The organism is Acidobacteriota bacterium, assembly GCA_016716905.1.
Taxonomy (GTDB): Bacteria; Acidobacteriota; Vicinamibacteria; order Vicinamibacterales; family SCN-69-37; genus SYFT01.
On record JADJUS010000003.1, the window covers coordinates 173015 to 288357 of the forward strand.

Below are 115343 nucleotides of genomic sequence, written 5' to 3' on the forward strand. Positions count from 1 at the left end.
GTTGAGCCAACTCGACGAATCGTCGCCGTCAGTAAAGATGAGTGCCAACGTTCGGCTGAGACGAGCGGGCGGCAGTGTGATGGCGGCAAAGGCCGCGTCGGTGAGTGACGTCGAGCCCTGCGCCGTCGCGGCGTCAATAGCCGTCTGGAGCTTGTGTTTGTCGTCGGTCCATGTCGCGCGCAGCGCGACGTTTTGCGAAAACGTCAACAACGCCGCCTGATCACCGGCGCGCAGACTCGACACGGCCGCCTTCGCGGCGTCCTTGAGTTGATCGAGCGCCGGCCCACGCACGCTCGCGCTGGTATCGAGCGCCAGCAGCAACGCCACGGGAACGGACTCGATGCCATTGAGCTGTACCGGCTGCGCGGCTCCGCTGTCGCGCACGTCAAAGTCTGCGGCGGTCAGGTTGGTCACGGGCTTGCCGTCGCGAGTCACGAGGACGTCGATACTGACCACCGCCGTCCCGGCTGCGAAGCGGGGCGGCTGTTGCTGTGCCGATGTCCCCGGCACCAGGGCCGCCAGGCCCACGATCAGCGCGAGACATCCGCGAGCAGGCAGGCCGCTCACTTTGCGTCCTTTCCGGCTTTGACTTCCGCGAAGATCGCGTCAAAACGTGCTTCGAGCCGGGCGTCGAGCCCCAGCGGGTAAATCCACCACGGGTCGGCCACGGCACTGGTGACTGCGCGCCCGTACCAGCGATCGAGTACGCCGGCCGCTTCCACCGGCTGGCCCGTGGCCTGCAGGACATGCGCGAGCGCGACGTACGCGCTCTGGCCATCCGGATGCGACTTCACGGCGTCCACGTACGACTGCGCGGCCGGATTCCATTGCTGCTGGCGTTCGCGGATCTGCCCGATCCAGAGATGCGTCAGATACAGGATGCTCGTGTCGGCAGAGCTCTTGGGCAGCGCCGACAGCATCTTCTCCGCTCCGGCATCGTCTCCACGGTCGATGCTGATGCGGGCAAGCCGAAGCCGCGCTTCGACGAGCGACGCGTCGATCGCCAGCGCCCGTTCGAAAGACGCGGCCGCGGCGGCGCGAAAATCGTCGCGCTCCCTCTGGACTTCGCCCGGGTCACGCAACTTCGCGCCGGCCGCGGCTGGGGCGTCGACCGTGGCGCGCAGCGCGCGGCTTTCCTTGGCGGTGCCGAGCGCCAGCAGCACGGCTGCGTCATTGGCGATCTTGATATTGAGTCGTTCCAGGTAGGCGTCGGCCGCCGCGAACTCACCATTGAGCAGCAGCACGCGCGCGACGGCCACGTTCCAACGGCTCCGCAACCCGCCGGGCTTGGAACTGCGGTCGTCGGCCAGACTCAGCCATCCGTCGGCGATTCCGGCATGAAATTGCAGCAAGCCGATGTCGCGGCGCCGCAGGGCCTCGAGCCCCACTTCCGTGTGCAGCATCGCGGCGGCCCGAAGCGTGCCGGGCTTCCATTCGGCCTTGGAGTTGAGCAGGTCGTTGAGCTGCGCTTCCGGCTGGAACTGCGTGGACTGGACCTTCGCGATCCGGTCCTGGGGCCAGCTCGCCATCTCCTTGATGGCCGGCGCGGTCTGGCCGTTCTGGTACCGCTTCACCACGGTCCAGTACTCGCCGAGGATCCACTGTTCCTGTTCTGACGCGGTCTGGGGCCGTTGCGCGTGGCTGACCCCGCCCACGGGCACCAGCAGGCAGATCGCCATCCCGGACGCGGCCACAAACCGCTGGATCCGCTTCATCACAGGAGGATTCTACGCCTCCTCGCGATCGAAATGCTCTTGTAGGATACGCGCATGTCCTTCACCTTCCTGACCCGTCCAGCGGTGGTGGCAGGGGCGATGGCCCTGGCCGCCGCCGTTTCGACCTCCGGACGCGACGCCCAGCGACCCGCTCCCATTTCGATCGGCGTGGAGTACGTCCTCATCGACAAGGCCGACAAGGTTGGTCCCTACGCGCGCGAGTTGGCGCAGACCGGGGTTACCGCCGCGAAACACTACGCCGAACACGTTGAGTGGAACGAGATGCAGAAGAGCGCCGCGGCGCCGATCGATTTCTCGCGGCTCGACAGTTTCGTGCGCGAGTTCCAGGCGGCAGGCTTTGCCGATGTCGTCATCTGTCTGCGTTCGCGATCCAGATGGGCCTCGAAGAAATACACGTTGCTCGGCAACCAGAACATCTCGCCCAAGCCCGAGCACCTGGAGGCCTACGGCCAATGGATTGGCGCCATCGTCGAGCGTTATGACGCCGACGGCCGCGGCGACATGCCCGGACTGCGCCGGCCGGTGGTCTGGTACGAGATCGGCTCTGAGCTGTCGACCTACGAAGCCGAGCCGGTGCCCGAATACCTGGTGATGCTCGAGCGTGCCTACGCCTCCGCGCACGCGGCCTTCGCCGGCGTCAAGATCGCCCACGCGGCATTCCTCACGACCAATGCGTTTCGCGATCACCCGGGCCCCGCCGGCTACGAACGGGCCTTTGCGTCGGTGGACAAGCGCATCATGTATCACGGCCTGCCGGCGATCCGTGCCGTACTCGATCGTGGCGACCTCTTTGACGTCGTCAATATCCACTCGCTCGGCGACCCCGCCGAACTCGAAGACATGGTGGCGTGGCTCAACTGGGAGATGAATCGCCGTCGCTGGACGAAGCCCATCATCGTCAGCGATACGGCGGCCACGCCGTTCATCGCCTGGGGCAACGCCGTGACGTGCACGGGGCTGAAAGCGTTTCTTGGCCTGATGGTCGCGCCTGCGACGGAACGGGACCGGTGCCGGCTGGCGGCCTACTTCACGAAATTGGTCGCGAGCGACCCGGCCACGATTGAATGGACTCATCAGTTTCTGGCCGACGACCTCATCAAGCGCGTGGTGATTGCCGCAGATCAGGGCATCGTCCTTATCAACACCGCGTTCGTCGAGGACCTTCACCTCCTGAAGATGAAGGCGATGAATGCCGGCGCCGGCACCTCGGCCTGGTCCGGGATGATCGATTTGGTGAAGCGCGAGCGCCGACCGGCGTTCACCGCGCTGAAGAACGTCACCGAATGGCTCAAGGACTACGACGCCATTCGCCGTGTATCGATGCCGGATTCCGAGGTGCGCGTGTACGAAGTGCGGAAGGGAGGCGGCGTGTCGTGGATCGGCTGGCTGCACCCATCGCGAGTCTGGCTGCCCGAAGACGAACAGCCGTCGCGCGACGTTGTGCTGCCGGGCGGTCGCACTGTGCGGCTGATGACGACGCCCACGCGGATCGGCGCGTAGACCGGCTGATTCTCTCTGGGGGCGTTGACGTCCGGACCGCTTAGGCCTACTCTGCTGCTCACGCTGCAGGTTCGTTTGCTCGGCGGGGCTCGATCATCGAACCCCGATCGGATGTCGTTACTCTCGGAAAGCTGCTGGAGAACACGTATGGTGAGTCGCACGAGTCGCTTGTTGTTCGCGCTGCTGTTGGTTCCGGCCGCGGCCGGCACCGCCTCAGCACAGGGCCTGCTCTTTGATGCACGGTCGGTGGCGATGGGAGGTGGGGGAGGCAACAGCTCCAACATCGCACTGAAGATGGTGCCGCCGTCCACGAGGGCCGAAGTCGTTATCCCGATTCCGCTGGGATTGATCCAGGTGTTCCAGGGTGGGCTGGACAAGTTCAAGCCCAACAGTGATTCGTTTGATCCCGTCCTCGCGGCTGAAACGCTCGGCAACCCCATGCAGTACCGCTTTGGGGCCGACACATCGGGGCCCAGGTACAACCTGATCAACGACATCGTCAACGGCACGGTGAACCCGAATCTGGCCGTGTATGCCGGCTTTGACATCCCCGAGACGTTTGCGGACCAGGGGTTGCTGTCGCCGCAGTTTGGCCTGACGCTGAAGTTCGCAAAGAAGGACGACCGGTTCCACGGACTCTATGTCGGCGTGGGGCCATACCTCAGCTTTGACACGTCCGGTGTTGTCGACCCTCGTCTTGCGGACATTTTCGCTGAAGGCACGAGCTACCCGAACGCCACCATGTCGATCGACGACTCGTCGCAGGTGCAGTTGGCGATGGCGGTCACCGCGGGGTATCGCGGGCGGCTGGCGCTCGGCTCGGGCGGCTCGTCGGGAGGTGCCGGGGCGTCTCGTGATGGCGTCTACGTGGCCTACAACTTCCACGTGCTGCGTGGCTTCCGGTACCTGGAGCCCGACATCAACATCCGGTTCAATACCAACGCCGCAGGAATCCTCACGCCCTCCAACACGCCTGTGACGGTCTTGTCCCTTCAGGGTCACGAGGGCAGCGGCATTGCACAGGACGTTGGCGTTCAGATCGTGCGCGGCCGCTTCCAGGGTGGTGTGGGCATCAACGGCATCGGCAATCGCATCAACTGGTCTGACTTCACCTTCTCCACGCACACGCTGGCAAGCCTGACGGCGGGGCTCGACTTCATCGAGACGCCCGGCGTCACCATCGTCACCGATCGCCGTGTGACGCTGCCGGTCGTCAAGTCCGCGAACATCGGGTACGAGGGCGACGGATGGGGCGCGACGGCCACCGTGGCCGACGGGTACAACGGCAAGAGCTTCGCTGGGGGCGCCGAGCGCAAGGTGGGGCCCTTCTGGGTGCGCGGCGGCGCGCGGTACAGCCGGAGCAAGTGGGAGCCGTCCGCCGGGTTTGGGATCGGCACCAACGTGGCGCTCGACATCGCCGTCTTCGGCACACACGCGAACCTCCAGAGCGAGCGCCAGATGGCCGTGGCGGCTTCGGTGCGCATCGGACGCAATTAGGCGGTCGGGGCGGGCTGACGGGATAAGATCCTCGGATGCCCGCCCCGATCACGCCGCGCGAACGCAGCCAACTGAAAGCCCGCGCACATGCGCTTGAACCGGTCGTCCAGGTCGGGAACGCCGGATTGTCCGCCGCGCTTGTGGCGGAAATTGATCGCGCGCTCACCGCTCATGGCCTGATCAAGGTGAAACTGGCCGGCGCCGACCGTGACGAGCGCATGGCGCTCGCCGACGCGATCTGTGCCCGCACCGATGCCACCAGCGTGCAGCGCGTCGGCAAGGTTCTTGTCCTCTGGCGCCCGGCGCCGGAGGATGAAGCGACGAGCCGCTGATATCATCGGGCGTCATGAAGTGGTCCGCGGCAATCGTCGTGGTGTCGATGTGTGTGGCACTCGGCGTCAGCGAGGGCGTCCTTCGGGCGCGTGGTTTGTATCGGCCTCCAAGAACATCGTGACACCCGTCGCGCGCCTCTCCATGGTCGTGCTCACCGATACCTTCGCGACGATTCGTCGTGTGGTCGGGCATCTCACGGCCCAGACGATTGCGGGCGACGTGGAAATCGTCGTGGTCTGCCCGTCGCGGGAGGCGCTGGCGTTTCCGGCAGACGCGGCGGCGATGCTGGCGCGTGTGACGGTGGTTGAAGGTCCCTTGCTGCCACTCGGGGAGGCGCGGGCTGCGGCGATTCGCGCGGCCGCAGCGCCCATTGTGGTGCTGGGCGAAACGCACGCGTTCCCGGCGCCCGACTGGGCCGAACGGCTCGTGCGCTCTCACGAAGGCGCGTGGCAGGCGGTTTCGCCGGGCATGGCAAATGGCAATCCCGCAACCGCGCGGAGTTGGAGCGGGTTTCTCATGGACTATGGACGATGGATGGCCGAGTTGCCCGCAGGTGAGATCGGCGAACCACCGGCGTACAACGCATCGTGGAAGCGCACGACGCTTCTTGGTCTGGGCGACCGCCTGTCTCTGATGCTCGAGCCTGGTGGACCGATGGATCCGCAGTTTGTGTTTCGCGGCTTCTGCCACGACCCAGCCGCCAGAGTGGCGCACCTCAACGTGGCTCGGCCTGGTGCGTGGTCGGCCGAGCGGTATTGGGGCGGCCGGTTGTTTGGCGCACGGCGCAGCCGGGACTGGTCGGTCGCACGCCGACTGGTGTACTTCGGCGGTTCAGTCCTCGTGCCGATGGTGCGTTTTGTCCGCACGCGAGATGCGATCGCGATGGCTCGGCGAGAGAGCGCGCTGCCCAGGTGGACCGTCGCGGCCGTGGCCGCCGGGTGCGCGCTCTGGGCTGTGGGGGAGGCCCTGGGATATCTCGTGGGCGAGGGCGCGGCCGAAGCGAGAATGAGCGAGTACGAATTGCACAAGGAACAGTACGCATGAGTCTGCTCGTGTCCTACGTGGTGGCCACCGATGCGTTCGCCACGATTCGCGGCGTCGTGCGAGCCGTGCGGGCGTCAACGATTGCCGGGGGTGTGGAACTGGTGATTGTCTGCCCCTCGGCTGCAGCGCTCGGCCTTGAGCACGACGTGACCGACGGCATCGGCGCCGTACGGATTGTTGAAGTGCCCGAGATTGTGCCGTTGTCTCCGGCCCGCGCCGAGGGCGTGCGTGCCACGTCGTGCCCACTGGTCTTCATCGGTGAAACGCACTCGTTCCCGCATCCAGATTGTCTCGAGGCGTTGGTCGTGGCACTCAAGAGCGGGGAATTTGTGGCCGCCACACCCGTCATTGAAAATGCCAATCCGCAGACGGCGTTCAGCTGGGCAGGCTTGATGCTGACGTATCGCCACTGGCTGGCTCCGGTCACCAGAGGCGAAACTGACGTGGTGTCCACCTACAACGCGTGCTTCAGGCGCGATCACCTCGTGGCCTTCGGTGACCGACTCACCGCCATGATGGACTACGGCAGCGGCCTGGACCGTCACTTGCGTGCGAATGGCGGACGCCTCTTGATGGAACCCGCCGCGCGTCTCATGCACCTGAATATGGCGGCGTTCCCGGGATGGATGGCCGAGCGATTCCTGTCGGGGCGTTTCTGGGGCACCGCACGATCACGCGAATGGTCTCCCGCACGGCGTCTGGCCTATGTCCTGGGCGCGCCGCTGATTCCAGTGCTCATTGCCGGCAGGGCGCTGCAATCGCCCCAGTGGACCCATCACCGGCGGCAGATGCCGCGTGGCACGCTCGTCGCCCTCCTGCTGTGCGCACTCGCCACCGCTGCGGGCGAATTGACTGCGTATGTCGCAGGCAATGGCCAGACGCCGGTGCGGCTGGCCGAGTACGAACTGCACAGAGCCCGGTACGTGTAGCCCGGTCTTCATCCAATGACGACACCGATTCGTATTGGCGTGATCGGCTGCGGGGCGATCGCCACGGCCGTGCACATTCGAGTGCTGCGCGGGTTGCCGGGCGTTCGCGTCACGGCCCTTGCCGACCCTGAACCTCAAGCCCGAGCGCGTGCGGGTCGGCTCGTGCCTCGCGCGGTCCTTCTGGCGTCGCCCGAGGAACTTCTGGCGCGTGAAGACGTGGATGCCGTGGTCGTGGCGTCGCCCACCGCGCTCCATGCGCCGATGGCGCTGGCTGTGTTCGCGGCCGGGCGTCATCTGTATCTCGAAAAGCCAATCGCGACCACCGTGGACGACGGCCGGCAGGTGGCGGCCGCAGCGTCGGCGACTCACGTGGTGAGCATGGCCGGTTTCAACTGGCGCTTCCAGCCGCTCATCGCGCGCGCGAAGGTGCTGCTCTCCGAGGGGGTGTTGGGCGAAGTCCGCGCCGCAACCACGGCCTTTTGTGAGGCGGCCTCGGTGCCGGGGTGGAAAGCGCGTCGTCACGATGGCGGCGGTGTGTTGCTTGACCTTGGGTCGCATCACTTCGACTTGATGCGGTGGTTGCTGGGCGCTGAAATGTCGAGTGTGCACGCGTCGGTCGAGTCGCGTCGCACGGAACATGACGTGGCCGCAGTCACGCTGATGATGGACTCAGGTGCGACGGTGGCATCGCGGTTTTCCCTTGGCGTCGAACAGGCGCACTGGATCGAACTGGTGGGCGAGCGCGGTACTATGCGCATCGACCGTCAGGCGCGCACATTGACGGTGAGCGGCGTCAGGGCGCGCACGTTGACGCCGGCGTTGCTGGCCTGGCGCGCGCGGTCCCTGGTGCGTCCGTTGAGCGAGCCGTCATGGCGGTACGCCCTGCGGGCATTCGTCGGCAGAATCAACGGTGCTGAACTCGAGGTGCCGACGATGGATGACGGGGTGCGAAGTTTGGAAATTGTCGCCGCCGCCGAGCGGGCGGCCGGGGTGGCCTGATGCGGGTGCTGCTCGTCACCGACTGGCCTGAGGCCGGCGGTGGTGTTGAAACCTATGTCATGCAGCTGGCTCGCGGACTGCGCGAGGCGGGCGACGACGTGCGTGTGTTGACGAGCAGTGTCGGCGGCGGCGCTGCTGTAGCCGACTATGTCGCGTTCGGTTCCAGGAACCCGGCGTACCAGAGCGTGATGCAGATCACTAATCCGTTCGCGGCAGGCGCTGTGCGCCGCGCCATTGCCGACTTCAATCCGCACGTGGCGCACGTCAGCATGTTTGAAATGTATTTGTCGCCGTCGGTGCTGGCCGCGTTGCGCGGTGTGCCGACGGTGCTGAACATCGCGTACTACAAGCCGGTGTGCCCGAACGGGCTCAAGCTGCGTCCGGATGATTCCCGCTGTACGGTGCGTCAGGGCGCAGTGTGTTGGCGCGACGGATGTACGCCGTTGGTCCATTGGTTGCGCGACCGTGTCCGGTACGCACGGATCAGCCGCGAGGTCGCGAGTGTGGCGTCGGTCGTCACCTGCAGTGATTGGCTGCAGCGCGAATTGCGCGACGCAGGCATCGAGTCGGCGTGGTCGCCGTGGCCCGTTGAGCCGCCGGGCGCGACGTTCCACCACGCGCGGGCGAAGGAGCCCCTGTTCGTGTTTACCGGGCGGCTGGCCCGTGAGAAGGGCGTGGGGACGCTGCTGCATGCGATCGCGCGCGTGCGCGACCAGGGTGTGAGTGTCCGCCTTCGCGTGGTGGGTGATGGACCGGAGCGGCCGGCTCTGGAGCGACTCACAGGGGACCTCGGCCTTCGCGGGCGCGTCGAGTTCACGGGTTGGGTGCCGCTGCCGGCAGTAGAGGCGCATCTTGCCGACGCGTGGGCGCTTATTGCGCCATCGGTGTGGGCCGAGCCACTCGGGCTCACCGCACTCGAAGCGATCGTCCGGGGGATTCCGGTGGTGGCGAGTGCAGCAGGCGGATTCGCGGAGACCGTTGAGCCCGGTGTGAGCGGGCTGCTGTTCCCGAATGGGGACGTCGAGGCCCTGGCGCAGTGCCTGGCGGATGTCGCGTCGGGGCGTGCGCTGGCGAGTGGAGTGCCGCCCGCCACCGCAGGGGCCGTGCTGGCGCGTCATCACCCCGACACGCACCTCGCGTGGCTGCGCGCGCTTCCTGTCGGAGGTTGCCACATGAACGGCAGTCAGGCGCCGGCGCTGCAACTGCGCGACTTGTCGATTGGCGCCGCCACGGCCGGCAAGGCCGCTGAGGCGGTATCGCTCGCTGCGCTGCTGACGGTGATCCCGCGTGTCCTTGGGCCGGCCGACTACGGCACATTCGGTCTGGCACTTGGCGTGGTCACACTCGGCACCACGGCCTTCGCGCTCGGCGGACCGACGGTGATGGCGCGGTTTGTCGCGGCGGCTCCGCCGGCGGAGCGCGCGGGGCTGGCCCGTGCGCTTGCGCTGGGCGCCATCCGTTGGCGCATGGCTGCAGTGGCCCTATTGGCTGTCGCCACCCTGGTGCTGGTACGCGTGGCGCCCGATCGCGTACCGGCCTTCCCGGCGCTGATTGTCATGGTGGCGCTCGTGTGTGATTCGGCCGCCACGCTCGCATTCCAGATCGCGCTGGGACTCAATCGCGTCGTGCTCTTCAGCTTCCGTTACCCTGTGCAGAACATGGTCGTGGTGCTGGCGGTCCCGCCGTTGTACGCGGCGTGGGGAGTGACCGGCGCATTGCTCGGGATCGCCCTTTCGTCGGCGTCGGCCCTCGTGGTCGGCGGCCTGGCGATCCGCGGGCAACTGCGCGGCGTCACGCCTCGCGTGCCGGCGGAGATGTCGCGCTTCGCTGTGCTTCAGGCGATGAACGGTGTCTGCGTCCAGGTGCCGCTTCGAGGCGGCGTGGTGGCGGTGGCGTTGCTGGCCGGGTCGCGCGTGGAAACCGGTTACGCCACCATTGCCATGGGTGTCGCCATCGCCTGTACCTTCGCCGTATGGCAGATTTTTGTCGTGGCACTGCCGGCGCTTGCGAAGCTGGCCGCCACGGATCTGCCCGCTGCCGGTGTACTGCTCACGCGCCTTGCTGGACGAGTGGTGCTGGTACTGCTGCCTGTGACACTGGCCGCCGCCGCGTTGGCGGGACCGTTGTTGACACTCCTCGCAGGCGGGGCGTTCGCGCCCGCCTCTGAAGCGCTCGGGCTCGCACTCGCGTCAGTGCCATTCGCGCCCATCACCGGTGCTGCGGGCGCAGCCGCAGCCATTCGACTTCGGCCGGGTGCGCGGCTCGTCGCCACCGCGGCCGGCGCCGTGGTCTTCCTGGCCACCGCCGCGTACCTCGTACCCCGGCTCGGCGCGGCAGGCGCGAGCGGTGCGGTGCTCGCGAGTACCGTGATGTCGGCGCTGGCCGGAAGTGTGTTGTTCCCCGATCTCCTCCGCCGACGAGTGATGGTGGCTGCCCTGTGTGTCTCAGGTCTCGTGATCCTGATTGGAGCGTCGCGGCCATGACCGAGGTCTCCATCGTGGTGCCGACGCACAATCGGCCGTCTACATTGCGGCGCTGCCTGGCCGCCCTGGCCGCGCAGCGCGGTGTCGGCGCCCTGGAGATCGTCGTGGTGGACGACGGCAGTACGAACGCGGCTGAAGTGGCCGCCGCGGTGGCGTCACAGCCGCTGGCGCGATTGCTGCGCTGTGCACCCGCCGGGCCGGCAGCCGCGCGCAACGCGGGCGCTCGAGCCGCCATGGGCACCTTCGTGTGTTTTACAGACGACGACTGCGAGCCGGAGCCCGAGTGGGCAGCCAGACTCATTCGGGCGCTCACGGCTGGCGCCGACGCGGTGGGCGGCGCCACCGTGAACGGCCGGCCCGGTGATCCGTTTGTCGAAACCTCGGAGCTGATCGTGCGCGCACTGCAGGTCTCCACACACGAGCGTCTCGCGGGCATGGTGTTCATACCCTCGAACAACCTCGCCTGCCGGCGGTCGATGGTGCTTGGGCATCCCTTCGACGAGGGGTATCGCACGGCCGCGGGCGAGGACCGCGCCTGGTGCGCGCGTGTGGGGGCGGCAGGGCTGACGCTCGCGCTTGAGCCGACGGCGGTCGTCGCGCATCGGCCGCAGCTCGGGATCGGCGGTTTCTGGCGGCAACACTTGCGCTACGGCCGGGCCGCGTACCACTTCGCGCGCACCACGCCGGGGCACGACTGGCACGAGCCCAGGGAGTTTTACATCGGCCTGCTTCGATCGGGGGCGCGAGCCGGGTTCGCCTGTCTGGCGCTGGTGCTGGTCGCGCAGGCGGCGACCACCACCGGATTCTTGTGGGAGGCAGCGAATCGGAGCCGGGCCGGATCTACACTTCCTGCATGAACACAGCAGCAACAGTGGCCGTGGTGGCGGTCGCCGCATCGGCGCTGATCGTGGCGAGCCCCGTGGCACAACAAGCGGCGAGACCCACGACCATGGCCGGCCGGTCGGCCGTATACGCGCCGAACGCAGCGATTGCCACGAGCCAGCCGCTCGCAACGTCGGCAGGCCTTGCCGCGATCGAACGGGGAGGCAACGCGATCGATGCCGCGGTCGTGGCGGCGGCTGTGCTGGCCGTGGTGGAACCGAACATGACCGGTGTGGGCGGGGACTTGTTCGCCATGGTCTGGTCGGCGAAGGACAAGACGCTGCACGGGTTGAACGCCAGTGGGCGCAGCGGCGCATTGATGACGCGCGAGACGCTGGCCGCCCGCAAACGGACGCGTGTTGGCCAGGGGATCGAGGCCGTCACCGTGCCGGGCTCGTTGTCGGGTTGGGCCGCGCTCCTCGACAAGTTCGGCACGCTGACGTTGGCCGAAGCGCTGGCGCCCGCCATCGCGATTGCCGAGGGCGGATTCCCGGTGACGCCGATCATCGCCGACGGCTGGGCCGATGAAGAGGCGCTCCTCCGCAAGGATGAGGGCGCACGCGCGACATTCCTGGTGGACGGCCAGCGGGCGCCACGGGCAGGAGAGTGGTTCCGAAACCCGGATCTGGCACGGACGTTTCGCGAACTGGCATCGAGTGGCCCGAAACATCTCTACGGCGGTCCGCTGGGTCGCCGCATCGCGGAGTTCACGCAGTCGAAGGGGGGATTCCTCACGCCCGAGGATTTTTCCGCGCACACCGTCGAATGGGTGCAGCCGATCAGTGTGCCGTTTCAGGGGTATCGCCTCTGGGAACTGCCGCCCAACGGCCAGGGTGTGGCCGCGCTCGAGATGCTGCGCCTGCTCGAGACGTATGACCTCAAGGGCATGGGCCACAACTCGGCTGCCTACCTGCACCATTTGATCGAAGCCAAGAAGCTCGCCTACGCCGACATCGAGTACTACGTGGGCGACGCCGCATCGATGACGACGCCCGTCGAGCGGTTTCTGTCAGACGACTACATCAGTCGGCGCCGGATGCTCATTGACCCCGCGAAGGCCATGGAGCGTGCGACGCCGGGAGACGCCGCGACGGCAAGCGACACCATCTACCTCGCGACCGCCGATGCTCAGGGCAACATGGTCTCGTTCATCAACTCCGTGTACGACTATTTCGGCAGCGGCGTGGTGGTGCCGGGCACGGGCATCCTGCTGCACGACCGCGGCGTCGGGTTCACCATGGAGGAAGGCCGGGCGAACACCGTGGCGCCGAAGAAGCGTCCGTTCCACACGATCATCCCGGCGTTCGTCACCAAAACGACTCGCGCGAACGGCGTCACGCGCGATGCCTCCGGCGACGAACCGTATCTGGCGTTCGGGGTGATGGGCGGTGCGATGCAGCCGCAAGGGCACGTGCAGGTGCTGCTCAACATCCTGCTCTTCGGGATGGATGTCCAGCAGGCGTCGGATGCGGCGCGGTTCCGGCATATGTCGGGCCGCCGCGTGGCGATCGAGGCGCCGGTTGGAGACGCGGTTCGAGGTGCGTTGAAGGCCCTGGGCCACGACATCATCGACGAGCGCAACATTGCCTTCGGCGGCGCCCAGTTGGTGATGAAGCTGCCGCGTGGATGGGTGGCGGGATCCGATTCGCGCAAGGACGGCCACGCCGCAGGACGCTAGAGTGTCGGCTCAGCTCTTTCGGCCGGTCATGGCACGGTAGATCGCCAGCAGCAGCACCGCGCCGACAAGCGACATGATGAAACCCGCCGCGTCAGCTTCGCCATAGAACCCGAGCACCTGTCCGACCCATCGACCTAGCACCGACCCTGCAATGCCGAGGAGGATGGTGATGATGATGCCGCCCGGATCCTTGCCAGGCATCAGCATCTTCGCGATGACACCCACGACAAGCCCGAAGATGATCGTTCCGATGATTCCAAACATGATCCCCACCTGTTCCATGGGCGTGCCCGGGATGGGACAGTCGCCCAGCGAACCTTATCGCAAAGCCAGCGTCACGGGTGTCTCATTCAGAACGGCGGATTGTTGTAGCCTAGTGGCCGATCATGGCCACCTATGACGTGACGCGCTTCCGCGCGTCGCACAACAGCTATTCGGGACATGAGCGCGGCTCACTCGAGGCGCAACTCGACGCCGGCGTCCGGTGCGTGGAACTCGACTTCCATGACAACGGATTCAAGGAACTGAAGGACTACCGGATCGGGCACCTCAAAGGGGGCGCTGAAGTTGAGCACGTGCCTCCCAATCCACCCGATACCCTCCTGACGTCCTGGCTTCGGGTCGTGGCCGCGTGGTCGGCCGCGCATCCTGGACACGATCCGCTCACGATCGTCCTTGATTCGAAAGACGACCTGACGAACAACGCGCTTGGGGATCTCGCCGACTTCAACGGCCGCCTCGAGGAAGTGTTCGGCGCCAGCCTGTTCACTCGCGAGGAGTTTGACGGGCTCGGCGGCTGGCCGGACGTCGAGGACATGCGCGATCGTGTCCTGGGTGTGTTGTCAGGGAACGGTGCCACGCGAATGGCGTATCGCTGGGCCTTCGGCACGTCGCCAGTGGTGAGCGGGAACACTGCCGGTGGCCTCGTGCTGGCCTATCGATCCCCCTCGGGTGAACTCAACTGCTGGACCGGCAGTGTGGATGGCGCCGCTGGCGTCGTCGTGTGGCGCCGCAAAGGGACCCTGGCAGTCAGTGATGTGGATCTCGCCGAGCCGGCGCTGGTGATCAACAACGACGGGTGGGTGGTGGCGGTGTATCGCTTCGGTCCGCGCGCGGGTCCGCACGCCCACGGTGTGAGGTTGGGTTGCAAGGTCGGCACGTTGCAGGCCGACGGCCGGATTACGTGGTCAAAGATGCGTATCATCCAGTCCGTGATCGAGGGCATGGCGCCGAGCCTGAAGATCGATGGCGACAAGCTCGAGCTGACCTATACGGCGACTGACGGTACCGGTCGGCAGATCCTTGCCGGTACGCTCGATCGGCAGAAAAGACAGGTGACATGGAGACACAAGGCAAAAACGACAGTGCCGCAGTCTCCTGCCGACACGACGTTCTGCGCGTCGCGGGTTGTGCATGCCTCGATCGACGCGTTGGGGGCTGTCGGCTGCAGGGTGGATGGTGGGCCCTGGGAGCCGGCGCGGTTCCAGCAGGTGGTGTTTGTTGAACGCCAGAAGGGCGAGGACCCGAAGGACTTTCGCGACGCGCGGTTCTTCGCCGCCGGTGCGTCCAATCGCGCCGACATCGCGCAAGCGAAGAGCGAGGGCCTGGTGACACGCGCCTGGGGGTTCGCGGTACCCGACTCCCTGGACCCGCCGGCGTCGCCCCCGGAAAACTTTCCGGCGACCGACACGCCGCACGACGAGTGGTACCAGGAATACCTCGACGATGCGGATATGATGCGCCCATGAACACACGTCACAAGTGCATTTTCCTCGCCCTCGCCATCATCGTCGCCGTCGGCACTGGCGGCGGCGCAGCCGCGCAACAGGCGGGGTTCACGCGCACGATGCTGCTGGACCAGGATCTGTCCATCAGGGGCCAGCACGTGGTGCAGGCGCGCGCCGAGTTTCAAGCTGGTGTGGGATCCGGCCGGCACACCCATCCCGGCGAGGAAATCGCCTACGTCCTCGAAGGGCAGGTGGAGGTTGTGATCGACGGCAAGCCGGCAATCACGGTGAAGGCCGGCGAGCCGTTTTTTATTCCCGCGGGCCTGGTGCACGAAGGGCGCAATACCGGCACAGCGGTCGCCAAAGTGCTGGCGACCTACGTCGTGGAAAAGGGGAAGCCCGTCTCAACGCCGGCGAAGTAGCTTGCGCATGATTCGCTGCGTCAGTGGACCAAAGGGCTCGTCGCTGGTCAGGTAGGTCCATGTGGCCCCGCGCTGACGCGCCTTGCCATCGCCAGAGCCGGATGCCGCCACGCGCGCCTCGACTTCTTCGTCGATGGACGCCGTCATTCGTTCGAACATGTCGTGAATGGCCCTGATGTACGACGCGTGTGGATTTGTGCCGGCGTACGACAGCCACGTCGTGCCTGAACGCATCTCAGCCGTCGCAGCAAGATAGTCGGACCAGAGTTCGTCGAGGGTTTCCAGTGTGACGTCGCGGGTCGTGGCCGCGCCATCTGTCAGTACCGCTTCGCGGCGCTCACGCATGGCCAGCCGTTGCGCCTCAATGACCCGCTCGTACTTCTGCAGGAAGAGACGGGCATCGAGGTTGCGGCCCTCGGCCATCCGCTGCAGTTGGTCGACGCCTGCGGCGGCATCGCCGTCGGCATGGTTGATGAACAGCGCGTCCTGCCGCGACACGAAGAACTGGGAGCTGCCTGGATCCCCTTGCCGGCCCGCGCGTCCGCGCAACTGGTGGTCGATCCGGCGGCTGTGGTACCGGCTGGTGCCGATGATGTGCAGGCCGCCGAGTGTCGCCACACCTTCGCCCAGAACGATGTCCACGCCGCGGCCTGCCATGTTGGTGGAAATGGTGACGGTGCCGCGTGCACCCGCGCGGGCGATGATGGCGGCTTCCTGCGCCTCATAGCGCGCGTTCAGGACGTGGTGCGGGATGTCGGTCAGCCGCCGGCTCAGTTGCTCTGATTCCTCCACGCTTGCCGTGCCCACAAGGACAGGCCGGCCCGCGCCATGCATCGCGCGAATCTCGTCGATCACCGCCGCGTCCTTCTCGGCTCGTGTAGAGAACAGACGGTCCGCGTGATCGATGCGAATCATCGGACGATGCGTCGGAATCGGAATGACGCTGAGGCCGTAGACGTCGTGAAGCTCCTGCGCCTGTGTGACGGCGGTGCCCGTCATCCCGCACACGCGTGCGTACAGCGCCACGAGGTGTTCGACCGTCACCGACCCAAGCACCCGACCCTGCGCCCGCAGGCCAACGCCTTCTTTACACTCCAGGGCTGTTTGCAGGCCTGCCGGCCAGCGTCGGTCCGAGACGATACGGCCCTTGATTTCGTCCACCGACAACACGGCGTCGTCGTTCACCACGTAGTCCACGTCTCTGCGGAGCAGCACGTGTGCATGTAGGGCATCCTGCACGGCCGTGTGGGCCACAAGATGACCCGCGTCGAACAGGTTGCTGATGCCCATCGTTCGTTCGACGTGTTCGACGCCAGTGGACGTCAGCACGACGTTGGCGCCGGCGTGTTCGACGGTGTAGTCGCGGCCCGCGCGCAGGCCACGGACGGCCAGGTCTGACGCGATCGGCAGGTCCGAGACATCGGACGAGCCGCCGGCGATCACGAGCGGAATGCGCGCCTCGTCGATCAGGATCGAATCGGCTTCGTCAATGACGACGGCCACGTTCGACAACGTCCGATGCACCTGTTCATCGGCGTGGTACGCCAGTCCGTCGCGCAGATAGTCGAAGCCCACTTCGTTGGCTGTGGCGTACGTGACGTCTGCGCGGTAGGCCGCGCGCCTTTCGGCTGCAGACATTCCCTGGCTAATGGACGCGACCGACAGCCCCATCCGTTCGTAGATCCGGCGCATCCAGCTGGCATCGCGGCGGGCGAGATATTCGTTCGCGGTCAGCACGTGCACGCCCTGATGCGTGCGCGCCAGCCAGACGATGGCCGGCACTGCGGCCAGGGTTTTGCCTTCACCTGTCTGCATCTCCACGACGTGGCCTGCGGTCAGTTCGACGGCGGCCTGCAGTTGCTCGTCGTGCATCTCGAGTTGCAGCACGCGGGCTGCCGTCACTGCAGTGACAGCGATCACCTCAGGCAGCGTGGCGGCTCGCATGGCCGCTGCCGACAACTCGTCATCGGACTTGCCCTGGAGAGCGGCGCGAAGGGCATTAATCTGCGGAACCAGCGGAGCGGGCAACGGCCCGCGCGAAAACCAGGAACGCCATAGGCGCATGGAAACCTCCTCACAATGCGAAACACGGGTGGCGCCGAAGTCACCACGACTGCGGCGTTAACGGATGCGTGTGCGTGAGGAGAGAGGGGGAGGGCGCTGAAACAGTGAATGCCGGAGAGGCGCGTCTACGGCCCTGGGCCTGGAGACGGCCGTGCGCAACGGCTGAGTCGGTTCGGTGACGACGTGCCGCGGGGCAGGGGTGACCTGCGCCGGCGCGACGCGCGCGTCGCCGGCGGCCCAGGCGATCGACATCTCGGCGCGCGAACACGCCCGCGACGGTGCCACCGTGGCGCCCGCGAGCGCCAACACAACGACGAGCAGTGACCCGAGATGAGCCCGGCGCAGGGGCATGGGCGGAGAGTATGTCACAGGCGCGGCCCCACTTGCTCCGAGCCTCCCAGCCTCCGTGTGATCCGTCGTGCCCACAGGTCTCAGAGTCTCCCTGCCTCGCTGTGATCTGTCGTGATACCTGAAGTAGTAGACTCCCTCACACAGGCGTTGGCACTCTTGAACGATCACTGGCAGTACTTCCGTCACCAGACGACAGCTGCGGTGAGCGCGGCGGGCGATTATGCCGAGTCGCTCCAGCGCCACCTGGAGCGGGGTTTTCGCTCGATGCGTTTCGATCCGTCGCTGGAGGCCGCGTACCGCGACGAACAATTTCACGACAGCCTGGCGTTCCTCCGAATCAACCTCGTGATGTTGATGGCCCTGGTCTTTGCCATCGTCCAGGTGGACCGCGTCGTCATTCCCGAGTTCAGCGAGGCGGTGCCCGGTGTCGCGCGTTTGGGCGTGATGGTGCCGATTCTCGCCGTCGGTTTTGTGCTCACGTTCGGGCGCCGGGCATCGTTCTGGTATCCGCGCGTCATGACTCCGCTGATGACGGCGGGTCTGATGGGGATCGCCTGGATAGGCCTGTTGGCGTGGGCGCTCCCCGAGGATCGAGTGTTCGTGCGCCTCATCATTGCGACAATCGCTGTCTATTTCATCCTGGGCCTCCGGTTTCGGCTGGCCCTGGCTGCCAATTTGATCTCCATCGTGTTCTACGTGGGCGCGGCGAGGTGGTTTGGGATGCCCACGATGGTCATGGCCCAATTCCTGGCCATGCTGTTGTTGGCGAGCGTGATTTGCGCGGCCGGCGCGTACAACCTCGAACACGCGCGCCGCATGGCCTGGCTCGAAGGACAGCTGCTGTCGGAAATTGCGCTTCGCGACGGACTGACCGGGATCAGCAACCGGCGCCGGCTCGATCAGCACTTGCAGCAAATCTGGCAGCATGGCCAGCGTGAACGCAAGCCAGTGGCCGTGTTGTTGGCCGACATCGATTGTTTCAAGGCGTACAACGACCACTATGGCCATCAGGCCGGCGACGAGGCGCTGAAGGCCGTGGCCTCGGTGCACGCGCGCTTCGGGCAGCGGGCACTGGATATGGTGGCGCGGTTTGGCGGGGAAGAGTTCGCGGTCGTTCTGTTCGATACGGGCCCCAGCGAAGCGCTGAGGGTCGGTGAGGAAATCAGGCAACAGGTGCGCGCCCTCAATCTCGCACACGCCGGGTCTGCCGTCACACCCGTGCTGACGGTCAGCGTCGGCATTGCGAGTATGGTGCCATCGGCGAAACGCGATTGCGGCGTCCTGCTGCAGGCGGCCGATCAGGCGCTGTACTCAGCCAAGGACGCCGGGCGCGACCGGGCGCGCCTGCTTGATGTCGACCCCGACGCTACGACACGCTGACGGTCACGGTATTCGACGATTGACCGGGCGGATTGATGATGGCCAGCGTGTACTCGCCTGAGACGTCGAAGACAAAACTCAGCTTCACCAGCGTCGGCGTCGACGCGTCAAGCGCTGTGCCTTTGACAACGGTGACCGTGCCTGTCGGGTCGGTCACGGCCACAGTCAGCCCCGGCGCGAACTGGCTGCCACTGAGTGTTACCGCCTGGGCGACAGTACCCTTGGTCAGGCGGTCGGGAGAGACCCGATCGATCGTCGGCCGCGACTGCGGCACTGGAGGTTCGGGCTGGCCGGCAGGACCGACGTTGACCTTGAGGGGGAACGGATCGGACACACCACCGTCGGTGTTTCTGACCAGGAGCATCGCCGCGCCAGGTTGCGCCAGCACCACGGCAATCTCAAACGTGGTGTTCCGTTGTCCCTGCACTGCCGCGCCAGAGTAGGTTTCCGTATTCCCCTGTGACATGACCTCGACGATCAGGCCCGGGGCAAACCCCGTCCCCGTCACTTTCAGTGTCTGAGGCTTCGGGCTCGTGAACAGGGGCGACGGCGCCACGGCGGTGACGCGCGGAGTCTCAACGGCTCCGATGACGCCCGCCAGGATCACACATGCGAGAGCGGTTGGAAGTGTGCGCATAGGTCCACCCTATGCCCCGGGGCGCCTGCCGGCTGTACGGAAAGGCACACCACTTCTCTCAGTCGCCACCCAGGGCGTTCAGCGCACCACTGGCGACGCGGTCCAGAACAGCAGCGACCGGAAGCCCTGCTGAAGGAAGCCGCCGCTGAACGACTCGAGGCCGCCAAGGCCGTCTGCCGGATTGCGTAGCTCGGCCACCTCTGTGAACCCCGCCGCGCTCACCGAATAGGCACGCAGGCGAATGCGCGGCTGGCCGGGCTGATCGATTTGCGACACCACAAGCAGGCGCCGCTCCGGGTCAAAGGCAATGCGGGCGCCTGTGGCGGTGGTGAGTCGCGCGACGACCGTCGCCGTTGGGATGTCGATCGCCACGAGGTGCTTGTCGTATGTGGCAAACAGATACTGTCCCGACGGGTCGGCATCAAGATACGCCGGTGTCACGAGCGGACCTTTCACCGGCCAGGGCGCCAGCGTGTGTGTGGCCGCATCGATCACGTAGAGGCCCGACTTGTCGGCGACCGAGAAAAACACCTTGCCAGGGACAGCCTCGAGCATGGTGGCATACCAGCCGGGCAACTCAATCACCGGTCCGCGCTCGCCGTTGTCGGTGTCGTAGACGACGATGCCCGATTCGCGGGTGGCGACATACATCTGCTTTCGCGTGGGCTCGTAGGCCAGCCGCGCGGTGCGCCATTGACGGCCGGCCAGTGTGCGCGCCGGCTCGTTGGTGCGCAGGTTCACATAGCCGAGTTCGTCCAGGGTGGTGTAGAACAGCCGGCCAGAGTCAGGTGCCACCTCGATGGTGTCAATGCGCTTGCGCAGCAGTGGTCCCTTGATGCGCGGGTCGCTTTCCCGCAGGTCGACCCAGAACACACCCTCGCGCGATCCGGCATACATGCGCCGATCGACCGGGTCGAAGGCGAAGCTGGAGAAGCCCTGTCCGTCCACGATGGCAGGCACACGAGCGACCTGCGAATAGGGAGGCGTATCGGCGCCGCCTTGCACGGCGACGGTCGCGAGCAGCGTGACGCCAAGTCGAACCAAGAGGACGCGCATCATGGTGAGCACCTTATCCGTTCCGACGGTGGCAAATGGCTGGCAGCTCCATTATCACCGGACCCAATTGGTGAGTCCAGCCAGAGTGGGCGGCGTATCCAAGAGTTCGAATGTCGGCTCGTCCCGCCTGATGGATTGATCACTCGGGCCCCATCCTCGTCCCTCGCACACAGGGCTCGTCCCGCTCGGGTGCGACGCCACCGTCTGCGGTGCCGGGCACACCCCTTGCACTCCCCTGAGGAGCCGGCCGCAATGCCGCGTGCTGGCGCAGTGACGAGGACGCATCGATGTCAGACCGAATGTTGAGGAGAACACCCGTAGTTGTGCGATGGGCCGTGCTGGGCGCATCGCTCGTTGTCGGAGCGTGCGGCAGCAAGTCGCCGACAGCGCCAACCGAGCCAACACCCGTGCCGCCACCCGGCGCGACCGTTGCCATGGTGGCTGAAGGCAAGACCTTGTTCCGCCAGGGCAGTTGCGCGCAATGCCACGGCCAGAACGGTACGGGCGGCGCGTTTGGTCCGCCACTCAATGACTCCATCTACCTGCACAATTCCGGCAGTTTCGAGGAGACGATTGACATCATCACGACCGGGGTGCCTGCAGACAAACTGCTCAGTCCCAGCAGCTTCGTGAACTTCCCGATGTTCCCCCGCGGCAACATGCTCCTGACCGACGCGCAACTACGGTCGGTGGCGGCGTATGTCTGGACGCTCAGTCATCCGCAGGGCTAGGGTCCAGGGTCCAGGGTCCAGGGTCCAGGGTCCAGAGTCCGGGGTCCTAAACGAGGACAGTTGCACTGGTCCATTCGGCCGGGTGCAGGTCGGACCGAAATACCTGGTCGAGCCGTACGATGACCTGGGTGCCGTCGCGGCGAATCGGGAAGCGGTCGAGATTCCGTGTGGCGCGGCCCGAGTGGTAGGCCCCTTCGGGCGTGTAGATGGAGTCGTGTTTCGTGCACTGAAATCGCGCGGCTTTGGTCACCCATTTCACAGCGGCCTGCTCGTGCGGGCATGCCAGTGCGCACGCAAACACACGTCCGTGCAGGCGCACCACGATGGCTGAGGATTGCCGATCGATGGTGACACTGTCGCCGGAGGGAATGGGAAACGCGCGCTCCTGGCCGGCGTGTGTGCTGTCAACGATCGTGAAGCGGAGCGCCCGGAGTTCGATCGGCCGCAGCACACACGCCGCCATCGTGGCGCCAAGACATCCACCCGCCGACCCGAGGAACGCACGGCGTGAGTGGTCAGACATTGCGCAGCAGCGCTCCAAGGAACGTGACCGCCACCCAAAGTGCCAGCGACTGCATCGACGCGGTGCGCACGGGCGCCCAGCGCGACGGTCGACCCGTGCGGGCCGCGCGCTCGGCCTTCGCCAGTCGCGAACCGTTGGACACGAGCCACGCAACCAGGAGCATCTTGATCCAGAAGACAGGTGACAAGAGGTAGGTGTCGATGTTGGCGGCAAACAGCAGCACGCCGCTGATGGTCATTGAGGTGAGTCCTGCCACCACGACATGGTGAACGCCGCGAATGGCGCGCAACTGCCGCTCATCCCCCGGCGATGCCAGCAGCGTCAGCCGGTCCGCGGCCACCGCACAGCCTCCGCCCACCAGCAGTCCGCCTACGTGGGCGCAGAGGACGGCCGTGCGCACGGCCGCTGACTGCGCATAGATGTCGTTCCATCCTTCAAGCACAGGGCGCCTACCGGTTGCCAAACAGCATCACGGCGTATCCGGCCGTGGCCAGGCCGATCGACGTGAAGGCCAGTGTGCGATGCCGCGATCGTTGGCCGCCGTAATCGGGTCTGGTGACGTCGGGGCGCTGGAGAGCCGTGGCCAGGAAGCCCGCGTCGGCCGCCATCATCAGCAGGCCGTGCGCCAGCCGTCGCTTGCGGCCGTTCGGATTCTTGCGGCCTTCGATCAGATTCCACGCGCCAGTCACGGTGTTGGCGGCGAAGAGTCCGCCGATGCCCCACGCCACCCGCCCGTGCCATTCCCGTTTGCCCGGTGTGGGTTCGTTGAAGATCGAGCGGCCGATGAGCCCCTGCGTCGTCAGCAGCGGCACCATGGCGAGGCTGCCGATTTTGTGGATCTTCGCGCGCGTCCGGTATCCGTCGCTGTAGACAAACGCCGGCGGCGGTGCAGCTGTCTGCGCTGCCACGTTCGCGTCCGGCCACACGATGGCCAGCAGTAACAGAGCGCCCAAAGTGTGTGTTCTCGAAGTTGGATATGCCATGACCTGATGCAGTGCAAGGCACGCGCCATCGGTGTGTCCTCCGAGGCGGCGCCCGTGGCGGGACGAAACACGCGCGAGTGGGACGAACGCGTGTGTCGTGTGTTCGCCTCTCCGAATTGAGACGACGCGCCTTCGCCTTCTTGAATGCCACAACCAAAACAGTGGAAGGCCGAATGCGACGACGTTTCATGGCAGAGTGTTTGACATGCGTGAGTTTCAGTGGCGCACGTTGTCGGCCGTCGTGCTTGCGATTGGCATCGCCTCCGGCGTGATCGCCAACTTCACGTTGACGCCCGCCGAGGTGGATGCCGGCCGCCGATCGACGGTGCTCATCATGAACATGGCGTATTGGGGTTCGTGGGCGTTGCTGATTCCCATCGCAGTGTTTCTGGCGTGGCGCATACGCGCCCGCAACTGGCCGTGGCCGGCGGCCCTGGTCGCACACGCGCTGGTCGGCGCGTTCCTGGCCATGACCCATCTGGCGGTCTTGTCGACGGCGAACCAAGTGCTCGTCTGGGCCACGCTCGGGTACCCGATGACGTGGAGGCGTTTTGCCGTCAGCATCACCTCCACGCCTCGGCTCGCGGTGGAGTGGGAGTTCACGATGTATGCCGCACTGGCGGCGCTGGCTTACGCAATGGCGCTGCAGGCCGAAGTGCGGCGGCGCGCGGTGTCTGAAGCGCAGTTGGAAACGAGCCTGGCGCAGGCCCGTCTCCTCGCGTTGCAGCGGCAACTTCAGCCGCACTTCCTGTTCAACACGCTGCATGCGGTGTCTTCGCTGCTCCGGCGCGATCCCGACGCGGCAGAATCCATGATTGAACGCCTGGGTCGCCTGCTGCGCACGACTCTGCGCGACAGTGCGGCCAACGAGGTCACTCTGGCACAGGATCTGGCGGCGCTCGAGGATTACCTGGCGATCGAATCAGTGCAGATGCGCGAACGGTTGAACGTGACGTTTGCCATCGATGCGGTTGCGCTCGAGGCGAGTGTTCCCGTGTTGTTGCTGCAGCCCCTTGTGGAAAACAGCGTGCGCCATGGATTGCAGCCGCGGGCCCGGGGCGGCAGCGTCCACGTGTCGGCGCGCCGTATCGGCGAGGATTTGTGTTTGCAGGTGCGCGACGACGGGATTGGCCTGACGCCGAGAGAGCCCCACAGTGCCGGCGTCGGTCTTGCGAATACCCGTGGCCGGCTCGAGCAGTTGTATGGGACCCGCCAGTCGTTTGAGATTGCGGAACCCTCCAGTGGCGGCGTCACCGTCAGCGTGACCCTGCCGTTCCGAGTGCCCACCCGGGTGGAGGCGACGGCATGACCACGCTGCGTGTGGTGGTGGTGGAAGACCAGGCTCCGGCCCGGGAGTACCTGCTCAGCTTGCTGTCGGCGCATGCCGACGTGGAGGTGGTGGCGGTGTGCAACGACGGTCGCGCCGCGATCGAGGCACTCGCCGCGTGCCGGGCCGATGTGGTGCTCCTGGACATCCAGATGCCCGAATGTAATGGCTTCGACGTGATTCGCGCCGTCGCCCCCGAGCACATGCCGCCGGTCATCTTTGTCACCGCGTACGAGGACCATGCGGTGCACGCCTTTGAAGTCCGTGCGCTCGACTACCTGGTGAAGCCGTTTACCCGCGCACGTGTGGACCAGGCGCTGGCCACCGCCCGGGCGCACACGCATCAGCGGCGGGTCACCGAGGCCGCCGCGCGCCTGGCCGCGCTGGTTGCGCCAACCGCGCCGATAGCGCCCGCAGACCGCCTGGCCTTGAAGCGGCGCGAGGGCACGGCATTTGTGGACCCCGGTGAGGTGGAATTCGTGCGCGCGAGTCGCAACGACGTGATCCTGTCCACCGGCACCGCCGACTACCGGTATCGCGCCACGCTCACGGAGATGCGTGAAACGCTGGGCGCCATGTTCGTGCAGGTGCACAGGTCGATGCTCGTGAATTTCGATCACGTACAGCCGGTCATCCTTGTCACTGACGGGACGGTCCGAGTCCGGCTGACAAGCGGCCGGGAGGTCAGGGTGTCGTCGGCGTTTCGTGCAGACGTCGAGGCGCGCTTGAGGACGCGTGGATAAAATGAAGGGATGCCCCCAGCCCTGCGGCTCGCCAACCTCCGGAAGGCCTACGGCGATGTCATCGCCGTCAACGGCCTGAATCTCGAGGTACCGGCCGGGCAGTGCTTTGGGCTGCTGGGGCCCAATGGCGCAGGCAAGACCACGACCATCGAGATTTGTGAGGGACTCACCACGCCCGATTCAGGTGTGGTCGAGGTGCTGGGCCGGACGTGGGCGCGTGATGCAGCGGCGCTGCGCCAGAGGCTCGGGATTCAGCTGCAGGATACGCAACTCGCCGACAAACTGACGGTCTTTGAGACGGTCCGGCTGTTTCGCAGCTTCTACCACCACGGGCCGGCTCCCGATGACGTCATCGCATTGGTGCAACTCGAGGAGAAACGCGCGGCGCGGGTGATCGAGTTGTCGGGTGGGCAGAAGCAGCGCCTGGCCCTGGCGTGTGCGCTTGTCGGCGACCCGGAGCTTCTGTTCCTGGACGAGCCGACCACCGGCCTGGATCCGCAGGCGCGCCGCCAGTTATGGGACCTCATCGATACCTTTCGCAAAGCCGGCAAGACCATCCTGCTCACCACGCACTACATGGATGAAGCCGAGCGCCTGTGTGACGATTTGGCCATCATGGACCGGGGCCAGGTGATTGCGCGGGGCACACCGCGCGGACTCATCGATGCCACAGGCGACGGACTGACCGCCACGCTCGAGGACGTCTTTGTCACGCTGACCGGAAGGCATCTGCGCGATGACTAGACTCGCAGATCATCCGCTCGTCCAACTCACGCTTGTACGTGTGCGCGAGTTCACGCGCGAACCGGAAGCCGTCTTCTGGTCACTGCTGTTTCCCGTACTCATTACGGTTGGTCTGGGTATCGCCTTCCAGAGCCGCCCGCCCGACGTCCTGAAAGTGGCCACCACCTCTGCCACCCTCGCATCGTCGCTGCGGTTGGAGCCGGGGCTGGACGTGGTGCAGCTCGAGCCGGTGGCCGCGGCCCGCCAGTTGGCGATCGGTGGAGTCGTGCTGCTGGCGGAACAGTCGGCGGACGGTCTGGTGACCTACAGATACGACGACACGAATCCCGAGAGCCGGACGGCGCGCATGCTGGCCGATCGTGCGATCCAGCGCGGGGCCGGCCGCGCAGATCCTGTGGCCACCACTGACATGCTGGTCCAGGAGGTGGGTTCGCGTTACGTGGACTTTCTCGTGCCCGGCCTGGTCGGCCTCGGGGTCATGACCAACACGTTGTGGGGCCTGTCATTCTCCATCGTCGATTCGCGCCGCCGGAAGCTGACGAAACGGTTGATGGCCACGCCCATGTCCCGTGCGCATTACCTGCTGTCGTATTTGGTGTGGCGCCTGCTCGTGCTGGTGGTGGAAGTGGGCGTGCCCGTCGCGTTTGGCGCGTGGGCGTTTGGGGTGCCGGTCCGGGGCAGCCTCTCCGCGCTTGTCGTGATTTCTGTCGTGGCGTCGCTGTCGTTCAGTGCCCAGGCGCTGCTGCTCGCCAGCCGCGCACGGACGATCGAGGCGGCGTCAGGTCTGGTCAACCTGATGTCGGTCCCGATGTGGATCCTGTCAGGCGTCTTCTTCTCGGCACAGCGGTTCCCTGACGCCGTGCAGCCGTTTATCGCCGCGCTGCCGCTGACCGCGCTCAACGATGCGCTGCGCGCTCATATGCTGCAGGGCGCGAGTCTGGCGGAGGTGGCGCCGCAACTCGGTGTGCTGGCAGCGTGGCTCGTGATCTGCTTCGCGCTCGCCTTGAGGCTGTTCCGCTGGCGATGACGTCCGTCGGAGCGCAACTACTCCATGACGCTGTGCGAGTACTTGATCCCATCGGCCATACGGCGCAGATAGACGACGCCCTTGGTCTTTGATCCGTCCGCCACGCCATTGATCGAGAGCTCCACCCACTCGCCACGCGTGCGTCCCGCGGTGACCGTTAGCGCGGTCATGTCCCACACCGGGTCATACGCCCGTAGCATCGTCCAGAACAGACTTGTGTCGGCCTTGGTGGAACGCATCGCGGGATTGGCAGGCGAGAAACATCTGGTGATAGCCGTCTCGTCTCTTTCGGCGACGGACGTGCGGCAGGCCTGCAAGGCCTTGGCCTCGGCGCTGGCGGCTGCATTGGCTAGAGGCGCGAGAGGGGCAGGCACGGCGATAGGCACGTCGAGCGTGATGTTGATCCCCATGCCCTTGCCGGCGTCGTAGCTGCCGGCCGCCACTTTGACCGTGCCGCGCACGTGCCCGGCCTCGATTCGGAGTTTGCTGCCTTCGAAGACCTCAGGGTTCATGCAGAACGCGCAGCTCACGTTTCCGCCGAGTTCGTATGTGGTGCCCTGGTAGGCGCCGGTCTTGCTGTCTACAAAGAGATCGACGTACCCCGCGCCGGCGCGCTGGTCGTTCAGTTCGAATCCGATGTCGATGACGGTCGCCAGCGCCTTCTGATCCAGGGCTCGGCCTGACAAGCGAATCCGAATCACCGGGTCGCCGAACTGGCCGACGCCAGGGAACGCGAACGCATCCACCAGCTTCAGCGTCTTGCCACCCTTCGTAATGACTCCCGTTGCGGAGGCGGCTGGCGCTGCTGACGCGGACAACGCCGCGGATGCGACAACCACCGCGATTGCACCAAGAACGAGACTAGGCAGATGTCGTTTCATGATGCGGATGCTACCACTCAAGTCCCGGGCCGGGGGTCCAGGGTCCAGGGTCCAGGGTCCAGGGTCCAGAGTCCAGAGTCCAGAGTTCGGGGTCCTGGGGTCTAGGGTCCAGCGTCCGAGGTCCTGAAGTCCTGGGGTCCTGGAGTCAAGAATGCTCCGTGCCCAGCGTTGTCTCTGTGTCTCTGTGTCTCCTGTGATCCGTCGTGAGCGCCGTCGTGATCTCTCTTGCGACTGCGCCCGCCGATCGGCTAACTTTCGACCCATGAAACACATCACCTCTTTGATCGCGGCCGGACTCTGTCTCGTGGCCGGTGTTGCCGCTGCCCAGACTCCGCCGCCCACCACACCACCGGCCGCCGCCGGAGGCCGTGGTCAGCGGCCGCCGCAGACGCCCGAACAGCAGGCCGCCGCCGCTGCGCGCCGCGAGGCTGAGCAGAACGCGCCGCGGCCCATCGAGGCGCTCGACAGCGTCTGGATGGAAGAACTCACGTGGATGGAAGTGCGTGATGCCATCAAGGGGGGCAAGTCCACGGCACTGATCCTGACCGGCGGTGTGGAATCAAACGGTCCGCACCTGGCCACCGGCAAACATAACTTCGTCCTCAAGGTCATGGGCGAAGCCATTGCGCGCAAGTTGGGCAACGCCCTCGTCGCGCCCATCGTGACCCTCGAGCCAGGGCGGCCTGACTCGGCGAGGGTTGCGCCCGGCAGCGTGTTCCTGTCGCAAGAGACGTATCGTGCCGTGCTGACTGATATGGCCACGAGTCTCAAGGGAATGGGGTTCACCACCGTGATCCTGATGGGCGACAGCGGTGGCAATCAGGGCGGCATGAAAGCCGTGGCTGAAGCACTTACCGTCAAGTACGCCGATGGGCCGACACGCTTCATTTTCATTCCTGAGTACTACGACTATTCGTCGGTGCAGAAACTGGTGCAGGCCAGCGGCATCCCCGAGCAGATCACGATCGGTGCGAGCCAGGGTTCCGACGGCCTGCACGAGGAATACGGCATCGACGCCTTGATGGCGCTGTACGACCCGAAGACCATCCGCCTTGAGCAGCGCACCAAGGCGGGCCGGGCGACGATCAACGGCGTCAGCCTGTTGCCGCTCGAGAAGACGCTGGAGATGGCGAAGAAGATCGTCGAACTCCGAACGAAGTTGACTGTGGACGCGATCGCGAAGGCGCTGGCGCCGAAGTAAGCCCACTTCGCGCCCGCGGTGATCCATGGAGGCGGCACTCAACCCCGCGCTACTGACGGCCCCCAACACGCCTTCATGGATCTTTCATGGTGAATGACCTTGAACACAGGCCGGGGCAGACGACGTGATAGCGTCGGCAGACGATGAGTGATGCGGCACACGTTTCTGATCGCAGCCGGTTGCGCGACATCGCCATCCGGGCGATGCGCGAGCGGGGGCTCGACCCCGATTTTTCCGCCGCGGCCCTCGCGCAAGCCGAGCAGTCGCCCGACACGCCGGCGCCCGGGCCCACCGCCCCACGTGACCTGCGCAGCCTGCTCTGGTGCTCGATCGACAACGACGACTCGCGCGATCTCGATCAGCTCACCGTGGCCGAAAAGGCGCCGGGTGGCCAGGTCACAGTGCGGGTCGCGATTGCCGATGTGGACGCCCTGGTGCCGCAGGACTCGCCGATCGATCGCCACGCTGCCGTGAACACGACGTCGGTGTACACGCCGGCCCTTGTGTTTCCCATGTTGCCACCGCGGCTGTCCACGGACCTGACCTCACTCAATCCCGGTGAGGACCGGCACGCGATCGTCGTAGAGATGACGATCGCGTCTGACGGAGCGATTGGGTCCCCGGATGTTTATCGCGCTGTGGTCAGGAACCACGCGAAACTGGCCTACCGGACCGTGGGCGCCTGGCTGGCGGGGCAGGGCCCCCTGCCGCCCGCCGCCGCTGCGGTGCCTGGGTTGGAGGCGTTGCTGACACTGCAGGATGAGGCCGCGCGCGCACTCAGTGAACGCCGCCACGAAGAAGGGGCGCTCGAGTTCGACCGTATCGAGGCGAACGCGGAGTTCGAGGGCGATGCGCTGAGAGAGGTGCGGGCGGAGCAGGCGAATCGCGCCAAGGCGCTGATTGAGAACTTCATGATCGCGGCCAACGGCGTCACCGCGCGCTTTCTCGACGCCCACCGCGTGCCGTCCATCCGGCGCGTTGTCCGCCAGCCGAAACGCTGGAGTCGCATTGTCGAACTTGCGGCAGCGGCAGGCGGGAAGCTGCCGGCGGAGCCGGATGCGCCGGCGCTGGCGGCGTTCCTGCGCAAGAGCCGAAGCGCGCAGCCCGATCGCTTCGCGGATCTTTCGCTGAGTGTGATCAAACTGCTCGGTCCCGGCGAGTACGTCGTCGATCGACCGGGCGGGGATCCTCCGGGGCACTTCGGACTGGCCGTCAAGGACTACGCGCACTCAACGGCTCCCAATCGCCGCTATCCGGATCTCATCACTCAGCGGCTGGTCAAAGCCGCGCTCGCCCGCTCGTCGGCGCCCTATTCCGTTGAGGCCCTCGATCAGCTCGCCGCGCACTGTACGCAGCAGGAGGACGCCGCGAACAAAGTTGAACGGCAGGTGGATAAGTCTGCCGCGGCGCTGTTGATGCGTTCGCGCATCGGCCAGACGTTTGACGCGATCGTGACCGGTGCGTCACCCAAGGGCACGTTCGTCCGGGTCTTTGGGCCACCGGTGGAAGGCATGCTCGCTCATGGCGAACTGCCCGGCGTCGACGTCGGCGACCGGCTCACAGTGATCCTTGAGCGGGTCGATGTGGAGAAGGGCTTTATCGACTTCCGCCGGGCGTGACCGCGTGACGCCGCTACCGTTCGGCCGGCCAGCCTGGCGCCAGCACCTTCAGTCCTTTGGTGCGTATCGCGATCTTCGGCGACGCGGTTCCCGCAATAAACGCGTCTTCGAAGGTGATGGCGTATTGGCCGCGCAGGGTGGCGAGGATGCGTTCGGTCAGCGGCGTGATCGACGCGACAGTGGTGCGTTCGCGTCGTCCGCCGCTTGTCGCCGTGACATCGGACAACACGCGCTGTTCGGCAGTGCCCAGGGGCGCTTCGCGGCCGCCAAGGTCCAGGGCCCAGAGTGACGCGCCGCTTTCGCGCACGGCCTTCGCCACTTTCGTGGGCGACATCACGTCCACCGGCGCCGCATCTCCCCAGGTCACGGCCACAATCACGCGACGCGCATGGGATTCGAGCGCCAGTGTCCGCGACGCGACGAAGATGCTGTCAAGGAGTGGTGCATTCCGGCTGCTCTCGAAGAACCGCACGATCGCCGCGTCAAGCGCCACGGCGCCCTTCGTCACGTCATGCATGACCGGCGCGGCCGCGCCATCTTCCACCATGAGACCCACACGCGAATCCGGATGAATGGCCCGGGCTCCGGTGACCACCGCCTTCATCATGCGGCGGGTTTCTGAAATCAACGCGCGGTCAATACCCTCGGTGACCACCACGATTGACACGGGTTCGGCGGCCGGCGCCACACTCGTCACTACGGCAGGCTTGCCGTTGACTTCGATCGCCAGGTCCGCGGCGGCGACGCCAGGTTGTGGGGCCCCCTTGGAGTCCGTGACCGACACATACACGCGGCCACCCTGCGCACGGGCGGCAAGCGGCCAGTCAGGTGCGACGAATGCGATGACAAGGAAGACACCCAGGACAACGACGCGACGAAGGCGGTCCATACTCGACTCCTCGGACGACCGGACTAGTAGGCTGGCCTCTCGATGGTATACCAGCCAGGAGCCGCGGCGTTGAGGTGCACGCCGCGCTACGAAATGCACGGGGCGATCCTCGTAGGGCGGCCTGGGCCTCAAGGCCGCCAAGAGCCGCGGCGTTGAAACCCACGCCGCGCTACGAAATGCACGCCGCGCTCTCGTAAGATGATGGGTGCCGTGAAGTCACTCTTTGTCGAAGCCGCCGTTGAGTCCATCGGCGGTGTTCTCGCCGCCGACGCCGAAGGCGTCGACCGCATTGAGCTGTGCGGCTTGCTCCACGACGGCGCGGTGACGCCATCGATCGGCCTCATCACCGAGGCGCTGGCCGCCGTCAAGACACCGATCCATGTGTTCGTTCGGCCCCGCATCGGCGATTTTGTCTACGACCGCCACGACGTGGCGGTCATGATGGCCGACATCGCCGCTGCCAAGGTCGCAGGCGCACCCGGCGTGGTGTTTGGCGCTCTGACGAGCGGCGGCATCATCGACCGCGCGCTGATGGTGGATCTCATTGCGGCCGCTCGGCCCATGGTGGTGGGGTTTCACCGCGCGTTCGATCAACTGATCGACCAGGCCGCCGGTCTCGAGACGCTTGTTGAACTGGGCGTCGCTGTCGTGTTGACCAGCGGCGGGGCAGAACGCGCGCTGGACGGCGCGGATCAGCTCGGCCGCCTCGTGGCGCAGACGGCGGGCCGCATCGACATCCTCGCCGGCGGCGGCGTCACGGCCGGCAACGTGCGGGAAATCCTGGATCGCAGCGGCGTGCATCAGGTGCACGGCAAGGCGTTCACCGGCTTGCGGTCCGCTGCGCTCAGGGCTCGATGATCTGGAGCGTATCCGCGGTGGCGCCGCGGACGGCCTTCACGGGAATGGTCCGATCAAACGTCGCGAGCCGGCCACCCAACTTTTTCGCGAGGCCGAGCAGATACACATCAGTCAGTTGCTGATGACCCCGAATGAACTGCGGCGCGAACAGCGCCGCGTCGGCGAGCGACACCGCATCCGTCCACGCACGATGGTATTTATCGCGGCAGAATCGCTCCACGTGAGCGATCACATCCGCCGGTCGCACCAGCACATCGTCTGATGGCTGCTGGCAGGCCACACGGACGAGCCCGTTTTCGGTGAGTGGACACGTGGCCCACCCCTGATGCCGATGGTCGGCAAACCAGTCGTGCGCCAGGTCGTGGTGGACGTGATCGGCGAAGAACAGCGCGACGAGCACGTTCACGTCGAGCAGCGCCGGGCGCGTGGTGGGCACGAACGGTCCTATTCGTCGCGGAGCCGGTTGACGGCCGCCATGGTCAGTGGCGGCGACCCTGCTTTGCGGGAGAGCAGTGGCACGCCGTTTCGCACCTTGGCTGTCCTCGGTGACGCCAGCGCCTTCCGGACCAGTTCAGAGATCACACGGCCGGCGGAGAGCCCGCGCGCCAACGCGATTTCCTTGGCGGCCTGCAGCACGTCCAGGTCCAAATCCAGTGTCGTTCGCATTTTTGAAGCATCACGCATCACGCATCAGATGTCAATAAGGGATCAGGCCGCGAGCCAATCCAGTCAATAATGTCGCCGTACCCGATATGAGTGATTTGCCTTCAGGAACCCGGCTCGGCCCCTACGAAGTCCTTTCCAAGCTGGGCGCAGGCGGCATGGGCGAGGTCTACAAGGCCCGCGATACGCGGCTGGACCGCACCGTGGCCGTCAAGGTCATCCTCACCACGGCGGCCGCCACCGCCGAGTTCCGCGATCGGTTCGACCGCGAGGCCCGCGCCATCTCCGCGCTGGATCACCCGCACATCTGCACGCTCTATGACGTCGGCCACGAGGGGGAAGTGGCGTACCTCGTCATGCAGTTCATCGAAGGCGAGAACCTGGCCGACCGCCTCGCGCGCGCCGGCCGGCCGTCGTCGAAGCCGACGGTTGTGGCAACAAGGGTCCAGTCCGGGGCACCCGCCGGTCCAGCCTCGGGGCCGGAGGCGGCCGCAGACGCCACGATCGCCTCAACGGTCACCACGCTCTCGGCCTCGCGCGGGCCGCTGCCCATCGATCTCGCCCTGCGCTACGCGTCCCAGATCGCCGCTGCCCTCGACGCCGCCCATCGTCGCGGCATCGTCCATCGCGACCTCAAGCCCGGCAACGTGATGCTGACCAAGTCGGGCACCAAGTTGCTGGACTTCGGCCTTGCGAAGCTGGCGACCAGTCCCATCACGGGATTCGATGAAGGCGCCACGCGGATGTCGCCGTTTGGTGCCGTGCAGGGCGGAGCCATCACCGGACAAGGCACCATCCTCGGCACGCTGCACTACATGTCGCCGGAACAGATCGAAGGCCGCGAGGCGGACGCGCGCAGCGACATTTTTTCGTTCGGCGCCTTGCTGTTCGAGATGTTATCGGGCCGGCGCGCATTCGACCCCTCGACAGGGACAAGCTCCGGGCCAGCGTCGCCCGCGACCGTCATCGCGGCCATCATCGGCGCCGACGCCCCGGAACTGGGCGAGTTGGCCGACACCAGGACCCGCCTGCCCATCGTCGCGCGCCGTGCACTCGACCGGCTGCTGCAGAAGTGCCTCGCGAAGCACCCCGACGACCGCTGGCAGTCGGCCGCGGACTTGTCGGATGAACTTCGCTGGATCAACGAAGAGCGGTTGCGCGCGGCCGAGCCGGATGCGGCGGCGACAGGCGCGGCGGGCGTTGCGGCTGCAACTGCGCCCCCATCGCGCACGCGCGAGCGCACCTGGATGACTGCTACGGGTATGGCCGTGGTCGCAGCAATCGCCGTCGCCGCCTGGCTGTGGCCGCAACCGGCGCCTGTCCCACCACCGATGCAGTTCGCGCTCGGTCCGCCGGACGGGACGTCGTTCAATAGTTTCCCCGGCTTCATTTCCCTGTCTCCGGACGGACAGCACATTGCGTTCACCACCGGCGAGGGCGGGGACCAGAAGCTGTGGATTCGATCTGTGGGCGCGCTCGAGGCTCGACCCGTGGCTGCGGCAATCGGCGCCACTCAAGTGGCGTGGTCGCCAGACTCGCAGTCGATCGTCTTCAACCTCAGCGGCGACAACGGACTCCGGCGGGTCGATCTGGCCGGTGGGCCTGCGCGGTCCCTGGCTGAGGCCGCCTCTGAGCGGTCAGCCTGGAGCCGCGAGGGTGTCATCCTCTTCACGCCACGTACGGCACCTCAGCCACTGATGCGTGTGTCTGCTGCGGGCGGCCCGGCGACACCGGCCACCGAACTCAACGCCGCGGCCGGTGAAGTCTCGCACGCGTGGCCGGTGTTCCTGGCCGACGGCAAGCGGTTCATTTTCCTCGCGCGCAACGAGGACCGATCGAAGAGCGCTTTGTTTCTGGCTTCGCTTGATTCGCTGGAACGAACGCACCTCGTCAACGTGCACTCGATGGCGGAACTGGTGCCCGGGTACATGCTGTATCACCGCGACGGCACCGTGTACGCGCATCCGTTCGACGAGACCTCGGGCCGCCTCTCGGGCGACCCCGTGCCCATCGTCGAGGGCGTCCAGATCAACGCGGTCAACGGCCGGGCCGCGTCTGCGACCTCGCGCACGGGGCTGCTCGTCTATCGCACGGGCGAGTCGAATGACCAGTCGACGCTGACCTGGCTCGACCGGTCAGGGAAAATAGTGGGGGCGATCGGCCAGCCCGGCCCCTATTACAGCGGCGCCTTGTCTCCGGATGGCCGACGCTACGTGGTGCCCGTCGCAAATTCCACTGCAGGACGCGACCTGGTGATGATCGACCTCCTTCGCAACATCACCTCGGCATTCACGTCGGCCGCCATTGAGACGTCCCCTGTGTGGACGAACGATGGCGAATCGGTGATCTTCAGTTCGAACCGAAAGGGGGCATTCGACCTCTACATCAAGAACGCCGGTGGCGCGACACCTGAGCGCCCGCTCTTCGAGTCGCCGGATGACAAGCACGCCAGCGCGTTTACGCCCGACGGGAAGGACGTCGTGTTCCACGCGGGCCCGAATGGTGCACGGCGTATCTGGGCGCTGCCCCTTGCCGGCGATACCAAGCCGTACCGCGTGTTTCCCGACGAAGCTGAGAGCCACAGTGTTGCGAGGTTCTCGCCGGATGGGAAGTGGCTGGCCTACCAGGCCGGGGCGTCGGCCAACGTGTTCGTCCAGCCGTTCCCACCAACCGGATACCGGGAGCAGATCTCCGCAGCAGGAGGCAGCAACCCGGTGTGGACAGATGACGGGCGGCAGATTGCCTTTCACGGGCCCCAAGGTGCGGCCATTATCGCGGTCATGATCGCGGACGTGACGCCGACTGGTGACAAGCTGCGCGTCAGTGCCCCGCGCCAGCTGTTCACGAAGGTCACACGCACCGGTACCTTTGGCTTCACGATGGATGGCCGCGCCGAGCGCTTCCTGCTGGTGGTGCCGCCCAGTCAGGCGACCGGCGCTTCGGGGACGCCTCTGACGGTCATTGCCAATTGGCCGTCATTGGTGATTAAGAAATGAGGCAATGGGGGAATGGGGTGAACCAGGATGGTCAGTAGTATAATTGTGCTACAGTGAAGATGGACCATGACCAAGACACTCACGCTGCGGCAAAACGGCGGTTCGGTCTCCGCGACGCTCCCAAAAGAGATGGCCGACCGTCTGCACCTGGAAGCGGGAGACACCCTGCTGGCCGTGGAAACCGAGCAGGGCATTCTGTTGACGCCGTATTCGCCGGCCGACGCGCGGGTCCTTGAAGCCGCGAGCAAGGTCGCCAAGAAATACCGCAACGCGCTGAGGGAGCTCGCGAAGTAGGTGGCGCGCCGCATGAGCCGGGAGCCGGTATGGCTCTCGAGGACGGTGGTCGATGCGATGCACCTCGACCAACTGCGCGAACACGGTGGCCTGCCAGGTGTGCGCGACGAGAATGCCCTTGAATCGGCGTTGGCCCGACCGCAGCAGCGGCGACACTACGAACCAGATGTCGATCTTGCCGCACTGGCCGCCGCCTACGGGTATGGCTTGGCCATGAACCATCCCTATCGCGATGGCAACAAACGCATCGCGTTCATGGCGCTGTCGACGTTCCTGCTCGCCAATGGACGTCCGTTGGACGCGGCCGAGGCCAGTGTGGTCACCACCATGCTCGCGCTGGCATCGGGTGCACTCACCGAGGCCCAGTTGGCCGACTGGATTCGGCTGCACATCTGAGTCGCTGGGCCGGCCCTGAGCCGATCCAGCCCATAATGTCGCCGTGTCGAATATGAATGTTTGTCATGACCGGCCAGCGATCGGCCCCTGTCAGGTCCTCGCCGTAGCCCAGGCGAGGCCACGACCATGATCGGGCGAACGATTGGATCGTACGAGGTTGTGGCCAAACTCGGCGAAGGCGGAATGGGCGAGGTGTATCGCGCGCGCGATACCAAGCTCAATCGCGACGTGGCGATCAAGGTGCTGCCCGAGGCATTTGCGCTCGACGCCGATCGGCTCGCGCGGTTCACGCGCGAGGCGCAAGTGCTGGCGTCGCTCAATCACCCCAACATCGCGGGGATTTACGGGATAGAGGAAACGACCTCAGAGGTCGGTCGCGGTGTGAGTGGTGCCGGACCGACCTCTGAGGTCGTTTCCCGCGCGCTCGTGATGGAACTGGTCGAGGGGCAGGATCTGTCGGAGATGATCGGCGGCCTTGAGACCCAGGCCGCCCTACGAACATCCGGAGCCCAACGCACCTCCGGGATCCCGCTCGACGATGCGCTGAAGATCGCGCGGCAGATCGCCGACGCGCTGGAGGCCGCGCACGAGCAGGGCATCATCCATCGCGACCTCAAGCCGCAGAACATCAAGGTGCGCCCAGATGGAACCGTAAAGGTGCTGGACTTCGGGCTCGCGAAGGCGATGGACTCCGGGACCTCGGGACCCCAGGACTCCAACAACTCGCCCACACTGACCGCCAGGGCGACCCAGATGGGCATGATCATCGGCACCGCGGCCTACATGGCGCCCGAGCAGGCGCGCGGCAAGCCCGTCGATCGCCGCGCGGATATCTGGGCGTTCGGTGTCGTCCTGTACGAAATGCTCACGGGCCGTCGCGCGTTTCACGGCGAAGACATCTCGATCACGCTCGCGAGCGTACTGAAAGAAGACGTGAGCTGGGATTCGCTGCCCGCGGGTTTGCCCGTGCCGATCGTCCGACTGTTGCGCCGGTGTCTGGAGAAAGATCCGAAACGCCGGCTCAGTTCGATCGGCGATGCCCGCATCGAAATAGACGACGCGCTGCACCCATCGTCAGTCGAAGCGACCGCGCAGGCCGCACCCGCCCCACCGGCACGGAGCGCGCGGCTGCCTTGGATTCTGGCCGGCCTCACATCGGTGCTCCTGCTCGTGACGCTCGGTGCGATGTGGATGCCAGAAGAGCAGGCCACACGGCCGCCAGTGGTCGAGTTCACTGTGGCCACCGAATCCAGCGTGCCCGCCCTCGAGGTGTCGCCAGACGGTCGAATGCTGGCGTTCATCAACCGCGGCCCGAATGCAGGCGCTGGGGTGGTCTGGATTCGTCCCCTGGCCGCGCGCGATGCCTATCCCGTGGCCGGCACGGAAGGGGCCACCGGAGTGTTCTGGTCGCATGACAGCCAATCGCTCGGGTTCATGGCCTCGGGTAAGCTGCAGCGCGTGGCGGTGTCCGGCGGGCCGGCCCAGACGATTGCAGAAGTCCTCATGGCGACGGGTGCCGCCTGGGCGCCCGACAACACCATCGTCTTTGGCACGGGACCAGGCGCAGGCGGCCGGATGTATCGCGTGAACGCCGTCGGGGGCGTGCCCACAGAAATTGCGAAGCCGGATCCAGAGAAGAACGAGACGGCGTATTTGTGGCCGTCGATGCTGCCCGATGGACGACGGTTCATCTACATGGCGCAGACCACGGCAGCGGGCGAACGGGCCGTGTATGTCGGTTCGCTCGATGGAGGGGCCCCGGTGCGCCTCATGTTGTCGGAGTCGCAAGCACGATACGCCGCGCCAGGCAGACTCCTGTTTACGCGCGCGAGCACGTTGTTCGCACAGGCCTTTGATCCGGACACGTTGGCGTTGACGGGAGAAGCGGTCCGCGTGGCTGACGGGGTCGATGTGCGCGCCAACAATGGCCGGGCGGTCTTCTCCGTGTCCACCAACGGCGTGCTGGCCTACCGATCCGGCGGTGGTGTCAACAGCCGCTCACGATTGACCTGGTTTGACCGTGCCGGCAAGCGTCTCGATTCGGTGGCGGACCCGGCCGAGCATTACCAGATTCGGCTCTCACCGGATGGCAAACGCGTAGTGCTTTCGCTTGGAGGGTTGGCCAGTCAACTCTACGGGCTCTCGGTTCTCGACCTGGCCAATGGAGTCACCAGCAAGCTCCAGGGCACAAATTCGACAGTGGGTGATCCGGTGTGGTTGCCAGACAGTGTCACGCTGGCGTACGGCGCCACTCAAGACGGTCGACGACAGATCTATCGCCAGAACATTGGCCAGTCGGCCGCCACGCAGGTGTTCGCCTCGGCGGACCATCCGAAGTGGCTTGACGATTGGTCCGCGGACGGCGCCTACATGCTCTTCCACTTGCCGCGGCCCAGCAAGTTGTTCGCCGTGAAGGTGAGTGAGCCCACCAAGCCGCTGCTGATTCTGGACACGACCGAGACCATTGACGGTGCGCATTTTTCGCCCGACGGCAAGTGGGTGGCGTATCAGATCACTGAGAACGGCACGTATCAGGTGTGGGTGGCCTCGTTTCCGGCGTTCGATCAGCGACGCCGCGTCTCGCCACGAGATGGTATCCAGCCGTTCTGGCGTGGGGACAGCAACGAGCTGTTCTACCTGACGCCGGATGGCAAGTTGATGTCCGCCCGCGTCACGCGCGACGGCACGACCGGCGGACTGTCATTCAGCGCGCCTGCCGAGCTGTTCCAGTCGCCGATCGTCGCTCCGGTACTGGGTGTCGACCAGTACGCCGTGACGAAGGACGGACAGCGCTTCCTGTTCATCGACCCGGTCACCACCGGCGCCTCGCCCCCGATCGCGGTGGTGGTCAATTGGACGTCATTGGCGATTCAGAAATGAGCCAATGAGGCGATGGCGAGCACATCACCACCCGCCGCCACCACCTCCGCCAGAAGAACCACCGCTGCTCGATCCGCCACTGCTGGACCCGCCGCCCGATCCGCTCGACGATGGGGGAGAGACGGTGGCAGCCATGCCGACTGCGGCGGCATGCCAAGCCCCGGACGCGCCCGCGCCGCCTGCGCGGCCACCGGTGAACCCGGCAAACGAGGGGGTGCTCGCACCTGATGAGCCGAACGACGTCGAGTGGCTCGCGGTGCTTCGCGATGTACTGCTGGAGGGGGAGGGCGCGCGCTCGATGGACCACGCGTCTACTTGTTTATTGAGTTCCAAGCCGAGGAGCCAGGGATACCACTCGTCGCGCAGCGCCGGCTCCGCGGTCTTGAGCTGCTCCATGAAATAGGCCCGGCCAGCAGTCAGTCTCTTGCGAAATGCGATGGCCTCTGGCGACCGCCGGGACTTCATCGCGTTGACGCAGGAGAGGATGTACGCGAGCGCCACAGCGGCGATGCCATACGCCGTGTGTGGCGCGAGTTCGACGAGGCCGGTGCCGGCGCGGTACCAGAGATACGCCGCAGTGCCGAGCGCGATGACCATCGTCGGCAGCAGACACAGGATCGCGGCGTTGAGGCCCCAGTGGAGGTAGCTGCGGAACTTGAGGCCTGTGACCCAGCCTGCTCCGGCAACCACGAACATCGGGAGCAACACGGGAAAGCCACCGGGGTACCCCTGCGTCCACTTGTAGATGACGAGCGCGCTTCCGGCGATCAGAAGCAGGATGCTGAGGGGGCTGAAGCGACGCCGTTTGGGCACCGGCGGAAGCAGCGCATCCACCGCCGCTTCAAGCGCGGGTCTGATTTCGTCGGCGGGATTGAACCCCTTTGTCCGATAGTGCGCGCGGACGGCGCTGGTGCTGGTGTCGCTGCGGTGATCAAAAAACAGCTTGTCGATGAGCGCGCGCTCGTGGGCGTTGAGGTCCGAGCGATCGGCGATGAGGCGCATGGTCATCGACGTGCTCTTCTTCCCCTTGCCGACCGAACTCTCCAGCTTGCCCTCAGCTTCCATGCGAGCAAGCAGGGCCACCACTTCCGCGGTGCCGACGTTTTCATCCCAGGCTGCGGCCACAACCTCAGCCGGGTGCTTCAGGATGTGTTCGCGCAGCCAGGCCTCGTCAACGTTGTGCGCGAGCGGGGCGAAACGGCCGTAGCGCTGCTCGCGGATGAACCACCCGGCAATCGCGAAGAGTGTCACGCCCAATATTGCGGAGACGGCGATGACCAGTTCCTGCGGCCGTTTGGTATCGCGCGCTTCGGGCACACCGTCGCCGGAGTAACGGAGCGGCAGGGTGAGCACGAAGCTGTCGCCTGGTGGCAGCGGGCCAGCTGTGTAAAGCCGCCGCACCGGCTCTTCCGGCCGCCACGCCGGATCGAGGGTCAGCGCCAACTCAAAACGCGTGATCGGCCCTTCGCGGTCAGGAAACGCGAATTCGTGGTCGAGCAGATAGACCTCGTCGTCTTTCAGCAGGATGCCCGACAGGACGTACCGAATCCGGTAGCGCATCGGCGTGGCCGAAAACGGCGGATCGTCCGGCATGCGGCTGCGCCACCGCAGCGTGTGCGCATCGGTCATCGAATAGTCGTCAACATCGTTCAGGCTTGAGTCCTGACTCAGGTCCCGCCAGACCCCGCCCACCTCGCGAGAGACGCTGGTCAGCGACAGCTGCTGCCGCGGGCGGATGTTGAACTGGCGCTCGCCGCCATTCCATTCACCCGTAAACACCATGTCCTGAATCTCAGTGACGGTCAGGGTGCCGTCGGCGTTGAGGTGTGCGGAAACCTCGAGGCGATCCCAGTGCAGTTGCCGTTGCGCCAGCGCGCTCGTCGGAAGCAGACAGAGCCACAGCAAGGCGATGCCGCCAGTCCTTCGTAGCGCGCGCTGGGTTTCAAGCGCGCGGGCGCTAGGTGGTTTCATCGGCGGCCTCGAGCCTACGTGATGGTCAGTCCTGCGGTGAGCCCTTTGGCCTGCAGGCGTTCGACGATGCGGTTGATCGGAATGCCTTCGTTGAAACTTCCCGGGAACAAGTCGGGGTAGGAAGGGTCGCCCGCGTGGTGAAGGGCGATGACGTCCCAAAACTGGTTGAAACACGGGGAACCCGAGGAGCCGGCCTCGGTGCCGGTCTGGTAGATCACGCGTGTGCCATTGGCGTTGAGCGTCATCTTTGCTTCGAGGTCCAGCGCCAGGTTCATGGGCGCACCCTTGGGGTGCTGCAGGATGAACAGGGACGATTGCTCAGCGAAGGGCCACACTGCTGCCGGAAGCGACACCCACCCTCGGGACTTCGCGTGCGCGTCCACATCGTTGCCGAGCGCGATCGGCGCGTCGCCGATCGCATCAGCCAGCCGCACAAGGGCGAAATCGAGTTCGTCCATGGTCGGCGTGGCGGCTTTCGGCATGGCCTGCAGGTCGGCTGGGCTATGCGGGCTCGAGTCCACGAGCCAGTCTGCGGCGAGCCGCACCTCGACGCCTTCGTTCACCGGCGTCTTGTCGCTCATCTCCTTGTAGTCGAAGCGGAACACGACTTTGGCCGGGTCCACCGTGAGGCCGCCGGGTGTATGTGTGCCGTCGCGCCCGGCAATGGCCGGCGCCATCACGTGGTGGTTGGTCAGCACCAGGTCCGGCCCCACCAGAAAACCAGTGCCGAATGACATGCCGTTGTTGGTGGGCAGCTCGATGCGACACACGCAGACCTCGCGCTGCGCGAGCCGCTCGCGCCAGATGACCACCGGGAAGGGGACACTGGTGGACTTGACGATTTTCTCTAGCTGCGGGGTGGGCAGCGAAGTGACGGCCAGGCCGAAACGTCCGGCCACTTGTGTGAGCAACGGGTTGTCGGGCTGAGAGGCTCGCGCCGCCGCGATCAGACGCAGTACATGGCCTTTGGCCTTATAAAACGCCACCACATCCCAGGTGGCCTGGGTCAGCGGATACGGCGCCGAGATTCCGGCGAGCGGCTGATCGAGGCGCGCAACCAACATCTGATTGAGCTGGGCCGGATCCGGAAAAGCCGCGGCGAGCGCTTCCGCCAGCGCCTTTTGATCGGCGCCAGAGACTTTCAGCGTGAGTGGATCGATGGGAACTTGCGACATGGTCCGAGTGTCACTGGATAGTGCGGTTCAGAATCTCAGTGCCATCCGCCAGCCACACGCGCTCGACGAGCGCAGGGCCATTGAACTCGAGCGTCATGAAGCCGTGCGGCACGAACTTCTCCTCTTCGCCCTTGATCGCAGCGTTTGGTCCGTCCAGAACCAGGCACGACGGACTGTCGGCAGTTGCCGTGAGGCGTTTCCAGGTCACCGTGCCTATCGTCTGCTCGGTGGGCGCCGCCTTGACGTGGCCTTTTCGCGGTTCCGGAATGCCTCCGTTCCCCAGGCATCGGCCCAGCAATCCGAAAACCGGATGTGGATCGTAGACCACGCACTGGTGCTCGTGGCCCCAGTACCACGCCGTCACTTTTCGCGCGTCCAGCAGATGCCGCAGGGCTTGCTGGAGTTTGGGGCCCTGAGTCTCAAGCCGCGAGAACGGCTGTTGATGCGAGAACAGGATGAGCTTCTTTGCGATGCCGCCGTTCTCCTCGCGCGCTCGATCGATCACCACATTCAGCCACGCCACCTGTTCGGTGTCCATGTCGTGGTCCACGTACGCGGTATCGAGGCCCACGAGCAGCCAGTGCGTGTTCTGGAACGCGAAATAACTCGACGACTGATCGAACGCAGGGAGCGCTACGGTGAAGTAACCCTCACCGCCCGAGTACATCTCGTGATTGGAGTTCAGTGTGCGGCTGATCGCGCCGGCGTCCTTTGGCCATGGGGCCAGGAATCGTTCCCGCACTTCGTCGGGGGTGCCCGAATAGTAGATGTCGCCCAGGTGGAGCAGAAGGTCAAACGGCGCACGTTTCCGGATCTCGGTGGCGATGAGCGGAGCGCCGTACAGGCCCGTGCCCCAGTCGGCGGTCAGGGCAATGCGCGCGTTGTCGGCGATGACGGCCGCCGTGGTCGTCGTGGGCCGCAGGATCGGATGAGCTTTCGACTGATCGACGTGCGTAAACAGCGTCTTGATCCAGCCCAGGATGTCGCCGCCGGTGATACCAGTACCGAACTTGGCCTCCAGTCCGCCAGACGGAAGCGTGCGGGCGACCTGGGCCTGTCGCGCGATTTCACTCTGGAGGAGGGAAACATCGCGATCGGACACGGCCACCATCAGATCGGTGCCCGCCTTCGCCGTCTCCTGGCCCACACGTTCGAGCACCTGGCGATATCGCGCCATGAGCAGGCGTTCTTCATCAGTTTGTACGCCGCCCTGCGCGGGACCGAACGACTCCAGGCCCCCGGCAGGCGGAAGCGCAAGACTGCGGAGCGTGACAATCGTCTGCTCCGGCTTCTGGTCAGGCTTCTGATCGGAGTGTTCTGGCATGGCGTTCAGGTGAGTTGACGGGATCATCCGGCCTTGTGCCGGGCGGTGTCAAATGTGAGTTAGAGTCTCTTCATGCGGCAGTGGATCGTGACGTCGATGGCGGCGCTGTGTCTCTGCGCGGGCGCGGCCGCACAGTCCACGCGGTGGTACGACGAGTACGATCGCGCGCTGAAAGCCATTGCGGCCAAACCTGCAGACTGGGCGACCGCCGAAACCGCGCTCCTCGCCGCGCGCATGCGCGGACCGGCGCAGGGGCCGCGCGTGGGATTCCCCGGCGAGATCTACAAGCCCTTCATTCCCGACTACTACCTGGGCGTCGTCTACCTCAACACCGGTCGTGCGGCCGACGCTGAGTCGACGTTCCTGCGAGTGCGCTCTGCGAACATCATCGACCAGAAGGACAGCCTCTACCGGACCTTTGTCGACCAGTCGAGGATGGCCACCTACACTCGGGCCGCGAGTGACGCGAGGCGCCTGATCGCGGCGAAAGACTTTACCGGCGCCGAGAAGGCGATCGCCGAGGCCTCAGACAGCCGCGCCAATGACGCCGGCGCCAAGGACCTGCGCGAGGAGCTTGATGTGGCGATGAAGCCACCGGTGCTGCCATCCGGCGGCGGGACTCCAATGAATGCGCCCATCAGTACGGCCAATCAGCCCGTGGGGCTCGGCGACCGGCCGCCTGGGCCTGTGACGGCACCACCGGCGGGAGGTAGCAGCCCACCGCCCAACACAAAGACAAGCAGCAACACCGCGGCCAACTCCACGGCTCGGCCCACCGGTACCCCCCCAGCCAACACCAAGGGCGCGCGCATTTCAGGCAATGCCGCCTCAAGCACCGGAATGACCGACCCTGACCAACTTCTGGCCATCGGCCTTCGAGCGTTTCTTTCGGGCAACTATCAGGCGGCTGCCGACAGTCTGCGCGCTGCCGACGACGATCCGTACGGGCCAACTCGCGCGAAGCTCTACCTCGCGTGTGCCAACGCCGCGCTGGTGCTCACGGGTGGTGCAGATGTGGCGCTGATGGAAACGGCGAAGGCGCAGTACAATGCGGCCGATCCGAGAGCAAACTTGCGCGCAGAGGACCGGCGGGTGATCTCGCCGCGCCTCCTCGACTATCTGACCGGCAAGTTGGCGCTCCCGAGCGGTAAGTAACAGCACGAGGTCTGCAATGTTCAGTCGCCGGTTGACAGCGATCACGATTGTCGCCCTCTTGTGGCCCGCCGCGCCGGTGTCAGCACAGACCAGCCTGCAGATTCCGCTGCAGTTCGACTTCCTCAATCCAGGCGCCAGAAGCCTCGCGATCGGCGGCGCCTTTGTCGCGCTGGCCGACGATGCCACGGCAGGGTTTGCGAATCCAGCTGGACTGATGGAACTCAATCGCATGCAGGTGTCCGTGGAGTTGCGCGCGCGCCGCCTCGAGTCGTTGTTTCTCGAACGCGGGCGGTTGTCGGGCGCGATCTCCAATCAACTGACCGACACCATCGCCGGGCCCGTGTTTGGCCAGAGCCGCGACCAGAGTGGCGGCCTCGGATTTATCTCGATCGTCATGCCGTCGAGCAGCAGGAAGTGGACTGTGGCCGCCTTCCGCCACGAATTGGTCCGCGTCGATCAGGCGTTCCTCTCACAAGGCGTGTTTCAGCAGGACCCTGTCGAATTCACGTCGCGCCGCGACACGCCGCAAGAGGGCATTCGCCGCATCTCGCTCACCAACTACGGCCTGGCCGGCGCACGGCAGCTGAGCCCGCGCCTGTCGGTGGGCGCCACGCTTTCGCTGTATCACTTCGCGCTCGACTCGGAGTTCACGCGATTCGACTTTGAGGGATTCCTCGGGCCGCCGATCCTGACCACCGTGCTCGGACGGTCAACGCAGAAGGGCAGCGGTGTGTCAGTGGCGCCGGCCCTGGGTGTGCAGTTCTGCGTGAAGGCCTGCGACGACCGCAGCGGACGCTCGGCGCGATTCGGCGCGGCGTACCGCAGGGGCCCCTCGTTCAAATACGACACGCGCGACGGCCAGGACCCGGTGCGCACACAGACGTTCCGCTCACCAAGCACCCTCGCCGTGGGGGCGGCCGTGGAGATGGCGAAGCCGGGTCGCAGGCTTCTGTTTGCCACTGAAGTCACCTACATCACGTACTCGCGCCTCGAACGCGACTATGTGGTGGATCAGGCGCTCGGCAGCGGGTTGCAGGATCAGTTTTTTGTCGACAACGGCGTCGAGTACCACTTCGGCGCGCAGTACACGTGGGAGCGTCCCTGGGTGCCGAAGTTCCGCGTGGGCATCTGGTCGGACCCGAACCACACCGTGCGGTTCCGTTCCAACGCCGCACTCGCGTTCCCCACCGACCGTCTCAAGGAGGAACTGATGCGCACGGCGCTCTCCACGGGCGAACGTCTTACGCACCTCACCGCCGGCGTGGGACTTTCGATCAGTTCCCGGCTGGCCTGGAACCTTGGCGCAGACTTTGCACCCAGGTCCACGGTTATCTCCTCGTCGATCATCGTCAATGTGAAGTAACGGGCCGGGGCACGGCCCAATGGAGTCAGTCATGAAACGTCAGCAGCGAGAATGGGCCAAGTCGGGACTTCTGTGTGTGTGCGTGGCCATGGCGCTTCCCTCGTGCGGCGGTGGCGACACCACCACGCCTACACCGACGGTTTCGTCCGTGGCTGTTTCGGGGGCCGCTCTCAACACGGTGCCCGGCCAGACGCTGCAACTGACGGCGATCGCCACGTTGTCGAACGGCTCAACTCAGAACGTGACGAACTCGGCGACGTGGACGACGAGCAGCACGACGATTGCGAATGTCTCGACCACCGGCCTGGTGACAGGCGGGGCAGTGGGCGATGCCACGATCGGCGCACGGCACCAGAATGTGCTGGGCACACTCCTGGTCGGGATCAAATCGCTGATCGCGCGGTTCACCGTCTCGAACGCCACGGGACCTGACGTCTGCAGGATTGTCGCGGGATCGGGTGGCAACCTTGATTGCACCTTCAACGGATCCACCTCGCTCGGCAATCCGACCACGTGGGCCTGGAGCTTCGTGGTGGCCACGGCGACAGGAACGAGTGGAAACCAGAGCACGGCCACGTTTGTGCCCACTCCCGGGTGCGGGTTCTTCGCGACGAAGGCCGCTCAGATTGGCACGACCGGTTCGGTCCAGATGATCGTGAGGCTGACCGTGAGCAAGACGGGCGGCGTCAGCGAAGAAGTGACCAACCAGAACGTGCGTCTGTTCCCGCAGTCCCAGTGCGGCTACGGCTTCTGATTCGCGGCGTGCAACAACAAAGGCCTTTTACCATGAAGGGCATGAAGCTCCATGAAGGCGCGGAGCTGGGTGCCGCCTCCGGCGGCACGCGCGATTGGAGGGAAGGCGCGAACAAGCACAGGCTGGAACCAAAACGACCTCTGAGGTAATTACCGACCACTGCCGACGGTAATTACCTCAGAGGTCGTTTTTGCATGAGCCTGTGTTTGTGCGCGCCTTCCCTCCAATCACGCGGCCCCGGCAAAGCCGGGCCCCCAGCTCCGCGCTTTCAGATAGCGACACGCATTTCTTCATGGAACTTCATGGAACTTCATGGTGTTTTTTTGGACGAGCGCGGGGGCGTCGTCACGACGCCCAGCTGCTGAAGTGTCTGGTCGAGATTGAACCCGGGCATCGTGAACGTGAAACTGCGAGACCCGTCCTGGGCCACCACCAGGCGCTCAGTTGATGCGGGATTGAGACCCTGATTCTCGAGGGCCACGGTGTAGGCGCCGGCTGGAATCCGTACCCCGAACGGCGTGGTCTGTGAGTGCGCGAAGTTCACGCCGGCCTCTGCCGAGGTGATCGTCACGTTTGCCCAGGGGCGCGCGTCGATGACCACGAGCACGGACGGCGCCCACAACGTGTTGCTCAAGGCCAACGCGCCTGTCGGCAAAGAGGCGCGCACCTGGTAGATCGCGGCAGGCGTGCCGGCCTCGATCGGCACGGTCACCGGAGCGAGGCCGCTGAGCGTGATCACATCGCCTGCCGGCGAGGAGCCGCGATAGAGCCGCACGGTGTCAGGGGCGCCGTTGTCGACGAGCCGCCGAATCCGAACGGCGCCCGGCCCGCCCGCCGAGGCGTCCACGTACTCGAGCTGATACGCGTCGTCCAGATGCGCGCTGGCATTGACGAACGACCCGCTGGCCATTGCGCCCAGCACCACCAGCACGCCGGCGGCAGTGGCGAGCGCCGTCACCCGCCATCCAGGGGGCGTCCATCGGAATGCGATGGACGGCGGCTCGTCGGCCGCCTTGTCGGCGCGAACGCTGGCGCGCAGTTGCGCGGAGGGGGCGCTTCTGGCCGGTTGCCTCGCCACCATCTCGCGGATTTCCTCCCACAGAGGTCCCTGGTGGAGTGCGCGAAGTGTCTCGATCGACGCCGATGCGTCGCCGCCCTGCACGTCGGCCAGTTGCACGCGTTGCAGCGCCACGCTGGCCTGCCATCGCATATGCGCTGCCGAACCGGGCGCCGGTTCGGAATCAGCCAGCACCTTGAGCAGGTACGAGCGGACGCGCGCTTCAAGCGCCGGCTGATGTGCGCGGACGTCGGCCAACAGGTCGCGAATCTCTTCATCGGGCAGGCGCAGTGGCTGGTTGCCGGCGGTGGCGAGTGGACCCGCCGTGCGCAGCACCGCGCTCTCCGGGATCTCGGGCGCAAAACGCTGACGCAGAAGTTCAAGCAGGTCCACCGTGGGATGTGGCACAAGGCTGGCGAGTCGGCGCAGCTGTTCGACGTGGGCGGCGGTCACCACGCGCGGTGCGCGATCCACACTCCTGAACGCGGTGCGATCATCCTGCGTCAGCTTTCGCGAGGCCTGCAGCAGCCCGCCGCGAGTCATCGCCACGGCCGGCACCGGGAGCCGCAGCAGGGCCTTGGGCCACAGCGATGGATCGGACACAGGATTCACCCATACGCGGCGGCTCTGCTGTCGAAGGGCGTCGAGCCAGCCAAGGTCATTCCCAGACAAGCTGGCGGCCAGGCCAAGCCCGGTCCCCAGAATCATCACCGGTCCATCGTCGCGTCTGCGGAGCAGCGTCTCAAGCGGCATGGGCGGGCCATAACGACGAGTGGCGGGCCGGCTGATATCGCCGTCAAAAAACCAGCGCTCAATGGCGATGCCCTGGCGGCTGAGGTCGTGGATCAAGCCATCAACACGGCGGGTGTGCACGGTCATGGATTGCGAGACGTCCTGCAACACCAGAATTGGCTGCAGCCGGCGGCGGGCCTTGAAGATGAGGTGCGGCCGCATGCCGGCGCGGATGGTGGCGTGCAGCGTACGCATGACGTCGAGGGTGCCGCTTCGTTGTTCGTCCCTGGCGTGGAACGACCGTCCAAGGATGGTGGCGGCCTCTTCAATGTCCGCCCGAGGCAGCCGTGTTTCAAGATCCTTGAGTTTGAAGTCGGCGTGGAAAGGACCCGGCAGCGCCGCAAGCGATGCACCCCAAGCCTCGGTGGTCCAGCGCCGTGTGGCCTCTCGCATCTGGCTCCACCAGAGGGGGAGGGCCGTGAGCGCAAACACCGCCAGGCCCATCAAAGCCAGCGCCGAGAGGTTTCGCCGGGATGGCGGCGAAGGCAAGTCAACGGCCGGTGGAGCGGCTAATGGATCCGCCACCAGTTCGACCGTCGTCGGCCTGATCGTTTCTGCGGGGTCTGTCGGCGGCCCGTCTGTGACGGTTGGGCTGACCGTAGAGTTTATAGGCGGATTCAGAACCGTTCTGTCGACGAGCACCGCCGCGACAATCACCAGGACTGCCGCGGCCGCCCAGAGCCAACGTCGGCCGGTGTTTCCACGCGTCTCAGGCGGTGTTTCTGGCGGCTTGACTATCGTCTTCGGCGCTTCCGGGTAGAACTCGTCGAACAACCTGCGAATGGTCTCGACTTCGTCTTCGCGACGGGCGATGAGCGCTGCCAGGCTGTTGCGCAGTTCCGCGCGGTTGGTTTGATCCCAATGCTGCAGGAGCCGGCCGGCGGCCATGTATTCGTGCAGGCCGACGCCGAAGTCCTTGTCGCGCAGCGCGTCGAGGAACTCGCTGAACGGCAGTGTCTGCATCGTCTACCTAACTAGCTGGTCTGACGAAACAGGCGAGCGTCAGGCTCGGTTTTGAGCAACGCGGCCGTCGCAGGTGTCTCTCCGATGCTGCGCTCCAGCGCCTGGGCATCCACCCCGGCCGAGGCGAGCGCGCGCACCCACGCCAGCAACTCACCGGTGGCCGGACGTTTTTCCAGTCCCGGCAAATCGCGGATTTGCCCAAACCGCTTGACCGCGGCATCCAGCAGGGATTGCGAGAGGTTCAGGTGCCCCAGGCGTTGCTGCAGGATCTGCTTCAGCCGATCGGCATCCGGGAACTCGATGCGATGAAACACACATCGTCTCAGGAACGGATCGGGCAGTTGCCGTTCGCTGTTGCTCGTGATGATCACCACGGGCCGTTCGGTGGCCTTGAACACCAGGTCGAGCGCCGGCACCCGGAACTCCATCTGATCGATCTCGTTGAGCAGATCGTTGGGGAAGTCGCGCGGCGCTTTGTCCACTTCGTCAATCAGGACAAGACGACGTGTTGGCGAGCGAATGGCTTCACCCAGCGCGTTCCACTTCAGGTAGTTCTCGGGCTGGGAAGCCCGCGCGTCACCCGTTTGCGCGTGGTAGAAGCGCAGGAGGTGATCGATTTCGTAGAACGCATCGCTGGCCTGGTGGTCGCTTCTCGTGTGGAACTGCAGCACGGGGCCCAGCCCGAGTTCGGTGGCCACTGACCAGGCGAGGGTCGTCTTTCCTGTGCCGGGCTCACCGGTCACCAGCAACGGTTGCTCCACGACCAGCGCGGTGTTGACGGCCGACACCAGCTGCGGGTCTGCCAGGTACCGGCCCTTCTCGCCTCGTGCAGATTGGGGTTGCCCTTCGGGGACGCTGCCGTCACCGGCATAACGGCGTGAAAGTGGTGCAGCGCTCATCGGATTTCCTCAACTTGTTGCCAGACGTCGTCAATCGTTTTGAAGATGACCTCGGGCACGGGGGGCACTGACTTGACCTCCTCGAGCATCCGGGCCTGTTGTTTCTGCGTGAGACCACTCCCTTGGACGAACCCGTCCAACTCCGGCGCTTCCAGGCTGTCCAGTTCCTTCAGTTCAACGATCGGCATTGAGGCGGAGAAGCCGTCTTTCAGCTGAGTGATGAGCCAGCGGGCGCTGTCTTCCGCGCCGTCGCGGGGCTGTGCGCCTCGCAGCCATGACAGGAGAGACCGCGCCGGTTCGGGTTGCCATTCGATCGGTTGCACGCACTTGAGTTTGCAGGTATTGGCGGTGTCTTTCAGTAATTCGGGCAGCCACTCGGTGTAGTACTTCACCAAATCCGGATCCCTGAACTTGGCCATGACGAGCGGGTGCAGCAGCACGAGATTCTCGAAGCTGATGCGGTCGGCGATGGTCTCTGCCAGTCTGGACACGTCCGCCAGATTCAGCGCGCGGGCCAGCGCTTCAAAGTACGCCTCGCGGCTTGCCGGGCGGCTGGGCCAGTCCACAAGCACGATGCTGCGGTCGGGTCTGGGGTCGAGCCAGAAGCGCACCCGCTCCTTGAAATGTTCCGGCGCCTGGCCACTGGCGCCGTGCACCAGGATGGTCTGATGTTGACGCGAGGCGGCCCACACGATCACGCCGCCCCACTGGTCGCTTCGGCCACACAGCAGCGACGGGCGTTCGCCGAGCGGGTCGTCGGCAGGCGGGGCCTGATCGGGGCCTGCGGGCAGTCTGAGCCAGAGCGCGCGCAACGCAGGATTGTCGGGCTGCTGGCTCAGTGCGGCGGCGAGCAGGCTGCCGGCCCAGCGTTTCTCGAACGCGCGCGTGGCAATGTCGCGGGCATTTTCCCCCTGCGGCTTCGAGCGCGCCGTGAGATCGTCGAAGCGCTGATCGAGTGACAGCACCAGGGCTTCAAGGGCGTTGACGGTGGGGAACGCCTCCTTGAGCGCATCAGCCAGGTCTTGAACATCGCGCGCGGCAACGATTCTCCCGTCGGAGCGGCCGTTGTTCTGCTGGGGCACGTGCCTATGCTCCACCGGCGTTCCGCAGGTGTCAAGGCTCGGATCTCGCGATAGGCTCTGGTGATGAAGCTGATCCTGGCGCTGACGATTGCCGCAGGTGGTGTTGCTTGGGCCGACGTCGCACATACCCAGATCTCCGCCATGCAGTTGGCACAGGCGCGGCAGATGCTGCGGACGGTGCGCGAGGCGGTGCGCGAACGGTATTACGACCCCACGTTTGGCGGCCGCGACGTCGTGGCGCACTTCAAGACGGCTGAACAGAAGCTTGACGCCGCCGAGTCAGTCGGTCGCGCCTACGCGGTCATTGCCCAGGCGCTGGTGGACTTCGGCGATTCGCACACCTACTTTCTCCCCCCAGAGATTCCGGCCACCTTCGAGTACGGCTGGCAGATGGCCATCGTGGGTGATCGATGCCTGGTGCTGGGTGTGAAGCCCGGGAGTGATGCCGAGGCAAAGGGCCTTCGCGCCGGCGATCACATCCTGCAGGTGGAGACGTTGCCGCCGACGCGGGCCGATCTGTGGAAGATGCGGTATTCCCTGAATCTGCTGAACCCACGGCGGCGTGTGCGCCTGATGGTCCAGACCCCCGGCGGTGCGCCGCGTCCGCTCGAGATCGAGACCAAGGTGACGCCGCGGCCCAGAGAAGTGCGCATCAACATGGAGAGCGTGATGAACGGCATCACGTCGGATTTTGACGAGATGTCTGCCCGGCGGGTCAATCGCGTCGCCAGGGTCGGCGGGGTTGCCATCTGGCGGCTGGAAGCGTTCGACTTTCCGCCCGATCAGGTGGACCGTGAGTTCGATCCGGTGGTCAAAGGCGCCACGGACCTCATCATTGACCTTCGCGGCAATCCAGGAGGACTGGTCAAGACACTCGAGCAGTTGACGGGAAAGCTGTTTGATCGCGATGTGAAGCTCGGCGACATGAAGGGGCGCAAATCCACCAAGCCGTCGATGGCGAAGAAGCGCAAGAACCCGTTTCTGGGCCGCGTTGTGGTGCTGGTGGATTCAGAGTCGGGGTCTGCGGCCGAGATCCTGGCCAGAGTGCTGCAACTCGAGCAGCGCGCCGTCGTGATGGGGGATCGTACCGCCGGCTCCGTGATGGTGGGCGAGATGATGATGAGCGCGGTCCAGCTCATGTCGGCGTCCGATGAGCTGAGCATCCTCCCGTACGGGTTCAGCGTCACGGTCGCGGACATCATCATGAAAGACGGCCAGAGCCTCGAGCGCGTGGGTGTTGTTCCTGATGATGTGCTGGTGCCGACGCAAGAGGACCTGGCGGCAGGACGCGACCCTGTGCTGGCTCGCGCGGCGACCAGCCTTGGCGCGACACTCGACCCGGTTGCCGCAGGCAAACTGTTTCCGCTGCTCTGGAAATAGCGCCGTTGACACGACCTCGCCGCCTTGCTGTAATCTCCGCCACATGACCGGGCCTGACCTCCCTTCGCCCGCAGCCCACGGCGGCCAGTCGGGCGCGCGAGGAGGACGCTTCTCGCGACTCTGGCTCACCCGGACTTCGCTTGCGTTCTGGATGATCGTGGTTGGCGCGCTGGGGGCGTCGGTGGCGTTCTGGATCGCGCGTACCGAGCAGCGGTCCGTGGCCATGCATCGGCAACTCACACGCGGCCAGATGATCGAACTCTCGCTGCGCCAGGCCATCGTGGGCGACTGGAGTTTCAGGGCCGCGCTTGAAGCGCGGCAACGTGAGCACGGTGCCCGCGTGGATGCGCTGCAGGACAACGCCACGCGCGTGCGGCCTGTCGACCAGGCATTGGCGGGACAGTTCGATATGCAGGCGCAGCAGGAACGGATGTTGTCGCGCCTGACAGGGACGCTCCTGGTGCCGTTTCGCGATATGGCGGCGGGACCCGATGTGCGTGCCCGCGTTGATCTTCAGGTGGCGGATGAACTCTCGCGCCTGGGATTCAGTAAGTCCTCGCTGCCCGAAGGTTCTTCGGAGGCCGGACCTTCCGTCGTCGCTGACGCTCCCGCGGACGCGACGCGCGCGCCAACATTTGAGTCGGTGGTGACTGCCAGAGAGCTGCCGGTGTGGCGGCCCTTCTCCGAGGAAATCCACCACCTGCATCACCATGTGCCGCGCCTGGCGCTGGGCGTGGTGCTCTTTGTACTGTCGCTCGTCTGCCTGACGAGCGCGGACCTGTTCAGTCGCTCGCCCCGGGTGGCGAACGCGGCGCTGCTGCTTGGGGGCGTGACCGCAAGCGGCGCGGTCGTGGCGGTGCTGGCGTGGGATCTGAGCGCGTGGCGGCCGCTCCTGGTTGCCGGGGTGTTTGCGGTCGTGCTGGGGATGATATTTCGCGCCACCGGGACGTTCGCGCACAGCGCCGACGGCGAAACTGCGCATCCGCCGGAGTTTGAACCCAGACATTTCGGAGGGGTACACGTCACGCTCAAGCACGCCGCACACCTCCGTGAGCAGATCATGCTCGGCCTGGTCGCGGTCACGGTGCTGCTGAGTTCGGTGGTCGGCTGGTGGTTTGCCGAGGCCCAGACCCACGCGAACGAATCGACGCATCGCGCGTTTGCCACCGAGGTCCAGATCAACAATCTCGATGCCGAGCGGTGGCTGGACGCCAGCGCCAATCTCATCACGCCAACGCTGGAGTTGTTTCATGCGCGCATGCGCTGCGCGTATGCCACGCAATTAGCTGCGCTTCCGCCGGACGGATTCAGCCAGAACACCCAGGCCGTCTACGCCCGCGACCGCGAACGCGATTGCGGTGCGCTGACGACGACCGAGAACAAGGCCAAGGCCGAGGTGGTGGAGCGGGTGGACTTTGATTCCGCAGGCTATCCGGGAACGGCGTTGTTCGCGGAGGTGCGCAACCGCGGGCCGTTTAACCCGGCCAGCCTTTATGCCCTGGGTGATGGATACATCAGTGAGGCCGAATTGTGGGAACGCAAGGCCGTCACCTATGTGCTGGGCCTGACGCTGTTCGCCATTTCGTTATACCTGCTGGGCCAGGCGATGGGCATGGGCGAGGGAGCCGCGTCATCAGTGTTGGCCGTCTGTGGATCGCTCCTCGCCCTTGGAACGTTTGGGTATGCGGCGACTGCCTACTGGCGCCCGGTGATGCCCGAGATGACGCTTTCGGAAAGTTGCCAGACCGAAGGGGCAGCCGTGGAAGTGGCCGCTATGTACTACGGGCGCGGCCGGGCGTTGTTGGATATGGCGACGACCGGCGCCGATTACCAGAAGGCGGCGGACGCCTTCGGCTGCGCACTGGAGGCACGACCGGGTTTTGGTCGCGCCCAATATGACCGGGCCCGTGCCGCATCACTTATCAGCCAGGGTGACGCCGACAGCTCGTACACGAACTTTCCGACCCGGAGCCGAGTGGCCGAGATCCGGGCGTCGCAGGCGGAGACACTTCGCGAATTTGAGCGCAGCCACTGGACGCCCACCCCGCGGTTGCTCAATGGGCACGGGTTCAACACGATCCTGGCAGCGCTCATCGACGCTAATCTTCCGCTCCTCGACGAGGCCATCGCCGCGCTCGAACGCGCGATTGTCGGCAGCGGCATCGGAACGCCGGAGGGCGTCATTGATGCCGTGAAGCTCAAGGCCGCGCCGGCGGCCGAGCTGGATGTGAATCAGATGCTCTACACCAACCTGGGCCTCGCGCGACTGGCGCGTGGGGAACGGGAATCGGCGATGAAGGCCTACCACGCGGCCGTGGACGGCCTTCGGCTGTCGGAGAATCGGGCGCTTGTTGCCGGCACACTGAGCGACCTCAACATCCTGGAGTCGCATTGCGTGACGCTGCACGGCGACGGGTCCGCCACGTGTGGTGTCGTGGCCGCCGGCATCAAAGACGCGCGCCGGCTGCTCCTTGTCGGACGCACGTCATCCCCGCGTGCAAACGGTCCCACGCTCACAAACCTGGAGGCCTGGGCTCGCGCCTCCAGGGTGGGGTGGACGGCAAAACTCGCGGGCTTCGATGGGTCGGCCGACGCGCTGGCTATTGTCTGGTCGGCGTACTCGGACGAATGGAAGACATGGCGCGTGGTGCAACCGCTGCTCAATCGACTTGAGTCGAAACAACTCGCCACGCTCAACTATCCCCAGCAGACCTCGCTGTACACCGCCGGCCCGTCGTACTGCCTGCCCGAAGGGCGGTACCGGGCGGAGTTCTATCTCAACGGAGAACGGGTGGAGACCGAAAGGAGCATCGAGATGGACATCCGCGGGTTCAAGGACTATCGATCGCGCGAGCTCGATGTGGCTCTATGTGTGCCGGGCGACTGGACGCGTTCGTCCATCCGAGGGTCTGGCGAGAGCCGCCACCTTGTGCAGGCGTTCTCCAACGCGCAAGGGCGCGCCGCGCTGTACCTGTTCACGCTCTTCACGGCCAGAGATGGAGGCGACTTTGAGCGGCAGTCAATCGAACGCGCATGGACGCTGATGAAACGCCTGTCCACATCGCCGCCGAATGACGAGGCGTTCCACGCGGCCGTGGATCGATTCCAGGGCTGCGACAAGCCGATTGAACCCAATACCGTGCTCTCTCGCGTGTGGCGGTCGGCCGACGGACTCGCGCACGTGGCGTTGGTCGTCGGCGGCGCGGCGCCTGGCGGCCAGGCGTGCGAGGTGCTCGAATCGATTGGCAGCTACTACAGTCGAGATAGTTCCCAGGTGCTTGGCCGGTCGAGGTAGCGCGATGACCATTCGCATGATCACCGCTCTCATCGGCGTGTTCGCGACGACGTGGCAGGGCGCGCCGCCGCCGGCGCCCGCCACGGTTGAGGTGAGGTATGCGGAGTCGGGTCGCGACAACCCCTCAAATGGCGGTTCAGTCACGCTGACGGTGAAGGCCGGCGAAGTGCGTTCGGCGATCGTCTGGGAGTCGGAGTGCACCCTGGGCGCTCGCGCGAACGCCGTGGCGGCGGCCCCAGGGGTCGATCAGTACTGGACGTTCAGGACGGAGTTGGCGGCATCAGCCGATGGTCGTCCCGGCATCCGCGTCAAATACCAGCGCACCCGAATTGCGGCAGCAGGGCCGCAGCCGCCCGAGAAGGAGCACTGGCTTCCCCTTGATGGCACGACCGAGCTGACGGTCACCGAAACCAGTTGGCGCAAGGACTGCAAGTACGGCGGGTTCACCATGGTCGTGGTCGCGAAGGCGCCCGAGAATCAGAGGTGGAACATGCCGGACCGGACGGCGGTGGGAATGGCCTCGGCGGCCTTGGTGCGATAGACGCTCCATGAGATCTGGCCGCCTGCCGTGGCCTCGACATGCATGACGTTGGAGTGCTCTCCGTAAAATTCGCCCTCGTCCAGATTCACGGAGTAGTCGACACCTCCGGAGGTTGTGGCGACGACGGAAGTCCTCAGCGCATGGATGCCGTTTGGAACCTGGTTGATCGGGCTCGACATGAGCTCGTGGATCACCAGGTCACCAGTGGGGTGCGGAAGTGTCATGGTGGCGTGATACGAGCAATGCATGTCACCTGTCAGGAAGACCAGTTTGCCGACCCGCTCGGCGGCCAGAAATTCGATGAGTTCGTCGCGCTGATGGCGAAAGTCATCACCGCACCACTTGTCGCTGCCGCTTCTGGCTTCCCCCACGAATGGCACGGCGGTGGCGACGAACTTGACCTCATCTCGATTCGTCTTGAGCCAGTCCTTCAAGCGGGCCATCTGTTGCGGACTCACGATGGTGGCGTGTTGCCCCTTGTGACGTTCTGATCGCACGTCAACCACAAAAAACTTCGCGGCCGCCCATTCAAAGGAGTAGTGATACGCCGGCCAGTAGTTCTGGGGATTATGCGAGTCCTGGCATTCCTGATACACCACCTTGGCGACGTCCCGGATCGAGTCAGAGGGGCGCTGGAGAAATGGCTTTCCATTGTAGAAGTCATCGAAAATTTCATGGTCGTCCAGGATCATGTAGTGGGGCAGTGAGGCCAGGACCTCTGCTGTGGGCCGGACCTTCCACGCATCCTGATAGAGGGATCGGTAGTACCTCAGGTCCATGAACTCCGGAAGCGGATGGACGAAGATGTCGGCATAAACCTGATCGCCGCAGTGCACCATGAAATCTGGTTCGAGCTGTTCCACGAGCGCCTGTATGCCCTCCCAGGACTTCCGGGCGTTGCCGATCTTGCGGCTGATCAACCCGCCTCTGGACCAGTTGCAGGATCCGAAGAGGAATGAGCAGGCGCCCGGACCAGCCGGCGCCGTCGTGAACGTGCCGGAGTTGACCTGCGGCGCCTTGCCTGCTTTGAAACTGAGCTGACACTCGTAGGCCGTCTGTGGCGCCAGGCCCGACAGCTCGAACACTTCAACAAAGCCGCGATGTGCGACAAGCGGCCGTGGGGGCTCCGCCTGCCAGGCGGTCGTTCCGGCTTTTCGATACTTCAGACGGGCTTCCTTCGAGTCCTTCTCGCCGCGTGTCCAGATACGCGCCGTGGACGCAGTCACGTGCCCGACAATCAGCTGGGACATCCTCAGACCCTCTCGAATGGTTTTAGGGGGAAGACGATAGGCGGTCGGTGAAAACGTGTCAAGAGACCGGAATGTGCAGCTCCATGCAGACATCCGCTGTGGCGTACGGCATCGGTGACGGCATCGGTCGGTGCGTGAAACCCATGCGTTCGTAGAGGCGCAACGCCGGCTGCAGACGCGAACTGGAGACCAGGATCACCGTGTGCGCCCCCATCTCTCTCGCGCGAGCGATACACACGTCCACAAGGCTGCGCCCCAGGCCCGCACCACGAGCCGCGTCGGCCACCGTGACCTTCAGCAACTCCACTTCGCCAGGGCCATGCGGCGCAATCGCCGCGGTGCCCACAACCATGCCACCGCGTTCGGCAATAAAGACGGTCCCGCCAGCGTCAATCACCGCCCCCTGGGGATCGGCCAGTTGCACTTCATCTGCGGGTTCGTACAGACCATGCTCGTCGAGCCATGCGCGATTGAGGCGGTAGAACGCCTCGGCATGCTCCGGGCGAAAGGTGACGATGGTGATCGACTCAGGTGATGAAGGCATTGCCGCCGCCGGGGCGATCGTAGCTCAATGCCGCCGTGGCACAATGGCGCGTGGCACCGCTCCGAACCGTCCGGGTGACTCACTACGTCACTCCCTTGCGCGAAGGCGGCTCCCTGCCCGCCATCGTGGAGGCGGATGACGAAGGCACCTATGTGCTGAAGTTCCGGGGTGCGGGGCAGGGGACTCGCGCGCTGATTGCCGAACTGGTCTCGGGTGAACTGGCGCGGGCGCTTGGTCTCCCGGTGCCCGATCTGGTGTTTGCGGAGCTGCACGCGGACCTTGCGCGCACCGAGCCCGATCCTGAAATCTCTGCGCTGATTCGCGCCAGTCACGGCCTGAACCTGGCGCTTGACTACCTTCCGGGTTCCATCACGTTTGATCCGCTGGTGGATACCATTGACCCAGACCTCGCGTCGCGCATCGTCTGGTTCGACGCCCTGGTCTCGAACATGGATCGAACCGTGCGCAACACCAATCTACTGATGTGGCACAAGCGCCTGTGGCTGATCGATCACGGCGCATCGCTATTCGCGCATCACACGCCGGGCTGGGCCTCGGACCCGGCCAGGCCGACCGCGGCCTTTCCCCTCATCAGCAAACACGTGTTGGTGCGAAAGGCGTCACGATTGCGGACGATTGACGAAGACATGGCATCGCGGCTGACGGCAGACGTGATCGAGGCCATCGTGTCCCAGATCCCGCTGCAATGGATTGACCCAGAGGGGGCTGAGCCCTCAGGCGTGCGACCCGAGGATTATGCACGGTACCTGAGTGCCCGGCTGGCGCCGCCGCGGTTGTTCGTGGAGGAGGCTATCGGTGTCCGTTGAACACACCTACGACTACGCCCTGATACGGGTCGTTCCGCGCGTCGATCGAGGCGAGTGCATCAATGCAGGCGTGGTGCTGTCATGCCCGGGATTGGACTTCCTGGAAGCGTGCGTTGCGTTGGACCCCGCGCGGATTGCCGTGCTCGACCCTTCCGCAGACCTCCAGGCCATCCAGGGACATCTCGATGCCATTGTCCGGATCTGCCGCGGTGGCCACGACGCGGGCCCGGTCGGCGAACTTCCGCAGCGGGCCCGTTTCCACTGGCTGGTCTCTCCGCGCAGCACCGTCATTCAGATGTCGCCGGTGCACACTGGCCGCACCGCCGACCCGGCCGCGTCACTCGCGCGCCTGGTGGACACCCTGGTGAGGGTGCGGCCGTGACCTCCATCCGCGGCGCGTGCGGGCACGACTGCCCCGACACCTGCGGCTGGGTGGTCGATGTCGTGGACGGTGTAGCCCAACGGCTGGCGGGCGACCCGTCGCATCCCTTCTCTCGCGGCACGCTCTGCGCCAAGGTGAACCACTACCTCGAGCGTGTGTATCACCCGGACCGGGTGCTGCACCCGTTGAAACGCGTCGGCCCCAAGGGAAGCTCACAGTTCACACGGGTGAGTTGGGACGAAGCACTCGCCGGCATCGCGGCCCGATGGCAGGGCATCATCGTGGAGTCTGGCGCGGAGGCCATCCTGCCGTACAGCTCCGCCGGCGTGCAGGGGCTGATTCAGCTGCACTCATTGGACCGTCGCCTGTTTGGATCGATGGGCTGCAGCAATCTCGATCGCAACATCTGCGGCGCCGTCGCGTCGGCGGGCCTCTCGACCACGATCGGCACCGGTGCGGGCATCGATCCGGAGCAGATCGTCCATAGCCGGTTCATCGTCCTCTGGGGCACCAACACCATCGTCACCAACTTGCACTACTGGCCTCTGGTGCGCGAAGCGAGGCGGCGGGGCGCGACGCTTGTGGTGATCGATCCTGTGCGGACGCGCACCGCCGAAGAGGCCGACTGGTTTCTGCAGGTGCAGCCCGGGAGCGATGCCGTCCTGGCGCTCGCGATGATGCACGTGATGATCCGTGACGGGCTGGTGGACCACGAGTATGTGGCGGCGCACGCCGTGGGCTACGAGGCGCTTGCGGCACGGGTGGCGGACTACGCCCCGGCCCAGGTCGCCGGAGTGGTCGGCCTGCCGGCCGAGGAGATCGAACGCTTCGCCCACGCGTACGCCACCACGCAGCCGTCGCTGCTGCGGCCGTTGATTGGGCTGGAACATCATCGCAACGGCGCGATGCAATTCCGCACGATCGCCTGCCTGCCCGTGCTCTCTGGCGCGTGGAAGTACCGCGGCGGCGGCCTGGCGCGTTCGACGCACGCCCTGCAGTTCGCGGCGCTCGACATGGACCGTGTGCTGATGCCCGAGGTCTACCTGCCTGGTGCGCGCACCCTGAACATGCGAGACCTCGGCGAGGATCTGTGCAGTGATGCACTGCAGCCGCGCGTCCGATCGCTCATGGTCTACGGCGCCAACCCCATGGTCTCGATGCCGAACCAGAATCGCATTCGCGAGGGACTTCTCCGCGACGATCTGTTTACGGTGGTGCACGATTTGTTTGTGACCGAGACCGCGCGCTACGCCGACTACGTCTTGCCGGCCACGAGTCAGATCGAGCACCTGGATCTGGCGCCGGCCTGGGGGCATTTGTATCTGGCGCTGAACCGGCCGGCCATTGCGCCGAGAGGGGAATCGGTCTCAAATACCGAACTGTTCCGGCGGCTGGCTCACGCGCTGGGCCGCACCGAGCCGTATCTGTTCGAAAGCGACGAGGCGATGTTGCGCGCGGCTCTGGCGAGCGGACATCCGTGGCTCGAGGGCATCACGTATGAGCGGCTGTGGGGCGAAGGGCACGCGCGGCTCAACTGTCCGGACGACTGGCGGCCGTTCGCGACAGGCGGTTTCGCGACGTCGTCTGGGAAAGCTGAGCTGTACTCGACGTCGCGCGAAGCGCTTGGGGACGACCCTCTGCCATCGGGTGGGGATATCGCCAGGGGCAAGGGGCTGCAGCTCATTACCGGCAAGACCCTGCACTTCCTTAATTCCGGCTACAGCCACATGGCTCGGCATCAACGCGGCGAGGGCCCGCTGTTCGTGGAACTCCACCCGGACGATGCCGGGCAGCGGGGCTTGGCTGTGGGCGACCCGGTGCGCGTCTGGAACGCGCTGGGCGAAGTGCGCGCGATGTGCCGGGTGTCGGAGCGGGTGCGCCCAGGGGTTGCGTTCATGCCGTTTGGCGGACTCACGGACGCCGCTGGTGCGCAACAGTCTGTCAACGTGCTGACCGCCGAAGAGCCCACTGATTGGGGCGGCGGGAGCGGGCTCTACGACGCGTTCGTGGATGTGGCCCGCGTCGGGGACACCGCCTCGTCCTAGTCACCTCGCGTATGCTACCGCGCATGCGCCGATCCCTGTTCCTTGCCGCTGTCACCCTGCTCGCTGCATGCGGGACCCCAGCACCTGCCTCCGCCCCGCTGGTCGACACCATTACCCCTGCGAGTGTGCGCGAACACACCGAGCGTGAGTGGACGCTCAAAGCCGACAAGATGCGCCGGCACCTGATACCGGCGATGCGTGCCCATGGGGTGACGTTGTGGGTCATCATGAGCCGCGAGAACGCCGTGGACCCGGCGCTTGAGCTGTTCGGCGGCAGTGGAATCACCGGGTGGTACGGTCATCGCAACGCATACCTCCTTTACGACCGCGGCGGTGACGCAGCGACGGCCCTTGAGGCCACGGTGTACGGCACCCATCTGTCGGGCCACCTGCGGCGGTTCTACGACACGGTCCAGAGTTACGGCGAAGCCGGGCTGAAGCCACTGCTTCAGCAGTACATCGCCGAGCGGAAACCCTCACGCATCGCCATCAATCAGTCGCGGACGATCAGCATGGCGGACGGCCTGACTGCCGAGCTGAAGCAGTATTTGGTGGATGCTCTCGGGCCGGCATACGCGGCCCGCACGGTGTCCTCAGAGCCATTGCTGGTGGACTATGTCTCGGTGCATACGCCTGAAGAGGATGCCGTTCAGGAACGGGCGGCGAAGGCGACGTACGACATCCTGCGCCGGGCGTTTTCCAATGAAGTCATCACGCCGGGCACCACGACGCTGATGGACGTGTATTACTGGATTACCGCCGAACGCAAGCGCCAGAACTTCGAGTTCAACTTTAATGCGAGCCTCGACATCCAGCGGCTGGTTGATGGCAAGGTCCTATCGCTCGATGATTCGGATGATCCAACCATTGAGCGCGGTGACGTCCTGCATGTGGACTTCGGCGTGCGGCTGGCGGGTCTCGTGACTGATCAGCAGAAGATGGCGTACGTCCTCAGGACCGGTGAAACGGCAGCGCCGGCCGGCTTGGTCAAGGCCTTTGCCGACTCCCATCGCGCGGCCGCGATCCACGCCGCCGAGCTGATTCCCGGCCGCACCGGCATCGACATCAAGACGCGATCCGAAGCCGCAGCGAAGGCGGAAGGCATCGACCTGCTGGTCTACTCACATGTGCAGGGTTACTGGGTGCATGATGCCGGCACATGGACGGTCTTTGACTGGCCGGAGCGCTACGGCGCCCATCCACGCACGCCGCTCCATCCGGGCGTGTGGTTCTCTCTGGAGTTCCGCACGCGCACAGAAGTGCCCGAGTGGAACAACCAGCTGGTGGCGATGCAGCGTGAGGAGGACATGATCGTTCCCGCATCAGGTCCCGCGCGCTACAACGCAGGTCCGCAGAGTGAGCTCTGGGTCATCAGGTAGGGCGGGAAGTCGGCTTTACCGTTCTCGAGTGATATCCGGTTTGCCCGACGACACCGACATCATGATGCCCAGGCCCACGGCCACGATGGCGCCAATGAATATCCACATGCCCGAAATGCGTGCCAGCATGCCGCTCTGGAACAGGGCGAGGGCCACGCCAATCACGAGGATCACGTAGCCGACCAGGTACATGTTGATGAATTTCATGGAAAGCTCCGTTGCCACGATGACGCAGGTGCCGGCCGGTGTCTGTCCCATTAAGGACAGAGGCCTGCCGCGCCCAACACCCTTCGTGCCAGCCTGAGGCTTTTCAGCATCCGCCGCGCGAAGGGGGAGGTCATCCGCGTGTCCCCTTGTTCAAAGGAATTGACCTGAAAGGGTCTCCGCGCCGGAGCCAGGCCGCCACGTTCGCGATCGTCCTCCGCGTCTCCGCTCTCCGCGCTCCGGATCGGCGACCCGAAACCTCTGCGTCTCTGCGCCTCCGTGTGATCCGTCGTAGGGGGAGCGTCAGGACCGCATTAGACTGATTGGATGCGCTCGTTCAGACACGCCCTCTCCGTCCAGATTGCCGCCCTTGGATTGCTGTGCTTCGCTGCGACGGGGGCGGCGACCGGACCGTTTTCCGCACAGCCCTCGCCACAGCGGGACCTGCGCAATGGTTGGGAAGTGCACCGCGAGCTGGTTGTCTCGCCGCAGGCCCATGCCGAGGCGCCGAAGTACTTCCCGAGTTTCTTCGAGTACCACGACATGGTGATGTTTCACCCCACCGTCGGGTATTACGCGAGCGGCCGCGTGGACTTCGTCGATCACTACCGCACCTATCCCGTCGTCCTGGCGCCTCTGTTCGGCCACATGGTGGCGGAGCAGATCTTCGCCATGTGGAACGGCATGCGCCGGGCGGGGACGCTCAGCGAGCGCGACCGCTTTACGATCGCGGAGTTCGGGCCAGGGGATGGCGCGCTGGCCGAGGCGATTCTCGACTACCTCGTGCGCAGGGCCGCCGAGGATGCGGCCTGGCGGACGTTCGCCGACCAGGTCCTTTACGTCTGTTACGACCGCTCACCCTCGCTCAACAAGGTGCAGCAGGAGAGGAATGCCCGCTTCGGCAAGCGCTTCGAGGCGCGTGTGGCTGATGCCACCAACATGACGGCCACAATTGCCAAGGGCAGCCTGAAAGGCGTGGTGCTGTCCAATGAGCTTCCAGACGCTTTCAGTGTGCACAAGACCATCCTCTCGGCCGATGGGACGGCTGAGGTGGCGTTTGTGGTCCCGGCCCTTCCAGCAGAGACCTGGCGAACCGTGCAGCCGCTTCTGTCGGCGACCGCGGCGCAGGCCATTGAGGCTGACGACAAGGCGATCGAGGATCGATTCCTCGGCGGCCAGCGGGAGGGCGCGGTCTATCTCTCGAAGGCATCATTTGTCGCGCTGCTGGAGCACCTGCGTTCGGCGCCGACTTACGAAGCGACGGCCAATGCGATGCAGTTCCGCGAGTTGTACGCGCCTGCGACGACCGTGCCGATTGTGGCAGAGCATTTGGGCCGCTACGCAGAAATGTATGCCGGTGTGCTTGCCAGGGATTCACGCGGCCTGGTCACTTATGTCAATCCAGGCGCTGAGCGCTTCATCCGTGATGCCGCTCAAGTGCTGAGTGCGGGATACATGCTGACCATCGACTACGGCGGCAACTTCGAGGAGATGCTGAACCAGCACTCGTATCCGCGGTTCCGCACTTATGGACCGGCATCGCGAAACAGGGCGAACCTGGCGCCCAACCAGGTCGACACCTTCGCGCCGTATGTGGGGCCCACGCTCAACGACTTCACGACGGACGCCAACTTCACTCTGCTGGCGGCCGAGGGCGAGTTGGTGGGGCTGAAGGCGATTTACTACGGCGCGCAGCGCGCCTTGCAGGCGGGCACCTCCGTGTCGCTCGACACCGTCCCGAGCGCACGCGAGAACGAGGGGAACGCGGCCGAATTCCAGAGCTGGGCCACGAGTTTTGCCGGCCCCAGCGTCTACAAAATGCTGCTGCAGCAGAAGACCGGCACCGACCCGGCCTACCGCTTCGCCGGCCAACACCCTGAATCACTCGGCCTTGGAACCACTACGCTGGACCCCGCGCAGCGTAGTCGCGCGGACCAGATTGCGGCGCGACTGAAAGCGCAGGCGGCTGTGCTCAAGGTGTCGAAGTAGGTGTAGCCCCTTCAGTCCTTCACGCCTCGTGTGAATTCGAAGACCCTAGCCGAGCGTGATCCGCAGGCGGGCCTGTCCGAAGGCCAGTTCATCGCCTGACTGAAGCGTCAGGCCTCGCGACCCGCGCGGCACCGCGATGCCGCGTCCGCCGCGAATGATCGCGGTGCCCTGCGCGCTGTTGTCGTCGATGACTCGTGGGCGTTTCGTCTGTTCGTCGAGTTCGATGCGCGCGTGCCGCCGTGACACGCTCTGGTTCACCTCGTCACCGTTCTCGACGAACGCCACATGATTGATTCGCACGAGTTGCCGGCGCCCATCCCGCACCTCTGCGCCGCGCCCAATCGCGATGGGCAACGTGCCGAATGAATACTCGGCACGGTCGGCCGTTCCACCTGTGACGAGGATGTCGATCCGGGGCGCCGCCTCAGGCACGGGCGCAGCGGCCTTTTCGACGCGAGCGAGCGCGATGTGGAAGTCGGGCCGTGGCCAAGCAGGGTCGGACACTTCGGCAAAGTGCAGATGCACTTCAACGTCCGCGTCATGACAGCGTGCCGACGCCAGTCGCTTGATCACCCGTTCCTGCAGGGTAGGCGGCCCACCGCAAATCGCGGTGAAGGGCGCCTGATGCTCAACGGTTGGTGCAGGGAAAGTCACGGTGACGCTGTTGAATGGAAATGCATAACGTCCGCGCCCTGCCGGATGGACGTGCCGCGCAATGTGATCGCACGCGAGCGAGATGAGCTCCAGCGGCTGTAACGCCACAGGACGCGCCACCGTGTGTGCCGCCTGCTCGAACACTTCCGTCATCCGTGATTCGAGTTCGCGTGCGCCCGTGAGGACGCGTTGAAGCTTGTCGTTCATTTCAACAACCCCATTGACATCGCGGCGGTTGCAATCTGGCCGGCCGCGTTGGCGGCCGCCACTCCGCCGTATCCCGCATTTTCCAGAATCACGGCAAAGGCGATGCGCCGCTTTGCCGGTCCTTGTGGTGCAAATCCAACGAACCAGGCGTGCGAGGGAGCATCGTCAACTTCAGCGGTGCCCGTCTTCCCAGCGATCCGGGCCGGATGTGCCTTGAGCAGCCGGCCGGTACCGTCAACAACCGCATCCCGAAGGTACCCGGCAAGCGTGCGGGCAGCCCCTGGCGTGACGAAGGTCGTGTGAACCGCGGTGCCGGAGGTGACGATGGGTGATTCGTGAATGATGCCGTCGGTACCAATCGCCGCTGCCACGCGAGCGAGCCGCTGCGGAGTCACGAGGACTTCGCCCTGACCGTATCCTGCGTGGGGGAGATTGGCCAGAATCCGTTCGGGGGAGCGCGACGTGTTCAGCGTGATTCCGGCGGCCGCCGCCGTGTGCGCGAGTGCGTCCGAACCGAGGGCAACCGCGAGCTGAGCGAAATACGCATTGCACGACTTCACAATGGCTTCGTGCATGGCGATGGCTCCATGCGCACTCCGGTCGCGGTCGTCGTCATGTATCGGTCCATGGCCGGGGAGAGAGACACCGACGCGATTGTTCGGGAGCCGCTGACAGGTGAGGGTCCGGTCGATCAAGCCCGCATCCTCTCGAAGCGCTGCGGCGGCCGTGATGATCTTGAACGTTGAGCCAGGCGGATACAGGCCATACCGAGCGCGGTCGAGGACCACGTCGTCCTGGTTCCCAAAGGGATAACTGACACTGGCAAGCAGTTCTCCAGTGTCAGCGTCGAGAATCACTGCCGCGCCTTTGCCGCTGCCGGATTGCCTGGCTGCGCGCTCGACAATCGAGGCGACGGCGAGCTGGAACCGCGCGTCGATCGTAATTCGCACATCCCGCGGCCGCGCACGTAAGGCCTTCACATCGGCGTGGTCTGGTTCGTAGCGATGACGCACGAGCGGAATCAGCGAGGTGTAATCGCGGCGAACGGCGAGCGACGGCTGCCCATCACGGCCGGTCGTGGAAACCGTGGCTGCGCGGTCGTCGAAGCCGCGCAAGAGGTCCTCGGCATCGCGCTCGACGTACGACGTGTTCGCGGCGGTCCAACTATCCCTTGTGTTCGCGTCGCCGAGCACATGCTGGAGAGCCGGACCAGCCGGATAGCAGCGGTGTGTTAATTGAGCGGCGCCGTTCGGCGCCGGCGCACAGACGTCGCCCAGCTTGCGGCCGATCTGTTCGTAGGCGCCGGCTGCCTTCTGCAAGACTCCCGCATCACTGCTCGCGATGGGCAGCCCACGGCGATCGTAGATGGTGCCCCGTGGGATGGAACGCAGCGCGTCGAGGACGCGGGGGTTGTATTGGAACCTGCGGCCGCCGTCGGCCTGAACGCTGAGTTGCGGCCGCACCAGGTATTCGTCGGCGCGCAAGGTTTGTACAGATGCCGCGAACAGGAGCATTCCTGCGGCGCAGGCGGCGGCGGTTCTGGCAAGCCACCGCACCGGCGCCTGGAACGGCGTCAGGTCTGTGGATTCACTGCCCTTGCGGCGAATCGCCGCCAGAAACCCGAGCGCGGCAAAGTTGGCGGCCATGGCGGATCCGCCGTAGCTCAGAAAGGGCGTCACCACTCCGGTCAGCGGCAGCAGCCCGAGAATGCCTGCGCCCATGACCAGGACCGGAATCGTGAGCGACAGCGTCATTCCCAGCGCGAGAAAGAACTGGTGGTCAGTGGACGCGCGCTTCGCGATGGTAAACCCGCGCCAGGCCACCAGCAGAAAGGCCGCGCCGACGATCACCAGTCCGAGCAAACCGAATTCCTCGCCCACAGCCGCGAGCACCATATCGGTGTGTCCCTCGGGGACGAACCGTGAGTGTCCAAACCCGGCCCCCGTGCCGGTCAGGGCGCCGGCCGAGAGTGCCCACAAGGCCTGCGCCACCTGATCGCCGCCTCGAACGGCGTTGTCCCACGGCGACTGCCACATCTGCAGCCTCGCAGCCAGCGTGGCTGAGATGTTGAGGAAAAATCCGATGGCAAAACCAGCGGCCAGCCCCGCGCATCCGGCACCCGCGAGCCACGCGCCGCCTCGCGCCACCGCGAACATCGCAAGAAACATGAGCGACAGCAGCAATGCGGGACCCAGATCCTTCTGGACGAAGAACAGCATCAATGCGGCTGCGACACCGGCGAGCACTGGGAGCACGTGGTGCAGCCTGGGCGCCCCTGCCTGCCTCAACAGTTCCCACCGCCGCGCGAAGTAGCCCGCGAGAAACAGCACCAGGAGGAATCGGATCGCTTCAATGGGCTGAATCGGCCCCAGGTTCACTTTGGCGCTGCTTGAGCCTGGGCCGCTTCCGAAGACGAGCAGGAGCACCGACAGGATCAACGCGCCCACCAGCGGGACATAGCTCCAGTCGCGGAAGGCCGCTCGCTCCACGTTGATCATGGAGACCGCTCCGAACAGTAGGACGCCAATGACAATCCCTTGCGTGTACCTGGTGAGAAGCAGCGTGTCCCGGATCGGATCGGGCCGCGACAACATCAAGGCGAACCCGATGCCGACGAGAAGGAGAGCCAGTGAGAGCAGGACGCGATCGCCAGTCATTCCCCGCAAGCGCCAGAGCAGCGACACCAGATGAAAGCTCACGAGTATGACCAGGCCGCACCAGAGCACGGCGGATCGAAACTCATCCTGGGTGCGCACGGACAGGAATGGCTTCAGCGACGAGAGATCGTTGCTGTTCAGGAGGGCGATGGTCTGGGGCGGGTCCCGCTTGGCAGCGACGGCAGCCAGTCGGGCTGATTCGAGCCGCTCACGCAGGACCACCAGGCTCCTGTCTCGTTCCAGAGCCTCCACCGGCACGTCGATCCGCGCGAGCGCGCCCACGTTGGGCAGGGCTCTTCGGGGTGCTCCGGCCGGTTGCAGGTGAGCCGCGACCACTCGCGCCGCAAAGCGGCGATCGGCTGGGTAGGTGAAGACGGTGGCGAGCGGGACCTCGAGCGCATCAGTCTTCGTCTGCGTGTTGAGGTTGATGGGCAGCGGGGCGTGTGGTTCACCGAACTGCTCGGCCCGAATTCGGCCCGCGTAGGCGAGCAGGATCGCGAGAACCACCGCCGCCGACGTCAGAAGCAGAAGGCGTTCGCCAAGCGTGATGCTGGTGGACCTGTTCCGGACCCGTTGCAGATCTCCCGCGCGGGTGTAAGTTACTCCCACGTCCAGCCTCCCTCAAACTTCGACAGTTCGGCCAGTCGCTCTTCGACACGGTCCAGACGCCTCTGCGTGTCGCGCAGGCTTTGTGCGACATTGGCAAATCCCGCCACCGTGCCGTACCGCGTGAGCGCTTCACGGAACGCGTCCGACGCCCGTGAGAGATAGTCACGTTCCTGCGGCATGCCCTTGAGCGTCTGCGCCGTCCGGGAAAACGATTCGGCACGCGCGCGGTAGCCATCGGCGAGCTGGGTGGTTTCGCGCTCCCCAGGGTGATGACCGAGTTTCTCAGCTTGCTTCAGGGCATCGGCTCCGCGGTCCACATCTTCGAGGCCATAGATGAATGTGCGCGCGAGCCCCAGGAAGGGGTCCGGCCAATTCGATCGAATGGCCGCGGCCTCCCTGAATGCCACGATCGCGCCAGTGAAATCCCGCTGCGCGCTGTCTGTGCGTCCTCGTGCCTTGTGGGCTTCACCGTTGATCCGGAGCAGATGTCCGTCGCAGTACTGCAACGCGGCACGAAGGGACCGTTCGCCAGGCGCCACAGCCACGGCACGCGCCAGCGCTTCACGTGCGGCCTTCCACTGCGTCTCGCGAACCGTCGGCACCGGCGTTCGATAGTTCGACATCACCCGCTCCGCCAGCACCATCGTCTGGCTCACCAGCGCGGCTCGAAGGCGGTTCGTGCCTGCGCCGCCAAGGAAACTCGAACTCCGCAGTGATTCGTACCTGGGCCAGACGGCGGCAAGCCCGGCAAAATCATGCAACGGAACGGTGTTGGCCAGGCGACTGGCTTTTGACGACACGCAACTCTCATTCACCGCCATGACGATGGCCAGCACGACCAGCGCCCTGGCGAGGGTCCGACGAAACCGCCGGCGGGGCCGGACGGCCGGCTCGGCGGCTGCGACAACTGGAACAGGCGCGACCGGAATCGCAGGATTCGTCCGCCTGGTGGGCGGCTCGTCTCCTTCAGGCTCGCGACGCGTCCGCCTGGTCGGCGGCTCGTCATGCACCTTGGTGAGCCAGCCTTCCTGCAGAGCCACGGTCGGCTCGCCGGCATCGGCCCTGGCGAGATCGGCACGAATGTCGGCGGGGCTGTAGTACCGATCCGACGGTTCCGGCGCGAGCAGTTTGGTGACCACCGCCTCAAGCGCCTCGGGGCAATCGCCGCCGATGGTTTCAGGTGGCCGCTTGGAGCGAATCAGTTGCTCCAGGCGCCGCGTGTCGTCCGCGCGGAAGGGCTGGCGGCCGCGGATCATTTCGTAGAGCAAGACTCCAAGAGCCCACGCATCGGAATGCAGATCGCGGTCGCCGCTCTCCAGGCACTCCGGCGACAAGTACGCGGTGCTGCCGAAGTCGTTTCGGGTCACCTTGCGGCTCAGGGACAGGGATTTCGCGGCGCCAAAGTCCAGGACTTTGATGCCATCGCCAGGCACAAGCCTGATATTGCGCGGCTTGAGGTCGTTGTGCAGCAGCACGCGACGAGACGAGGCGTCCGTCTCAAACCGATCCGCTTCCTCCAGGAACTCACAGAGTTGACTCGTGATCGCGACGGCGCGTTTCCAGGGCAGCGGCCCGCGGTGGATCGCCTGCGACAGGTCCTCTCCCTCGATGTATTCCATCGAAATGTAGAAATAGTCGGAGGCGAATCCTGAGTCGTAGACCTTTGGGACAAACCGGCTCATCGAGGCAAACCGCTGCTGAAGCTCCGCCCCACGTTGTTCGGACTGCAGCACCTCCTGCGCTTCTTCGTCGCTCGAGACGTGAACGACCTTCAGCGCAGCCACGGCGCCATTCCTGGTGTCGCGTGCAAGAAACACGGACGCCATGCCACCGTGGCCGATGGGCCGCTCGATCGTGAAGGGACCGATCTGGCGATAAAGCGTGGAGCTCATTTGGCGCCGCGTCCTCGGCCGCCAGCTCTGCCGGTCGCTATGGGAGGCGCATCCGGAAAGACATTCGATTTCCTGATCTGCGCGCGAAAGGCGGTGTCGATGCCGGCAATCGACAGCGGATCCAGTTGGCGGAAGACGTTACGCTGAAGGAGCGGCCGCGCGCCCGATTCGATCACCAGCGCGGACGATGCCTGCTCGGAGGACCCGTTCCCGGAAAACTCGTTGTGAGCAATCAGAGGCGACGAATCCCGTCGCAGCGCCAGTCCGGCTCCGGGATTGTCGTGAATCTCGCTGGTGAGCAGCATGACGTTATCCCCGGCCCCGATGTCCACCGCGACTCTTGCGGCGCCCACCACTTCAATGTCGATAAGCCTGACGCCGGCCGATCGAACCAGCACGCCAACGCCCAGAGGGGAAGCCGCATCGCCGACGATCCGGAAACCTGTGAACTCAGCGTCTGTCACGTCGGCTGCCGTGACCGCCACGTCCTCATCCGTTGCGGTGCTGGGCAGACGCAGGGTGGCCCCCCTTGAGTCGCGGCTGAGAAGGCGAACGCCATTCTTCAAGGTGAGACGCTCGCGGTATTCTCCCGGTTCAACCATCACCGTGGTTCCAGGCACGGCGTCGGCAAGCGCTGCTCCGATCGATTCACCAGCCCTGACCAGAATCAGATTCGCAGACGAAGGCGCGAGCGCGTGTTCGAGCGCGGCGGGTACGGGATACCCCGCTGATCGCCAGGCAGCCGCAAGGGCGATGACGATGAGCAGCCACGAGGTCAGGTGGAGCAGTCGTCTTCGGGATCGGGACGGAACTGCCGATCCCGCTTGCGCAAACTGGTCGCCTTCGACGTACACCACCGTGATGTTGTCTTTGCCACCGGCGTCATTGGCAGCCTTGACCAGTTGGTGCGCAACCTGATCGGGATGGCCGGCATACCTTCGGATGACGCCCAGGATCGCGTCCGAGGCGACCAGGTCAGTCAACCCATCGCTGCAGAGGAGCAGGGCCGCATCGGGTTCCCAGGTCGTTTCGTGGACCTCCACGAAGTCGGTGTCGCCGGGTTCATGCTGTTCCGATCCGACGTCTCGATACACCTCGTTGCGCCGCGGGTGCTGCATGGCTTCAACTTCGGAAAGCTCTCCCGCGTCTTCGCGCTCGCCGACGGGTGAATGGTCTGCAGTAATCTTCTGGAGTTTACCGGCATGCACTTTGTAGAGGCGTGTGTCGCCAACATGGCCCGCGAGCGCGCGGTCGCCATCAATCATGGCCACCGTAAGGACACACGCCATGCCATTCCACTCCGGTCGCGCGTCCGCCTGACGGAGCACTTCGTTGTTGGCGGCGGTAATCGCTTCCCGAATCCCGGCGGCGCTGGGCGCCCGGACTGACGTCAACCGCCCACGAATGACATCGAGCGCCAGGTCGGCGGCGCGGCCACCGGCGGCCTGTCCGCCGACGCCGTCCACGACGATGAAGAGGCCGCGAGTGGAGTCGGCGTGAAAGCGATCCTCGTTGACGAGGCGCTGAGAGCCGACATCCGTCAGGCCGGCCGAGCGGAACCTCACTCGCGGCCCCTCCAGACGGCCCATCCGAGCGTCAGCACGGTTGCCGCCAGCACCGCCAGCAGCCCGAAGCGTGCCCAGAGCAGGAGCGTCATTTATCAGGCGCGCCTGTCGCGCGCGCTTGCACCTGTTCAAAGTCCAGGAACACCGTGTCGGCCAGGCCGATGCGCGCCTGTGGCGGCAGCGGAGTAACGGCTTCCGCACCACGGGGGATGTGACGGCCGTTCAGTGTGGTGCCGAGCGTGCTGACGTCGATGAGGAAGAACTGTCCGGTCTGCTCGTCGCGGCGAATGCGCGCGTGCTCACGCGACACGTCTTCAGACGTCGACACCCGAACGTCTACCGGGAACGCCTGTCCTCCTCGCCCGATCGTCGTCTCACCACGCACGACTTCATGTTCGTGCCGGCCCAGATTGTCCTCAAAGACCAGTCGCGCATGAGCGCCTCCCGATGCCGGGGCCTTCGCGGCCACGACCTGCGCTCGGGTGGTCTTGTGCTCTCCCATGCGCACGGTGGTGATGCGTCGCGTTCGCTCGCCGACGCCCAGTTCCAGGTCGGGTGCGAGCATCAGGTCCGAGTGCACGATGATGTCGCCCTCGGCGGCGAGGTCGCCGTCGGTGTCGGGGAGAAACTCGATGTGCCAGCGCGGCGCCGCATTTTCGAGAGGGGCCCGCCGCCGCCCGGGCCACGCCGGCAGTCCCAGGGATGACGCCTGCCGCCGCAGCCACGATGGCCGATTGTGCCGCGCCAGTTCCTCATCGAGCGCGCGTGTGGCTTCGGCCTGCAGCCGCGGAATGATTCCCTCGAGGCGTGTGAGCTCCGCCGACGACAGATAGACGGTGTAGCGGCTCGGGGCGAGCGTGGAATACTTCAGCTCCTCCAGGTTCTGCCGCATGTTGTCCACAATCGCGTCGATGAGTGCTCCCGCCGGTCGTCGAACGTTCGTCATAATGTCCCTGTCGAAATGCTGTCGCTGACTATGACGCAAAGGGCCGGCAGGGGAGTTCAGGGTTTTCCTACGTATTTCCTAAGATGAAGCTCACCTTCGGCGACTTCACGCTCGATACGGGCACGCGTCAGCTTCTGCGAGGCGGGGAGCATGCCGAGGTCCATCTCTCCCCGAAGGCATTCGACCTGCTTGCGGTCCTCGTCGCCAACCGGCCCGGCGTCGTCACCAAGGAATCACTTCGGGATCGTCTCTGGGCCGGCACAAACGTTGTCGCCGCCAATCTGAACAATCTCGCGTCCGAAGTCCGTGCGGCCCTGGGTGACGATCCGCAGCAGCCGCGTTTCGTGCGAACGGCGCACGGTGTGGGTTATGCCTTTTGCGGCCAGGCCGAGGAGAACCGCGCGGTTGCTCAAGAACACGCCGACAGCCGGCTCTGGCTGGTCTTTGATGGCCGTTCGATTGTGCTGGAGCAGCCCGAGACCATCATCGGCCGCGACCCGAAGTGTGGCATCTGGATCGATGTGCCTGGCGTCTCTCGCCGGCATGCCTCGATTCGCCTCGTGTCATCAACAGCGGTGCTCGAGGACCTCGCGAGCACCAATGGGACGTTGGTGAACGATCGACCCGTCAGTTCGCCTGTCACGCTCGCGGACGGCCAGACCATTCGGCTCGGTGAGGCCACGCTGACGTTCAGGGCCTCGACTTCGGCAGGCGCGGCCACGAAGAAGATCAGGCGGCCGTGAAAGGCGTGGTCCGCGCCGCTGATAGTGACCACCCCCGTTCAGCGAGCGTTCAGCCGCGCGCCGCTATTCTGCGGGGATGAGCCTGATTCGAAAGACGCTCACGGGCCTCATTCTTGCGGCGGGAGTCGTCGCGGCCGTGACCTTCGCTGCGCGCAGCGATCAGGCCACGCCCGCCCACCTCGCGGCGCCGGTCGCCATCCCGTTCGAGTCGCTCAACGGCCTGATCCTGTTCCCGATCCGCGTCAATGGTTCCGAACCGCTCACGGTCATCCTCGATTCCGGCGCCAAGCCCTCCATTGTCAGCCTCGAACGCGCCAAGGCGCTGGCACTCGACCTGGGCGCATCGGTGAGTGTGGGGGGCACAGGGGCTGGCTCGTCGACCGGGGCGTTCGTCAAGAACGCCACGCTCACACTCGACGCGTTGCCCGGGTTTTCGCACCCCGTCACCCTCGCGATCTCCCTCGACGCCATCGCCCGCCGGACCGGGCGACGTCTCGACGGCATCGTCGGCACCGACTTCATGCGCGCATTTGTTGTCGAGCTCGACTATGAGAAACAGATCCTGACGCTGCACGATGCGCGCACATTCAGCTACCACGGCCCCGGCACCGCGCTGCCGATGACCGTCGACTCGAACGGCCATCCCACGTTCACGGCCATCGTCACGCCAGTCGGCAGGCCGGCCATTGAGGCGACCGTGAAGCTGGATATCGGCGCGTCGGGTGCGGTCACGCTTCACTCGCCGTTCGTCCAGCAACATGGCCTGCCCGGGCCGAACCTGACGACCACGCGCGTGATCGGTGTCACCGGGATGGGCGGCCGGTCATCAGGCCGATTGGGTCGCCTCGCCTCACTCCAGGTGGCCGGCGTCACCCTAAAACGCCCGACGGTCGTGTTCTCCGCAGACACGTCTGGCGCGAACGCCAATCCCCTGGTGGCTGGTCGCGTCGGCGCCAAAATCGCCAGCCGCTTCCGCGTGTTTCTGGACTTCACCCGCGGCCAGTTGATCCTGGAGCCGCATGCGACGACGAACACGTCGTTCGACGTCGCCTCCGCAGGGATCGCGTTCGAGGCCGACGGACCCGAATATCGCACCGTCCGCGTGATCGACGTACTCGAGGATGGGCCTGGCGCACTCGCGGGAATTCAGCAGGGCGATGTGCTCACCGCCATCGACGGAAAGCCGGCCTCCACTGTCACGATGCTCGACGTGATCAGGCGCCTGGAGCGGGTTGCCCCGTGTGAATTGACCCTGCAACGCGCCGGGCGCTTCTTGACACTGACGGTGACTCCGAAGTGAGGCGCCATATCAGCAGACTCCGGGCGCAGTTGCGGCCAGCGTCGTGATCATCGCGCGGGTTCCCGACGACCGCTAGTCACGCAACGCCGCAAGCGGATTAATCCGGCTCGCTCGCCTGGCCGGCACCAGCGCCGAACCGACGGCCACGAGTAGCAGCGTCGCCGCCAGCGCGGTCAGCGTCAGCGGGTCACTGGCACTAATTCCCACTGTCAGAAACGCCTGCAAGTGTGGCGCGAGCAAGAGGGAGAGGGCGATTCCGGCGGCGATACCCACCGCAGCCAAGATGAATGCCCCAGACAGAATTTGGCGGCCAACCTGCCGTGGCGATTCGCCCAAGGCAAGTCGAACGCCGATTTCTTGGGAGCTGGTGTGACGGGGCCTCTCAGCGCGGCCGGGCGAACATTCCGTCGTTGAGCGGCACGTTCACGGCCAGCGTCTTGATCATCGCGCGCCAGGTGCCGTCGGGTGACGACACCCAGAGCGGGTGATGAATACCGTCGTGCACGTACTCCCACGGGCCCGACGCGGTGCCGGCATCATTGGTGTGCGCGCCAAACGCATACGGCTCGCCTTTGGCATCGAGGGCAAACCACAGGATGCGGGCGCCGTTTTCATGAATCTCCAGCCGGCGCTGCGCATTGATCGACAACGACAGCGCGGCATCCCGCGCGGCCACGCGGTGCAACGTCCGATAGACATGCCCGGCATACCACTCCATGTCGGTCTTCATGATGTTGTCGGGCACGTCCTGGACGACGCCGGCTCGGGTCAGCATCCAGCTCCGAGGGCCGTCGATGACGCGCACGACCTTGAGATTGGGACCCGTCGTATCGATTCGGAATCGTGGACGCGTGAAGTCCATCGTGATGACGACACGCAGCACGGTGGGGTCTGCGACGAGGTTCTGCTGGGAGTCATTCACCGTGTTGGTGACGGTGGCCCACCTGGCGCGACCGCCGATCGCGCCCAGCAGCCGGTCAGCCATCTGCTCCGGAGTTTCGGCCGCCTGCGGTGAAACGCCTGAGACCACGGCAAGGATGAGAGCAAGTTCGGCGAATCGAATCACCATGATGATCTAACAGAACCTCTGACGCCTGTCGATTGGTTTGGGATGAGTCGCAGGGTTGGGACCATTGGCCTTCTCGTCACTGGTTGTCAGGACTTGAGGGCCTCCGACGGATCGCCCTGTGCGGCCCGGCGCGCCGGACCGAGTGAGGCGAGCAGCGCACACACGCCGAAGGCGGTCAGCGCGCCGAACATGACGACGGGATCGTTGGGTTCAACCCCGAATAGTTGCGACCGCAAGAGGCGTCCGAGCGCCAATGCACCGGCGAGTCCAGCCGTGAGACCAAGGCCGATCATCACGAGTCCCTGACGCAGGAAGAGGGCCGTGATCTGTCCACGCGTGGCGCCTATCGCCAGCCGAATGGCCACCTCGCGCCGCCGCTGGCCGGCGGCATAGGCCGTCACCCCGTGGATGCCGACCAGGGCGAGCACCACGGCCAGCCCAGAGAAGACGGCGAGCAACTGCGCGAGAAAACGCGCGCCGGCCCGCTGCTGGTCGAGGATGTCGGCGAGCGGCCGCCAACTTCCGGCCACGAGGCCCTCGTCGATCCGTTTCAACGCACGGCGGAGCTGATCAAACGCGATTTCCGGCCGTGCGCTGCGCAAGTACACGAATGGCGACAGCGATCCTGATTGCGACATCGGCGTGTACAGGTCAGCCATATCCGTATCCGAATGGCTGAATCGGGTGTCGGCCGCCACCCCGACGACCTCGTAGATCGTCGGCGCCGTGCCGGCCGGCGCCTGTGGTGACGGTGATACTTCGAGTCGCTGACCGACTGCGCGCTGCCCGGGCCACAGTCGCTCGGCGAGCGTGCGGCTGGCGACAATCACCGGGGGCTGTCCGACTCGATCGGCCGACGTGAATCGGCGTCCGTCGACGACTGGAATACCGAGCAGGTCGAAGTAGTTCGCGCTCACAGACATCAGGCCCGACCGCGTGCGCGCGGCCTGGGTCTGGTCTGCGCCTCGCACTCCGCGCTCGGGTGCTGCCTGAAGGGGCCACGAGCTGGTGAACGCCAGACCCTGCAGGTCTGAGAGGCCCTCGGTCTCATCGGCGATCCGTTGGAGCAGCGCCATCCGGCTCACCGCGTCGGGATATGACGCCTGTCGCACGCTGATGCGACTAGTCAAGATGTCTTGCATCGAAAGCCCCACGTCGGTGTTGAGGATGCGCAAGCTGCTTTGCACCATCAATGTGGCGGCGATGAGCAGGGCCAGGCACGCACCCACCTCGGCGGCCACCAGTGCCAGCCGCGCGCGCTGCTGTGCGTGTCCGCCCGTTGATCCCTTCTGGCCTGCGGAGAGTGACAACGCGCCCATGCCGCGGGCCGCGGCCCATGCGGGGAACACTGAACACACGAGCACAATAAACACGGCGGCGGCCAGTGCGCCGGCCCAGACCACGCCATCAATCTGCAGCGCAGACACGCCTCCAGGCACCGCGCGACCGAGCTGACGTCCCACCATCGGCGCCATTGCGCCAATCAGCGCGTACGCGGCGGCGAGGCCCACGGCTCCTGCCGCAACGCCAAGGACGACCGCCTCGGCGACGATGACGCGCACGATCCGCGCGGCGGTGGCGCCCAGCGCCTTGCGTACCGCCATTTCCTGACGGCGTTCGTTGGCGCGCACCAGAAGGAGCACGGCGACGTTGGCGGCGGCAATGAGCAACACGAGTGCCGCGCCGGCAGCGAGGGTGAGCAGCAGGGGTTTGACGGTCGTGACGTATCCCTCCCGCGCCGAGACCACGTCAGCGCTCCATGTGTCGGGCAGGTTGTGCCTGGCCCTGACCAGAGCCGTGACGCGGCCGGCGATCATCGCGGATGTCACGCCGGTTCGGGCCCGCACGACGTACGGGTAGGACGGCGCTCGCAGCGGCGCCAGAACCTCTGTGAAGGCCTGTTGGATGTGCCAGTGTCCCTCAGGCAGCACGCCGACGATCGTGAAGACGCCAATATCGTCGGGCCGGTCGTTTGAGTACGACTCGAAGTGGCGTCCGACAATGTTGACGTCTCCGCCGAAGCGGCTCTGCCAGAGCCGGTGACTGATGATGGCCACGGCCTGGCTCCCGGGCGCGTAGTCGTCCGGCCGAAAGACCCGGCCGAGCGCCGTGCGGATGCCGAACCCCTCCATGTAGCCGGGTGTGACCCACGTGCCCTGTGCCGCTTCGGTGTAGGGTGCGCCGCGAAGGTTGAACAAATCGAGATCCCAGGAGATCTGCAGATCGAGCAGGTCGTTGAGCGACGACCAGTCGAGCTCCTCGAGTCCCTGCGGCATGTCTACGCCGGGCCTGAAGAGGTTCACGTTGTGGAGGCGGTCGCTGTCCGGATAGGGCAGTCCGCGAATCAGGTAGGCGTTGACACCGGCAAGCACTGACAGACTCAGGGCAACGCCGAAGCCGAGTGTGGTCGTCGCCACCAGTGCCAGTCGGCGCTGGCGGGCGAGCGTGCGTGCCGCGAGTCGTACATCGTGGGCGAACGCGGCGAGGCCCGAGAGCGCTCGGCCGACAAGGTGCGCACACGCCGACTTGAAGGCCTGGCGCCAGTACCACGCGCCGCTACGCCCACGGGCGAACTCCTCGTCGAGGTCGCCGGCCACGACTTCAAAGGCCGTGGGGCCGAGACAGGCGCGCAGCAGGCGGACGGCGAACGACGGTGGGCGCCGCATCACGATCGCTCCAGCTTGGCGTCGAGTCCCTCGGCGACCCGACGCACGGTGTCAAGCGCGTGTGCCAGCGCGCGCCGGCCCTGGGGTCGCAGCCGGTAATAACGTTTGCGACGCCCCCCGCGCTCAGGTGTGGGCTCTCCGTAGCGGGACGCGACCAGGCCCCGGCCTTCGAGCCGTTCGAGTGTGGTGAAGACCGCACCGGGTGAGACATCGCGGCCGGCACGCTCCTGCAGTTCCAATCGGACTGCGGCACTGTACGCGCCCTCATCCAGGCGCAGGACGGTCAACATGACGAGTTGTTCGAACTCTCCGAGGACTTCAGGCATTGGAAAAGACTCCGACGACTAGTCAACTACGCTGTAGGAAAAATGTCAACGACGGCCGATTCCGAACGGTTGCCGCCTCCCTGCACAGTCCCGCACAATCCGTGTCATGTTGACGACCGTCCTTCTCTTGACCGTGTGCCTGCTTGGGCAAAGACACGCGTCTCTGAAAAAGGAACGCGACCTCATCGGTTAAGGGAACTAGGGGACCCGCTTGGCGGGACACACTCAGAAAGGACTGCAATGAGCCCGTTCGGGATATTTCAATCGATCAGTGTAGCCACCAATGCCGTGTCTGCATTTCTGTTGGCGGGCGCCTTGGCATCGCCGCTCGTTGCGCAGGTGCCGGCGCGCTCCACCTACTATTCCGTTCCGTCGTGGGCGCCAGACGGCAACACGATCACGTTCGAATCCAACAGGGATGGCGAAGCAGCCGTCTATTCCATCCGGCCGGATGGCTCCAACCTGAGGAGGCTGACTCCCGCCGGGACCAGAGGAGAACAGCCCAATTGGTCGGCGGATGGTCGATTTCTCGTCTACTCATCAGCCAAAGACGGCGTGAAGCAATTGCACCGGATGACACCTGACGGCCGGAATGTGGTGCCTGTACCGGGCACGACAAATGGATTCCTCGCGGCCTTCTCACCCGATGGCCGTTGGCTCCTCTTCGCGGCCCAGGATCGAATCCCTTCGATCCAGTATCGCGTCTATGTCATGCGCCCGGACGGATCGGACCGGCGGTCGCTTGGCGACATGGCGAAGAGCAATGAAGACCCGCGGTGGACCACCGACGGTGCACGCGTGGTGTTCAACGAAGTGCCGCTGCTCGAGAGGTTGCCGGACGAAGCGCCAAGAGACTTCGTCCGCAGACGGACACAGGCACAACGGCTGGTCAGTGTCACACCAGACGGACGTGAGACGCGCATCCTGGAGCCCGAGGAGGCGAGTCGTCTCACTCGAGACCGTGGGCTGTCGCCCGATGGCAAGTGGCTGCTGTATGCCAAGGCCGTCGACGGTGTCAGCGGACTCCTTCTTCGGGATCAGGCCTCGGGAACTGAGCGCCTGCTTGACGGGGGGACGCGCGCCGCAGTGTCCAGGCCTGCGCAAAGTCCAGCGCCTGTCCCGCCACAGAATCACGCGGCTCGGCCTGCCGTATCGCCCGATGGCAGGTGGATTGCGTTCCATGCGGATCGTGACGGCTCGTCTCAGATCTTTGTGATTCGTGCGGATGGATCGGATGAACGCCTGGTCACCCGGTCACCCACGCCCAAGAGTGGCGTGCGTTGGTCGGCTGATGGACGCGAGTTATTGTTCACGTCATTCACAAACAACACCGGGTACCTGTTTGCCGTTGGCGTTGACGGTACGGCCGAGCGTGAGGTGCTTTCGGTATCTGGGCGCGATCCTCAGCTGTCGCCTGACGGTCGCCGGGTTGTCTACGCCGCCGGCCCCTTCAACGCGACGGCCTTGATGCTCGCCGAGGTCGACGGCGCGACGCTGAGCCATCCCCGACGAATCAACGACGAGGCCTCGTCAATTGCCTGGAATGCCAAGTGGTCACCGGATGGCGCACGCCTCGCGTTCACCGGGCGCGCACCCGGGAATCCACAGTTGCAAATCTGGACGATGAACTCGGACGGATCGAAGTCGGCACCGTTGACCCACCTGCCGCCTGGGGACGGCCGGGCGCAGGTGCCCGCCTGGTCACCTGACGGCAGGTCGATCGTCTTTCAATCGGACACGCCGGACCGTTCGTCGCACCTCTGGCGGGTGGAAGTGAGGACTGGCACAACCACGAGGGTGCTTGATCACGCCGAGGTGTTTCTCGACGAAACGCCCGTCTGGTTCCCCGACGGTCAGCGTCTCGCGTTTCAAAGCACCCGCACTGGGCGCTGGGAAGTGTGGACGGTCAAGATCGATGGCACCGAATTGAGACAGATTACGAAGTAGGGTGCGACCAGAGACACGCCTACTTGATGACATACGTCGCCTTGGCTGCCCGCTCCTCAACAACATCTTCGTCGGCGGTATGGACCGAGACGCGTTGCGATGGCCTTTGAACCGGCAGCTCCCTCAGGTCATGCGACGGATCGAATCCGCGTGGCCCGGCAGCGCGCCGCTCAGCGCAGCAATGTGCTCGGGTCCGATACCGCAACACCCACCAAAAGCCGTTACGCCAAACGCCTGCCAGCGGCGCGACGTGCGCACCAGTTCCGCAGGAGGAATCACCTCGACGAATCGCCAGTCCGGCGATTCGAAATAGCCGCATTCCGGATAGGTCGCGATCGGTCCGGACCAGTGCGTGCGCAGCACCGCCAGCGCTTCCTCGGTCTCGTTGACCGACGTGTGCATGATCATCATGACCGCCGGCCGCAATGCCGTGAGCGCGCGCACGATGTCTTCGAGCGCGCAGTCGTCACGGCCCCAGCCTTGCAACTGCCCGTTCTTGCCGCGCTCGGTGGAAATACCGATCCAGACCGGCAGGCTCGTCGCGAGCGCAGCCTCGCAGGCCCAGACCGCATAGTCCGTGTCGCGCATCATCTCCATCATCAGCAAGTCGCAGCCGGCGGATCTGAGCACGTCAGCCTTGCGCTGAAACAGGGCCCGAGCCGTGCCCTCATCGATGTCGACTTCAACGTTACGATCGCCGCCCGGCACCACGGGACGCATCGTCGACATGGATCCAGCGACACAGACTTCGGTGCCCGCCGCGCACTCCTTCGCGAGTGCCACGGCGACGGTATCGATGCCCACCATGTCGTCGATGCGCCCGAGATGACGGAATAGCAGCGGGCTGGTCGCGAACGTGTTGGCCGTGATGATGTCGGCTCCCGCATCGATGTAGCCGTGATGGACCGCGCGGACGACATCAGGGTGTGTCAGGTTGGCATCGGCGCACCAGGTGTCGCCACTCATCGGCGCGCCACGGCGCTGCAGATCGGTGCCCGTGCCACCATCGAGGATGATGCGGTCACCAAGCCGTAGTTGTTCTGCGATTCGGGCGTAGCTCATCGCGGACTACCGCCGGATCATCTGCAGGATGCCGTCTTCCGTCATCAGGGCTTCGATCTCCGTCACCGTCCGCGGCGCACCGGCCGAGAGCACCTCACGGCCCGTTGCGGTGATCGCCACGGTATCCTCGATGCGGATGCCAAACTGTTCGTCGAACCGGAAGAGCTGAATGTCGCAGGCGAAGACGAAGCCGGGCTTCGGCACTTCATCGGGACCGGCAAACGTGCCAGTTGACGTCATGCGTCGCCAGGCCAATCGAGTGGTTGTAGCCGCCGTAGCGGATGCCGCCATCATCACGAGAGCCGCGACCAGCACCGCCGCGACCCGTCCACTCACAAACCGTCGATACGCCATGTTCTTCCCTGTACGCCCGTCACCGGGTGGCTGGCATCCTGTATTTGCTGGTCCGAGTCGTCCGGGTCAGCGCCCGTCCTGAAAAGCCGGTCATCAAAAACTACCTGCGCGTGCCTGCGCCATGGCCGCCGTCCGCTGAAGCGGGACGCGCCAAAGACGCGGCTCCCAGCGGATCTCGGATCGATCGCGACTCCAGCCCTCCTCGCCGCTGGACTGGTATTCGCGGACCACCAGCTCGGCTCCCTCGATCCGACAGTAGAAGAAGGCGCGATTGACACCGCCTGCGCCGGCGTTCTTGGCGCCGAACACGGGAATCCCCTGCGACGCACCGACGGCGAGGCCATCCCACACGTCCGTTCTGCGCGCGTGGAGGTGCCCGTGGAAGATGGCGGCCACGTTGTAGGGCGCGAGGGCGCGATGATACGCGCGCACGTCGCAGGCACTCCACTCGCTCATGCTGATGCCGTCGGCATGTTTGGGGCAGTCCTTGCTGTGCCAGGCGATCTTGGCCATGCCCTCGCAACACATGGCCCTGCTGCCGCCCTTGACGGCATCGTCACACGCCACGCTGTACCGCTGCAGATCCACGTGCTGCAGCACGATCACCGGCCGGCCGCTGCCGGCGACGTGCGTGTGCAGATCCTCGACCAGAAACGCGAGGCTGTCGTAGGAACCGTACCGGCTGATCGGCAGGTCGTCCAGATTGGCGCCGACAACGATCCCGAGCGCGACGAAGTGGATGCCGTCCCAGTCCCATGAATAGTGCAGGCCGTTGGAGGAGATGGCCGTAAGTCCACGGCGCCGGGCGTTGCGCGCAATCAGGCCCTGAAGGACCACGTTGGCCGCGCGCGGCGTGTCGTGATTTCCGTGCACTTCGTACATGGGGTAGCGGAGCGGCCCCTCGTTGCCCGTCAGTCCGTAGAGGCGGGTGTGTGCCGCCCACTCGGTGGCCGTCATCTGCTCATGGGCGGCGCCGAGCTTGTCGCCCGAATCCGCGATGTCGCCCAGGTGCAACACGGCGCGAGGCTGGGCGACACGCCCGCCACCGATCGCCGCCGGCAACGGCTGGCCCGGAAGCGTGTTCAGGACGCCAACGAGGCGTTCGTTCAGAGCCCAGCGTGCTCCATCAATCATGCCGGGCGACTTGCTGTCCGCAAGCATGTGTGTGTCGGAGATGACAAAAAACGCGAGCCCGTCGGCGGGCGCCACCGGTTGCGCGATGAGGTGCGTGGCGGGCCAGCCCAGGGCCAAGCCGGCGCCGGCGATCGCGCCTGTGCCCAGGAACTCCCGGCGGGTGGGGCCTCTTCGCATGCCGGGCATCAGCTCCGGCTCCCGGACGTGACGGTGAGGGAAGAAGGCAATCGCGATAGTGTAACGCGCGCGGCCCAGGCCGGCCGGGCACGGCTCTTGCTAATATTCGGCGACGGCGTTGATGCGGAGGCGCTGATTGTGGTCACCACTACCTACCTGGAGATGCGGCAGCGCTCGGAACTCCGGCCTGCACGTATGGCCGCGGCGCCGTTTGGCCTGGTGCAGGTTGAGATCCCATCTCCTGAGTTCAGCCGGTTCCTCTACACCGTCGTGGGTGCCGCCTACGGTTGGCACGACAGACAAGGATGGGACGACACGCGCTGGAGGGCGTATCTGCAACGACCCGAACTCGAGACCTGGGTGGCCTACGTCTCGGGAACCCCGGCCGGGTACTACGAACTCGATCGGCAGGCGGGCGGTGACATTGAGATCGCGTACTTCGGCCTTCTGCCATCCTTCATCGGCAAGGGCCTCGGCGGTCCGCTCCTGACGGCCGCGGCCACTCGAGCCTGGGACAGAGGGGCGGCGCGCGTGTGGGTCCACACGTGCACGCTCGATCACCCGAACGCCCTTGCGAACTACCAGTCGCGTGGATTTCGGGCGTATCGCACGGAAGAAACACCTGCGTCTCGGGCATCACTTCAATGAATGCACCGAAGTCCGTGATGCGCTCGACGCGGCCCATGTAGTGCAGGGATCACGAAGTCCTTCGGCATTCGGCTGCCGCTGCATCCCGCTCTGCGGCGTTGCTCCTCCCTCAAATACACTCGGTATTCTCAGTCGTCGCGCCTTGCAGCCCGAACGCATCGCCACCCTCGGTGCGCGAGGGACTTCGTGACCCCTGCACTCGACCTTGTCCTGCTCGGGCGTCGCGGTCAGTTCCTGGATGATCGCAATGGCCTTCTGCGCCGCCACGTCGTCTGAACTCGCGATGTTGATGCGGCCGTCGTCTTCCACATCGATCTTCACGCCGGTGCGCTCGACGATGGAGCGGATGACCTTGCCGCCGGGGCCGATACGCTCGCGAATCTTCTCGACGGGAACTTGATGGTGTCATGATGGTGCCCAAATGCTGGGCGGCCTTCTTTACCTCGCGGGGGGCACGTTGCTGCTGTTTCTTGATGCCGGCAACTTGTGGCTGCGGGCCGCGTTTGTTTGCTGGAGTTATGCCTCGGCGATTCGATATCTTGCCCCACCTCGTTTCGGGCCGGAGGCGGCCATTCGCTGGTGGGCCGGTGGGGCCGTCCTGGCCAGCGTACTCGGTGGGATTGGCTCAGCCGTGGCAGGTGGCCCACTCGGATGGTTGGGTGTGTTCGTCTGCTTTTGGCTTGGATCGCGAGCCGCCTGGGTCTTGCACATGCTGATGAGATCAGCTGTGGTTTTGGCGCCACTTGTGATCACCCTCTCCGTTCCTGGATGATCGCGATGGCTTCCGCCGTCGCCTTCCATAGTGGCCTTTACGCCGGTGGATTCGACGATGCTGTGGGCGAGAGTCCTTCGCATTGCGACGAGGCGCGCCGAGACACTACGATGCACCGTGCCATCCCGCGTGTCGTTGATCCAATGGTGTTCACCCGTTCTCGCGCTCGCGCTGATCTGCAGCGGCGCGTCACCCGTTGAAGCGCAGACCACCACAGATGAGCGGATATGGGTTGGTCTCTCATTGCAGGTGCGACCGGAGGCGACGTCGCCATGGCGGGGTGTGTTCGAGTCGCAGGTGCGCTCGCGTGATGGCGTAGACGCGTTGGAGCAGTGGTACGTCCGACCGTCCGTGGCCTACGACGTGTCCACGCATTCCAGCGTGTGGATGGGCTACGCCTTCTTCAGGACCACGCCGGTCTCGGGAGGAGCGCTCACTGAGCATCGGTTATGGCAGCAGTTCCTTTGGAGCCATCCGGCCGCGGGGGGCACGTTCTCATCTCGATCGCGCCTCGAGCAGCGCAACCTGGAGGGCAACGACCACACGTCGTGGCGCCTTCGGCAACAGCTCCGGTTCTCGCGCCCGGTCCGGCCACGCGCTGATTGGTCAGTCGTGGTGTGGGATGAGTTCTCGGCGCACTTGAACCAGACCCGGCGCACGGCACGAGGCTTCGATCAGAACCGCGCGTTTGTAGGTATGGGACTGGTGTTCAATCCCAGAGCGCGGGTGGAGTTCGGCTATCAGAATCAGTTTGTGTATTCGAGCCTGGGCGCCCATCGGCTGAATCACGTGCTGTCCGGTGTGCTGACGGTCACTTTACGCTGACAGAAGAAGCGCCGGACAGCTTGCCACGTTCGGCCAGCGTGTCTCGTCTTCGTAGAGCGGACTTTAGACCCAGCGTGATGATGCGGGGCGCGTAGATCGAGATCTCCTTGCGCGCGGCGCCGCTACCATTGTGCCGAAAATCACCGGGTTAATGCTCACATCGCTGCGCCGCGCGGCGTCCGTCGGGCCCGCGGCCCCGCGCCCAGCACCGAGGTGGCGGTCAACCCGTGTAAGCGTGGGGCCGTCGGCGGGAGGGGCCCACCCGTTGGCGGCATCCCCCCGCCCCCACCCTGTGGAGCTACGCCCTGTGGTTCGGGATTCAGGGCCCTAAGCCCTGGTCTGACGTTCTGATGTGCTGCGGTTCTTGGGGCTCGGCGAACTGGCGGCCAGCCCGCTGCCACCCCCGTGTGCTCTTGGCGTCACACTGTTCGCCGATCCATCTCCACAAGAGTGCGCTGCCGTTCTCCCGATGTCCCGGGGGTTGCATTACACTGCGCTGGGCCTATCGCGTGAACGGGCGTTTGGCACGGTTTTGCTCCGCGGGGGAATAGATGAGTTATTCGGTATTTTCTCAGGAGACCTTCGCATCGGTTTTGCGTGTTGGCGACTCGCAACGCTTTGGAATCGACCTCAAATTCGATCGACAACAAGTCATCGATCTGGCGATGTCGGAGGTCAATTCAGATCCGCAGTTGGCTCCATTCGATCGTTCGATGGTGCGTGGCAAGGAATGTGTCTCATACCGTCGATATAGGGACCACCTGATACTCCGAGTGGTATGTCGCCACCTCCGTCGCCGGTTGCGACTAACTCTGCCCAGTCGAGAGAAAATTATCAAGGGCGTTATTGAATCCTTAATGGACTCTACGCCAATGTACGTGCTGCGTCGGGATATTACTTCGTTCTACGAGTCCATTCCCACTAAGCCTTTGAAGGACCAGCTGCTCTACGACTCGGCGAGTTCAGAAAAGATGCGGCGTGTTCTCCGTCGATACTTCGAACAGCATTGTTCCTCCAGCGATAAGGGCATTCCTCGAGGCGTCGGTCTGAGCGCGATTCTCGCTGAACTGGCGATGAAGGACTTTGATCGTCGTGTAAGGGAAGTTCCAGGAGTGCACAAGTGCTACCGCTTTTCGGATGACATCGTGATCTTTTGCTTTGACCGGTTCGACAGTATCGATGCGGACCTCAAGAACCTTTTGCCAGACGGGATGGCGTTTAGTCACAGCAAGACTGTCAGTCTGGACTTGACTCAGACTTCGATTCAGGTCCCCGCGCCTGAGTTCGAGTACTTAGGCTACCGATTTCGCATACGGGGTCATGTTGGCGATAAGTCGGCCCGGAGGGTCGAGATTTCGATCGCTGCCAAGAAAATTTCTCGAATAATGACGCGAACGGTACTTACTTTCAAAGATTTCAACAAAACTGGAGACTTTCGCCTTTTGTTAGATCGGCTCAGATTCATATCTTGCAACTACCGAGTGCGTCGTAACGCGATGGCTACAGCAGGTGGCCCTACTCACGTGCGGTCGGGTATCTTCTACAGCTACCGATTTTGTGGAGTTTACACGGGAGCTGACTTCAAGGTTGCAGCGTCGCCGTCCGCCTCTACCGAACTCCGGCAGTTGGACGGTTTTTACCACGCACTTCGCAAAGGTGGAAATAGTCAGTTTGCAGCGAGAATTGCTACGCTCTCTCCGCGGCATCGCGCAGTGTTGGCTCGGATCTCATTTCTTCAGGGATTCTCGCGGAGGCTGACGGTCCGCTTTGCTGCCAAACGCTTGCACCGAATAAGAGCAGTCTGGCGAAATGCATAATCAAAAGGCTAAACGCGCCAGGTGGCGTGCTCTTCTGACGGACACACTTCCTTACGAAGTGCCGGTCATTTTTTCTAACGACCGCCGGTTCGCCGCCTTAGTTAGTGACCTTGATGCCGATCCGTCGGCCATCCTCTTTGAGAAGCTTGTTCCCGATTCGGCGCGTGGCACTATTCCGTACGACTATTCGATTTCGAAAGAAACCGGAAAGAGGACGACTCTGTCGATAGTCCATCCGGTCTCGCAAATGCGGATCGCGGAGTTTTACGAGGCGTACAGCCAGACGATGGTCGACTATTGCAGCAGGAGCGAATTTACGCTGCGTGCGCCGGTTTCGCCGACCATGCTTTTGTCTGCCGATGAAATGTCTGGGGAGAAGACTTTCAAGCTGGGCATTCCCCATGTGGCTGCCCAAGACGGGGAGATTGACGTCTCTCACGTCGTGTCCTACTTTTCGTACGGACGTTACAGTCTCCTGAGCAAGTTCATTGAGTCGAGTGAGTTTGTCGAGCTTGAGAAGAGGTTTGAGCTCCTAAGGACGCTAGACGTCTCGAAGTGCTTCTTCAGCATCTACACTCATACGATCAGTTGGGCAGTGAAGGGGCGAGACTACGCCAAGCAGTACAGCAACGCCTATTCGTTCGAGGCCCGATTTGACTCTCTAATGCAGGGAGCCAACCACAAGGAGACACACGGTATTGTGGTTGGTCCGGAGATTTCTCGTATCTTTGCAGAGATCATTCTCCAGGACATCGATCGATGCGTAATGCTCCAGCTTAGAGAAGAGAAGCTGGATCACGGCAAGCACTACGCGGTTAGACGGTACGTGGATGATTTCTATGTGTTCGCCAGGGACACAGCTGTCTTGGCCAGAGTGGAAGAGGTGATAAGGGCGCAGTTGCAGCGCCATAAGCTTTACCTGAACGAAAGCAAGGTCGTATCGTTCTCACGACCCTTCGTTTCTGGAATCTCAATGGCCCGCAAGGAGTTAGCAGCGGCGTTGGCAGAGTTGAGAGCCTTCTTCGACGACCTGCCTGATCTGCAGGTTATCGACAAGCTCCGGCGACGGTCGCGAGTGTTTCGGCAAAAAATCAAGGATGTGAGGTTCATCGCGGCACAACATCAAGTCGGATTTCACACCCTAAGCGGTTGGCTGTTGTCGTCCTTGCGCGGACTGCTGGGACGCGCATCTGAGGCCGTAGGCAAAGAGGCCGAGAATCCAGAGAGAGCGGAACTGCTTACGGAGGTGGCGGCCGATGTGCTGACCTTTGTGTTCTACGTGTGTGCGTTGGATACAAGAGTTCGGACCAGCTATAGCCTCTGTCAGATGCTGTCTGTCGTTCGCACGTTTGGAGGAGGCGGGGGCGGAGTCGTGGAGCCTGATCACCTAGATCGGTTGCGGCACGTCGCAGCAGAGGGGCTGCATGGGCTTATTTCATCTCTTTCGAAAGAGCTCTCATCAGACCACGACAGCGTTGAGCTTTATAATCTCCTCATCTGCGGCGCGCAATACATAGGACCGGAGTTCTTCTCCGGCGGGCCATCACGGGAGGCGCTGTATACGCTGGCCGCGCAGAAGCGGCCGACGTACTTTGCGTATGTCACCGCGAAGTTCTGTCTGCTCAAAGATCGCGCCGCGAACCAGAGGTACTTAGATGACCTCAACAGGAATGCCATCGACAAAGTGGCAGATGGGCATCGATTGTTTGAAGATGCCGACCGGTATCTGCTTTTTTGCGATCTTGTGAGTTCGCCTGATCTGTCCCACAGATTGCGCCGAGACCTCGTCGTGGCAGTTCTCAAGGGAAACCCCTCGAACGAATCGTGTTCGCGTCTCGCAGACTTGGTTGGCTTTGTCGATTGGAGCGGCACCCAAATCGAACACACGCTTGAGCGCCGGCAGTTGCGGCCGGTGTACGCGTTCGTCTAGCATGTCTTTGGGGCCACTCGTCGTGCCGAATGCAGCCTGCTAGCAATGGTAGGCTTACGGCGCTCTTTGAGAGCGTCGGGCTCGGCCGTCGAGCACACACAGATTGGCGGCGAGTGGCCCTATTCCGGTCGGCCGGCGCCTCGGCGCTTTTGCTCGCCTTCCGGGTGGCTGGTCTTCTTTACCAAGCAAAGAAGAAGCCGGGCTCCTCGACGCTGCTCAGGGTTGCCCGGCCAGTGTGTTGGCCTTCTCTGAGTCTCGGCGTCTCCGTTACTTGCGCTTCTCAAGGAACGGGCGTAGCCTCGGTCGCCTGAGAGACTAGTTGGGGTAGTGACCATGACCAAGCGCAAGAAGATCGTGCTTCTTCTCCTCGTATTGCTCACGGTCGGTGCCGTGGCCTCGACGCAAGTTACATTGTTCATCGTCCAGCCAATCGGCGCGGTGCCGGGTGGCCGAACGCTAGTAATCTCGCGCATGAACAAGGGCAAGTTCATCGATTCGGCGGACGCAATGTGCGAGAGGATTCAGGGCGGTGTTAACCTGCTTTGCCGGGCGGTGGTCCTCGGCCAGATCGGACAGAATGCCACTATCCATCTCAGACTGCCGTATTCGGAAAGGCTATTTCTGATTTCGACAGGCGGAAAACGGTACGACAGGTAAGGAACTCAAATAGGGACAGGCCCACCGTTCCAAAAAAAATCCAATAACGCGGGGCGTACTGCAGGCAATTCAGCGGGCGACTCAACACGAGACCGCGATGGAGCCTCGAGGTGACGAAATGAAGAAATGCCCCTACTGTGCTGAGGAAATTCAGGACGAGGCCATCAAATGCAAGCATTGTGGGAGCCTCCTCGCCGCATCGTCGGTGCTTGCGGCCTCTGCGGCCGCCGTGAGCCCGGCCCTCCCTTTTGCGCCAATTCCAGGCGCCACTCCCACCTCCGGAGTCGTCTTCTTCCTGCTCGCGATAGTCCTTGTCTTCCTCTCCCTGTTTCTCGGGCCATACGGTACGATCTTCTTGGTGTTGGGTTCAGCCCTGTGGGTCGCGGCCGATGCCAGTACGCACAAGCTCGCACAGTATAAGAACGGAATCGGCGGTCCGGTGGCGGCGTGCCTTGGAACGCTGTTGCTCTGGATTGTGGTGTTCCCGCTGTACTTGGCGATGCGATCCCGCATTCGTGCGGGAGTAATGCCGGTCGCAGATTCGGCGAGAGCAGGATGGCACTAACGGAGAAACTGACGCTCACCTAAGGCCAAATTGAGCCTTCGTGACCAGTTTGTCGTCCTGGAACATGGCATTCATGTTCGCGCCTAGAGTCCCGGAGCCAGGCCACGAATACATGACCGTCACCAGACCGCCTATGTTTGACCGGCTCTGCTCAGTCCCCGCGCCGCCGAGGACTCTGACCGCTTCTGAGTAGGTGATGCCATCACTCAGGCGCTGAAATTGCGCCAGAGTCACGCCAGGTGAAGTAGTGGACCCGGTTTGAAGGTAGGAATTGGCGGGTCCGCTGAACGGCGAGCCATTCGCCGTCCAGTAGAGCGCGAGGGCGAGAACGACTAGAAATAGCAGAACCACGATCGGATTTGCCGACTCCTTCGACGACGCTGGAGCCGAGCTTGGCTCTGTCCCGCTTCTCACGGCCTCGCCGCAGGACGGACACGTTGGCGCATCAAGCGAAATGGTGGTCCTGCAAGATGGACACAGGCGAATCGAAGCGCCGCTCACGTCGTCGCCGCACGACGGGCAGACCTTTGTCTCGAGCGAAATAGAGGCATTGCAGAATGGGCATGCCCGTGTCGACAGGGCGCTGCGGGACACGATGTCACGCTTGCAGTGCTTGCAGACAATCGCGGCGTCTTGAATTTCCTCAGCGCAGAACGGGCACTTCTTCATTTGTCCTCACATCTCAAGAGACGGCACCTGTTGTAGTCGCGCTCATCCCAGCGGTGCCGACACGGGGCGACTTGGGGCGGTTTCGAGTCGAGCGCTTGATTCGCTATGCCGGTCACACGAGTCACGAAGGGATTGTGAACTGTAAGACGGATTCGGTAATACTTGTGACGCCTGCCAGGAGGCGGTTTCATGAACCCGATCTTAAGGTTAAGTTTGACCCTTGTCGCTGTCGGATATGCCTGCTCGTCGCTGGTCGTCGCGACGGGGGGATTCTATGTGCAGAATCAGGAGCCAGATATTGGTCAGAAAACGCAGGTCACGACGGACCGTACGTTGGAAACGACCCCAACTTGGAGTCCGGACGGCCAGTTCCTCTACTTCGTAAGTGATCGATTCGGCGGCCTTGGGATTTGCCGAATCGAACGGGGCGGCGGGGGAGGAGTATCGGCGGTTACGCAGCCTGCCTACGACGAGGTGGACGTTTACCCCGACGTGAATCCGTTGAATGGAGAGATTGCGTTCGCCTCAAACCGCTCGCGAGGAATCCTACAGATCTGGACGGTCAATCCGAAGGCGCGCGGCCTGACGCAGTTGACGAACGCGCCTTTTGGGGCCAGTTTTCCTTCATGGTCTCCGGATGGCAAGGAGATCGCGTTCTCTGCGCGCGACAAGAATGGAAACGTGTTTGTGTGGATTACCAACGCCGACGGCAGCAACCAACGGCAACTCACCCAAGGCACTCAGCCACGCTGGTCTCCCGACGGGAAACGGCTCGTGTACGCCGCAATCACACAAGCTCAAAGCCGGAGCTATGACATTTACACAATAGAAATTGCATCCAATGCGATTTCCCAAATCACGTCGGATGATTCCAACGAATTTCAACCCGACTGGAGTCCTGACGGTAGGTGGCTCGTATACGTGTCTTACAAAGGCAGACTGACATTTGGGCGTAGCGGCCGAGAAGTCACCAGCGATTTGAGGAGCAAAGCCAACTTCGAAATCTGGATCAAGGACATCATGAGCCCGGGCCGCAGTAGTACTCAGCTAACCCGTTCAAAAGGGTTTGACGGATGGCCGCGGTGGACACCAAAGCGGCACGAACTGGTGTTCACTTCAGACCGGTCAGGAAGTCTGGACCTATGGACCATGATTCCTGGCGGGTCCGTGATCACCGGTCGGCCCTAGCGTAGCCACGCTTCAAGGTCGCGCCGCCGTTCTGAAGAGTGGCACCCTGCTTACCCTCTGACGGAAGTTCGCCCATAACCCTGGCCCTCAAGGGGCCTCCGTTTAGAGCGCAGTGTCGGTGGATGGAGCAAAAGAAGAAAGCCGGGCACCCTTCGACGTTGCTCACGGCTGCCCGGCTTGATTGTCTTCTCGGTCTTGAAGACCAGACCGAGCTACGTTCGGACCATTGTCTTCTCGGTCTTGAAGACCAGACCGAGCTACGTTCGGAGTGCGTCTCCGTGTGAGCCGCCGCAGCTCAGAAGTCCTCTGAGCCTCGGAGTCTCCGTGTGATCCGTCGTGATCGCCCTCAGCGGCGCGGGCCGCGGTCGCGATCCCGGCGCGGCCCACGGTCACGGTCGCCGCCTCGGCCACCACGATCGTCACCACCACCGCTGCCGACCCCGTGGGCGTCCCCGCCACCGGGATACCGCGGCGTCATGCCCTCGCCCTCTTTCAGCAGCACCTTGCGGCTGAGCCGCACCTTGCCGCTCGGGTCGATGTTGATGACCTTGACCTCGATCTGCTCGCCTTCCTTGAACTCGTCGCGGACGTTGGCCACGCGGTAGTTGGCCATCTCCGAGAGGTGGAGCAGGCCGTCCACACCAGGCATCACTTCGATGAACGCGCCGAAGTCCGTGATGCGCTCGACGCGGCCCATGTAGACCTTGTCCTGTTCGGGCGTCGCGGTCAGTTCCTGGATGATGGCGATCGCCTTCTGCGCCGCCACGTCGTCTGACCACGCGATGTTGATACGGCCGTCGTCGGAAGTTCCATTTGGGACCTCGGCGCCGCACGGGGCCGAAGTGCAAGTCTCGGGATATCCTCTCTCGATGCCTCTAGAGCGGTTCAGAATGGGCGCGGTGATCTTTGACGGCGATGACACCTTGTGGGAGACCGAGCCGCTTTACGACGAGGCCCGGAGTGAGGCCAGGGGATTGGTTGAAGCCAGTGGTGGCAACGGCTCGCTGTGGGAACGCTTGCAGAGAGAAATTGACGTCAAGAATGTCGATGTTCATGGGTTTTCAGCAAGTCGGTTCCCGCTGTCGTGCGTTACAGCTTGCGAGAAACTATTTGAATTGACCGGCTGGGCCGTACCCGGCGAGGTAGTTCAGCGAATCAACGCAGTTGCCATGCAGGTGTTTGACGGCCGTGCGCCGGTCAGGTCAGATGCTGAAGCAGCGCTTGCGCTCTTGCGAGCCAATGGCTTTAACCTCGGTCTTCTCACCAAAGGCAACCAAGAGGTGCAGCAGCGCAGAATTGAATCAAGCGGTCTGGCGCGGTGGTTTGACAGGATCGAAATAGTAGGCGATAAATCGCCCGAGGTCATAAGTCAGCTTGTCCGGGACCTCGGATCTGAGCCACGGTCGTCGTGGCTCGTGGGCAATAGCCTTCGGTCGGACATTGTCCCTGCAGTGAGCGCTGGTCTTCATGCGATTCGGCTCGACGCGCACACTTGGGAATACGAGCGCGATTATGTCGCTCCTCCCGGACTTTCATTCCTAACAGCCGGGACATTGACCTCCGCGGTTGAGCAGATTCTGGACAGATAACTGACAGTGCTCAGGGAGAGCTCCGGGAGACTTTCGCGCAGCTGCACCCGGCTCGGACCGTGACCAATAGAAGGCGATGATGTAGCACGCAAAAAGCACGGCGTTGCGCGTCCACCCTCGTTCGTACCCTAGCGCCGGCCGGGCGGTCGTCAGGCCAGGCCAGCAATCGATGCCGATGGCCTTTGCGGCGTCGTGTTCAAAGACCTTCGACGTGCGATGCAAGACCAACGCAGTCAGCAGGCAGGCATCGAGTGCCATCACCTTCACGGCTGAGCCCTGTGTTGTGGCCATCAAGGCGACAACGACAACAAGCAGGAGGCCGACGGCTGAGGATGCACCACATACAAGTGACGCCCTGATGATGTCTCCCGCCAGCCAGTGCTTTTGTCTAGGGCTTCTGCATGGTGACAGAATATCGACAATCAGATCCCAACACAGGAAAACAACGAAAACGACGACGAGGACAATCGCCTCCGGGACGGCGCTGGCCGGCTCCAACTGAGCCGAGTCACTCCGGACCTTCACCTCAGCACCGAGAACGAGCAGGTAGTACAAGATCACCAGGACGACGTCTGAAAGCAAGACGACGAAGGCAATTGACCTTATGTGCTCGAGAGCCTTCTTGGTACCAGCGGACTGAGAACGCTTCCAGCCCAGCCAACTCATTGCAATCGTCAGGAGGCACAGCGCCAAGTGGGACAGTGCTGGCGACTTTTCGCCAATTGTGCCCGGCGCTGCGACGAGGTAGCCAACGCTAACAGCAAGCTGGCCAACAACTAGGGCAAACAGCATCTCAACGAAGGAATGCCTCAGCGAGTCGCTCGGTTCGTTCAAATGTGTCACATCGCCCGTCTCCCTGACTGCCGGAGCATAATCGGAGCAGGGGTTCAAGCGAAGAAAAAAGACATGCCCCTTTCCGGGATTTGTCAGTGTCTGCGGCCCGGCTGAATCCACGCCTGGTCCTTTCGGATCCGCTCGGTCCTGTACGCCACCCATCGCCATTTCGCGCAGCGGCTCGATCCCGCCACAGTCACGGTCACTGGCCTCGCCGGCCCTACGGGCATTGCCCTAGCATGGCTGGGCCACCGCGACAACGATCCTGGCCTTCACGGAGTCCGGCTCGGGCTCGGCGCCCTCGGATTTGCGTGGACCGGGTGAATCCCGCTACGCAGTCCGACAGGCCGCAGCCTGTCCACGCTGCTGGTAGACTGACCCCGCGATTACCAACACATGGCACTGACAGCTCCCTCTGGCAGAGCTGCGACGCGCTCCGTGGCGGCATGGACGCCAACCAGTACAAGGACTACGTCCTGGTGCTCCTGTTCATCAAGTACATCTGCGACAAGTACGCCGAGCAGCCGTACGCGCCGTTCACAATCCCGAAGGGGGCCGGCTTCAAGGACATGGTCGCCTTGAAGGGCAACAAGAACATCGGCGACCTGATCAATAGGCAGGTCCTGGCGCCGCCGGCGGCCGCCAACAAACTCTCGGATTTCCCGGACTTCAACGACGCCGCCAAGCTGGGTAGCGGCAAGGAGCTGGTCGAGCGGCTCACGGACCTCATCTCCATCTTCGAGAACTCGGCGCTGGACTTTTCGAAGAAAGCGCGCCGATGGCGACGACATCCTCGGTGAGCCGAGCCGTTGGGCAGAACTCGGTCCACGGTCGATCCTGAGTTATGTTCTACGGTACAAATTGGCCCGGCGCCTGCTCCCGGCACGGAATACCGAGGCGCCACCACATCAACTCGTCAACCTGCTGGTCGACCGCATGATTCAGCGGGGGCCACCGCGGTTCGGTGAGCGTCGTGGATGGCGCAGTCAATCAAGTTGTGGCTGAGGTCGCCTGACCCATTCGCATTCGTCGGCTTTCGTCTCGCATCGGGGTAACGCCGGCGTTACCCCACTACCGGAAATGTTGACTTCGGTGCCGACGCAGCGCATTCTGAGTCTCCGAGTATTCAAGACGTCTCTGACTTTCGCTTCCTGAGATCTTACACACGGTCGAAACCGAGGTTGAAATGCGAAGACTTCCAGATCTCTTTCCCTCATGGTGTCGGGCGCGGCATCGATGGTTAGCATCGGTTGGCTTTGTCGGTATCATCGCGTCCTCAGCCTTGATAGCGGTATCCGGAAGCCTCGATCCAGATTTCGGCAATGGAGGAATTGTTAGAACGGACCTGCTGGGTGGAACCGATTTCGCCTATGCTCTCGCTCTGCAACCTGACGGCCGAATTGTGGTAGTAGGAGCAGCTTCAGCAGCTTCGCCCTTTGATGGGGACCGCAATTTTGCTTTTGCGGCGGCACGGTACCACGCAGACGGCACGTTGGATTCTACTTTTGGCATCGGTGGGCGAGTGACGGTCGACTTGGGGGATGGCGACGACCTCGCTTTGAGCGTCGTCATCCAGCCCGACGCCAAGATCGTTGTAGCAGGCACTTCACATGCGGGTGATCCAAATTTCGGCGACCGCGACTTCGCGATGCTTCGCTTCCAAGCTGACGGTTCACTGGACTTGTCGTTTGGTGATGGTGGTCGCGTCATTACCAGGCTTTCGACAGGGCAGGACGTTGCGCTAGGTATAGCGCTGCAGCCAAGTGGCCGGATAATCCTGGCCGGCCACAGTCGGTCGTCCGATGTCGCTCTCGTCGGGTACACGGCCGATGGCAGCTTGGACACATCATTTGGCACGGACGGGATTGTGATAACTGACATCGGCGGCGGCCCGGACATGTCTCAAGGCGACATCCTTCTGCAACCTGACGGCAAGTTATTGGTCGCCGGGACGTCGGGCATTGGCGAAGGCAACGACGTTTTCGTTGCTAGATATAGCGAAGACGGGATCCTAGATTCCTCTTTCGGTAATGGCGGATATGTACTGACAGACCTTAGGCTAATTGACGGTTTCGGCGGCTTGGCGATGCTGCCCGATGGGAAGGTGATAGTCGCCGGTCATACTACGAATCTCGCCGAGGATGACGCACTCTTCATCGCCCGTTATTCAACCAGCGGCCTGCTTGACAGTACGTTCGGCGTGAACGGCCTAGTAGTGTCGCAGTGCGCTAACCGTCGGTCATTTGGCCGCGGCGTCGCAGTCCATAACAATGGTCAAGTATTTGTGGCGGCGGCGGTTCTCGGAGGAGGCTGGTCCGATTTTGGTGTCTGTGCGTTTAACAGCGACGGTTCCGCCAACTCAGCGTTCGGCGACGCAGGTGCCCTTGTGGTCGATGAGCGTACCCTCGACGAACCGACGTTTGCAGTCCTGCAGCCCGATGGCAGGCTTCTGGTGACTGGGATCAGCGGAAACGGTTCGTCAGATTTTGACTTTCTGACTCTGCGTGTTGGCACCGGCATAGTTATTCCGCCGGACAGTGATGGTGACGGCATTGTTGACGCGGTGGATAACTGCCCAACTGCGGCCAATCCAGATCAGCAGGACTCCGACGACGACGGAGTCGGCGATGCCTGCGATCCGACGCCATTCCCTGACACGGAGGCGCCGAGCATCTCGTGTGAAGCACCTGACGGATCCTGGCATCCGTCGAACGCGACGCTTAGCTGCACGGCTGTTGACAGTGACTCGGGACTTGCGATCGGTGCCGATGCGGTTTTCGATTTGACTACGAGCGTTGCCGCTGGAAGCGAAACAGCGGACGCGGCGACTGACTCGCGCACGGTCTGCGATGTCGCGGGCAATTGTGCAACGGCTGGCCCCATTTCCGGTATCAAGGTTGACCGACGACCGCCCACGACTAGTTGCGCGGCGGCTGATGGACTGTGGCACGGGGCCAACGTCGGCATCGCCTGCACTGCGGCCGACGGTGGGGCCGGCCTCATGAACAGTGCTGGTGCGTCGTTCAGTCTGGAGACAAGTGTTTCGGTCGGTGCTGAGACTGCCGTTGCCGCGACCGTTTCGCTCAGTGTGTGTGACAACGTGGGCAATTGCGCGACTGCGGGCCCAGTCGTCGGGAACAAGGTGGACAGGCGTGCACCCAGCGTCTCCATCTCGGCGCCAACTGCCACCGCGTACTTACTCGGCCAGACAGCAGTCGCCACCTACGCGTGCACGGATGGTGGATCCGGAGTGACCGGCTGTGCCGGCCCAGTTGGAGATGGGGCGCCTATCGACACCAGTTCGGTGGGCTCCAAGGACTTTTCCGTCACTACGACCGACGCTGTTGGTAACACGGCGACCTCGGCCGTGACATACGTCGTGGTATACAACCAATGCGTGCTCTATGACCAGACGGTGGCACACAGGGCCGGCTCGACGGTTCCGATCAAACTCGCGCTCTGCGATGCCGCGGGCGTCAATGTGTCAGACTCATCCGTGCCGGTGGTGGCGCAGGCCGTGTATCTCGTATCAACGAGCGCGCCCGGCCCCTTGGCCGACGCCGGAAACGCAAACCCCGACAACCAATTCCGGTTCACCGGCGGAAGCTACATCTTCAATCTCAGTCTGAAGGGCTTTTCGGTGGGCACGTATGCGCTGGTCTACAAGGCCGGCAACGACCCCACTGATCATGTGGTGCAGTTCCAAGTGAAGTAGGAGCCTGGATCCGCCGAGGGTGTCGGTCGGTCTTTGGCGGGTGTGATGAGGCTAAAGCAGTCTTCATGAAGTTCTAGTACCAACGGGGCGGTTCATGATCGTTGGCGGATCTCGAACTGGCCGCGTTGTTGATCGATGGGCTGCATGTCCGTGACCATTGCCTGGTGGTCGCGCTGGGGATCGGTGCCACGGGCCAGAAACACGTGCTGGCGATGAAGAACACGTAGGGGCGCAGTGCGCGAGGGGGGAACGGAAAAGCCGGGCACCCTTCGACGTTGCTCAGGGTTGCCCGGCTTTGATGTCTTCTCCGTCTTGAGGCCCGCCTTCGCGCTTTGCGCTATGGCGAGGCAAGCTCAGGCCGCGCTACGTTCGGAGAGCGTCTCGGTGTGATCCGCCGTAGCCCAGAAGTCCTCTGAGCCTCGGAGTCTCCCTGTGATCCGTCGTAATCGCCCCTCAGCGCCTCGGGCCGCGGTCGCGATCCCGGCGCGGGCCACGGTCACCACGGTCGCCGCCACGGCCACCCCGGTCGTCACCGCCACCGCTGCCGCCCCCGTGAGCGTCGCCGCCACCGGGATACCGCGGCGTCATGCCCTCGCCTTCCTTCAGCAGCACCTTGCGGCTCAGCCGCACCTTGCCGCTCGGATCGATGTTGATGACCTTGACCTCGATCTGCTCGCCTTCCTTGAGCTCGTCGCGGACGTTGGCCACGCGGTAGTTGGCCATCTCGGAGACGTGGAGCAGGCCGTCCACGCCGGGCATTAATTCGATGAACGCACCGAAGTCCGTGATGCGCTCGACGCGGCCCATGTAGACCTTGTCCTGTTCCGGCGTTGCGGTGAGTTCCTGGATGATCGCGATGGCCTTCTGTGCCGCCACGTCGTCTGAACTCGCGATGTTGATACGGCCGTCGTCTTCGACATCGATCTTCACGCCCGTGCGCTCGACGATGGAGCGGATGACCTTGCCGCCCGGTCCGATGACGTCGCGAATCTTCTCGACGGGGATCTTGATGGTGATGATGCGCGGCGCGTAGGTCGAAATGTCCTTGCGCGACGTGCCCAGCGTCTCAGCCATCTTGCCGAGGATGTGCATGCGACCCTGGCGCGCCTGTTCGAGCGCCTTGCGCATGATGTCCATGGTGATGCCGCCCACCTTGATGTCCATCTGCAGGGCGGTGATGCCCGTCGCGGTGCCGGCCACCTTGAAGTCCATGTCGCCGTAGTGGTCCTCAGCGCCCGCGATGTCGCTCAGCACGGCCCACTTGCCGGTCTGCTCGTCCATCACGAGGCCCATCGCCACACCAGCCACCGGCGCCTTGAGCGGCACGCCGGCATCCATCATCGACATCGCGCCGCCACACACCGACGCCATGGATGAAGACCCGTTGGATTCGAGAATGTCGGACACGACACGAACGGTGTAGGGGAACGCTTCCTGGCTGGGCATCACCGGCGCGAGCGCGCGCTCGGCCAATGCGCCGTGACCAATTTCCCGCCGGCCGGGGCCGCGCAGGAACTTCACTTCGCCCACCGAGAACGGCGGGAAGTTGTAGTGGAGCATGAAGCGCTTGTAGCTCTCGCCGTCCACCTTCTCAATCTTCTGCGCATCGTCATCCGTGCCGAGCGTGGCGGTGACCAGGGCCTGCGTCTCGCCGCGCGTGAACACGCACGAACCGTGCGCGCGGGGGAGGACGCCGACTTCGGTCCAGATGGAACGAATCTCGTCGAAGCGGCGGCCGTCGAGGCGCTGACCGCGGTCGAGGATTTCCTCGCGGAGGATGCGCTCCTTGAGACCGCCGATGAAGCCCTTCGCAGCGGACTGCTGGTCTTCGGGGAAGCTCTTGACGATTTCGCCGATGACCTTGTCCACCGTTGCGTAGTTCTCGAGCTTCTCGCGGATGCGCATGGCGGCGGCCAGCGGCTCGTACGCCTTGGCCTCCACAGCCTTCTTGAGGTCGGCGTCAACGGCCTTGGCTGCGACCACGGTCTTGGCCTTGCCGACTTCCTTCTGGAGGTCGTCGATCATGGCCACGATCTGCTTGATGGCGGCGTGGGCCGTCTCAAGCGCCGTGATCATCTCTTCTTCGGTGGCTTCCTCGGCGCCCGACTCCACCATCATGATGGCCGTCGCGCTGCCGGCCACGACCAGGTCAATCTTGCTGGTCTTACGCTGCGGATAGGTCGGATTGACGATGAACTGGCCGTCGATCAGGCCGATGCGCACGGCGGCAATGGTCTGTTCGAACGGAATGGTCGAGATGGCGAGTGCGGCAGAGGCGCCGGTGATGGCGAGCACGTCGGAGTCGTTTTCGGCGTCGGCCGAGATCAACATGCCGATGATCTGCGTCTCGTAGAACCAGCCGCTCGGGAAGAGGGGACGAATCGGACGGTCGATCAGGCGGCAGGTGAGTGTCTCCTTGTCGGCCGGCTTGCCCTCACGCTTGAAGAAACCCCCGGGGATGCGTCCCGAGGCGTAGGCGGATTCGCGGTAGTCCACGGTGAGGGGCAGGAAGTCGATGCCCTCGCGCGCGCTCGCGGAGCGGCACGCGGTGACCAGCACCATCGTGTCACCCTGGCGGATGATGACCGCGCCATCGGCCTGTTTGGCCAGCTTGCCGGTCTCGATCGACAGGGTCGATGAGCCAATCGTCAATTCTCTTCGGAACATGATTTTTCGAATCCTTCTGTGCGCTGTGCTTTTGTGCTTGGTGCTGTTGTGCTGGGTGCTACTTGCGGATGCCGAGACGCTTGATCAGATCCGTGTAGCGGGCGGGATCTTCCCGACGCACGTAGTCGAGAAGCCGGCGTCGCTGGCCAACCATCTTGAGCAGGCCGCGGCGCGAGTGGTGATCTTTGGCGTGGGTCTTGAAATGTTCGGTGAGGTAGGTGATGCGTTCGCTGAGAATCGCCACCTGCACTTCCGGCGAGCCGGTGTCGCCTTCGTGCGTTTTGTACGTACTGATAACTTCGGTCTTACGGTCCTTGCTCAACACGATGAGTACCTTCCACGGGCCGCCCAGAGTGCGCGAAATGCGCATGACCAGATCGGCCGTAATTGTTGCGCCTACAAGGGATTAATTGTATCTGACGCGGGGCGCAACGCGTAATGGCGAAATGCCACAAATGCCCGAAATGGCGAAATGTCTGCAATTTCCGAGTGGCTGAATGGGGGAATGTCCTACCCCAAGACCACAGACGGGTGGAGTTGGCCGCCGCGCAGGTCGGCCAGGGCGATCAGGGCGCCTGACTCGTCCAGCAAGCGAATCTTGGTGAGGGAAGAGCCCATGGGAGCCCAGGAACCCTCCGCAAACTGGGGGCCGATCGGGTTGCCGTGCCTGACCCGGACCAGGCCCCCTTCAGACACCCGGACGGCGGGCAGGTCGGGCAGGGCGTCGGCCAGGGAGATCAGGCGGGGTTCCAGAAGGGGCCCCAGGCGGTCGGCATCGTCCAGGGACGTGGCCGATTCCACCTGGAATGCGCCCGACCGGGTGCGCCGGAGAGCGTGCAGATGGGCGCCGCAGCCCAGGCGTTCGCCCAGGTCGCGGGCGAGCGATCGCACGTAAAAACCCGCGGTCACCGTCATGGTCAGTTGGACCAGGTCACCGGTCCGCGCCACCAGGTCCAGGCTGCGAACCGTGACGGACGCGGTCTTGAGCGGCACGTGCTGGTCCTTGCGGGCCATGTCGTAGGCCTTGTGGCCGTCGACCTTCTTGGCCGAGTGCTGCGGCGGCATCTGGTCGAACGTGCCGCGAAACTGGTCCAGCGCTGCCGCCAGTGCGTCGTCTGACGGCAGAGGTCCGGCCGGCTCGTCACCACCCAATCGCTCCCCAGCCGCGTCGTCTGTCGTCGTCGCCCAGCCGAGGCGAACCGTGGCTTCGTACACTTTGTCGTGCCCGCTCAGCAACGATGCCAGGCGCGTGGCTTTACCTAACAGCATCACAAGCAAGCCCGTCGCGCGCGGATCCAAGGTCCCGGCGTGACCGATGCTTCGTTCGCGGGTCACCTGGCGTAGGCGTGCAACTACGTCATGCGAGGTGGGACCGCTGGGCTTATCAATCAGAAGTATCCCAGTCATTCGTAATGGCGAAATGTCACAAATGTCCGAAATGGCGAACTGCGGACAAACCAATGCGGACAACCATTGCAGGGAAGAATGTTCGAATGTCCTTGGTCGTCAATGGTTGAATCTGCTGCTCCAAGGTCATTCCCTCACTGCGCGCCTTGGACATTCCCGCATTCCTGTCTTCATTGGTCTTTCCGCAGTTCGCCATTTCGGACATTTGTGACATTTCGCCATTTACACGGCGGCAGGGAGCGCGGTAGCGATGGCATCGACGATGGCGGTGGTCACAGACGTGCGCGACCCTGCAATGCTGCAAGCGGCCGCGTTGACGTGCCCACCGCCCCCGTGCTGAACGGCAACATCGCGCACACTGACGCTACCTTTCGACCTCATGCTGACGCGGTATTGCGTGTCGGATTGCTTGCGCACGAGCGCGACGGCGAGCACGTCCTTCGCGCCGAGTGGCAGGTTCACCAAACCGTCCGTATCGTCGCTGGTCGCGCCACACGCTGCCAAAATCTCGTCGTCGTAATACAGCACCGCGAGGCGGTTGTCGTAGTGCAACTCCATCGAGTTGAGCAGTGCGCCGGTCAGGCGAATGCGGCCGACACCGAAGCTGTCGAAGATCTCGCGCGAGAGCAGCGCCGGCGAAACCCCGGTGGCCGCGATGCGGGCAGACGCATGGAAGGTCCGCGCTGAAATCGGGCCATGGCGGAAGCCGCCGGTGTCTGTGACGATGCCGAGGTAGAGGTGCGCGGCAATCTCCTGAGTCCAGCCGACGCCGAGCGCGTCGATGACATCGGCCACCATCTCTGCACACGACGCGGCCGATCCGTCGAACCAGTTCACCGAACCAAACATCGTGTTGCCGATGTGGTGGTCGATGTTGATCACGGTTGGCCGCTCCAGGCCAGCCACCTCGGGGCGCGACAGGTCGCCGCATTCCATCACGATGGTGGCTTCAGCGTCGGCTGGCAGGTCGGGAAGAGGCGGCGCCTCGGGTGACACCACGATGCGATCGGCACCGGGGAAACTGCGATACGGGCCTGGTACCGGGTCGTGGTTGACCAGGCGCACGCGTTTGCCCAGCGCGTCGAGGGCAAAGGCCATCGCGAGCTGTGAGCCGATGGCATCGCCATCAGGTCGCGCGTGAGAGGTGATCAGAAACGCATCGTGGCGGCGAATCGCCGCAGCGACGTCAGCCGCGGAACCGGTCATGACTCGTCTGCGTCATCCGGCCGGCCGGCGGGCGGGGCGTTCGCCGGGTCTGAAGACCCGGCCTCCGAGGACGGCAATTCGTCCATATCCTGCGGCAGCGGGTTCTCTTCCCGCTCGCGCTTGAGGTCAATGAGGATCTGCTCGATGCGGTCCTGGTGTTCCACGGCCTGGTCGTAGAAGAACTGCAGCTCGGGCACTCGGCGCAGACTGAGGCGCGAGCCGATTTGGCGGCGCAAGTAGGGCAGGGCGCGTTCGAGCGCCTTCTGCGTTTCCTTCTTCTGCTTCTCGTCGCCGAAGACGGTGTAGAGCACCCGCGCCAGTTGCAGGTCGGGCGTGACCTTGACGCGCGTGAGCGTGAGAAAGCCGATGCCAGGATCGTGCGCCTGCTGCGACAGGATCTGGCTCAGCTCCTGCCGGATTTGTTCGCCGACCCGGTCCGCGCGGGCACCCTGGGCCATTACAGGGTCTGCGCGATTTTCTCGACGTGGAACACTTCGATCATGTCACCCACCTCGACGTCGTTGTACTTGTCGAGGCTGATGCCGCACTCCATCCCCGACTTGACCTCGCTCACGTCGTCCTTGAAACGGCGGAGCGAGCTGATGCGGCCGGTCCAGAGGACCTTGCCGCCACGCGAGAGGCGCGCCTGCGCGTCGCCTGCGCGGGTGATGCGACCTTCGGTGACCATGCAGCCGGCCACGGTGCCGGCCTTGGGCGAACTGAAGATCTGCTGCACGGCCGCCGCGCCGATGCGGGCTTCCCGCAGCGTCGGTTCGAGCAGGCCCGTCATGGCCTTCTTAATCTCGTCGGTGACGTTGTAGATGATCGTGTGGTGCCGGATCTCGACGTCCTCGCGCTCAGCCACTTCGGCCGCCGAGCGGTCGGGCTTCACGTTGAAGCCGATGATGATGGCCTTCGACGCCGTGGCCAGCAACACGTCGGATTCGTTGATGGCGCCGACGCCCGTGTGAATGATGCGCACTTTCACGCGCTCCTCACTGAGCTTCGCCAGCGTGTCCGACAACACTTCAGCCGAGCCCTGCACGTCGGCCTTGATGATGATCGCCAGTTCCTTCAGCTGGCCTTCGGCCATCTGCTGCTGCAGCGATTCCAGCGTCATGCGTGAGCCACGCGCACCAAGCGCCTTGGCCTTGGCCTGCGTCTGGCGGTAGGTCACGATCTGGCGCGCCTTGAGCGAGTCGTCCACCACCTGCAGCAGATCGCCCGGGGAGGGCAGCGCCGACAGGCCGAGAATTTCGACCGGCGTAGACGGCCCCGCCGACTTGATCTTGCGGCCCATGTGGTCGAACAGCGCACGCACCTTGCCGTCCACCGTGCCGGCGATGAAGAGATCGCCTTCGTGAATGGTGCCGTCCTGCACCAGGACGGTGGCCACCGGGCCACGGCCCCGATCGAGTTTGGCTTCAAGCACAGTGCCCTGCGCCATGCGCGTGGGATTCGCCTTGTGACTGCCGATGTCTGCCACGAGCAGAACCATCTCGAGCAACTGGTCCAGATTGGTCTGTTGCTTGGCGGACACTTCCACGGTGACCGTGGTGCCGCCCCACTCTTCCGGCTGCAACCCGAGTTCCGAGAGCTCACGCTTGACGCGCTCGGGGTTCGCTCCGGGCACGTCGATCTTGTTCACCGCCACGATGATCGGCACGTTCGCCGCCTTCGCGTGGTCGATGGCTTCCTTGGTCTGCGGCATGACACCGTCATCGGCCGCCACCACGAGGATGACGATGTCGGTGACTTTGGCGCCGCGGGCGCGCATCATCGTGAACGCCGCGTGACCGGGCGTATCGAGGAACACGACGCGTCGGTTGTTGACTTCCACCGAGTAGGCGCCGATGTGCTGCGTGATGCCGCCGGCTTCGCCCTGGGCAACCTTGGCCTTGCGGATGGCGTCGAGCAGCGTGGTCTTGCCGTGGTCGACGTGACCCATGACCGTGACCACCGGCGCGCGCTCAACCATGTCCTCCGGCTTCGAGGCAGTGGTTTCCACATCCACCACTTCCTCTTCGAACGAACGGATGAGCACTTCCGCGCCGAAGTCGCGTGCCACCAGCTGCGCCGTTTCGGCATCGAGCGTGGAGTTGATGGTCATCATCATGCGACGATCCATCAGCTTCTTCATGACGTCCTTGGCCTTGACCTCGAGTTTGTCAGCCAGGTCCTTCACCGACATGCCTTCTGCGAGCGTGATGAGCTTGGTGATGGGCGGCGGCGCCTCTTGCATCATCGGCATGTTGGGGCGGTCGTCGCGACGCGGTCCCTTTGTGCGGGGGCCCGAGTACGACGGGCGATAGCCGGTTTGACCCGGACGATACTGGCCGAGCGGCGGACGCTGGCCGAGCGGCCCGCCTGGGCTGCCTGGCTGGCCGGGACGCACGGGTTGCGAGGGCAGCGGACGCGGACCACCAAGTGGCGGCCGCGGGCCGGTGGGCATCGGACGGCCCATCGGGCCTCCCTGACGCGCCTGCATGCTTGGATCGGCCGGTCGTGTCGGGGCCGGGGCAGACTGCTGCGGCCGCACAACCGGACGCTGCGGAATGGGCCGCGCGGCCGGCGCTTCGCCGGTCAGCGGGTCTTCAATGCGCAGGCGACGCGTGGGCGGCACCACGCGTCCCGACGGACGCAGCGCGGCCGGGGATGACACGACGGGAACGGGCGGAACGGGCGGCGCGGCTGGCTTGGCCACGCGCGGTTCCGGCACAACGACAGGCGGCACGGCCGGCGCCACCGGGGGCGGTACCGCCGGCGCGACCTGCGCGACCTGCGCGACGACCACTGGGGGCGCGGCGGGTTCCACGACCGGGGCCGGGGGCGGCGGTTCGGGCACCACGACCTCAACCACCGGGGGGGCGACCGGTTCAGGCTCGACCCTGAGTCCGCGCACAACAGGCGCGGCCGGAGGCTCGGGAGCCGGTGTAGCGGGAGGCTCTGGCGCCGGCGCCACAACGGCCTCGGGTGTATCGACCGCCGCCTCATCGGTGGCAGTGGCCGGCTTGACCGTCTTGACCAGACGCGGCCGCAATACGGGCGCCGCAGGCTTGACGGGTTCAGGCGCCTTGGCGCCCTTAGCCGGCGTTTTTTTGGCAGGCGCCGCTGGTGTCTCGGCGAACATCGCGCCGCCGGGCAGCGTGATCTTGCGCGCGCGCGCCTGGCGTTCGACGAACTGGCGGGCGACGATCTCCTCGATCGAACTTGACGCGCTCTTGGCCTCGATGCCCGTTTCTTTCTTGAGCAGCGCGATGGCTTCCGGGCTTGAGAGGCCCAGCAGTTCAGCGACTTTATAAATCCGGACAGTGGCCAAAAGGAACCTCGGAGAATCTACAAACTAGAATTGGCGGCGGCCTGAACGGCTGCAACCGTCTCGGCGTCGAAGCCGGGGAGTGCCAGGAGTGCCTCGGTGCTGGCCGCGCGCACCTGCTCCACCGTCGTGAAACCACCCGCCGTCAGGGCGCTGATGACTTCCACGTGGATGTCGGGCAACACGAGCGGCGCCGCGCTTTCCGTGGCTTCGCCAAACTCCAGCCCAGCCATCGTCAGCTCAACTTCTTTCTTCTTGTCTTCGTCGCTCTTGATGTCGATCTTCCAGCCAGTGAGCTTGGCCGCCAGGCGCACGTTCTGGCCCTTCTTGCCGATGGCGAGCGACAGCTGCCGATCTTCGACCAGCACTTCCATCACGCGCGCTTCGTCATCGATGATCGTCACGCGCTGCACGCGGGCCGGACTGAGCGCCTTGGTGACAAAGTCCACCTGATCTTCCGACCATTCGACGATGTCGATTTTTTCTCCGCGCAGTTCGCGGATGATGGCCTGCACGCGGGTGCCGCGCATGCCGACGCACGCGCCCACCGGGTCCACATCGCGCTCGCGCGAGAAGACCGCGACCTTCGCGCGGTCACCGGCTTCGCGCACGCAGCCGCGAATCATGACCGTGCCGTCGTAAATCTCCGGCACTTCCTGCTCGAACAGTTTGACGAGCAGCGCCGGGTCGGTGCGCGAGAGCACCACCTGCGGCCCCTTGGCGTTGAGCGTGACGGCCTTGATGACGGCGCGCACACGGTCGCCAATGGCGTAGTTTTCGGCGCGCGACTGTTCGCGGCGCGGAATCTGCGCTTCGATTCGGCCAATTTCCACGATCAGGTCGCCGCTCTCGAAGCGCTTGACCATGGCGTTGACCACTTCGCCCACGCGCTGGCTGAACTCGTTGTGAATCTTCTCGCGCTCGGCTTCACGCACGCGCTGGGCAATGACCTGCTTGGCCGTCTGCGCAGCAATGCGGCCGAGCTTGGCCGTTTCTTTCGGGAACTCGATTTCCATCCCCGTCTCGGCTTCTTCGCCGTACAGCTCCTGCGCCTCGCTGAGCAGGATCTCCTTGGCGGGGTCCACCACGGTCTCGACGATCTGCCGGACGGCGTAGAGTTCCACCTGCCCGGTTTCCATGTTGAACCGCGACCGGAGGTCGTCGTCTTCCTTGAACACCTTGCGCGCGGCCGCCAGGTACGCGTCCTCGATCGCGCTCACGACGATGGTCGGGTCAATGCCCTTGTCCTTCGCCACCATGTCAATCATTTGCTGCAGTTCAGTCGCCATAATCAGAACTCAACTTCCAGGCGCGCCCGGCGAACCCCGCCAAGCGGCACTCGATGGACCCGCCGGCCTTCGGTGAGGAGGATGTGCCCCTCGTCGAAGCCAGACAGCCGGCCCGCGAAACTTGTCTGTCCCTCCACCGGCTCAGACGTCACGATCTTGGCCAGACGCCCCGTGAACCGACGATAGTCGGCTTCGTGACGCAGCGGCCGATCGAGGCCGGGTGAGGACACCTCAAGGGTGTAGGCCTGTCCAAGCGCCGCACCCAAATCATCTTCCACGTCGAGCAACGTTCCCAGGTCGTGGCTCACGCGCTGGCAGTCGCCAATGCCCACTGCCTGATCCGGCCGGTCCGGGCCGTCCGATTCCTGCCACGGGCGATCCACCATCACCCGCAGGACCCAACCGATCGATTCGCGCCGGAACTGCAGGTCAAACAGCTCCAACCCATGACTCGCGGTCACGCGGACCGCCGCTTCACGTACCCGTTCAACAGCGGCTTCGCGCGACATGGCTCTTTAAAAACTGGTCCTAAAAAGACAAAAAGTGGGCACGGGCCCACTTACCAGTACATTCCCGTTACGACCACCCGAGAGTATAGCACGCTGCCTCAGCGGTCGGCCGCGGCCTTGACGCCCAGGCCGCGCTACACGGACAAGACCTACATGAACGAGCAGGTGGTGGCGGGCGGGGAGGGTGGGGCGGCGATGGCGGCCGACACCAGGTCGGCCATCACCGAATAGCCGAAGTCACTGGGGTGGAAGCCGTCGCTTGAATAAAACGCCGGCTGATAGACCTGGGCGTGGCACATGAGGTCCACGACGCGGACCTTGGCCGAGCGGGTGGCGTTCATGCCGGCCGTAAATCCTGCCGAGAGGGTCCGCAGGTAACCGCGTTCCTCTTCGGTGTAACCCGCAGCGTAGGGCAGGCGGGCCAGGTTGGGCAGGTTCAGGACGATGATGGTGGCGCCGGCGGCACGTCCCGAAATCCCGGAGATGAACCCCGAAAAATCGCGGGCAAAATTCTGGATCTGGGTGTTGCCATAGGCCGCGCGCGCGCCCGGGGCCAGAGGTTTGAGGGCGGCACCGATGGCGTTGACGCCATTGGCGTCGGAAAACACGGTCACAATCGTGGACCCGTTCGGCACAAAGGGCAGTTGGCCGTCAATCATGTTTGCCGGAATCCCACGGCCCAGGCTGTTGCCGATGGTCATGATTTCGCGGCTCAGCACGGCACCGGGCACCCCGAGGTTCAGGAACGCCAGACTGGGGTTTGTCGCCCGCAGGCGGCGCGCGACGATCTGGACGTAGCCGGCCCCGTCCGGACAGGCTGAAAACGGGATGCAGGGCGAGCTGCTGCCGTAGCCGATGGCGTCACTCGCTCCCAGGGCGGTGTAACTGACGCCGCCGGTCACTATCGGGCCGGGTTCGGTCGGCTTGGAGAGCATGTCGCAGCCGGCCGAGACCAGCATCAGGGCGGCTCCGGCCAGCGCCAATCGCCCGGTCCCGGGCCGAAGGGGGAAAAGTCGCATACGTGAGAGTATCGGTCCGTTCAGGCCCGGCCGACAGTGCCGCTGAAAAAGACGTCGGGTGTCTTTTTCGTGCAAAAAGACACCCGACGTCTTTTTTAACTCAGGTTGCGGGTGCTAATTTGGGACGACGACCAAATCATACCCGCGGGAGCCAGAGATGGTGGCGTCTACGACCGTGCCTCGCACCAGCGTGGTGGGGTCGCACTGGTCGAAATACACCATGGCGTCGATGTCGGGCGCCTGGCCTTCGAGCCGGCCCAGTACCACCAGGTCAGACTCGGGTGACGGGCCGTCCACCATGACGCGCACGGCGTCGCCCTTGCGGGCCTTCAGGCGCCTGGCCACGATCTGCTTCTGCAGCTTCATCACCGCGCCGCGGCGGGCCTGCTTCACCTTCGCCGGCACATCGTCTTCGAACTCGTGCGCGCGAGTGCCTTCCTCGTGCGAGTACGTAAACACACCCACGTGGTCGAATTCCGTGTCGCGCACAAAGTCCATCAGTTGCGCGAAGTCATCTTCGGTCTCGCCGGGGAATCCCACGATGAAGGTGGTGCGCAGAGTTACTCCCGGCACCAGGCGGCGAATCCGCGTCAGCAGCTTGTCGTAGGTCGCGCGATTACCCGGACGCCGCATCCGCCGCAACACATCCGCCGACGCATGTTGCAGCGGCAGGTCGATGTACTTGCAGACCTTCGGGCACTCCGCCATCGCCAGCAGCACGTCGTCTGTAATCGTCGTCGGATAGAGATACAACAGGCGGATCCACTCGAGCCCGTCCACGTCATTCAGACGACGGAGCAGTGTGGCCAACGCGCCTCGTTCCCCACGGTCGATACCGAAAAACGTGGTGTCCTGTGAAATCAGCAGGAGTTCCTTCACGCCCTGCGACGCGAGCTGTTCCGCCTCGCGCACCACCGCGTCCACTTCGCGACTGCGGTACTTACCTCGCAGCGTTGGAATGATGCAGAACGCGCAGGTGTAGTCGCAACCTTCGGCGATCTTCACGTAGGCGAAGTGCGAAGGCGTGGTGAGCACCCGCGGCGTGTCGCTGCCGTAGAGGTAGGTGATATGGGCGCCTGGATGGGGTGCTGGGGTGCTGTGGTGCTGATGTGCTCTAGTGCTGGGTGCTAGATCGGCCCTCGAGCGGAACAGGGTCATCGGCGTCACCGTGCCCGCAATGGCACCGACGATCTCGGGCACTTCGCCTGTACCCAGGCACACATCAATTTCTGGAATCTCGGCCTGGAGCTGCTCGCGATATCGCTCAGCCAGGCAGCCGGTCACGATCAGTTTCTTGCACGACCCGTCGCGCTTGAATTGCGCCATCTCGAGGATCGCGTTGACCGACTCTTCCTTCGCGTTGTCGATGAAGGCACAGGTGTTGACGACGATGACCTCGGCGGTGGAGGCGTCGGCGGTCAGCTCATGTCCGGCGTGTTTCGCCATGCCGAGCATGACCTCGCCGTCCACGAGGTTCTTCGGACAACCCAGCGAAACGAAACCAATTTTCATTATGGGTAAATTCTGTAGAGCATACGGGGATACGGAATCGCTTCGCGCAGGTGGTCGAGACCGCAGATCCACGACACCACGCGCTCGATGCCCATGCCGAACCCGCCGTGGGGCACGCTGCCGAAGCGGCGCAGATCGAGGTACCACTCGAACGCCTCCTGCGGGAGGTTGTGCTCCTTGATGCGCTGCAGCAGGAGGTCGAGGTCCTCCAGGCGCTGGCCGCCACCGATGATCTCGCCGTAGCCCTCCGGCGCCAGCACGTCTACGGACATCGATACTTCGGGGCGCCCGTCCATCGGCTTGAAGTAGAAGGCCTTGATTTCGCTCGGGTAGCCTGTGACGGCCACGGGGCCGTCGAAGTGTTCCGACAGCGCAGTTTCATCCGGGCTGCCGAAGTCGCCGCCCCACTCAAACGGCAGGCCTTTGCTCTTGAGCACCGTGACGGCTTCGTCATACGTGATGCGCGCGAACGGCGCGGTGATGCGAGAGAGCTTCGCGGTATCGCGCTCGAGGACTTTGAGTTCACGCTCCCGGCGGTCGAGCACGCGGCCGATGACATGCGTGACCAGGCCCTCGGCGAGCGTGATGACATCGTTGAGGTCGGCATACGCCACCTCAGGTTCCACCATCCAGAACTCGGTGAGATGGCGGCGCGTTTTTGATTTCTCCGCGCGGAACGTCGGGCCAAAACAATAGGTGCGTCCCAGCGCCATCGCGTTCGCTTCGTTGTAGAGCTGGCCGCTCTGCGTCAGATACGCCGTCGTGTCGTCAAAGTACTGAACCGGAAACAGCGTGGTCGTACCTTCACACGCGGACGGCGTGAAGATGGGGCCGTCGGCCAGGATGAAGCCCCGGCTGTTGAAATAGTCGCGCACGGCGTCGATCACTTCGTGGCGCACACGAAGAATGGCCTGCTGCCGCTGGGAGCGAATCCACAGGTGGCGCCGGTCCATCAGGAAGTCCACGCCGTGTTCCTTGGGCGTGATCGGGAATTCGTGTGACGCGCCGACGACCTCAAGGCCCGTGGCCTCGATCTCGAACCCGCTGGGTGCTCGCGAATCCGCGCGTGGCGTACCGTGCACGATGATCGCGGACTCCTGTGAGAGGTGGTCGGCCGTGGCGAAGATCTCGTCGCCCACCGCGGCTTTGGACATCACGGCCTGAATAAAGCCCGACCCGTCTCTGACCTGCAGGAAGTGGATCTTGCCGCTTGAGCGTTTGCCGGCCAACCAGCCCTTGAGCGTGACCGGGGTCCCGACGTGCTTGGCAATGTCTTCTATGTAGACGTGCATCCCCTGATCTTATCGGAAAGTCAGGTCCCTACCGGAATTCCTCGACGTAGCGGGCGAGTAACTCCCGCAGGGCGGCGAACCGCGGGTATTTGTGCAATTGCTGGCGGGCGTAACGCAACGTCCGGGGGATGTATTGGATGTAGACCGTGTTCCCACGGGCGGTGGTCTGGTAGCCGAAGGTGCCGAGCGCCTTGAGGTTGCGCTGCAGGGCCATCTCGTCGAACCGGCGGCGGAAGTCTTCCGCTTCGCCGGGGCGCCCGGCCAGAGCCAGGAAGTACGCGAGCAGGTCGTCCACGTCCTTGTCCGAGATGTCCACGTACGAGTCGCGCAACAGCGACACGAGGTCGTAGGTATCCGGTCCCATGCGCGCGTCCTGGAAATCGATAATCCACAACTGACCGCCAGAGAGCATCAGGTTCCGGCTGTGATAGTCGCGGTGGCACAGCACCCGGGGTTCGGCGGCCAGCGACTGCACGAGGGCGAGCAACTCCACCCGCAGGGCATCGCGGTCACCGGGCGCGAACACCACGCCGCGATAGCCTTCCAGGAAGTGCTTGATGAAGAAGTCCGTTTCCCACGTGAGCTTGTCCTCGTCAAAGGCAATGCCGTAGGGGATGTACTTCGGGTCCTGCAATTCCCGACCGCGCCGTTGCATCACTTCAATCAGGCCGACGGCCTGGCGGTAGAGTGCCGCATGGGCCAGGGCGGGCGCGGCGCCCACATGCGCCTGCAGCGTCACATCGCCCAGATCCTCAAGCGCCAGCA

At 64.5% G+C, this 115343-nt stretch carries 99 protein-coding genes and 2 pseudogenes (2 of these 101 running past the window's edge); 50 read left to right on the forward strand and 51 right to left on the reverse strand.

Features of this window, described 5'->3' with window-relative positions; translation table 11 throughout:
- Positions 1–567 carry the 5' portion of a VWA domain-containing protein gene (locus IPL75_01080; protein MBK9238861.1) on the reverse strand. The gene continues 363 nt to the left of window position 1, outside the view, so 567 of the gene's 930 nt are visible here — the first part of the coding sequence; the start codon lies at positions 565–567; its stop codon lies off the left edge, out of view.
- The gene (locus tag IPL75_01085) at positions 564–1718 is read right to left on the reverse strand and encodes a tetratricopeptide repeat protein (GenBank protein ID MBK9238862.1); all 1155 of its coding nucleotides are present in this window, start codon (positions 1716–1718) and stop codon (positions 564–566) included. Before IPL75_01085 ends, IPL75_01080 begins: the two co-directional genes overlap by 4 nt.
- A gap of 51 nt (positions 1719–1769) precedes the next feature.
- On the opposite strand from IPL75_01085, the gene IPL75_01090 reads away from it, so the two are divergent.
- The 9 genes from IPL75_01090 (at position 1770) to IPL75_01130 (ending at position 13081) form a co-directional block, all read left to right on the forward strand.
- On the forward strand, positions 1770–3236 hold the full coding sequence (locus tag IPL75_01090; GenBank protein ID MBK9238863.1) for a hypothetical protein: 1467 nt from the start codon (positions 1770–1772) through the stop codon (positions 3234–3236).
- Positions 3237–3383: 147 nt separating this feature from the next.
- Positions 3384–4733 carry a hypothetical protein gene (locus tag IPL75_01095; protein MBK9238864.1) on the forward strand — a complete coding sequence of 450 codons (1350 nt, stop codon included), beginning with the start codon at positions 3384–3386 and terminating at the stop codon, positions 4731–4733.
- A gap of 35 nt (positions 4734–4768) precedes the next feature.
- On the forward strand, positions 4769–5065 hold the full coding sequence (gene yhbY, locus IPL75_01100; protein MBK9238865.1) for a ribosome assembly RNA-binding protein YhbY: 297 nt from the start codon (positions 4769–4771) through the stop codon (positions 5063–5065).
- Entirely contained in the window at positions 5046–6110 is a 1065-nt protein-coding gene (locus IPL75_01105; protein ID MBK9238866.1) for a hypothetical protein, read from the forward strand. Before yhbY ends, IPL75_01105 begins: the two co-directional genes overlap by 20 nt.
- Positions 6107–7039: a hypothetical protein gene (locus IPL75_01110; protein MBK9238867.1), complete on the forward strand. Its 933-nt coding sequence runs from the start codon at positions 6107–6109 to the stop codon at positions 7037–7039. The genes IPL75_01105 and IPL75_01110 overlap by 4 nt, the downstream gene beginning before the upstream one ends.
- A gap of 15 nt (positions 7040–7054) precedes the next feature.
- Positions 7055–8038 (forward strand): Gfo/Idh/MocA family oxidoreductase, encoded by a 984-nt coding sequence (locus tag IPL75_01115; protein ID MBK9238868.1) that lies wholly within the window; start codon positions 7055–7057, stop codon positions 8036–8038.
- On the forward strand, positions 8038–10521 hold the full coding sequence (locus tag IPL75_01120) for a glycosyltransferase (GenBank protein MBK9238869.1): 2484 nt from the start codon (positions 8038–8040) through the stop codon (positions 10519–10521). The genes IPL75_01115 and IPL75_01120 overlap by 1 nt, the downstream gene beginning before the upstream one ends.
- Positions 10518–11378 carry a glycosyltransferase gene (locus tag IPL75_01125; protein ID MBK9238870.1) on the forward strand — a complete coding sequence of 287 codons (861 nt, stop codon included), beginning with the start codon at positions 10518–10520 and terminating at the stop codon, positions 11376–11378. The genes IPL75_01120 and IPL75_01125 overlap by 4 nt, the downstream gene beginning before the upstream one ends.
- A 92-nt stretch (positions 11379–11470) precedes the next feature.
- Positions 11471–13081 carry a gamma-glutamyltransferase family protein gene (locus tag IPL75_01130; GenBank protein MBK9238871.1) on the forward strand — a complete coding sequence of 537 codons (1611 nt, stop codon included), beginning with the start codon at positions 11471–11473 and terminating at the stop codon, positions 13079–13081.
- A 9-nt stretch (positions 13082–13090) separates the two neighbouring features.
- On the opposite strand, the gene IPL75_01135 is transcribed toward IPL75_01130, so the two are convergent.
- Positions 13091–13345, reverse strand: coding sequence for a GlsB/YeaQ/YmgE family stress response membrane protein (locus IPL75_01135; GenBank protein ID MBK9238872.1), 255 nt, complete (start codon positions 13343–13345; stop codon positions 13091–13093).
- A 122-nt stretch (positions 13346–13467) separates the two neighbouring features.
- On the opposite strand from IPL75_01135, the gene IPL75_01140 reads away from it, so the two are divergent.
- Both IPL75_01140 and IPL75_01145 read left to right on the forward strand, forming a co-directional pair.
- The gene (locus IPL75_01140) at positions 13468–14829 is read left to right on the forward strand and encodes a hypothetical protein (GenBank protein MBK9238873.1); all 1362 of its coding nucleotides are present in this window, start codon (positions 13468–13470) and stop codon (positions 14827–14829) included.
- A complete protein-coding gene (locus tag IPL75_01145) occupies positions 14826–15230 on the forward strand; it encodes a cupin domain-containing protein (protein MBK9238874.1) in 405 nt (134 codons plus the stop codon). The genes IPL75_01140 and IPL75_01145 overlap by 4 nt, the downstream gene beginning before the upstream one ends.
- Here the strand turns inward: IPL75_01145 and IPL75_01150 are convergent.
- Positions 15213–17294, reverse strand: coding sequence for a DEAD/DEAH box helicase (locus IPL75_01150; GenBank protein MBK9238875.1), 2082 nt, complete (start codon positions 17292–17294; stop codon positions 15213–15215). The two genes, IPL75_01145 and IPL75_01150, sit on opposite strands and share 18 nt — an antisense overlap.
- A 57-nt stretch (positions 17295–17351) precedes the next feature.
- Positions 17352–17645 carry a hypothetical protein gene (locus IPL75_01155; protein MBK9238876.1) on the reverse strand — a complete coding sequence of 98 codons (294 nt, stop codon included), beginning with the start codon at positions 17643–17645 and terminating at the stop codon, positions 17352–17354.
- 147 nt (positions 17646–17792) lie between these two features.
- On the opposite strand from IPL75_01155, the gene IPL75_01160 reads away from it, so the two are divergent.
- Complete coding sequence (locus IPL75_01160; GenBank protein ID MBK9238877.1) at positions 17793–19025, forward strand: GGDEF domain-containing protein; 1233 nt, start codon at positions 17793–17795, stop codon at positions 19023–19025.
- Here the strand turns inward: IPL75_01160 and IPL75_01165 are convergent.
- Both IPL75_01165 and IPL75_01170 read right to left on the reverse strand, forming a co-directional pair.
- The gene (locus IPL75_01165) at positions 19012–19662 is read right to left on the reverse strand and encodes a hypothetical protein (GenBank protein MBK9238878.1); all 651 of its coding nucleotides are present in this window, start codon (positions 19660–19662) and stop codon (positions 19012–19014) included. The genes IPL75_01160 and IPL75_01165 overlap by 14 nt on opposite strands.
- A gap of 78 nt (positions 19663–19740) precedes the next feature.
- Entirely contained in the window at positions 19741–20721 is a 981-nt protein-coding gene (locus IPL75_01170; GenBank protein ID MBK9238879.1) for a hypothetical protein, read from the reverse strand.
- Between the two features lie 284 nt (positions 20722–21005).
- Here IPL75_01170 and IPL75_01175 point away from each other — a divergent pair, with 284 nt between their 5' ends.
- The gene (locus IPL75_01175; GenBank protein ID MBK9238880.1) at positions 21006–21449 is read left to right on the forward strand and encodes a cytochrome c; all 444 of its coding nucleotides are present in this window, start codon (positions 21006–21008) and stop codon (positions 21447–21449) included.
- Positions 21450–21495: 46 nt separating this feature from the next.
- Here IPL75_01175 and IPL75_01180 read toward each other — a convergent pair whose 3' ends face one another.
- The 3 genes from IPL75_01180 to IPL75_01190 are packed head-to-tail and all read right to left on the reverse strand — an operon-like array spanning position 21496 to position 22925.
- The gene (locus IPL75_01180; GenBank protein MBK9238881.1) at positions 21496–21972 is read right to left on the reverse strand and encodes a Rieske 2Fe-2S domain-containing protein; all 477 of its coding nucleotides are present in this window, start codon (positions 21970–21972) and stop codon (positions 21496–21498) included.
- Positions 21965–22414: a hypothetical protein gene (locus IPL75_01185; protein ID MBK9238882.1), complete on the reverse strand. Its 450-nt coding sequence runs from the start codon at positions 22412–22414 to the stop codon at positions 21965–21967. Before IPL75_01185 ends, IPL75_01180 begins: the two co-directional genes overlap by 8 nt.
- Positions 22415–22421: 7 nt before the next feature.
- Complete coding sequence (locus tag IPL75_01190) at positions 22422–22925, reverse strand: hypothetical protein (protein MBK9238883.1); 504 nt, start codon at positions 22923–22925, stop codon at positions 22422–22424.
- Positions 22926–23160: 235 nt separating this feature from the next.
- Between IPL75_01190 and IPL75_01195 the strand changes: the two genes are divergently transcribed.
- Genes IPL75_01195 through IPL75_01210 form a run of 4 tightly spaced genes read left to right on the forward strand, consistent with a single transcriptional unit; the run spans position 23161 to position 26796 of the window.
- Entirely contained in the window at positions 23161–24264 is a 1104-nt protein-coding gene (locus IPL75_01195) for a histidine kinase (GenBank protein MBK9238884.1), read from the forward strand.
- Positions 24261–25025: a response regulator transcription factor gene (locus IPL75_01200; GenBank protein MBK9238885.1), complete on the forward strand. Its 765-nt coding sequence runs from the start codon at positions 24261–24263 to the stop codon at positions 25023–25025. Before IPL75_01195 ends, IPL75_01200 begins: the two co-directional genes overlap by 4 nt.
- A gap of 9 nt (positions 25026–25034) precedes the next feature.
- Positions 25035–25769: an ABC transporter ATP-binding protein gene (locus IPL75_01205; protein ID MBK9238886.1), complete on the forward strand. Its 735-nt coding sequence runs from the start codon at positions 25035–25037 to the stop codon at positions 25767–25769.
- Positions 25762–26796: an ABC transporter permease gene (locus IPL75_01210; GenBank protein ID MBK9238887.1), complete on the forward strand. Its 1035-nt coding sequence runs from the start codon at positions 25762–25764 to the stop codon at positions 26794–26796. Before IPL75_01205 ends, IPL75_01210 begins: the two co-directional genes overlap by 8 nt.
- A 17-nt stretch (positions 26797–26813) precedes the next feature.
- Here the strand turns inward: IPL75_01210 and IPL75_01215 are convergent, their stop codons facing one another.
- Complete coding sequence (locus tag IPL75_01215) at positions 26814–27677, reverse strand: hypothetical protein (protein MBK9238888.1); 864 nt, start codon at positions 27675–27677, stop codon at positions 26814–26816.
- Positions 27678–27939: 262 nt separating this feature from the next.
- Between IPL75_01215 and IPL75_01220 the strand changes: the two genes are divergently transcribed.
- Positions 27940–28878 carry a creatininase family protein gene (locus IPL75_01220; GenBank protein MBK9238889.1) on the forward strand — a complete coding sequence of 313 codons (939 nt, stop codon included), beginning with the start codon at positions 27940–27942 and terminating at the stop codon, positions 28876–28878.
- Positions 28879–29021: 143 nt separating this feature from the next.
- Positions 29022–30497 (forward strand): RNB domain-containing ribonuclease, encoded by a 1476-nt coding sequence (locus IPL75_01225; GenBank protein MBK9238890.1) that lies wholly within the window; start codon positions 29022–29024, stop codon positions 30495–30497.
- A 13-nt stretch (positions 30498–30510) separates the two neighbouring features.
- Here IPL75_01225 and IPL75_01230 read toward each other — a convergent pair whose 3' ends face one another.
- The gene (locus IPL75_01230) at positions 30511–30831 is read right to left on the reverse strand and encodes a hypothetical protein (GenBank protein MBK9238891.1); all 321 of its coding nucleotides are present in this window, start codon (positions 30829–30831) and stop codon (positions 30511–30513) included.
- On the opposite strand from IPL75_01230, the gene IPL75_01235 reads away from it, so the two are divergent.
- Entirely contained in the window at positions 30821–31069 is a 249-nt protein-coding gene (locus tag IPL75_01235) for a hypothetical protein (GenBank protein ID MBK9238892.1), read from the forward strand. The genes IPL75_01230 and IPL75_01235 overlap by 11 nt on opposite strands.
- A 527-nt stretch (positions 31070–31596) precedes the next feature.
- Entirely contained in the window at positions 31597–32244 is a 648-nt protein-coding gene (locus tag IPL75_01240) for a copper homeostasis protein CutC (GenBank protein ID MBK9238893.1), read from the forward strand.
- On the opposite strand, the gene IPL75_01245 is transcribed toward IPL75_01240, so the two are convergent.
- Together IPL75_01245 and IPL75_01250 are read right to left on the reverse strand one after the other, a co-directional pair.
- On the reverse strand, positions 32231–32680 hold the full coding sequence (locus IPL75_01245; protein MBK9238894.1) for a VapC toxin family PIN domain ribonuclease: 450 nt from the start codon (positions 32678–32680) through the stop codon (positions 32231–32233). The two genes, IPL75_01240 and IPL75_01245, sit on opposite strands and share 14 nt — an antisense overlap.
- Before the next feature lie 8 nt (positions 32681–32688).
- Positions 32689–32910, reverse strand: coding sequence for a CopG family transcriptional regulator (locus tag IPL75_01250; GenBank protein MBK9238895.1), 222 nt, complete (start codon positions 32908–32910; stop codon positions 32689–32691).
- A gap of 86 nt (positions 32911–32996) precedes the next feature.
- Between IPL75_01250 and IPL75_01255 the strand changes: the two genes are divergently transcribed.
- From IPL75_01255 to IPL75_01270, 4 genes are all read left to right on the forward strand, one after another.
- A complete protein-coding gene (locus tag IPL75_01255) occupies positions 32997–35903 on the forward strand; it encodes a protein kinase (protein ID MBK9238896.1) in 2907 nt (968 codons plus the stop codon).
- 66 nt (positions 35904–35969) lie between these two features.
- On the forward strand, positions 35970–36197 hold the full coding sequence (locus tag IPL75_01260; GenBank protein MBK9238897.1) for an AbrB/MazE/SpoVT family DNA-binding domain-containing protein: 228 nt from the start codon (positions 35970–35972) through the stop codon (positions 36195–36197).
- A 12-nt stretch (positions 36198–36209) separates the two neighbouring features.
- Positions 36210–36593, forward strand: a complete 384-nt coding sequence (locus IPL75_01265; GenBank protein ID MBK9238898.1) for a type II toxin-antitoxin system death-on-curing family toxin — start codon at positions 36210–36212, stop codon at positions 36591–36593.
- 126 nt (positions 36594–36719) lie between these two features.
- Positions 36720–39473, forward strand: a complete 2754-nt coding sequence (locus IPL75_01270) for a protein kinase (GenBank protein MBK9238899.1) — start codon at positions 36720–36722, stop codon at positions 39471–39473.
- Between the two features lie 24 nt (positions 39474–39497).
- Here IPL75_01270 and IPL75_01275 read toward each other — a convergent pair whose 3' ends face one another.
- Genes IPL75_01275 through IPL75_01285 form a run of 3 tightly spaced genes read right to left on the reverse strand, consistent with a single transcriptional unit; the run spans position 39498 to position 43970 of the window.
- Positions 39498–41444 (reverse strand): DUF2207 domain-containing protein, encoded by a 1947-nt coding sequence (locus tag IPL75_01275; GenBank protein ID MBK9238900.1) that lies wholly within the window; start codon positions 41442–41444, stop codon positions 39498–39500.
- Positions 41445–41458: 14 nt separating this feature from the next.
- On the reverse strand, positions 41459–42619 hold the full coding sequence (locus IPL75_01280) for a trypsin-like peptidase domain-containing protein (GenBank protein ID MBK9238901.1): 1161 nt from the start codon (positions 42617–42619) through the stop codon (positions 41459–41461).
- Positions 42620–42629: 10 nt separating this feature from the next.
- Positions 42630–43970, reverse strand: a complete 1341-nt coding sequence (locus tag IPL75_01285; protein MBK9238902.1) for a metallophosphoesterase — start codon at positions 43968–43970, stop codon at positions 42630–42632.
- A 45-nt stretch (positions 43971–44015) separates the two neighbouring features.
- Here IPL75_01285 and IPL75_01290 point away from each other — a divergent pair, with 45 nt between their 5' ends.
- The 3 genes from IPL75_01290 to IPL75_01300 are packed head-to-tail and all read left to right on the forward strand — an operon-like array spanning position 44016 to position 47215.
- Positions 44016–45098, forward strand: a complete 1083-nt coding sequence (locus IPL75_01290) for a hypothetical protein (protein MBK9238903.1) — start codon at positions 44016–44018, stop codon at positions 45096–45098.
- A gap of 16 nt (positions 45099–45114) precedes the next feature.
- Positions 45115–46461: a hypothetical protein gene (locus IPL75_01295; protein MBK9238904.1), complete on the forward strand. Its 1347-nt coding sequence runs from the start codon at positions 45115–45117 to the stop codon at positions 46459–46461.
- Between the two features lie 31 nt (positions 46462–46492).
- The gene (locus IPL75_01300) at positions 46493–47215 is read left to right on the forward strand and encodes an Ig-like domain-containing protein (GenBank protein ID MBK9238905.1); all 723 of its coding nucleotides are present in this window, start codon (positions 46493–46495) and stop codon (positions 47213–47215) included.
- Positions 47216–47525: 310 nt separating this feature from the next.
- Here the strand turns inward: IPL75_01300 and IPL75_01305 are convergent, their stop codons facing one another.
- Genes IPL75_01305 through IPL75_01315 form a run of 3 tightly spaced genes read right to left on the reverse strand, consistent with a single transcriptional unit; the run spans position 47526 to position 52008 of the window.
- Entirely contained in the window at positions 47526–50027 is a 2502-nt protein-coding gene (locus IPL75_01305) for a VWA domain-containing protein (GenBank protein MBK9238906.1), read from the reverse strand.
- A gap of 11 nt (positions 50028–50038) precedes the next feature.
- Positions 50039–50926: a MoxR family ATPase gene (locus IPL75_01310; protein MBK9238907.1), complete on the reverse strand. Its 888-nt coding sequence runs from the start codon at positions 50924–50926 to the stop codon at positions 50039–50041.
- Positions 50923–52008 (reverse strand): hypothetical protein, encoded by a 1086-nt coding sequence (locus IPL75_01315; GenBank protein MBK9238908.1) that lies wholly within the window; start codon positions 52006–52008, stop codon positions 50923–50925. Before IPL75_01315 ends, IPL75_01310 begins: the two co-directional genes overlap by 4 nt.
- 63 nt (positions 52009–52071) lie before the next feature.
- Here IPL75_01315 and IPL75_01320 point away from each other — a divergent pair, with 63 nt between their 5' ends.
- The 3 genes from IPL75_01320 to IPL75_01330 are packed head-to-tail and all read left to right on the forward strand — an operon-like array spanning position 52072 to position 57224.
- Complete coding sequence (locus IPL75_01320) at positions 52072–53388, forward strand: hypothetical protein (protein ID MBK9238909.1); 1317 nt, start codon at positions 52072–52074, stop codon at positions 53386–53388.
- A gap of 43 nt (positions 53389–53431) precedes the next feature.
- Positions 53432–56683 carry a hypothetical protein gene (locus tag IPL75_01325; GenBank protein ID MBK9238910.1) on the forward strand — a complete coding sequence of 1084 codons (3252 nt, stop codon included), beginning with the start codon at positions 53432–53434 and terminating at the stop codon, positions 56681–56683.
- 4 nt (positions 56684–56687) lie between these two features.
- Positions 56688–57224: a hypothetical protein gene (locus IPL75_01330; protein ID MBK9238911.1), complete on the forward strand. Its 537-nt coding sequence runs from the start codon at positions 56688–56690 to the stop codon at positions 57222–57224.
- On the opposite strand, the gene IPL75_01335 is transcribed toward IPL75_01330, so the two are convergent.
- Together IPL75_01335 and IPL75_01340 are read right to left on the reverse strand one after the other, a co-directional pair.
- Positions 57161–58474: an alkaline phosphatase family protein gene (locus tag IPL75_01335; protein MBK9238912.1), complete on the reverse strand. Its 1314-nt coding sequence runs from the start codon at positions 58472–58474 to the stop codon at positions 57161–57163. The genes IPL75_01330 and IPL75_01335 overlap by 64 nt on opposite strands.
- Positions 58475–58532: 58 nt before the next feature.
- On the reverse strand, positions 58533–59018 hold the full coding sequence (locus IPL75_01340) for a GNAT family N-acetyltransferase (protein ID MBK9238913.1): 486 nt from the start codon (positions 59016–59018) through the stop codon (positions 58533–58535).
- 35 nt (positions 59019–59053) lie between these two features.
- Here IPL75_01340 and IPL75_01345 point away from each other — a divergent pair, with 35 nt between their 5' ends.
- From IPL75_01345 to IPL75_01360, 4 genes are read left to right on the forward strand one after another with little or no spacing between them, the layout of a single operon-like run.
- Positions 59054–59845: an aminotransferase class I and II gene (locus IPL75_01345; protein MBK9238914.1), complete on the forward strand. Its 792-nt coding sequence runs from the start codon at positions 59054–59056 to the stop codon at positions 59843–59845.
- Entirely contained in the window at positions 59835–60227 is a 393-nt protein-coding gene (locus IPL75_01350; GenBank protein ID MBK9238915.1) for a DUF3037 domain-containing protein, read from the forward strand. Before IPL75_01345 ends, IPL75_01350 begins: the two co-directional genes overlap by 11 nt.
- Entirely contained in the window at positions 60224–62272 is a 2049-nt protein-coding gene (locus IPL75_01355; protein MBK9238916.1) for a molybdopterin-dependent oxidoreductase, read from the forward strand. Before IPL75_01350 ends, IPL75_01355 begins: the two co-directional genes overlap by 4 nt.
- Before the next feature lie 23 nt (positions 62273–62295).
- Complete coding sequence (locus tag IPL75_01360; protein MBK9238917.1) at positions 62296–63651, forward strand: M24 family metallopeptidase; 1356 nt, start codon at positions 62296–62298, stop codon at positions 63649–63651.
- A gap of 15 nt (positions 63652–63666) precedes the next feature.
- Here the strand turns inward: IPL75_01360 and IPL75_01365 are convergent, their stop codons facing one another.
- Entirely contained in the window at positions 63667–63858 is a 192-nt protein-coding gene (locus IPL75_01365) for a hypothetical protein (GenBank protein MBK9238918.1), read from the reverse strand.
- Positions 63859–64182: 324 nt separating this feature from the next.
- Between IPL75_01365 and IPL75_01370 the strand changes: the two genes are divergently transcribed.
- A complete protein-coding gene (locus IPL75_01370; protein MBK9238919.1) occupies positions 64183–65844 on the forward strand; it encodes an SAM-dependent methyltransferase in 1662 nt (553 codons plus the stop codon).
- A 45-nt stretch (positions 65845–65889) separates the two neighbouring features.
- Here the strand turns inward: IPL75_01370 and IPL75_01375 are convergent, their stop codons facing one another.
- From IPL75_01375 to IPL75_01395, 5 genes are all read right to left on the reverse strand, one after another.
- A complete protein-coding gene (locus IPL75_01375) occupies positions 65890–66705 on the reverse strand; it encodes an FHA domain-containing protein (protein MBK9238920.1) in 816 nt (271 codons plus the stop codon).
- Positions 66702–69971 (reverse strand): FtsW/RodA/SpoVE family cell cycle protein, encoded by a 3270-nt coding sequence (locus IPL75_01380; protein ID MBK9238921.1) that lies wholly within the window; start codon positions 69969–69971, stop codon positions 66702–66704. Before IPL75_01380 ends, IPL75_01375 begins: the two co-directional genes overlap by 4 nt.
- The gene (locus tag IPL75_01385; GenBank protein MBK9238922.1) at positions 69962–71863 is read right to left on the reverse strand and encodes a serine/threonine protein kinase; all 1902 of its coding nucleotides are present in this window, start codon (positions 71861–71863) and stop codon (positions 69962–69964) included. The genes IPL75_01380 and IPL75_01385 overlap by 10 nt, the downstream gene beginning before the upstream one ends.
- A complete protein-coding gene (locus IPL75_01390; protein ID MBK9238923.1) occupies positions 71860–73428 on the reverse strand; it encodes a protein phosphatase 2C domain-containing protein in 1569 nt (522 codons plus the stop codon). The genes IPL75_01385 and IPL75_01390 overlap by 4 nt, the downstream gene beginning before the upstream one ends.
- A gap of 88 nt (positions 73429–73516) precedes the next feature.
- On the reverse strand, positions 73517–74374 hold the full coding sequence (locus IPL75_01395; protein MBK9238924.1) for an FHA domain-containing protein: 858 nt from the start codon (positions 74372–74374) through the stop codon (positions 73517–73519).
- A gap of 83 nt (positions 74375–74457) precedes the next feature.
- On the opposite strand from IPL75_01395, the gene IPL75_01400 reads away from it, so the two are divergent.
- On the forward strand, positions 74458–75117 hold the full coding sequence (locus IPL75_01400) for an FHA domain-containing protein (protein ID MBK9238925.1): 660 nt from the start codon (positions 74458–74460) through the stop codon (positions 75115–75117).
- Positions 75118–75193: 76 nt separating this feature from the next.
- Positions 75194–76417, forward strand: coding sequence for an aspartyl protease family protein (locus IPL75_01405; GenBank protein ID MBK9238926.1), 1224 nt, complete (start codon positions 75194–75196; stop codon positions 76415–76417).
- A gap of 72 nt (positions 76418–76489) precedes the next feature.
- Here IPL75_01405 and IPL75_01410 read toward each other — a convergent pair whose 3' ends face one another.
- The 4 genes from IPL75_01410 to IPL75_01425 form a co-directional block, all read right to left on the reverse strand.
- Positions 76490–76753: an FtsX-like permease family protein gene (locus IPL75_01410; protein MBK9238927.1), complete on the reverse strand. Its 264-nt coding sequence runs from the start codon at positions 76751–76753 to the stop codon at positions 76490–76492.
- A 46-nt stretch (positions 76754–76799) separates the two neighbouring features.
- On the reverse strand, positions 76800–77486 hold the full coding sequence (locus tag IPL75_01415) for a hypothetical protein (protein ID MBK9238928.1): 687 nt from the start codon (positions 77484–77486) through the stop codon (positions 76800–76802).
- A gap of 86 nt (positions 77487–77572) precedes the next feature.
- Positions 77573–80155, reverse strand: a complete 2583-nt coding sequence (locus IPL75_01420; GenBank protein ID MBK9238929.1) for an ABC transporter permease — start codon at positions 80153–80155, stop codon at positions 77573–77575.
- Positions 80152–80478, reverse strand: a complete 327-nt coding sequence (locus tag IPL75_01425; GenBank protein MBK9238930.1) for a helix-turn-helix transcriptional regulator — start codon at positions 80476–80478, stop codon at positions 80152–80154. The genes IPL75_01420 and IPL75_01425 overlap by 4 nt, the downstream gene beginning before the upstream one ends.
- A 288-nt stretch (positions 80479–80766) precedes the next feature.
- Between IPL75_01425 and IPL75_01430 the strand changes: the two genes are divergently transcribed.
- The gene (locus tag IPL75_01430; GenBank protein ID MBK9238931.1) at positions 80767–82425 is read left to right on the forward strand and encodes a PD40 domain-containing protein; all 1659 of its coding nucleotides are present in this window, start codon (positions 80767–80769) and stop codon (positions 82423–82425) included.
- Between the two features lie 123 nt (positions 82426–82548).
- On the opposite strand, the gene IPL75_01435 is transcribed toward IPL75_01430, so the two are convergent.
- From IPL75_01435 to IPL75_01445, 3 genes are all read right to left on the reverse strand, one after another.
- Positions 82549–83487, reverse strand: coding sequence for a homocysteine S-methyltransferase family protein (locus IPL75_01435; GenBank protein MBK9238932.1), 939 nt, complete (start codon positions 83485–83487; stop codon positions 82549–82551).
- Between the two features lie 6 nt (positions 83488–83493).
- A complete protein-coding gene (locus IPL75_01440; GenBank protein MBK9238933.1) occupies positions 83494–83841 on the reverse strand; it encodes a hypothetical protein in 348 nt (115 codons plus the stop codon).
- A gap of 93 nt (positions 83842–83934) precedes the next feature.
- Positions 83935–85152 (reverse strand): metallophosphoesterase, encoded by a 1218-nt coding sequence (locus IPL75_01445; GenBank protein ID MBK9238934.1) that lies wholly within the window; start codon positions 85150–85152, stop codon positions 83935–83937.
- Between the two features lie 162 nt (positions 85153–85314).
- Between IPL75_01445 and IPL75_01450 the strand changes: the two genes are divergently transcribed.
- On the forward strand, positions 85315–85800 hold the full coding sequence (locus IPL75_01450) for a GNAT family N-acetyltransferase (protein MBK9238935.1): 486 nt from the start codon (positions 85315–85317) through the stop codon (positions 85798–85800).
- On the opposite strand, the gene IPL75_01455 is transcribed toward IPL75_01450, so the two are convergent.
- A complete protein-coding gene (locus IPL75_01455) occupies positions 85789–86181 on the reverse strand; it encodes a hypothetical protein (GenBank protein MBK9238936.1) in 393 nt (130 codons plus the stop codon). The two genes, IPL75_01450 and IPL75_01455, sit on opposite strands and share 12 nt — an antisense overlap.
- 40 nt (positions 86182–86221) lie before the next feature.
- Between IPL75_01455 and IPL75_01460 the strand changes: the two genes are divergently transcribed.
- The 6 genes and pseudogenes from IPL75_01460 (at position 86222) to IPL75_01485 (ending at position 92003) form a co-directional block, all read left to right on the forward strand.
- Complete coding sequence (locus IPL75_01460) at positions 86222–86572, forward strand: hypothetical protein (protein MBK9238937.1); 351 nt, start codon at positions 86222–86224, stop codon at positions 86570–86572.
- 117 nt (positions 86573–86689) lie between these two features.
- The gene (locus tag IPL75_01465; protein ID MBK9238938.1) at positions 86690–87397 is read left to right on the forward strand and encodes a DUF2490 domain-containing protein; all 708 of its coding nucleotides are present in this window, start codon (positions 86690–86692) and stop codon (positions 87395–87397) included.
- A gap of 551 nt (positions 87398–87948) precedes the next feature.
- A complete protein-coding gene (locus IPL75_01470; GenBank protein ID MBK9238939.1) occupies positions 87949–89214 on the forward strand; it encodes an RNA-directed DNA polymerase in 1266 nt (421 codons plus the stop codon).
- On the forward strand, positions 89207–91144 hold the full coding sequence (locus tag IPL75_01475) for an RNA-directed DNA polymerase (GenBank protein MBK9238940.1): 1938 nt from the start codon (positions 89207–89209) through the stop codon (positions 91142–91144). Before IPL75_01470 ends, IPL75_01475 begins: the two co-directional genes overlap by 8 nt.
- A gap of 333 nt (positions 91145–91477) precedes the next feature.
- Complete coding sequence (locus IPL75_01480; protein ID MBK9238941.1) at positions 91478–91801, forward strand: hypothetical protein; 324 nt, start codon at positions 91478–91480, stop codon at positions 91799–91801.
- Positions 91802–91919: 118 nt separating this feature from the next.
- Positions 91920–92003: pseudogene (locus tag IPL75_01485) on the forward strand (zinc-ribbon domain-containing protein).
- A 378-nt stretch (positions 92004–92381) separates the two neighbouring features.
- On the opposite strand, the gene IPL75_01490 reads toward IPL75_01485, so the two are convergent.
- A complete protein-coding gene (locus IPL75_01490) occupies positions 92382–93035 on the reverse strand; it encodes a zinc ribbon domain-containing protein (protein ID MBK9238942.1) in 654 nt (217 codons plus the stop codon).
- A 189-nt stretch (positions 93036–93224) separates the two neighbouring features.
- Here IPL75_01490 and IPL75_01495 point away from each other — a divergent pair, with 189 nt between their 5' ends.
- Entirely contained in the window at positions 93225–94223 is a 999-nt protein-coding gene (locus IPL75_01495) for a PD40 domain-containing protein (protein MBK9238943.1), read from the forward strand.
- Between the two features lie 346 nt (positions 94224–94569).
- On the opposite strand, the gene IPL75_01500 is transcribed toward IPL75_01495, so the two are convergent.
- On the reverse strand, positions 94570–94920 hold the full coding sequence (locus tag IPL75_01500) for a S1 RNA-binding domain-containing protein (GenBank protein MBK9238944.1): 351 nt from the start codon (positions 94918–94920) through the stop codon (positions 94570–94572).
- 202 nt (positions 94921–95122) lie between these two features.
- Between IPL75_01500 and IPL75_01505 the strand changes: the two genes are divergently transcribed.
- On the forward strand, positions 95123–95812 hold the full coding sequence (locus IPL75_01505; GenBank protein ID MBK9238945.1) for an HAD family hydrolase: 690 nt from the start codon (positions 95123–95125) through the stop codon (positions 95810–95812).
- Here the strand turns inward: IPL75_01505 and IPL75_01510 are convergent.
- Positions 95762–96655, reverse strand: coding sequence for a hypothetical protein (locus tag IPL75_01510; protein MBK9238946.1), 894 nt, complete (start codon positions 96653–96655; stop codon positions 95762–95764). The genes IPL75_01505 and IPL75_01510 overlap by 51 nt on opposite strands.
- A 230-nt stretch (positions 96656–96885) precedes the next feature.
- On the opposite strand from IPL75_01510, the pseudogene IPL75_01515 reads away from it, so the two are divergent.
- Positions 96886–97651, forward strand: a pseudogene (locus tag IPL75_01515) (type I restriction-modification system subunit M N-terminal domain-containing protein).
- Positions 97652–97928: 277 nt separating this feature from the next.
- Positions 97929–100361 (forward strand): PxKF domain-containing protein, encoded by a 2433-nt coding sequence (locus IPL75_01520; protein MBK9238947.1) that lies wholly within the window; start codon positions 97929–97931, stop codon positions 100359–100361.
- Positions 100362–100814: 453 nt separating this feature from the next.
- Here the strand turns inward: IPL75_01520 and pnp are convergent, their stop codons facing one another.
- The 12 genes from pnp to IPL75_01580 form a co-directional block, all read right to left on the reverse strand.
- Positions 100815–103028: a polyribonucleotide nucleotidyltransferase gene (gene pnp / locus IPL75_01525; protein ID MBK9238948.1), complete on the reverse strand. Its 2214-nt coding sequence runs from the start codon at positions 103026–103028 to the stop codon at positions 100815–100817.
- A gap of 58 nt (positions 103029–103086) precedes the next feature.
- Entirely contained in the window at positions 103087–103356 is a 270-nt protein-coding gene (gene rpsO, locus IPL75_01530) for a 30S ribosomal protein S15 (protein MBK9238949.1), read from the reverse strand.
- A gap of 182 nt (positions 103357–103538) precedes the next feature.
- Positions 103539–104435 (reverse strand): tRNA pseudouridine(55) synthase TruB, encoded by an 897-nt coding sequence (truB, locus tag IPL75_01535; protein MBK9238950.1) that lies wholly within the window; start codon positions 104433–104435, stop codon positions 103539–103541.
- Between the two features lie 222 nt (positions 104436–104657).
- A complete protein-coding gene (locus IPL75_01540; GenBank protein ID MBK9238951.1) occupies positions 104658–105641 on the reverse strand; it encodes a bifunctional oligoribonuclease/PAP phosphatase NrnA in 984 nt (327 codons plus the stop codon).
- Positions 105638–106099 carry a 30S ribosome-binding factor RbfA gene (gene rbfA / locus IPL75_01545; GenBank protein ID MBK9238952.1) on the reverse strand — a complete coding sequence of 154 codons (462 nt, stop codon included), beginning with the start codon at positions 106097–106099 and terminating at the stop codon, positions 105638–105640. Before rbfA ends, IPL75_01540 begins: the two co-directional genes overlap by 4 nt.
- The gene (infB, locus tag IPL75_01550; protein ID MBK9238953.1) at positions 106099–108960 is read right to left on the reverse strand and encodes a translation initiation factor IF-2; all 2862 of its coding nucleotides are present in this window, start codon (positions 108958–108960) and stop codon (positions 106099–106101) included. Before infB ends, rbfA begins: the two co-directional genes overlap by 1 nt.
- 17 nt (positions 108961–108977) lie before the next feature.
- Positions 108978–110246 carry a transcription termination/antitermination protein NusA gene (gene nusA, locus IPL75_01555; protein ID MBK9238954.1) on the reverse strand — a complete coding sequence of 423 codons (1269 nt, stop codon included), beginning with the start codon at positions 110244–110246 and terminating at the stop codon, positions 108978–108980.
- Between the two features lie 2 nt (positions 110247–110248).
- Positions 110249–110755 carry a ribosome maturation factor RimP gene (locus IPL75_01560; GenBank protein ID MBK9238955.1) on the reverse strand — a complete coding sequence of 169 codons (507 nt, stop codon included), beginning with the start codon at positions 110753–110755 and terminating at the stop codon, positions 110249–110251.
- Between the two features lie 149 nt (positions 110756–110904).
- Complete coding sequence (locus IPL75_01565; GenBank protein ID MBK9238956.1) at positions 110905–111774, reverse strand: SGNH/GDSL hydrolase family protein; 870 nt, start codon at positions 111772–111774, stop codon at positions 110905–110907.
- A gap of 114 nt (positions 111775–111888) precedes the next feature.
- Positions 111889–113286 (reverse strand): 30S ribosomal protein S12 methylthiotransferase RimO, encoded by a 1398-nt coding sequence (rimO, locus tag IPL75_01570; protein ID MBK9238957.1) that lies wholly within the window; start codon positions 113284–113286, stop codon positions 111889–111891.
- Complete coding sequence (asnS, locus tag IPL75_01575) at positions 113286–114578, reverse strand: asparagine--tRNA ligase (GenBank protein MBK9238958.1); 1293 nt, start codon at positions 114576–114578, stop codon at positions 113286–113288. The genes rimO and asnS overlap by 1 nt, the downstream gene beginning before the upstream one ends.
- Positions 114579–114606: 28 nt before the next feature.
- Positions 114607–115343, reverse strand: the 3' portion of a protein-coding gene (locus tag IPL75_01580) for a phosphotransferase (protein MBK9238959.1). The gene runs 265 nt beyond the window's last position; the window shows 737 of its 1002 coding nt (coding positions 266–1002); its start codon lies off the right edge, out of view — the gene reads right to left on this strand; its stop codon occupies positions 114607–114609.

Bases quoted from the DNA above. Each gene is read 5' to 3' on its own strand.
- IPL75_01290 (MBK9238903.1), top strand. From the start codon at position 44,016: ATGCGGCAGTGGATCGTGACGTCGATGGCGGCGCTGTGTCTCTGCGCG.
- IPL75_01565 (MBK9238956.1), bottom strand. From the start codon at position 111,774: ATGCGACTTTTCCCCCTTCGGCCCGGGACCGGGCGATTGGCGCTGGCC.
- IPL75_01095 (MBK9238864.1), top strand. From the start codon at position 3,384: ATGGTGAGTCGCACGAGTCGCTTGTTGTTCGCGCTGCTGTTGGTTCCG.
- IPL75_01275 (MBK9238900.1), bottom strand. From the start codon at position 41,444: ATGAAACCACCTAGCGCCCGCGCGCTTGAAACCCAGCGCGCGCTACGA.
- IPL75_01335 (MBK9238912.1), bottom strand. From the start codon at position 58,474: ATGTCCCAGCTGATTGTCGGGCACGTGACTGCGTCCACGGCGCGTATC.
- IPL75_01270 (MBK9238899.1), top strand. From the start codon at position 36,720: ATGATCGGGCGAACGATTGGATCGTACGAGGTTGTGGCCAAACTCGGC.
- nusA (MBK9238954.1), bottom strand. From the start codon at position 110,246: ATGGCGACTGAACTGCAGCAAATGATTGACATGGTGGCGAAGGACAAG.
- IPL75_01120 (MBK9238869.1), top strand. From the start codon at position 8,038: ATGCGGGTGCTGCTCGTCACCGACTGGCCTGAGGCCGGCGGTGGTGTT.
- IPL75_01325 (MBK9238910.1), top strand. From the start codon at position 53,432: ATGACCGGGCCTGACCTCCCTTCGCCCGCAGCCCACGGCGGCCAGTCG.
- IPL75_01445 (MBK9238934.1), bottom strand. From the start codon at position 85,152: ATGCGAAGAGGCCCCACCCGCCGGGAGTTCCTGGGCACAGGCGCGATC.
- IPL75_01490 (MBK9238942.1), bottom strand. From the start codon at position 93,035: ATGAAGAAGTGCCCGTTCTGCGCTGAGGAAATTCAAGACGCCGCGATT.
- IPL75_01480 (MBK9238941.1), top strand. From the start codon at position 91,478: ATGACCAAGCGCAAGAAGATCGTGCTTCTTCTCCTCGTATTGCTCACG.
- IPL75_01370 (MBK9238919.1), top strand. From the start codon at position 64,183: ATGCGCTCGTTCAGACACGCCCTCTCCGTCCAGATTGCCGCCCTTGGA.
- IPL75_01105 (MBK9238866.1), top strand. From the start codon at position 5,046: ATGAAGCGACGAGCCGCTGATATCATCGGGCGTCATGAAGTGGTCCGC.
- IPL75_01495 (MBK9238943.1), top strand. From the start codon at position 93,225: ATGAACCCGATCTTAAGGTTAAGTTTGACCCTTGTCGCTGTCGGATAT.
- asnS (MBK9238958.1), bottom strand. From the start codon at position 114,578: ATGCACGTCTACATAGAAGACATTGCCAAGCACGTCGGGACCCCGGTC.
- IPL75_01385 (MBK9238922.1), bottom strand. From the start codon at position 71,863: ATGAGCTCCACGCTTTATCGCCAGATCGGTCCCTTCACGATCGAGCGG.
- IPL75_01165 (MBK9238878.1), bottom strand. From the start codon at position 19,662: ATGCGCACACTTCCAACCGCTCTCGCATGTGTGATCCTGGCGGGCGTC.
- IPL75_01155 (MBK9238876.1), bottom strand. From the start codon at position 17,645: ATGCCCCTGCGCCGGGCTCATCTCGGGTCACTGCTCGTCGTTGTGTTG.
- IPL75_01130 (MBK9238871.1), top strand. From the start codon at position 11,471: ATGGCCGGCCGGTCGGCCGTATACGCGCCGAACGCAGCGATTGCCACG.
- IPL75_01265 (MBK9238898.1), top strand. From the start codon at position 36,210: ATGAGCCGGGAGCCGGTATGGCTCTCGAGGACGGTGGTCGATGCGATG.
- IPL75_01170 (MBK9238879.1), bottom strand. From the start codon at position 20,721: ATGATGCGCGTCCTCTTGGTTCGACTTGGCGTCACGCTGCTCGCGACC.
- IPL75_01110 (MBK9238867.1), top strand. From the start codon at position 6,107: ATGAGTCTGCTCGTGTCCTACGTGGTGGCCACCGATGCGTTCGCCACG.
- IPL75_01375 (MBK9238920.1), bottom strand. From the start codon at position 66,705: ATGAACGACAAGCTTCAACGCGTCCTCACGGGCGCACGCGAACTCGAA.
- IPL75_01460 (MBK9238937.1), top strand. From the start codon at position 86,222: ATGCTGGGCGGCCTTCTTTACCTCGCGGGGGGCACGTTGCTGCTGTTT.
- IPL75_01125 (MBK9238870.1), top strand. From the start codon at position 10,518: ATGACCGAGGTCTCCATCGTGGTGCCGACGCACAATCGGCCGTCTACA.
- IPL75_01180 (MBK9238881.1), bottom strand. From the start codon at position 21,972: ATGTCTGACCACTCACGCCGTGCGTTCCTCGGGTCGGCGGGTGGATGT.
- IPL75_01205 (MBK9238886.1), top strand. From the start codon at position 25,035: ATGCCCCCAGCCCTGCGGCTCGCCAACCTCCGGAAGGCCTACGGCGAT.
- IPL75_01440 (MBK9238933.1), bottom strand. From the start codon at position 83,841: ATGGCGTATCGACGGTTTGTGAGTGGACGGGTCGCGGCGGTGCTGGTC.
- IPL75_01145 (MBK9238874.1), top strand. From the start codon at position 14,826: ATGAACACACGTCACAAGTGCATTTTCCTCGCCCTCGCCATCATCGTC.
- IPL75_01400 (MBK9238925.1), top strand. From the start codon at position 74,458: ATGAAGCTCACCTTCGGCGACTTCACGCTCGATACGGGCACGCGTCAG.
- IPL75_01450 (MBK9238935.1), top strand. From the start codon at position 85,315: ATGCGGCAGCGCTCGGAACTCCGGCCTGCACGTATGGCCGCGGCGCCG.
- IPL75_01300 (MBK9238905.1), top strand. From the start codon at position 46,493: ATGAAACGTCAGCAGCGAGAATGGGCCAAGTCGGGACTTCTGTGTGTG.
- IPL75_01540 (MBK9238951.1), bottom strand. From the start codon at position 105,641: ATGACCGGTTCCGCGGCTGACGTCGCTGCGGCGATTCGCCGCCACGAT.
- IPL75_01295 (MBK9238904.1), top strand. From the start codon at position 45,115: ATGTTCAGTCGCCGGTTGACAGCGATCACGATTGTCGCCCTCTTGTGG.
- IPL75_01140 (MBK9238873.1), top strand. From the start codon at position 13,468: ATGGCCACCTATGACGTGACGCGCTTCCGCGCGTCGCACAACAGCTAT.
- IPL75_01395 (MBK9238924.1), bottom strand. From the start codon at position 74,374: ATGACGAACGTTCGACGACCGGCGGGAGCACTCATCGACGCGATTGTG.
- pnp (MBK9238948.1), bottom strand. From the start codon at position 103,028: ATGTTCCGAAGAGAATTGACGATTGGCTCATCGACCCTGTCGATCGAG.
- IPL75_01305 (MBK9238906.1), bottom strand. From the start codon at position 50,027: ATGCAGACACTGCCGTTCAGCGAGTTCCTCGACGCGCTGCGCGACAAG.
- rimO (MBK9238957.1), bottom strand. From the start codon at position 113,286: ATGAAAATTGGTTTCGTTTCGCTGGGTTGTCCGAAGAACCTCGTGGAC.
- IPL75_01560 (MBK9238955.1), bottom strand. From the start codon at position 110,755: ATGTCGCGCGAAGCCGCTGTTGAACGGGTACGTGAAGCGGCGGTCCGC.
- IPL75_01195 (MBK9238884.1), top strand. From the start codon at position 23,161: ATGCGTGAGTTTCAGTGGCGCACGTTGTCGGCCGTCGTGCTTGCGATT.
- IPL75_01320 (MBK9238909.1), top strand. From the start codon at position 52,072: ATGAAGCTGATCCTGGCGCTGACGATTGCCGCAGGTGGTGTTGCTTGG.
- IPL75_01255 (MBK9238896.1), top strand. From the start codon at position 32,997: ATGAGTGATTTGCCTTCAGGAACCCGGCTCGGCCCCTACGAAGTCCTT.
- IPL75_01310 (MBK9238907.1), bottom strand. From the start codon at position 50,926: ATGAGCGCTGCACCACTTTCACGCCGTTATGCCGGTGACGGCAGCGTC.
- IPL75_01415 (MBK9238928.1), bottom strand. From the start codon at position 77,486: ATGGTGATTCGATTCGCCGAACTTGCTCTCATCCTTGCCGTGGTCTCA.
- IPL75_01210 (MBK9238887.1), top strand. From the start codon at position 25,762: ATGACTAGACTCGCAGATCATCCGCTCGTCCAACTCACGCTTGTACGT.
- IPL75_01135 (MBK9238872.1), bottom strand. From the start codon at position 13,345: ATGTTTGGAATCATCGGAACGATCATCTTCGGGCTTGTCGTGGGTGTC.
- IPL75_01330 (MBK9238911.1), top strand. From the start codon at position 56,688: ATGACCATTCGCATGATCACCGCTCTCATCGGCGTGTTCGCGACGACG.
- truB (MBK9238950.1), bottom strand. From the start codon at position 104,435: ATGACTGGGATACTTCTGATTGATAAGCCCAGCGGTCCCACCTCGCAT.
- IPL75_01150 (MBK9238875.1), bottom strand. From the start codon at position 17,294: ATGCGCCTATGGCGTTCCTGGTTTTCGCGCGGGCCGTTGCCCGCTCCG.
- IPL75_01470 (MBK9238939.1), top strand. From the start codon at position 87,949: ATGAGTTATTCGGTATTTTCTCAGGAGACCTTCGCATCGGTTTTGCGT.
- IPL75_01340 (MBK9238913.1), bottom strand. From the start codon at position 59,018: ATGCCTTCATCACCTGAGTCGATCACCATCGTCACCTTTCGCCCGGAG.
- IPL75_01215 (MBK9238888.1), bottom strand. From the start codon at position 27,677: ATGAAACGACATCTGCCTAGTCTCGTTCTTGGTGCAATCGCGGTGGTT.
- IPL75_01225 (MBK9238890.1), top strand. From the start codon at position 29,022: ATGAGTGATGCGGCACACGTTTCTGATCGCAGCCGGTTGCGCGACATC.
- yhbY (MBK9238865.1), top strand. From the start codon at position 4,769: ATGCCCGCCCCGATCACGCCGCGCGAACGCAGCCAACTGAAAGCCCGC.
- IPL75_01500 (MBK9238944.1), bottom strand. From the start codon at position 94,920: ATGGGCCGCGTCGAGCGCATCACGGACTTCGGCGCGTTCATCGAAGTG.
- IPL75_01280 (MBK9238901.1), bottom strand. From the start codon at position 42,619: ATGTCGCAAGTTCCCATCGATCCACTCACGCTGAAAGTCTCTGGCGCC.
- IPL75_01365 (MBK9238918.1), bottom strand. From the start codon at position 63,858: ATGAAATTCATCAACATGTACCTGGTCGGCTACGTGATCCTCGTGATT.
- IPL75_01200 (MBK9238885.1), top strand. From the start codon at position 24,261: ATGACCACGCTGCGTGTGGTGGTGGTGGAAGACCAGGCTCCGGCCCGG.
- IPL75_01260 (MBK9238897.1), top strand. From the start codon at position 35,970: ATGACCAAGACACTCACGCTGCGGCAAAACGGCGGTTCGGTCTCCGCG.
- IPL75_01360 (MBK9238917.1), top strand. From the start codon at position 62,296: ATGCGCCGATCCCTGTTCCTTGCCGCTGTCACCCTGCTCGCTGCATGC.
- IPL75_01175 (MBK9238880.1), top strand. From the start codon at position 21,006: ATGTCAGACCGAATGTTGAGGAGAACACCCGTAGTTGTGCGATGGGCC.
- IPL75_01285 (MBK9238902.1), bottom strand. From the start codon at position 43,970: ATGATCCCGTCAACTCACCTGAACGCCATGCCAGAACACTCCGATCAG.
- IPL75_01425 (MBK9238930.1), bottom strand. From the start codon at position 80,478: ATGCCTGAAGTCCTCGGAGAGTTCGAACAACTCGTCATGTTGACCGTC.
- IPL75_01090 (MBK9238863.1), top strand. From the start codon at position 1,770: ATGTCCTTCACCTTCCTGACCCGTCCAGCGGTGGTGGCAGGGGCGATG.
- IPL75_01435 (MBK9238932.1), bottom strand. From the start codon at position 83,487: ATGAGCTACGCCCGAATCGCAGAACAACTACGGCTTGGTGACCGCATC.
- IPL75_01475 (MBK9238940.1), top strand. From the start codon at position 89,207: ATGCATAATCAAAAGGCTAAACGCGCCAGGTGGCGTGCTCTTCTGACG.
- IPL75_01220 (MBK9238889.1), top strand. From the start codon at position 27,940: ATGAAACACATCACCTCTTTGATCGCGGCCGGACTCTGTCTCGTGGCC.
- IPL75_01250 (MBK9238895.1), bottom strand. From the start codon at position 32,910: ATGCGAACGACACTGGATTTGGACCTGGACGTGCTGCAGGCCGCCAAG.
- IPL75_01405 (MBK9238926.1), top strand. From the start codon at position 75,194: ATGAGCCTGATTCGAAAGACGCTCACGGGCCTCATTCTTGCGGCGGGA.
- IPL75_01230 (MBK9238891.1), bottom strand. From the start codon at position 30,831: ATGTCGCCCACGAAAGTGGCGAAGGCCGTGCGCGAAAGCGGCGCGTCA.
- rbfA (MBK9238952.1), bottom strand. From the start codon at position 106,099: ATGGCCCAGGGTGCCCGCGCGGACCGGGTCGGCGAACAAATCCGGCAG.
- IPL75_01115 (MBK9238868.1), top strand. From the start codon at position 7,055: ATGACGACACCGATTCGTATTGGCGTGATCGGCTGCGGGGCGATCGCC.